The following is a 115,343-nucleotide window of genomic DNA, read 5'->3' on the forward strand; positions in this document are numbered from 1 at the left end:
GTTTAACTTTACCTTCACTTTGCTTTGCGTTTTTCGTTGCATCCCGCCGTGTCAGTGGGTGCGCATTATAGGGGGTTCTAAAATAGGATCAAGTGTTTTTTTATTAAAATTTTAAAAACATCTCCAAACGTTCAAAAACCCATCAAACATGGGCCTGGCACCGCATTAAGCTCAATAAAACGGCATAATTTTCTACAACATCTATATTTTATTATTGCGATGTTTAATTAAGTCGTTAAGATAGCACCTTTCTTTGTTAAATTAATGTGTATTCACTGTTTATTGGTAGATCGTTATGAATTCTTCAGATCGTAAAACAATACTTACTGTTCTTATACTCGCAATTTTGGGGTATGTGGTAGTAAGCTTTTTATTGGCAGATAGTCAGCTCGATACGTCGATAGTATTTGCCCTTGGGATTGTGATAGGTGGTCTGGCTATAATGACAATTAATAGAACAACTATTTCTCAGTCAGACAATGGTCAAGCAGTTCCAACCAAAACACTCTATGTAGGTAACTTACCTTACCGAGCAAATGAGCAAGCCGTAAGAGAGCTTTTTGAAGAAAAAGGTCAAGTTTTCTCTGTGCGCTTACTTAAGGATAAAAATACTGGAAAAAGAAGAGGCTTTGGTTTTGTCGAAATGTCTGAGGTAGATGCGAATAAAGCTATCAAAGACTTGAACGAAATGGAATTCCAACAACGTACTTTAAAAGTGCGCGAAGCAAAACAAAAACAGGAAGAGTCTGAGTCTAGCTCTCCAGCTTAAGTGGTTTAACACCCACTGCTGCTTCAAACCTATCCGAGGCTGTTGCATACCAATGCACTGGCCTCGCTTCTAAACCTTTGCACTCAACCAGTTTACTTGCCAACAAGTGTCTAACGCGACGCGCTATGGCTGCGCCAGAGTCAACTAGCTCTACTTTATAGGTGAAATAATCCTGAAGATGGCTTTTGATAATAGGAAAGTGCGTACAACCTAGAACAAGCCTATCCAACTCATGACATATATTGAGCCTCTCTAATTCAGCTTGTAAAAGTTCTACTTGCAACTCTTTATGCCAATAATAATGCTCCGCAATATTCACTAAAGCAGTTGAGTGATATATGTCTACTTGGCACTTACTTGCAAAAGTACTTATTAAATTTGCAGTGTATGTATTTTTCGAAGTAGCAGGTGTGGCAAGGAGTCCAATATGCTTTTTATGACTGGTCTCTGCAGCAGGCTTAATCGCGGGCACCACGCCAACAATAGGTATGTTCGTATGCTGCCTAGCCGTTTCTAAAGCATAAGTTGAAGCGGTATTACACGCAATCACTATAACATCCACTTGCTTGGCGCTTCGTTCAATCCAATTTAGTAATGCAGTCAAACGACTTTTTATGGTTTCTTGCGACTGTAGACCATAAGGCAAGAGATCGTTATCCATAACATAAGTGTATTGGACCATAGGCATGGATAATTGCAGATGTGAGAGTACACTGGTTCCACCAATACCTGAGTCGAAAACTAATACATGTGGCAAACTACACTTTCCTTTTACCTTTTTATGGGATGCGTAGTTTGCCACGGCGGATAGCTAAAATAAACAGACAGTCCCGTAATCTAACTGATTTGGTCGTTTTGTGACTCAGACTTGTCATTAAGTGCGCTAAAGTAGCTCTGCGCATAATCCAAGAATTGATTTAAACGTTGTTGTCCTTCGTTCATCCAAGCCATGATATCTGGTAATTGAGACTCAATACCCAAGGCTCTGCCTTCTTCATTAATCCCTTCAAGGCGTTTATCAAGTGGCGTGAAAGCTTCTTCTAACTCTTTCATTGGATTACTTTGCTGATATTGCGCAATGGCTGCAGAAGTCTTACTTTGCCTGAGATCCATCGTGAAGTTAGTGATCTGTTCGCTGTTGAGGCTCAACCCTTGTGCCAACTCAAAAGCCTCGTCATATTCACCAGCAAAGAAGGAATCACTTACATCTCGTATGTCTTCCATCATCGCATTAATCGCTTCTTGCTCCTCTTCATTGAGCTCGCCATTAACACTGATTGAGAAATTGACCTCTCTCTTCTGACTTTCTCCATAAGCAAAACCTTGGCCGTCACCATCTTGGTAGTAACTAGCAGCCCTACTTTTGCTGAATGCATCATTGAAAGAGATGACTACCTCATCACCTTCTGCAGTAGTAAATGCATACTCTGCTTTATTAGATAAGCTCGCAAATTGAGCGGCGCTCAGAGATACATGTTGCGGGCTTGGGTCAAAAAGCTCTTTTTCAAAGTCATCTAAGCCTTTAAATATCCCTTCTTTGGATTTTTCAATGCCATCTTTAATTTCATCATTAAATAGCCCTGACTCAGATAGCTCATCAGTCGCGTCATCTATGCCAGTTTGCACACCTTTACGAGCCTGCTCCAGCATGCTCTTGAGTGTATCGTCATCTTTACCATCGGCTTTGGCTTTATTGATGGCACCTTGGACAAACCCAAGTACATTTTTAACTATCTCTTCAAAGTCAAAAAGAGGCTTCTTCGGCTCCTCTTTTTTCTCTATACCTAACGCTTCAGCTAATTTATCATCAAGGATTTTGGCAGCAACTTGAGACTTGTTGCCTTGATACTGGTCAGTGTTTATAGATATATTTGGGATCGGCGATTTGGCTTGCGCCCCTTTATGCTGCATCGCTGGATTTAACAGCTGATTCAACTGTCCGATTTTCATGATTGCTCTCCGCTATACTCTATCAGTTAATTATCGGCCATCTGCGCAAAAGCTAAAGTTATTTTGTACAATAAAAGGGCAATTTTAGTAGCGAACACTGGACAAATGTTCTACGCCCCCTAAAATAGCGCCTCCTCGCAATATTTATAGGTAGTTTTAGCATGGCCGTGATCACCATTGATACCGCTCAGTACGAACAACAACTAGAAGAGAAGCAAAAGCGAATAAGCGCGCAGTTCGCCCGTTTCAATGCACCTACTCTTGAAGTATATGACTCAGAAAAGCAGCATTATCGACAGCGTTGTGAATTTCGCGTGTGGCACGATGGAGAAGATCTTTATCACATCATGTTTGACCAGCAAAGCAAAGAGAAGATTCGCGTCGATGAGTTTGGTCCAGGCGCACCTTTAGTTAACGAGCTTATGCAAGTGATGATGGAAAAGCTACGTCATAATGAATTATTGCGTCGCAAGTTATTTCAAATTGATTACTTGTCTACACTGAGCGGGGAAATCTTAATCAGCTTGCTTTACCACAAACCACTGGATGACAACTGGCAGGCAGAAATGGGGCAATTGAGGGCTGAATTGCAAAAAACCTATAAGATTGACTTTATCGGCCGTGCTCGAAAGCAAAAAGTCGTATTCGGCAACGATTATGTCACAGAAAGACTGACAGTAGACGGTAATGAGTATATCTACCAGCAAGTAGAAAATAGCTTCACTCAGCCTAATGCTAAGGTAAATGAAAAAATGCTTTCTTGGGCTAAGTCAATCTCTCGCGATTTATCCAACGATTTACTAGAGCTATACTGTGGCAATGGCAACTTCTCTATAGCACTCGCGGAACATTTTGACCGAGTGTTGGCAACAGAGATTTCAAAATCCTCAGTACATTCTGCACAATTCAATATCGCAGCGAATAATGTAGAGAACTTGGACATCATTCGTATGTCGAGTGAGGAATTTACTGATGCAATGCAAGGTAAGCGTCAATTTTCTCGACTGAATGGTATCGACTTAAAGTCCTATGATTGTCAAACCATTTTAGTTGATCCACCAAGAGCTGGTATGGATGAGCTAACCTGCCAACTAGTTAGTAACTACGACAACATTATCTACATTTCGTGTAATCCAGATACATTGGAAAGAGATTTAGACACACTTAGTACAACACATAACATCGCGCGTATCGCTATCTTTGATCAATTCCCCTATACCCATCATGTTGAATCGGGTGTATTTTTAACGCGTAAATAATTTACTGCAAAAACGAAAAAGCCCCGCACTATTGCGGGGCTTTCTTTTATCTATTTGCTTATTTACTCGCTAGATGGTTAATCAGCTTTGCAATGTCATCTGGATTAGTTACACCAGACTCTCTGCTAAGTATCAGCTTATATTTACCATTAACGATAAACGTTGGCACGCTCGACAACGCCCCTTTTTCTTGTAATTGCTTTTGCTGTCTCGCCATCTTTGAAGCTTTTGTGCGCACAGAGAAACTCTTGTACATTTTATCAAACTTTGCACCATCTACGCCTGCAGCCACAAATACATCTTTAACATCAGCTAGCTCATTAAACTTGGCACGCTTGGTATGAATATGTGTAAAAATAGCAGATATGATCGCATCTTTCTCTGGTAGCACACTGGCTGTCGCAAGCGCCGTTGCAATCATCTTTTGATGTTTAGGATCTCGGATACCAACAAAATCTACGTGGCTTTTTTTAAATTTTACACCATCGTCTAGTTTTGGTTTAAATTGATCGATTAGTCCTTCAAAGTTATTACAAGCAGGACAATAAAAAGAAAAGTACTCTGTCACTTCAGGCTTTTTGGTCCCACGTTCAGCAATCACCTCATAGTGCTTACCTTCTTCGAAGGTCATAGCACTTGCCGCTACAGGCAATACCAGGGCTATAAGTGCCGCTTTAATCATTTTTAACATGTTTATCTCCGTACTATTCTTTTTCTAATAGGTATTTTACTAGGTTATTAAAGTCAGCCTGACTAGAAAGTGAACTAATCTTAACAATGTACTTGTCATTAATAATAAAACTAGGCACGCCTTTTAATGCACCCGCTTCGCTAAATCGCTTTTGTTCATCTTGCATCGCTTTCTCTGCACTAATAATCGGCATACTCGCTAATGCTGCATCAAATTTTTCCGCAGATACACCATGAGCAGCGAGTAGCTTTTTAACATCGTCCATCGTTCTAAACTGACTTTGCTGAACATGGATTGTTTTGAAGATTTCATCAACCACTTGTGAGTCAACACCATGTTGCTTTGCAATTAGATAGCCATAGCTTAAGTAAGATTGTGCTTCTGGCGGCAACCCACGCATAAAATTCACGTGGCTTTTCACGAAAGGGACTTCAGCAGGTAGACTTGCTTCAAGCGCTCTTGCTGGCCCTTCAAATTTAAAGCAATGGGGACAATAGAAAGAAAAGAACTCCAAAACGCGTGGCGTTTTACTTTTTTCCACTGTTAACGTCTCGTAATGAACATTTTCCTTGTACTCTGCTGCCATAGCAGCAAGTGGCATACACAGTGCCAATATTGCTACTTTAATGGATTTTAACATGTGCTTCTCTCTTAATTTTTATGGATAAATACTTAGTGCTGGCTCATCAAGTGCAGCCAATTGTTCTTTTAGTGCTAAGATCTGCTGTTCCCAATATTTGTCTGTCGCGAACCATGAAAAGTTCCTTGGAAACGCGGGATCCTCCCAGCGTTTAGCTAACCAGCCCATATAGTGAACCATTCGCATTGCTCTCAACGGTTCTATCAATTGTAACTGACCTAAATCTAATTCACTGAACTCTTCATATCCGCCCAGTAAAGTGTCTAATTGCAGAGCTTGGTTCTGACGATCTCCGCTCAGCATCATCCACAAATCTTGGATCGCTGGACCTTGTCGGCAATCATCTAAATCAACAATCATTAATTGCTCTTGAGACCACAGAATATTGCCAGCATGACAATCTCCATGCAATCTGATCGTATCATTTACTCTAAACTTTTCTTTTGTTTTCGTAACAACTTGTTCTAAGACAGTTGAAAAAGCAAGTTCTAAAGAGTGCGGTAAACAGTCGCTCGCGAGTATGTCTTTGCTTGCTTGATCTAAGTAACTTTGTGTATCAACATTTGGACGATGTTTAAAATCATACTGTTTAGCGACACTATGAAGACGACCGATGTATCGCCCTAAAACTTCCAATTGTTCTAAATTGTCCATTTCAAATTGACGACCGCCAACACTTGGAAATAGCGCAAATCGATAGCCCTGATATTCAAACAAGCTTTCTCCATCGCGCTCTAATGGAGAAACAACGGGTACTTCTGCGTTAGCTAACTCGAAAGAAAACGCATGTTCTTCTTTAATCTGCGCGTTGAGCCAACGATTTGGTCGATAGAATTTTGCGACATAGCGTTTAGCATCGTCACTGCGGAATTGGTATACACGATTCTCGTAACTGTTCAGTGGCAGAAGCCCAGATTCAGGATAAATGCCGATACTCTCAATGGCATCCAAAATCAGATCTGGGGTGAGATTTTGATAACTAAAATCACTCATTACTGGTATCCATTTATATAACAGAGGTCTGACAACAACCTTTTCTGCCGTAAATTTTGACAGCCTAGGATAAATGGAACAACCCGCTGACGCAAAGGTTATTGTGATATTTAAGCTCGCAGCCACTGGTGTGGCTGCGGTGAGAGAAAGTTTCTTAGCGGCCTTTGAAGAAATTAGTAGGCTGCGAAATTTGCGCTTGTGCTCCTTCATTACTCGTTAGAACAAAATTAAACTCAGTTACCAGCTTCTGCAAATCATAGGGATCCATCGCAATTGATACGGGAACGTCAATTGTTGAGCCGGCAGAGACCGTTACGCTCTTTTTGCCTATTAATTGAAACTGCTCTAAACCATCAACAGAAATTGAAAAGGTCTGAGACACTTGTGCTTTATTGATAAGCTTGAGTGTATATGTATTTTCAACAAGGCCGTCATAGTTAACACGATACAACTGATTGCGATCTCGGATAATATCAAGCTCAAATGTTTTTCGCATTGCAATGTTTGCCACTAAAGCCCCACTCAAGATGAGTAAAATCAATACGTAGCCGATTAACTTTGCCCGTACAGGCTTCGTTGTTTTTTGAGCTGTCTCTAAGTTTCGCTCAGTGGTATATGAAATTAAGCCTCGCTGATAGTTCATCTTGTCCATCACACCATCACAAGCATCTATGCAGGCACCACAATTTATACATTCGTACTGTAGGCCATTGCGAATATCAATACCTGTCGGACATACTTGCACACATAGCTTGCAGTCAATGCAATCGCCAAGGCCAATCTCTCGTGGATTTTGTTTACGTCCGCGAGGCCCTCTGTTTTCACCACGCTTGCCATCATAACTAACCGTAAACGTATCTTTATCAAACATCGCTGATTGAAAGCGAGAGTATGGGCAAATATGCAGACACATAATCTCCCTCATCCAACCTGCGTTGCCATAAGTGCATACAGCAAATACGACAACACTCAGAGCCGCATACCCACTGGCAGAGAAGCTGAGTAAATCAGGTAACAAATTTTGAATTGGCGTAAAGTAACCGACAAACGTAATCGCGGTATACAAAGAAAATAGTACCCAACACAGATGTTTTGCACTTTTGCGCATCAGCTTGTCTACGTCCCAAGGCCTTTGATCGAGCTTTTTCCGCTGGTTTGCAGAGCCCTCACATTTTTCTTCAAACCAAATAAAGATAAATGTCCAAACCGTTTGTGGGCAGGTATAGCCACACCATACTCGACCGTAAAAAGTCGTCACTAGAAATAGCGCAAACGCAGCAATCATCAAAATGAAGGCTAGTATTGTTAGATCTTGTGGCCACAATGTCAGACCAAAGATATTGAATTTTTGTTCAAAGAGGTCAAACAAAACGGCTTGTTGCCCATTGTAGTTAAGCCAAGGAAGAGCCATAAACGCGAGCATACCTAAAAAACCAATTCGCTGGCGAAGGATTTGATGCATTCCCTTTACCGCCCTCACATAAATCCGATTACGTGGATTAAACCTGTCTGGCTGAAGGTTTTCTGGCTTTTGAATCTTTACATCGACGGGAATGTTTTTTACTTTGATTTTATTGTCCATAAAAGCTCCTTAAGCGCTTAGGACAGGTTACTTGCTACAGTGACCTTATATTTACTAAGGTTATTATATGCAACAGCGCGCTGTTAGCGAGCCGAAAATCGCACGACGAAGACAAAAACTACGAATATTTCCTGACCATTTCGCTTGCTTTTGATTCTTGCATTTTATTACACTGTCACTTTGATTGAGTCGAATAGATCAAATTAGCGAGCTTTATGAAAAAATATCTTTTATTAGTGTTAATAGTTCTGGCGCTATTCACCATAGATCACCCACTGATCAAAGAGCCCAGAGATAAACTTCTCCAACAGGGAGTAGAAACGCTAGGGGAAACCAGCGAGACCCAATATAGCTTGGCGGCGAAACAAGCACGTCAACTGATCAGCCAATCCATTCAGCTTTCTGAGTCAGAACGATCATACTTAAAAACAGCACTTGCGACAGACGAGAAGGTTAAAATCTTCCATTTGCGTTACTGCCAAGAGCATGAACTAAATATGTACTTTTATGGACCGAAGCTAAAAACAATTTGCGACGCAGCAGAAAAAGCCATTAAAAAGGCCGAAATGTAATGGATTTAGCTAAGTTTAATAAGTTGCGGGCGCGCTCATTCAATGACCAAAAATCACTGCTAAAAAAAATTGCAAAAGGGCAAACGGTTTTATGTTCTAAATGCAATCAAGCAATTGCGTTAAATGTCGCGGTAAAGGAAGGTGAAAAGGCATATGCAAAATGCCAAAAGGGTTGCACTTATATTGAACTGGATGTGGCTTAATCTAACGTTAGGTTAAGCCACCAATCTCACTGTGGCCTTACTCTTCATATAGCCCGCTAGCTATAGCGACCTGTTCTACCAGCTCAGCAAAAGCAGGTGCAACTTGTGTCGCAAGTTCATATTGCGCCTTACAAAACACATCTAGCTCAATACCCGTTGTTTTGCAGTAAGTTTCAACTTGCTCTTGTTCGAGACTAAAGAACCCCAATAGCTCTGTCGTGCTGATCAGGGCTTCCTTATGCTCTTCTGAGATTTCAGCTTGAGACAGCGTACTCAGATAGCCTTGACTGCCTCTTAAAAAACCAAGGCTCCATTGATGCATAACAACCCAAGGGGCACTTTCATCAAAAGGTAGCTCAAATCCACTGTTATAAACTTGCTCGCTGATGTGATGATGCAGCGCTAAAAACGCAAACACCACCTCTTCGGTAACATGTTCATCACCACAGGTCACCTCACTCAGCCACTGCTCCGGTTCAACCCCATCGGGACTGCACACGACAGCAAACAAAAAGCCCTGTACGCCCTCTAATGTCATTGCCTCAATGCCATTACTGCGTGAGCCTAGGTACTCACTTAATAGCACTTGCTGCTCTGGTCTAAAGTCAAACTCCATCATCGCTTACATGCTCACCGGGTAACGGCCTTCTGCATCAGGGCGCCCAAGAAACTTCACAGCATCATGAACTTCTTTAGGTAAAGAGGCATCAGGTTTTATATTGCCTGCAACACGGAACTGCATATTTGCGGCAAGCGTTGCATCCGCACGTAAACCCAATAAGTTTTCAGGTTCAACCATAATGGCAACATCACCCGATTTACAGCTAAGTGCGCCACTTAAGTCACCAATACTAAACCAACCAGACATACCTTTTACTTTGATTTCTGGGCTGCTGATATCACCCTCTAGTGACTCACAATATGGTTCGCCACTATTGTACTGAGCTACTTCAAGAATAACTCGGCCGCTTGCATCGACTGGCAAAGGCATATTTACTTGCTTCATTGCTTGTTCAACGCTAAACCGCAACTTAGCCTGATTTAGTTCAATGCTGTCGCCAAACAAAGAAATAGCAAAGTTGCTACGACCTGAAATCTCAGATGCGTCACGGGCATTACCAAAATTGACTTTGCCACTTAGTTGGCCTGACAACAAAGCCAAGCCATTAAGTTCCCACTTAACATTATGTAGTTGTAAATTCTGATAATTTACACCACTAAGTTGCCCTTGCCACAAAGAGCCAGAGACAGCGCCTAAACGAATATTATTGGGAATTTGAGATTGCACTAGCTGTAGTGCAACCGACGCTGGGATCGTTACCACGGTAAAAACAAGAAAAGAAAACAAAAAGACTAAGGTAATACTAACTGCATTTTTCATATTTAAATCTCTAACACCAATCGGCTGACGCGAACATATCCTTGCTGCTGCTCTTCACCTAAGTCTAAATTAGCTACTTTTACACCGTGTTGATTGGTCAATTCATCAATCCAACTAACTAGTTTATTGAATTCCACGTTATCGATATTTATACGCAGTGTATTGTCCCTTGGCTGCATCTTACTTATCTGAATACCATGTCTACCGCGTGTTCTGTTTACCAACTGAGTTAGGTTGCGATTTCCAGCAACCGCTTTGTTTCCGCCACTTGCTTTCAATTGTGCAACACTTTTAGAAACCCAAGTATGAAACTCTTTCTGCTTTTGTAAATCTTTTTGGGCATCTTCAACCCCTTTATTCAAAGGTTTAATTACGCCCATGACCAGTGCAAATATAACAAAAACGACGCCGGCAACAATCAAGAGTTTTTGTTCCTGCTCTTTCAATGATTGCCAATAGTTAATCATTTGCTGCTTCATGCTGCACCTCGAATTCTGATTTCGCCGATAACATAATCACCATCATTGTTAAGTGCACCCTGTTGTACTGTCATGCCACGCTGTTCTAGGATTGATTTAACCTGGCTAAATACCTGAAACCCTTTGGCTTTAGCGCGTACTCTAAGTTCATTGCGCTTTCTGTCATAACGGAATGTTTCAGGTGCAAAGTCACTGACTTGACCGTAAATTGCAACGAAATGATTCGTAAGCTCCAAAAAGCCGCTTTGCTCTGTACCAGATAAAGCTGCCAGCTCATTTTGGATTTGCTTGCGTAAAAGGTGGGGACGTACAACTTTGTTTGGAAATGCCTGTTTGTATACAGTCATCGCTTGTGATTTATATTGATCAGCTTCATTTTGAAGCATGACCATCTGTGCTGATTTAACAGAAACAAACGCCAGTAAAGCAATACTTGCAGCAATCACACCGGCTTTCCAATCACGCCACCACTGCGGTTGTTTCTTTTTCGCAGCAAAAGGCCCTTGGCGCAAGTTCAATGGCAAATCATTCAGGCCATTTGCAAAAATGGCGAGTGGCAATTCGTACTCAGCTTCTTTCGCTTGCAAGCTTTTAGTTGTTGCCAAATCGTGAGCTGGACTGTAGTGCGCTAGCTCAGATTCAGGCGCTAGCATTAAATAGTCAGAGACCCAATCGAGCTCAACCCCACTGATATGCCAACCAGCACTTTTAAACAACCACTGGTGCTGCAGCTGAATCGCACTTAAGACATTGTCTTCTGGACTTGGCAGCAACAAGGCATCTGGAACAATGACTGAAGGCTCAATATCAAAGTCTCCAAGTACTTCCATCCAATTTGTTAGCCACTGTAAATCACACAGCGCGATATTAATAAAGTGTTTATCATCAATAGTTGCAGGATCACCAATGGCAATAAATAGTTCGTCGATATCGCTCGCGACTTGCTCTTCCAGCATAAAAGGAAGAGCACGTTCTAATTTACGGCTCCACTTGGTGGGTAGCTCAACTTGCTTTAATTGCACACTAGATGCGGGTAGTAATAATGCAACGCTGCGTGAAGCTGCTTTTTCTGTCAGCTCGCCAATTAAACCACTATGCTCCAACTCACCACTGGCAATAATCTGAGAATCTGACTCAGACCATATCAACCAATTGACCGGTTCTTGTTGTGACTGACCTACCCGGATCAACAATTTTTCTGTCACTGAACGCCTCCAAATTTACGTGCCAATACAGTTGCTTTATTTTCTTTTATTTCGAGTATTGAAGTCATTTTAAACAACCGCTCATCAAACGAAGCCTTAGCACGCAACTTAAAATAATTACTTGTTATTGTGAATATTTTCTCAGCATCTTTGACATCCTGAGCACCTTGATTCTTCGCTTCGGTAATAAAGTCTTGCAGGTTATCAAACCCTTCTTCTGGACGGGCGGCAATCACCGCTTCCGCACCAGATAACTCCAACCCTTCGACAAGCGCACTAATTAACAGCGCCTGCTCAGGCAAAACTGTATTGACGTTAATCGACAATTCAGTGTTGCCAGGGATCACACATACGTATGGTAAGAGTTTTTCCATTACCAAAGGATTAAATCCCTTTATGACTCGAAGTTCACTCTCCGACGCCATTAAATTATTCGCGGTCATGTAAGGCATTTGTCGTGACATGTATTCATCTTCTTCCGCACCTGAGCGAAACGTAATGCTGTCTTCATCTAGCCAATCATACACGCTGTCTGCCATCGCTTCTTCACTTTCTTGTGACGGCAAATCCTCAATATTTTTCAATAGCTCAAGCAAGGCTCTATGCGCTGGATTTGTCGCAGTGGAGCTGCCCTTCGCCTGTTGATCCTTTGGCGCTCTGAGCGCATTCAAATTCAAGCAAGCTTGTAAGTCCGTTACTTTACCACTTAAAGTGCCATGATCTACTGGATATGGTACTTCATCAATCGCCCATGGTTGACCAAGGTGTACTTTATCAGGGTCGTCCTTACGACTTTCCAACAATACTTTCTTGACTAACTCCTCAGCACCATAGCTGTACCACTTTGCCTGCTGATGGGTCTGGATATTAGCGGCCTTCTGTACTTGCACCATTAAAGACGAGGACATTTCCGCAGCTAAACTGGCAGCAAGTGCAACAATAAACAATACAATAATTAACGCAGCGCCTTGTTGATTCCTCATGGTCTACCACCTCGCTGGCTGTTATTACCATTCCTGTTATTGCCATTTCTGTTATCGTTATTACCGTTTAGGCCATCGCTTGCGCTATCGAGTCCATTGTCACCGGGACTGTTTCTGCCACCACTTTGTCCCGTTTTAGCTTGCTCGACTTTGCCATCGCCTGGTGTCAAAAAAATGCGTCTCATAGGCTCAGAGTCTTCACGCTGAATGGTCACGGCAACAGCTAAAGGAAGCGCTTTAATTTGCCAGTTGTCTTGCCATTTTTGTTTGTCGTCAAGAAACTCAAATTTCAATTCTTCGACGTTCTCAAGTAAAACTTGTGCCCTTGGCTCTGAACCATCTAATTCATCGACATAAACGCGATAAACACGCTCAAGGTTATCGTCTTTTACTCGATAGCCCACGGCTTGTAACTCTGAGCGAGGTAATAAGCTCACAGGGTTGGTCCAACCATCCCGGATAAAAGCAATGCCGTCATATTGACTTTCTAGTGAGTATCGACCGTGAATAATGTACGTTGGGCTGAAATCGCCCGCCTCATTGCGTACTTCACGTTTGGTCATTTGGTTAAAATCTTGGTCCATCAAACGAAAAGTCGTTTGCAACCCTTCAAGCTCTGCGATTGTCTCATCAGATGCTTCTTTTGCTTTGATTGATGTATCCAAAATCTGGTGAGACGCAGTCACTATAAAGGCTAGAATCACCAGTGCGACCATCACTTCTATCAGTGTAAAACCTGTCTGAGAACGCTTGCCCTTGAACATTACTTTTTGCCCTTATGCAGAAAAGTAGTCAAGTCGTAAATAGAGTGCTCTCTGCGTTCATCTTCAAACACTTCAATGGTTAACTTAACGAACTGAGGATCTTCCGTTTTTTCGACTTGCTGGCTCCAATACCAAGTATGGCCTGCAAACTCCTCATCACCCTTGTCGGTATTTTTACCGCTCCATTTACCATCACTGGCTTTAGCTCGAGCCATAACCATTTGGTTTTCCGCAACCCAAGCCGCATAGGTCTGTTGCTCAATCGTGCTCATATGGTTGATATGTGCACCCGTTGCTTGTAAAGCAGCGATACCTGCTACGGCGCAGATCCCCATAGCGACCATCACCTCGAGTAAGGTAAATCCAGCTTGCCTTGATGTGCGCATCATTCAGGTTCCTGCCTTAGTTTCACCGGAGCCATAAACTCTCCCTCAATAAAATAGACGGGTTCAGGCTCCTCAGTAAGCTCTAGCGATATTTGAAAGGCGCTCACTTCACCAGAAGATAAGATGAGTACTTGTGGGATCTTCTTTTTTTTCAGCTCTAGCAAATTGTCTTCTTCACCAGAGCCCATAATTTCTTGCCAGTTGGATTGCTCTAGCAAATTATCTTGAGACCAAGAAAGATCGTCTAAATTCAGCTCGACTTTATACTCTTTTGGGTACTCAATCGGCTTATAAAGCTCTTCGGCTTCGAAAGTAGTCCATTGCTCACCGTCGAAGACCAAAAACTCTATCGTTTGTTTATCTAGATGAAGACCCAACTCAACCTGATTCAATACCGCAAACTCAGATGCTAAATTAATAATGCCATGTAATTTAAGCGCTTCTTTTTCTAGCAGCTGCTCATCACTCTCACCCACCGTGAATGTTACAAGTTGGATGGAAAATCCGATTATCAGAATAACAACCAAGATCTCAAGCAGGCTGAACCCGCGAGATCTTGATGTATTAATGGCTGGCGTCTTCACTGATAACTGCATTAGCGGTCTTCTTCGTCTCTCCAGTTACCGATGTCATCTTCGGTACCTACTTCACCATCAGGGCCCATTGAGAAAATATCAATTTTACCAATTTCTCCCGGGCTCACTAGCTGGTATGGGTTATCCCAAGGATCTAGTGGTAATTTATCCAAAAAGCCGCCATCAGGAAAACGTTTTGGTACCGGGTCAATCGTGGTTTTTTCTACAAGCGCTTCCAAGCCTTGCTCTGTCGTTGGGTAACGCTTATTTTGCAACTTGTAAATCTTCATGGCACTTTCAATCTGCGTGATATCAAGATTTGCTTTATCAATTGCGGCTTGTTCTTGGTTACCCATAATGTTTGGTGCCACGATAGACATGATCATACCGATAATCACCAGTACTACCATTACCTCTAGTAATGAAAAACCGGATTGTTTCTTCACAATTTATACCTCTATGCTGTTTGCACTGCACCGCGCTGTTTGCTTGGTGTTACATGCGTTTATCTTTAAATTATTGGACTACAGGCCAATCGCTTTGTTCATCGCCATAATAGGCTGAAGAATCGCCATTACGATGAACAATACAATAAGTGCCATACTGGCAATCATTGCTGGCTCTAGCAGTTTTAGTGAAACGTTAACCATACTTTCGAATTCCCTGTCTTGGTTATTGGCGGCTCTTTCAAGCATTTGTTCCAGTTCACCTGACTTTTCACCACTGGCAATCATGTGCAGCATCATGGGTGGGAATAGCTTGGTTTGATGTAATGCGGCTTTGAGGCTTGCACCTTCACTCACATGAGTAGCAGCTTCAGCTACTGCCGCTTTTATTTTCTCATTTTCAAGTACCTGCCCAGAGATTTTCATTCCCTCTAATAGCGGCACTGCACTTGAAGACAAAATACTTAATGTTCTAGCAAATCTTGCCGTATTGATACCACGACTGATTTTACCAACTCCCGGCATTTGCAATAGTTTTGTGTCATACCAAAAGCGTGCTTTAGGGCGCTTTAACGTTTGCTGAATAGCAACAATTGCCCCACCTAAAGCCACCGTCGCCTGCATCCAATAATCTTGTACAAAGTTACTGGCAGCCAATACCCATTCGGTCGTCCAGGGCAAAACCTGATTAGACTTTTCGAAGGTTTTTAGTATTTCAGGTACTACTGTACCCAGCAAAACAGCCACAATGGCAATTGCAAAAACAACCAAAATCGTTGGATAAACCATCGCCTGTGTAATCTGACTGCGCATATGTTGGCGTTGCTCTGTGTAATCGGCGAGACGATTAAGAACTTCGTCCAAGTGCCCTGACTTTTCACCTGCGGCAACCATTGAGCGATACAAGTTGTCAAATACATGAGGGAATTCGGACATGCCATCAGCCAAGGTATAACCCTCAACAACTTTTGAACGCACGGCCATTAACATTCGTTTCAAACGTGGTTTTTCACACTGTTCAGCGACGGCCATCACCGCGGCTTCTACAGGTAAAGAAGACTGTATTAATGTGGCTAACTGTCTGGTAATAAGTGCAATGTCACTGACCGAGGGCTTATAACCCCTTGATAGACTAAAGCCTCCACTGGCCTGAGATTTTTCTTTCTCAGCAGCAGGCTCTACATCCAATGGCATCATCGCTTTTTCACGGAGCATCTGTCTAACTTGCTTGGCCGTGTCCGCCTCCAGAATTCCTTTCTTTTCCTTACCCTTCGCGTCTAAGGCGCGATACTCAAATGCAGCCATTATCCTTCCTCACGCGTAACTCGCATGACTTCCTCAAGTGTTGTTTGCCCGTCTAATACACGTGCAATACCATCTTGGCGGATACTTGGGCTATGTTTGCGAATATACTTTTCAACCGCCTGCTCACCCTTACCATTGTGGATAAGCTCACGAATGTGCTCGTCAACCACTAATAACTCGTGGATACCAGTCCGGCCTTTGTAGCCATTGAAGTTACACTCTTCACAACCCACCGCGCGGAAAATGGTGGTTTTGGAACCTTTATCAACACCTAGCAGTTCACACTCACGCTCATCAGCTAGATGAGGTTCTTTACAACTAGGGCACAATGTACGTACTAGTCGCTGTGATAACACCCCAAGTAAAGATGAAGACAATAGGAAAGGCTCAACCCCCATATCTTCCATACGGGTAATCGCACCAGATGCAGTATTAGTGTGCAGTGTCGACATTACCAAGTGACCGGTGAGTGAAGCCTGTACAGCAATCTGACCCGTTTCTAAGTCTCGGATCTCACCAACCATTACCACATCAGGGTCTTGACGTAAGATAGCACGCAGACCCCTTGCAAAAGTCATATCAACCTTTGGGTTAACCTGTGTTTGACCAATGCCTGGGATTTCATATTCTATTGGATCTTCCACCGTAAGAATATTACGGTCTTTGGAATTAATCTGGGTCATCCCCGCATACAAAGTGGTACTTTTACCGGAACCTGTCGGTCCAGTTACCAAGATAATACCGTGCGGCTTTGCAATAATTTCCGAAAATAAATCTCGGTTGCGCTCTGTCATACCGAGATCTTCTAGGTTCAAGCGAGCGTTGTTTTTATCTAGCAAACGTAATACAACGCGCTCACCAAAGCTTGATGGCATTGTCGATACACGTACATCAACGGCACGACCTGCGATCCTCAAGCTAATACGACCGTCTTGCGGTACGCGTTTTTCGGCAATATCTAGCTTCGCCATTACCTTAATACGAGATACCAATAACGATGATAATTTACGATTAGGCTGTAGTACCTCTTTCAAGACACCATCAACCCTGAAGCGAATTACCAACTGTGTTTCAAACGTTTCAATGTGAATATCCGAAGCACCTTCTTTGATTGCTTCACTCAACATCGCGTTGATCAGTTTAATGATAGGTGCATCATCGTCTGCGGCAAGCAGGTCTTCTGTTTGTGGCATTTCTTCAGCCAACGAAAACAGATCCACCTCGTTACCAATATCTTCCATCATTTGCTGTGTTTCTGAGCTGTCTCGTTGATACGAAGCTTCTAACAGCAGTTCGAACTTTTCTTCATCGATGACTTCGATATTAAAGCCCGAACCCGCAACACGGCGAACTTCCAGTAATGCTTCGAGAGAAACATCCCCTTTATGGAATACTTTTAACCCCTTAGGGTCATCGCTTAGTAGCACCCCTTCGCGGCGAGCGAAAGAGAAAGGTAGCCTAAGCTGTGCCTGCTCATCATTGAGCGCTTCATCGGCAGCGGCTGTCACTTCACTTTCGACTGGTGCCTCTACAACACTCAAGCTGGCATCAGTCATCTTTCTTCTCGTTTTGTTGATGTAAGAATTCTTCATACGTTGGTGGTAGTACCATCGCATCGTTCCATTCAGGCAATACCGGCGCATCTTCAAATGGCATTAAATCGATACCATCATCATGCTTTTTAAGTTGCTCGTTACGGATGAACTTATACTTCGCGTGGCTTAACTCATTCATGCTGCGGCTATCACGTACAATTGTCGGACGAATGAAAACTAACAGGTTACGCTTACGCTTACTGGTATTTGTCGACTTAAACAAATGACCTAAGATAGGGATATCACCTAGCAATGGTACCTTTGATACACTTTCTTGTACGTCTTCATCAATAAGACCACCAAGAATTACCATGCCACCATCGTCAGCAATTACGGTTGTGTTAATCGCACGTTTGTTCACTGAAATATCAACAGAGGTAGCTCCACTGACACTAGAGACTTCTTGTTCAATCGTTAACTGAACCGCGGTACCATCATTGATCTGTGGTGTCACTTTCAGCTTAATACCAACTTCCTGACGGTCAACTGTCTGGAATGGGTTGGAGTTGTTATCACCCGCTGCAGAACCTGTGATAATCGGTACTTCTTGACCCACAATCATAGACGCTTCTTCGTTATCCATAGTTGTAACAGACGGAGTCGCTAGAATGTTTGAGTTCGTGTCCGTAGAAACCGCTTGAATAATTGCACCCCAGTCGTTTTTAACGACACCGGCTGCCAAGCCATTTACACCACCTAACAGCTGACCTAATGCATTTAAGTCACCTTCAACCGTTTCTTCAAAGTCATTTAGCTCTGCATTTTCGCCAGTAACGGTTCTTTTAATGGTTTTGTCACGGGCTTGCTCAGCAGCAACGGCCAAGGCACCAACTGGTACGGTTGTACCATTGTTAAACTGCAACATGCCACCTTGCTCAGTGATCCACTGTAAGCCAAAGTTGATGCCATCGCCTTCCAGTACTTCAACCACAATTGCCTCAACCAAAACCTGAGCACGACGTACGTCCAGCTTTTCAATCACGTTTGCCAATGAACGCATCGTGTCTGGTTGCGCAGTGATAACCAATGAATTTGAGTCTGCGTGCGCTTCAATACTGGTTTCATTGCGGTTACTACTGCGTGAACGCGTAGATTTACCACCGCCCTGCGCTTCTTCTTGCAGCGTTTTACTGACACCTTGAAGGACTTTCACCAAGTCTTCAGCTTTAGCGTAGTCGAGATAAAATACCTGAGTATTACCTTGATTCTCTAGTTCATCATCAAGGCGTCTAATCAGTTCAATCGCTTTGGTACGCGCTTGGCTCTCACCACTTACAACCACACTATTGGTACGACCATCGGCAACAATTTTAGGAATTAGGAACTCTGGTACTCGACCTTTACCCGTGTCTTTATAGATTTTTTCAACAACTTGAACGACATCATCCGCTGTTGCATGCTTTAATCTAACAATGTCTACACGTTGGTCACCCGCCTGATCCACTGACTGAATAATATTTACGAGACGGTTTACTGAGGCAGCGTGGCCTGTCAGCATCATGACGTTGGCAGAGTTAAAGTTTGTAACGTGACCACCATCTTTTTGGTCACTGAATTGACGGATCAGAGGGCCAAGCTCTTGTACCGATACATTTTTAACTTCCACAACACGTGTGATCATGACATCGCCATCACCTTCACTGTTGTCGTTGACCAAAGGTACATTCGATTTTTTAGCATCAGAGCTACGTACAACTTTCATGATGCCATTTGGCATTTCTACAACTGAGTAACCGTAAACCTCTAATACACTTAAGAAAAACTGATAATACAGCTCTTCATCCATCAGCTCGAAACTACGAACGTTGATGTTGCCGCGAACATTAGGGTCGATGATGATTGTTTTGTTGAGTGTTTTGCCTACGATGAGGATAAACTCATTTATATCGGTACCCTTGAAGTTAGCCGCATACTCAACAGCAGAAACAGACAATGACAAACCAGCCGCAAACAACAGAGCTGCATATTTAGCTAACCCTTTTCTGATTCTTGTGAGGTGTAGCTTTCTACCCATTATTCTTAAACTCCAAAATTAGTGTCTTTTACAGGCTAAATTGCACATCTAAGATGCGACCATCGCGTTCAATAGTTATGTTAGCATCAGTGCTCTCTCTGAGCTCGTTCATTGCCGTCATAGCCTGTTTCATATCCGTGAGTTGGTAACCATTAATAGCAATGGCTAGATCGTTATTTTTTAGTCCCATCTTTTTGAAAAGTTCAGGATCTTTGCCAGGGCGTAAACGGTAACCAACTAGCTGACCGTTGCGACGCTCTGGCGAAATTCTTATATAATCGAATAGTTTACCCGGCTCATTGAGTAACTCTTGGCGACGCTGTGCAAGCTCAGAGCGCGTGTCATCGCTAATTTTCCGCGTTTTCGGTTCTGAATTACGCTTAGGCGTTGTTGGCATCGCAACCTGCTGAGTAAAGTCTAAGCCATCCAACATCAGAGTTTCAAAACGACCACTGACATCTAAAATAACGCGATCCGGCAATACTTGCGCTAATTTTGCCCGCGTACCTTTTACCACATCCTGTACCAAGTAAGTTTCTTGTCTGCCCTGTGATTCAATAATAGCAAGGCCAGCTACATCATTCTGACTGATAGCGACAATGCCGGTCAGTCGCACATTAAGCTGGGTTTCTGGTGCATTAGATATTACCGGTTTAGGCTTACTCTCTTCTTTAGGTCTCTCGTTTGCTTTCCCAAATATATTTTGGGCCAAGATAGAGCTACTACTGACAGTCTGTTGCGCGCTTTGAGAGTGAATAGGACTTGTAGAAAGAAGTTTCGTTTCTGGCTTGGGCCAGAGCAGCCAAAACAGCTGTGAAAGAAGAAAAGCAATATATACAACAGCCAAAAATACCACCGCACGACTCAGTTTCGCATGGGGCAAGCCTTGTATTATTTTCTGTAACTGTTGTATCTGTAATTCCATATAAAATTTCTTTAATGAGACTTTTTCTTATTCTATTGAGCGCCTCAGTGTACCGTTTCAACCTCGATTCAACAAGCGCCCAAATATGAAACTTTAATTTAAATCGGTACAAGGTATGACACGATACAAATGAACACAACATTAACCGTTTGTTCAAACTTCTCTGAAGCGCCTTCCCTGCTTGCTCTAGTGCTATGCTTTTTTTGGCGGTCAAAATATGATAAATTTTACCGCTTAGCAATATGCCAACATAGTTAATGAATTGTGACAAAAGTCAACCCAGAAAACAACCAAGATGATATGAAAGTCAGATTGGACAAGTGGCTTTGGGCCGCGCGATTTTACAAGACGCGTACAATTGCCCGCGAAATGATCCAAGGTGGTAAAGTTAGATATAACGGCCAGCGGTGTAAACCGAGCCGCCATGTCGATGTTGGTGCCAAGATTGAACTGGCACAGGGTCACGATGAAAAACACATCACCGTTTTGAAGTTAATGGAAAAACGTCAAGCAGCGCCGATTGCTCAAACTCTTTATGAAGAATCAGCAGAGAGTATAGAGAAGCGCGCACAAAATGCCATTGCTAGGAAAAACAATAGTTTCTTTGCCCCACGTCCGGAGCATAAGCCAGATAAAAAGCAACGTCGAGAGTTGCTTAAACTGAAATCAAATTAGGGTCTCTTAGATGAAACAAGATTTACTTCATCGCTATATTTTTGATGATCTCGATGTACGAGGTGAACTAGTACAGATCGAGCACACACTGAAAGACATCGTTGCCGGCCACAATTACCCGGCAGAGGTTCAGACTTTACTTGGAGAGTTATTGGTCGCATCGAGCCTACTAACTGCAACACTAAAGTTTGAAGGTGATATCGCCGTTCAACTTCAAGGGGACGGGCCGGTAAAATATGCTGTTATCAATGGTAACCACCAACAAAATATGCGCGGTATCGCGCGCGTTGAGGGCCCAATTACGGGCTCTGGTATCAACGATCTAATCGGCAAAGGCCATATGATCATCACTATCTCACCAGAAAAAGGTGAGAGATACCAAGGCGTCGTGCCACTGACTTCCGACTCGCTTGCTAAGTGTTTAGAAGATTACTTTGTACAATCAGAGCAATTACAAACACGTTTGTGGTTTGCAACTGATATAAATGAAGAGTCAGTTAAAGCGGCCGGCTTATTCTTGCAAGTATTGCCAGTCAATAAAGAAAAGTCACAAAGCGACTTTGAACATTTGGAAGCGATCAGCGATACCATTAAAGACGAAGAGTTGCTTAATCTCGATGCTAAAACAGTTTTAACGCGCTTGTATCATGAAGACAACCCAAAGCTGTTTGAACCTCAAGCTGTCAACTTTGTGTGTGGGTGTAGCAGAGAAAAAACCATCAGTGCACTTGTGAATGTTGGTCAAGCAGCATTACTGGAAGATATTGAGCAACACGGAGAGGTTAAATTAAGTTGTCACTATTGCCTCACTGATTACCGCTTTTCTGAACAAGACATCAAGTCAATTTTTAATTAAATAAGGTACATCTTGTTTAATTAATCGAAGACCGCCAATTTGGCGGTTTTTTTATTGCAAAAATATGATACCGGTGTCATTTAAAAGTGACTTTTTATGACACCGGTATCATTGAAATTATTCACTTTTTTTGACAAAAAATTGCAATTTCACCCCCCTTTAGGGCTCGAATATCACAAATGCTTCTGTTAGTATGAAATCAAGCTTTAGGTACTAATTAACCAGAGCTATCCCGTTCAATTCTCACATTTAGGTAAAAACATGACTTCAAGCGCTACTCGTTTTGTCGATTTAACTGCAGCTGAACTTGTCGAACACGCCATTTCGCGTGGTGAAGGGACTTTAGCAGCTAATGGAGCTTTTGTAGCAAAAACAGGCCGCCGCACAGGTCGTTCACCAAACGACCGTTTTATCGTTAAAGAGCCAAGCACTGAAAATGATATCCAATGGGGCAACGTTAACCGCCCATTCGATGCAGAAAAGTTTGACGCGCTTTGGACACGTGTTGAAGCGCACGTGCACAGCAACGACCACTTTGTCTCTCACTTAGAAGTAGGTTCAGATCCAGAGCACTATCTACCAGTTGTCGTTACAACTGAAACTGCATGGCATCATATCTTTGCGAAGAACATGTTTATCGAACCTAGCAAGTATAATGCTGCTGATTTACCCCAATGGCAGGTAATGAATGTACCTTCATTTGTATGTGACCCTGAGCGTGATGGCACAAACAGTGATGGTACTGTTATTATCAACTTTGCAGAGCGCAAAGTGCTAATCGCAGGTATGCATTACGCCGGTGAAATGAAGAAATCAATGTTCTCTGTACAGAACTTCCTACTACCAGCTAAAGGCGTATTGCCAATGCACTGTAGTGCAAACGTTGGTGAAGAAGGCGATACAACATTATTCTTCGGCCTTTCAGGTACAGGTAAAACCACGCTTTCAGCTGACCCTAAACGTTTCCTTATTGGTGATGATGAGCACGGCTGGGCACCGGGCAGCGTATTTAATATTGAAGGTGGTTGTTACGCTAAATGTATCGACTTATCTCAGAAAAATGAGCCAGTTATCTGGAATGCAATTAAGTTTGGTACAATCTTAGAAAACGTTGTACTTGATGAAAACCGCGTACCTGACTTTGCAGATACAAGCCTAACGCAAAATACACGTGCAGCATATCCGCTTGAGCACGTTGAAAAGCGTAAAGTTGAGAACCGTGCAGGTGAGCCTCGTGCAGTCGTTTTCTTAACATGTGACGTAAGCGGTGTTTTACCTCCTGTTTCTATCTTGTCAGAAGAAGCTGCAGCTTATCACTTCCTAAGTGGTTACACTGCAAAAGTAGGTTCAACTGAAATTGGCTCAACGTCTGACATCGAGTCAACATTCTCAACATGTTTTGGCGCTCCGTTCTTCCCACGCCCTGCTGGCGTTTACGCAGAACTTCTAATGAAGCGTGTACGTGAGTTTGGTGCAAAAGTTTACCTTGTAAACACTGGTTGGACTGGTGGTCCTTATGGCGTAGGTAAACGTTTTGACATTCCTACTACTCGTGCTGTTATTGACGCTATCGTTAACGACACACTGGAAGGCGTAGAAACTCGACACATCGAAGCTCTTAACCTAGACGTACCAGTTGCTGTAGAAGGTGTTGATGAGAAGCTTCTTAACCCAATTAATACTTGGGAAGACAAAGAGAAGTACACAGAGTATGCTGCAAAACTAGCTGCGGACTTCAAAGCTAACTTCGAGAAATACGACGTATCTGACGCGATTAAGTCAGCTGGCCCTCGTGGTTAAAAGCTAAACCAATTCCTTTATCAAAAGCGCCCCTCGTTGGGCGTTTTTTTGTGCCTGCAAATTGCTAACTATATTTTGAATGTCGTTAAACAAATAGAAGCGTAGCTTCCGCTACACTTCACATAGTTTAATTAGCAAAGTCTCTGTGCTGATGCAAAACGACCTCTCAAACCGCGATACTCCTTATGAAGCTTAGTTTTTGAATAAGCTTCAATCCTAAAGTCGACAGGAATGATCGTGTTGTAGTCAATGTCATGATACACATAGGTGAGAATGCGGCATTTATTGGTTATATTCGCCACTTCATCCGTTCTTAAAATATAACGGAAGTATTTTTTGTACTCAGGAATAGACATACCAGCTGTGGTAAACTGATCCTCTAGTGAGAACACAATTTCTCCAAATTCACCCACTTGACTAAGTGGCTCAACTTCTTTTGAAACAGCATTAAAACTTAAGATACTGGCCGCCATCACAGCGATTGCAACTAATTTCTTTATAATATCTCCTTATGATTATTCAAGTTAAAGTAATTGCACGAACAATGTACCTTGAATAAAAACAAAGATCAAATAATAATCATTACCATTAAGAGGACTGTACTGACCCAAGTACAACATACCAAAAATGCTTTTGCTATATACACCACAGACTAGTGATCAGTAAGAAATAGATGATTTATTAATGATGGTTATATTGAATCAGCACTGTGAGTCACACAGTGCTGAGTAAACTAAGAAACAGATTTAGCTTTTTTTCGCGACTGGTAGTCGCACTTCAGCACACAACCCACCACCTTTACGGTTAGAAAGCGTCACTTGCCCCCCATGTGTTGTGACAATACGTTTTATGATTGCCAGACCTAAACCGCTGCCCTCAGAGCCCCTGGCTTGGTCCCCTTGTTTAAAAGGCTCAAACACAGATTCTAATTCCGATTCGGGTATACCAGGTCCTCTATCATTCACTTGAATAAGCACCCACTTATTATCAAGTAAACTCACCACTTCAATGTCTTCACTTGAATAGCGAATGGCATTTTCAATCATATTGGTGATAACACGCTTAAGCGCCACCGTATTCATCAAAATAGGCGGTAGATTTGGTGCCATTGTAAAGTTGATAACGCGCTTATGCTGCTGCTCAGCATGAACAACTTCTTCCACTAAGGCATTCACATCATCCAAATTCATTTCTCCGCTACTATGATGACGCAGGTACTCTATAAATTGGTCGATGATGGCATTCATATCTTCGATATCGTCGATAATCCCCTCTTTGAGGTAATCTTCTTCGTCCGACATCATTTCGGTCGCTAGCCTGATCCGAGTCAATGGCGTGCGCAGATCATGAGATACACCAGCCATGATAAGTCGCCTGTCACTTTCCAGCGCTGCGATGCCTTTCGACATTTGGTTGAATGCTCTGGTTACCTCAATTACTTCCGTCGAACCTTGTTCAACCAAGCGCATAGAGAAATCGCCGGCTCCAACTCGACTTGCGGCAGTTTGTAGTGCCCGTAAAGGCCGGTTTAAATGACGAGCAAAAAGCCAGCCCCCTAGCACACTCAAAAAGCCAATACTCGACAGGTAAAAAACCAAAAACTCGAGCTTTGTCTCAGAAAATCCAGATAGCGGCACTCTTACCCAGTAACCGGGGGCTTGAGGCGCTTCCACCCAATAAACCACAGGATCGCCTTGACTAATACGTACCCGAGCAGAGCCGTTTAACTGCTCCGACATGCTGCGAGACAATAGATTATATTCTCTCGCTTGTCCTAGGCCGTTGCGGTACGCCTCTTTTTGAGACATTACATCGATGCCAGTGATCTCGAAGAATTTTTTAGATAGCTCCGAGTCGACTTCAACCCCTTCTTCCCAATCAATAAACACCGTTTTGACCTGCTTGGCCAACATCAAGTTGACTTGTTCAAAGGTTGGTTTGAAGACATACAGCGTAACGGTGATATATGACACAATCTGGTTAATCAACAGCAACGCTGCAACAAAAAAGACCGTTTGCCCAAATGCACTACGTGGAAAAATGCCCATTACTTCTCGCCATCAGGCACAAATACATAACCCAAACCCCAAACAGTTTGAATATACCTTGGGTTAGAAGCGTCTTCTTCAATCATGCGGCGCAGTCGAGACACCTGCACATCGATGCTGCGCTCTAATGCACTATAGTCTCGCCCGCGTGCCAAGTTCATTAGTTTATCTCGGCTCAATGGCTCTCTGGGGTGACTAACCAGCGCTTTTAATACTGCAAACTCGCCACTGGTCAATGCAATGGTTTCATCTCCCTTTTGCATTTCTCGGGTCGCTAGGTTCAGGCGGAAGATACCAAACTCAACTTCATTCTCTTGAGTCGCAGGCGCACCTGGGACTTCTTTGGTTTTTCTTCTTAACACGGCCTTTATGCGTGCTAGCAATTCTCTTGGGTTAAATGGCTTAGGCAAGTAATCGTCCGCACCTAATTCAAGACCAATAATACGATCTACTTCATCGCCTTTTGCTGTGAGCATCACAATGGGGATTTCATTTTCTTTTTGACGTAGACGCCGACAAATAGATAAACCATCTTCACCTGGTAACATTAGATCTAGCACCATTAAGTGAAAGTTTTCGCGCTCTAATAGCCTATCCATTTGCTCTGCATTCGCAGCACTTCTTACAATAAAGCCCTGCTCAACGAGATAACGTTCTAACAAACTTCGCAATCTCATATCGTCATCAACTACGAGCACTTTAGTGGTTTCATTTCCCATATGATTCTTCTTTTTATCTCTATACTATTGCTTAAATATAATTGAAATTTAGCTGCTTAGACACCATAACATACACATTAGATTGTTACTGAAAGTTACAATTACTCGAAACATATGTACCCAAATAGGGTTTATAGATACAACACACTATGAAAACTAACTTGATCACGCCTGAAGGTTATCGAAAATTACAGCAAGAGCATGACCACCTCTGGTTCGAAAAGCGCCCTGAAATAACTAAAATAGTAAACTGGGCTGCAAGTCTTGGCGATCGCTCTGAGAATGCGGACTACACATTCAACAAACGATTATTAAGACAAATAGATAGACGTGTTAGATATTTACGCAAGCGCTTGCCCGACTTACAAGTCATTGAGTACAACCCCCAACAAGCTGGCAAAGTATACTTTGGTGCGTGGGTCGAAATAGAAAATGATGACGGTGAAACGAAGAATTTTAGGATTGTCGGTCCAGATGAAATATATGAGCGCAATGACTATATTTCTATAGACTCCCCCATGGCTAGAGCGTTATTAGGGAAAGCAGTTGACGACGATTTTACTGTAAAAGCACCTCAGGGCGAAGCCCAATGGTATATCAATCGAATTGAATATCAGGCCTGATCATACGTACTCAAATATGATATGATATCGGCCTAAAGCTTAATTGAATTTTTAGCGTAGCTAATTGAACATTATAAGGATTTTGCATGAGCAACATCTCAGCTCGTTTAGCCCAGGAGCTAAATGCCTCAGAGCAGCAAGTGCTGGCAGCCACCACATTGTTAGATGAGGGCGCAACTGTACCGTTTATCGCCCGATATCGTAAAGAAGTGACTGGTGGATTAGACGACTCGCAACTACGTTTGCTAGAACAGAGACTTTCTTATCTTCGCGAGTTAGAAGATCGACGCGCCTTCATCATCAAGACCATTGAAGAACAAGGTAAGCTCACTTCTCAGTTGGCCAATGATATCACCTCAGCATCAAGCAAAACTGAACTTGAAGATTTATATCTGCCATATAAGCCTAAGCGCCGTACGAAAGGCCAAATTGCAATCGAGGCAGGTCTTGAGCCACTGGCAGAACAGTTATTTGCAGACCCCAATTTATACCCCAATCAGCTAGCCGAAGATTTTATCAATGCTGATGCGGGTTTTGCTGATACCAAAAGTGTGTTGGAAGGCGCCAAGTTTATCCTAATGGAGCGCTTCGCTGAAGATGCAAAATTGCTCGCAAAATTTAGACGTCATATTACAGACAATGCACAGCTACAAAGTACAGTCATAGCTGGTCAAGAAGATAACGGCAGTAAATACAGGGATTACTTCGAACATAATGAATTGCTCAGTAAAGTACCTTCACACCGCGCATTGGCCATGCTTCGTGCACGCAATGAAGGCATTTTGCAGCTAACTATCAACCCTGAGCCAACAGCAGAAGACCACTCGCAGTTTTGCGCACAAATGATCGCGGACCATTACGGCTTATCAGTTTCAGGATCACCTGCCAGTGAATGGCTTATGACGGTTGTTCAATGGGCATGGAAAATTAAACTCTCTTTGCACCTAGAAAATGAATTTTTAGGCTCACTGAGAGAAAAAGCAGAGAATGGGGCCATTGACGTTTTTGCCAAAAATTTAAAAGACTTGCTCATGGCTGCACCTGCTGGGCCTAAAGTGACAATGGGGATTGATCCCGGTCTTAGAACAGGGTGTAAAATTGCAATTGTCGACGCAACAGGTAAATTGTTATCGACTACGACAATCTACCCTCATGCGCCACAAAACCATTGGGATAAATCAATTCGCACTATTGAGCAGTTAAGCCGTCAACATAAAGTGCAACTCATTGCCATTGGAAACGGCACAGCTTCTCGTGAAACCGATAAACTAGCAGCTGAAGTTCTAAAGTCAGCATCAGATCTTAGCCTGACAAAAATCATGGTAAGTGAAGCTGGCGCCTCGGTTTATTCAGCGTCTGAATTTGCAGCCAATGAATTTCCAGACCTTGACGTGTCGTTGCGCGGTGCAGTTTCAATCGCAAGACGTCTACAAGACCCTTTGGCTGAATTGGTAAAGATTGAGCCTAAATCAATTGGTGTTGGTCAATATCAGCATGATGTTTCACAAAGCCAACTTGGATTAGCACTCACCGCTGTTGTAGAGGATTGTGTAAACTCCGTAGGTGTTGACGTAAACACAGCGTCAGTCCCTCTGCTAACGCGCGTGTCGGGCTTAAACAAAACACTGGCAAGCAATATTGTTAAATATCGCGATAACAATGGCTCCTTTGCTAATCGTAAGCAACTGAAAAAAGTGGAGCGTTTAGGGCCAAAAGCTTTTGAGCAAGCTGCCGGTTTTTTGCGTATTCAAAATGGTGATGACCCACTAGATGCTTCAGCTGTTCACCCTGAGGCTTACCCAGTCGTAAAACAGATTTCTCAGTCGAAAGCGCTCGAAATTCAAAGCCTCATCGGCAATAGCGAAGTGCTAAAACAGCTGACTCCTAGCGACTTTGTTGATGACAAATTTGGTTTGCCGACAGTGACCGATATTATTGGTGAACTTGACAAGCCAGGTAGGGATCCTAGACCTGAGTTTAAAACAGCTCAGTTTAAGGCGGGCGTCGAAAAGATCTCAGACTTAAAAGTCGGAATGATATTAGAAGGCGTGGTATCAAATGTTGCAAACTTTGGCGCTTTTGTTGATGTCGGCGTACATCAAGATGGTTTGGTACATATTTCAGCTATCACAGATAAATTTATCTCAGACCCACGTGAAGTGGTTAAAGCCGGTGATATCGTTAAGGTAAAAGTCATTGAGGTGGATGTAAACAGAAAGCGTATTAGCTTCACCATGCGCTTAAATGATGCAACCCCATCGCACTCTGAGCAAAACTCTGGCTCCAAACCCCAAGCTAAAACGCCTAATAACCAAGGTCGAAAACAAGATCGCCGTGAAAACAAAGGCAATCGTCGCGATCAAGGAAATGCCGCTATGGGTAATGCGTTTGCCGAAGCATTTGCCAAATTGAAAAAGTAATGACGCTGATGTGAAAAAGGAAGGCTTGCCTTCCTTTTTAATTGCCTACGAATTAAACCGTCACAGACAGGTGTGCAGCGTTCGTAGGGGAGGCTACTTGATTATAAAAGCCTTCAACTCTTAATGCTCTGGACTCTACTTCGGGGTCTCTCTCAATCGGTAAAGCCACTGCGAATGGATCAGCTTCCTGCTGGAGGCGTTTTCGTTCTAATACTGGCTGCTCAGATTGTGCTGCGCCTTCTTCTGTTAAACGGCGGTTTTGAAATCCTTGCACGCGTCTTGGAGAATCACTATTTTCTCCATCACCACTAATAGATTGTTTCGCAAGTTCAGCTTGAGCAGTCGCTATTTTTGACGTGGCATCAGCAGCAATTGCACGATCTGCGCCTGAGGGCTCTGCTGGTGCTAAAGCCGCTGCTCTTACTGTTTGCATTTTTTCGATGGTTTTCTGTGGGTCCCCTTCAATGGGCGCCACATCAATCATTACCTGACCACCTACTGCGTAATTATTACCATCAGGCCCACGTTGGTAATCATAGCTCGGCGCGCCAGCATATTGCCCCCCGACCCTAGCGTGTGCTTGCTCGTGTAAACGCACCTCGCGATCCCTATCTTTGAGCTCCATAATTTGTTGCTCATCTTGTTCTTGCTGTGCTTGCTCACGCTCGTCAACGTCTTCTTCGTTGCGCTCTTGACTTTGCTGCTCAGCAGTCTCTTCCTCATTGCCCTCTTTTATGGTTTTGTTTTCTTTTAGCTGTCCTGATGCGTCATAGGTATCTTGGCTATCGTCTTGAGTGCCTCGAGTCTTGTCGTTATCTTGAAGGGATTTATTTTCTGTCGCTGAAGGCGCTACTGCCGCAGGTTTTGGGATAACCTCGCGCAGCTCGTTGTCGCGCCTAGCCGTTTCGGTATAGACGTTTGCAGTGTTTAAGTTTATCGCCGGTTGTGGCGTAACTATATTCATTACTACACTTTGATATCAACTAAAGTACCAAGCACTTCATCTGCCGTCTGAATAGTTTGCGCATTTGCTTTCGCGTTGAACTCTTCAACTTTCAAATTCACCAACGATTCGTCAATTCTAGGAGGTTGCGAAACGGGTGCTGTGACCGCTTCTTCAGGTCGCGCTGCCTGTAGCTGACGTTGCTGAGCTAATTGCTCATCGCTTTGTTGATCAACGGTGGCACGGTTAATATCAGCTGTGGCGCGCTCAATATTTTGTTGAGCTCGATTAAAGCCTTCAACGCCAGCGTTAAGAACGTCTCCAATAGGCATAACGTACTCCTAATTACAATTTCACTAAGCTAATTATTGCTCATAATATATCCAAAATAAAGTAAAGGCGGCAAAAAATTGCCGCCTTTATCATGATTAATTTTTAAAGGACTGATTTTAGGTAAGTAATAAATTCTTGGCGATGTGAAATAAAGGGCGCATGTGATGCTTTTGGCAGAATTTTATAATTGAACTCCCCATTTAATTTGCTCATTTCGTCCACAACTTGTATTGGTACAAGCGCATCCAAACGACCAAAAACCCCTGCTATTGGACAGGTTATACTGCTAAACTCGTCCCTTAAATCGGCGTTTTGCAAAATGTCTAGCCCTGCACTCAATGCAATATCTGAAGGCTCAGGCGCCTGTAATAGTAAGGTCTTAATTTGTTTAATATCGGCCTTGGCATGCTCACTGCCCATCGCTTGTATCGCCAAAAAGCGTTCAATTGTTTTACGACTATTTTTGGCTAGTTGCACTTTAAACTGTGCGAGCACATCAGGCTTGATGCCTGGCCACATACCCGACTCGCAAAACTGCACATTTGACGAGACCAGTACTAAGTTTGACACTTTTTCGGGTCTCTTAGCTGCCAATTTCGTCGCAACTAAGCCTCCTAAGGACCAACCAATTACAACACTGTTAGGCTGAATCAGTTTGTCGAGACTGTCTATCAAAGAGTCTAAGTCATATTGCGCTTCAGGTAGTGACTCCCCCCCAAACCCAGGGAGATTTAATGCGCGCACTGGTCGCTTCAACTTAACGGCAAGCTCCGCTTCTATTAATTGCCAAACCTGCTTGTTCATACCCCAACCGTGCAATAGCACAACTTCATTTTGCATATTTTTAAACCTAGAGCCAAAATTAGCGCTATGATAGCGATTCAAGGAATGAAAGCAATGTCACTACAACGCTCACTTAGAAATGGACTGTTTCCTACATATTGCCAATTGTGCCAAACGCCAATCAAACAAACAGGCTTGTGCCACATTTGTCATGCTGCTTTACCACTTTTTTCTAACTCAGAAGTTGACCTATTTGCGCGACCAGATATTGAGCGAATGTTTTATTTACCTCATTGCGATGGCTTATCTGCTTGTGGTTGGTATCAGGGGGCTTTAGCGCGTTGGCTGAAGCAAGTAAAATACAACAACAGTCGGGTAGCGATGAAAGTACTTCGTCAAATTATCACTGCTCATTGGCATCGCTTAAATCTTGAAAACCTAATTGATATAGATGCTTGCATACTCGTGCCCGTAGCGAAAACGCGACATATTTTTAGAGGCTACAATCAAGTCTACCAAACGTGGGCACCATTACTTAAACAAGTTAATTTACCGATTATCGATGTAATTGGAAAGCACAGCGCCCCATCACAAGTTACAATGCAAAAGTTAGCAAGAAAACAAAGTGCGCAACAGGCATACTTTCTCAAACGCGCGTTGACGCATAAGCGTATTCTTTTAATTGACGATGTGATCACAACAGGCGCAACCATCAATCACATCTCAGCTTTGTGCAAAGAAGCAGGTGCAACCCAAATCTGGGCATTTGCAACCTGCTTGACCGAAACTTAGCGTTACTTCAAAGCATCTGCAAAAAACAATGCGTTGTTAATCAACTTGCTTGTACCATACCAATACCCCCTAAATACGGGGTTGTCCGTCATTGCAATGGCAATGCCTTTACCGTATTCATCGGCAATTAACACGCTACTTGCAGCTATTTGCTTTACATTACGCTGATCTGCATAGCCCGATAATAAGGGGCTGCTAGTATACTTAAGCACACTGGTAAAAGGCGCACCATTTTGTTTCATCACCCAAGTGCTATTTTTGAAAACAGGCAGGATCTCATCATCCAGACCAAAAGCCAGTGGGTGTGATAAATCTGCTCGTGCATTGAATATAGCACCCGCTATACGTTGTTTAGCGGCCAATTCTTCGCGGGCTGAAAATGGCATATCTTGTGTATCAAATTGCGCGCGCATTTCCTTTTTGGAAATCGTTTCAACATTTAACAGCTGCTGGTCCACCAGCCATTGAGCCCCCCGCTTGTGGCCCCAAATAACACCTCCCTTTTTCACCCAAGATAAAATTGCCGCCTTGGCATGCTTATTCAAACCGCGATAATTTCCGTCTACCATGACTATATGGGTGTAGCGCGCCAAATTAGCTCTGGCTAAACGGCGTTGTTCAATAATGGTTGGCGCAATACCTAAATGTCTATCTAAGTGATACCACATTTCTCCCACTTCATACTGGCTGGTCCCCTCTCCTCCCACCAGTAGCACTTTTGGCTGCTTTAAAGGCACCATTAGTCTGGATCCTAAATCAATTCCCTGAGCAGTTAGGCCACTGCGAATAGCAAAAACTTCTATTGCATAACTTGCCAACGTCTCAGACAATATAGCTTGCCAACTCGCATTACTTTGTACGCCTGCTGGAATAACCACTGTACCCGGCGAAAAAGTCTGTTCGCTTTGATTAGTCCGAGCAGAGAACGACTGCAAGGCCACGCGCGCCTCGATACCCGCTGACAACAGTTGATTTAATAACTTGGGAGCAAAATAGTCATCCCAAGAAAAAGCATATGCATAAGCCCCTTCTTGAAGTACACCACTGCGCCCATTAGACTTTATTTTTCTTTGAGCTTCTGCAGTTTTTAACCCCCATCGACTTTTTATTGGCGCAAAGTTTAAGTCAAATGCGTGCGGTAATGTCCACCCCGACACGTCATAAAAAGTATTGTCTTCAAAGCTTGTTTGTGTTGAAAACACCGCCTTAACCAAACGATACTGCGGCTGTGCCAAAGGCACAAAAATATCACCGGGTTGATAAGTTCTTCCTGCGACTTTAATGGCTTTTGTTATATCGTAAGCATAAATTTGGTGGCGTTGTAATAACTTAATAAATGATTCAAAGCGAGATGAATCATTACCTTTGGCTACCACATACCCCTTAATATCTTCTTTATCCGCAAGTTTAAGGGCATCAAGATAAAAACCTTGTTGATAAGCTTGTAGAGTATCTTTGTGCTCTAGCACCCCCTGAAATGTTGATAAAGATGTCAACAGCTGGTTTTTAATCGTGCGATGAAAGTGCAAGTCTCCATTAATTGACTCTTGTACATGACCTCGGCTACTCGCTTGCTCAAACAAAATTCCTACGGCACCATTAATATCAGGGTATGTTGAACCTTTACCAACGTAAAAATCGTCAAAGCTCTCTTGTGTGAAATACAACTGCTTTTCTTTATCCAGCGCCTTAGCATGGTACTCTGCCAATTGATGCGTGAGCGTTTGATTTTGTGTTGGGGTGATTGGGTGAGTCCGACTAGGGATACCCGGCTGGAAGAAATAACTACTGTTCGTGCCCATTTCGTGAAAGTCGGTTAACACGGTTGGCTTCCAGCGGTGAAATTGCGCGACACGAGCTTTAGATTCGGGATGTTGGAGGAGCAACCAATCACGATTAAGATCAAACCAATAATGATTAGTACGCGACGATGGCCAAGCCTCAACATGCTCACGATGAGCAGGATCTGCTGAGAGAGTCTTACCTCTGTTGCTGTTTGCCCAGTGAGCGAACCTAGCTAACCCATCAGGGTTGAGTGCTGGGTCGAGTAGGATAACGTTGTTCTCCAATAACTGATTGATTTCGTCACCCTGCGCTGCGGCCAGGTAATACGCTAACAACAAAGCGGCATTGCTGCCCGAAGGTTCATTACCGTGCACACTGTAACCCATCCAAATAATATTGGGCGACGTGCTGCGATCCGTTTTTGTACTTAAGCTCGACAGGTGCGCTTGCCTTATTTGTTCTAACTTATCTTGGTTATTCGCGGTGGTAACAGCAAGCAAAAGTAAAGGTCGACGTTCATGGCTATGGCCAATTGTTGAAATGCGCATTCTTGGACTTTGCTTCGCAAGCAAAGTGAGATAATTCACCAACTGATCATGCCTAACATGCCACTCTCCCACTTCATACCCAAGTACTTCACTCGGTTTAGTGATGCTTTGATCAAATTCGATGTCCGCAGAAAAATAGTAACTTAGCGGTTTAGCTTGGCTTTGAAATATCAATAATCCAAGCAAGAACAAGGTGATTCTCATATCAACTCCGTCTTTTTAATCTTACCCTTAAGCTACCAAGTCGTAGCGTTTAGCAGCAAATTTTTACGCCCAACACTAGCTACAACAGGATGAGGGGGGTATCATAGGAAGTAACCGAGTAATTTAGTCAAGTATAGCCAGATTATGATCACAATTTCAGAATCCGCACAAACGCATTTTGCGAAACTTCTCAGCGATCAAGCTGAGGGAACCAGTATCCGAGTATTTGTCGTTAACCCAGGAACAGCACAAGCTGAGTGCGGCGTATCGTATTGCCCAGCAGATGCGGTTGAAGACACAGATCTTAGATTTAACTTTAATGGATTTGACGCCATTGTTGACGAAGAAAGCGCACCATTTCTCGATGAAGCTGAAATCGATTTTGTTACAGACAAAATGGGGAGTCAGCTAACTTTGAAGGCACCAAATGCCAAGGCGAAAAAACTTAAAGACGATGCTTCACTAGAAGAGCGTGTTGAACACATGCTAGTTACTGATGTAAATCCACAACTGGCAAACCACGGTGGTCAGGTAAGCCTTGTCGAAATCACCGATGAAGGCATCGCAGTACTACAGTTTGGTGGTGGTTGTAACGGTTGCTCGATGATCGACGTCACGCTAAAAGAAGGCATCGAAAAAGAAATGGTTGCCAAGTTTGAAGAGATTACTGGCGTACGTGATATCACCGAACACGCTCGTGGCGACCACTCTTATTACTAAGACTTTACGATGTTCACACAATTAGTATATCGCTTGGGCTCTAACCCCAAGCGCAGCCTGAAATTCTTTTTCACTGGTATTGGCCTTTTTGTATGTGCAATGGGGCTATTCGCGCTGAGCAATTACCATGACCCAGCTTGGTGGTTTGCCGGTTTGGCTGTATTATTTCCGGCATTAGGCATCGCTGGGTATGGTTACCTCGGTATCTTTGCCAATCGTTTTTCACAGGTTATTTCAGCAAGGCTTGCTGCCCGACGAGCCTTCGATAACGATAAATCAAAGTAATACCACGCAGCGCCATAAAACACGTCATGGATAACCACAACGCGTGATTACCAAGATCTTTCATGACAAAAAAGGGCAGGAAAAATCCGCAAACCGCTGAAACTATCATGCTATTGCGCATTTCTCTTGCTCTTGTCAATCCAACAAAAACGCCATCAAATAAAAAGCAACTCATCGCAATAATAGGCAATACCACGAGCCAAGGTAGATAGCCTGTAGCCGTGTTAATCACGCTCGGAATACTCGTCAATAATGTAATAATTGACTCTCCAAAGACTGCAAAAATAATGCAGTAAAGCAGCGCAAACACAGCTCCCCAAAACACACTGACGTTGACCCAAGCTTTTAGCTTAGTTTCATCCTGTTCGCCCTTGGCTTGTCCTACTTTTGCTTCTGCTGCATAAGCGATACCGTCTAAAGCGAAACTAACCAGCATTAAGAAATTGAGCAAGACAGCATTTGCAGCCAGAGTGTTGTCGCCCAGACGTGCACCATAAAAAGTCATAAAACTAAAGCACAGCTGCAAGACTAAAGAGCGAATAAAGATATCTTTATTCAGCGACAACAAGTGCATAATTTGCGCTCGATTGGGAATGCATAATGCGAATTGCCAGCCTTTTCGTTGCAACAATCGCAGGGTCAGTGCTGATGCCAAAACAAACGCACTATAGTCTGCTATCACGGATGCCCAGGCAGCTCCTGCAACCCCCCATTCAAACCCGATTACAAAGATTAAATCCAATGCAATGTTAATGAGGTTAGTAAATAAGACGACATAGAATGGCCCTTTGCCATATTGTAGTCCCAACATAAAGCCCAATAGCACAAGATTCATCATTGCGGCTGGCGCACTGTAGATTCGAATCGAAAAATAAATTTTCGCTTGTGCCATGACCTGAGGAGATGGGTTCGCTAACTGCTCTATGAGCTGCAACAGTATGGGAGATAAGGCGACTAAAGTTAATGCGAAAGTTAGAGCAAGAATGAGACTGGCTAGCAATGACTGCAATGCCCTTGTCTGATTTTTTTCACCATAAGCCTGTGCGATTTCACCCGTGGTACTCATGCGTAAAAAGCTCGCCAGCCAAAATAGCAGTGCAATACTTCCAGAGCCAAGCGCAATACCAGCCAGATAATGGGCGTGACTTAAATGCCCAATGACTGCAGTATCAACTAAACCTAACAGTGGAACCGAAATATTTGATAAAATCATCGGCGCTGCGAGAGTAAGTAGTGGAATATGATAAGGTGTACGCAGGTAATGAAAAAGCTTCATAATTTAGTTCTGTTAGTTGGATTTGTCAGCGCCACGGCGCAAAGTGCAACTATATTACAATATCATCACGTAAGTGAAAAACTTCCCCCGGTCACCAGCGTCAGCGCTGATACGTTTAAATCTCATTTAGAGTATTTAAAAACTGGCAACTATAATGTGATTGCACTGGATAAGTTTATAGGTCAATTACGTGCTGGCAAACCGCTACCAATTAATACGGTTGCCATCACATTTGATGATGGTTATGACAATAATATTGAGGCTGCCGCACCGCTTCTAGAAGCGTACAACTTTCCCTATACAATATTTGTAAACCCTCAGCTCATTGATGAAGGGCAAAGCTACGTCATGACATGGGATGAGCTTAGAGCATTATCAAAACGAGGGGCGCTCATTGCTAATCACAGTGCCAAGCATGACTATTTGCACCTTCGCAAAAGTGGAGAATCCGAAGCTCAATGGAAAGCAAGAGTTAAAAAAGACCTCACCTGGTCACAACAGCGCATTGCCACGGAAGTTGGACATGATTACCCCTATATCGCATATCCGTATGGTGAGTTTGATAATTCGGTGCAATCACTTGTCAAAGAACTGGGGTTAGTTGGTATTGGCCAGCATTCTGGTGCCGTAGGAGTCACTACAGATTTTACTCGCGTACCTCGCTTTCCTGCTTCTGGCATTTATAGCAACCTAAAAACACTACAAGTAAAAATTAAGTCTCTGCCATTTACAATTGATAAGTTAAGCTATGAAAATTCGGTGACATCTAATCGAACACCTTCATTTGCTATTTCATTCAAAGATATGGACTTTTATCAAAATCAACTGGCCTGTTTTGTATCGGGAGTCGGCAGAGCGAACTTAACTTGGAACAGTAAAACAACTGTACAGGTAACGTCACCAAAGGATTTACCCGAAGGACGCTCAAGGTACAACTGTACTGCGCCGTCAAAAACACACAAAGGGCACTTTTATTGGTTTTCACAACCTTGGGTAATTCAAGCTGGTAATTAAGTTAGCGACTTGCTGATTTAAGCAAGTTAGTAGCCATATTATCCAATGACACCACTTTGTTAGCAGCATTAAGCTCTACCGCTGCACGAGGCATCCCCCATACAACACACGATGCCTCGTCTTGTGCAAATGTATTGGCACCGCCTTCTTTTAATCTCAAAAGGCCCTGTGCACCATCGCTTCCCATGCCAGTCAACAATGCCGCATGCACTTGCTTTGCCACTGGCAACAATGAATCAAACAATACATCCACAGCGGGCTTGTGACGGTTGACTTTATCACCATCATTTAAATGACAAACTAATTTATTACCCTGCTGAGAAATAAGTAAATGCTTATCCCCCGGTGCGATAAACACTCTTCCTTCGCCAAGTACATCACCATCTTCGGCTTCTTTAACCGATACGGTGCAACACCGATCCATACGCTGTGCAAAAGAGGCACTAAAAACGGGGGGGATATGCTGGGTTATCACAACTGGCGGGCAATTGCTTGGCAATTTGGTGAGTACTTCTCTTAACGCTTCCGTGCCACCTGTCGAAGCGCCAATCGCAATAATATTGTTACTTCGGTATTTTATATCTCCACCGGCTGCTTTTTCAGCATTATCTCTATCTGGTTTAAATGCCCTGACTCGAGCACGACTCGCAGTACGGATCTTTTGATATAAAATATCCGCATATGCTTCTAACTGCTCAGCGACATTCGTCATGGGTTTTGCGATAAAGTCGACGGCACCGACCTCTAACGCTTCAAGTGTTTCTGGTGAGCCTTTTTGTGTGAGCGTAGAAAGCATTACTACCGGCATTGGCCTTAGTCGCATCAAGTTCTTCAAGAAGCTCAAGCCATTCATTTTAGGCATTTCAATGTCAAGTGTCAGCACATCAGGCTGGGTCGCTTTGATCATATCTCTAGCTTCATAGGGGTCTTTTGCTGCCCCTACAACTTGTATATCTCCCGCTTGCTCCAAAACAGCTTTGAGCACAGCTCTTAATAGAGGGGAGTCATCGACGATAAGTACCTTAATCATATGCCATTACTCTAAAATAATTCAATATCGGTTTGGGCATCTTGCATTTCGATATCATGAAGGTACTTAACTTCGCGTTTTTCAATCGTATCATTGTGCATTTGACGCAATTTTTTTACTTTTGCAGTACCAGATTGTGGATGAAATACCACTTTTCTAGGCCAAGGCCCACCTACATCATGAGATACTAAATTAAGATTCTCTTCTTCTACATAGGCATTGGCGAAACGGATGTTACCTACACCAATGTCTGTCATCGCGCTAATTATCTTCCCGCCACCAAATAACTTCACTTTAAGATTGTCTCTGCTCGCCCCGTTTTTTAGCACTTCGTTTATTAAGTATTCCATGGCCCAATTACCATAACGGCAATTAAAGTCATCCGAATGCACGTTTGTTATTTCCTTCATATTCTGAGCACCCGGTAACATAAAATGGTTCATACCACCAATACCGAGTTTCTCATCATAAACACATGCGGCAATACACGACCCTAAAACAGTAGAAATAAGCTCATCGTTTTTCGACACATAAAACTCGCCAGGTAATACCTTTGCAACCACTTTACTGCGGCCTGCATCCCAAAACCGTTTAACATGTTCAAAGCCCCGGATTACCGGTCTAAACTGATTCATGCCGCATCGATCCTCTTATACATTGTTTTGCCTAAATTCTTGAAATCAGTCCGCTCTTTACTCATTGTTTCAGAATGGCCGATAAAAAGGTGCCCATGTGTTTTGTCGAGTAGGTCGTGGTATCCCTTAAATAAGTTGTCTTTCGTTTCTTTATCAAAATAAATCAGCACATTTCTGCAAAATATCAGATCAAAAGGGCCACGCATTGGCCAAGGTTCTAGTAAATTAAGGCGCTTGAAGTAAATACACTCCTTTAATTTATCTTTAACCCGATATTGACTGCCATCACTACTCTTTAAAAACCACTTTCTTAAGTGGCTCTCATCTAACCCTGTTACCGATGTACTGTTGTACGTTCCTTGTGATGCTTTTTGTAACACGTTCGAATCTAGATCTGTCGCGAGCACCTTAACATCCCAATCACTCGGGAATTCATCCGCTATTGTCATGGCAATACTGTACGGCTCTTCACCGGTGGAGCAGCCTGCTGACCAGATCCTGACACGCTTCGACAATCGGTTATCCGCTTTAATGCGCTCTATCAAGCCAGTCTTTAAAAATTCAAAATGATGAGCTTCTCTAAAGAACGATGTAAGGTTGGTCGTAATAGCATTGATAAAATGACTAAACTCTTGATCGCCACATTTATCTAAATAGCTTAAATACTCTTCAAACGTGCGTAGACCATTAGCTCTTATCCGCCTAGCTAAGCGTGAATACACCATTTCTCTTTTGTGGGGCCCAAGTACAATGCCGCACGCGTTATATACTCTGTCAGAAATATTCTGAAAATCTCTATCCGTGAATGGAAACTCTTTCATACGAGCACACTTATTAAATAGTTCACTTTATAATCAGGAATTGACTACGAGTGCTTAACTGCAAAGTTATAGGGGAGTGAGACTCTCCCCTTCAACAACTTTAATGTGGACTCTAGAATTCTTCCCATTCGTCTGAATCATCAGCAAAGCGGTTGGCTGCTTCTGATTTACTGCGCCCCATATCCACAGTACCATTTGGCGCAGCACTTGGTAACTTAATGCTCGCAGTATTATTAGATGGTGATTGAGGTTTACTCAGTCTCTCTGTAGATATACTCGCTACTTCTGACAATCCATTACCACCACTTGACTCACCGACATTGAAGAAATTCAATAACCTTCTCATATCATTGGCTTGCTCAGCCATTGACTCGCCAGCAGCCGACGCTTCTTCAACTAATGCGGCATTCTGCTGAGTCATTTCATCCATTTGAGCTACCGCTTTATTCACTTGCTCAATACCTGAACTTTGCTCCTCCGATGCCTCTGCAATATCCGAGATCATCTCTGTTACACGCTTTACAGCTTCTACAATTTCTTTTAATGTCGAGCCAGACTCATTAACGAGTAATGTGCCATCTTCCACTTTGCCTACACTGTCTCTGATCAAGTCTTTGATTTCTTTTGCCGCCCCCGCTGAACGCTGCGCCAAATTACGTACTTCGCCTGCTACTACAGCAAAACCTCGACCTTGCTCTCCAGCTCTTGCGGCTTCCACAGCAGCATTGAGTGCCAGTAAGTTAGTTTGAAAGGCAATTTCATCAATAACACTGATAATATCGGCTATTTTCTTACTCGATTCATTGATCTCAGACATACTTGCAACAGCTCGATTGACGACTTCTCCCCCAGCCACAGCTTTTTCACTGGTCTCAGAAGCGAGTTCATTAGCAACTTTTGCGTTGTCTGCGTTTTGCCTCACCGTACTAGTCATCTCTTCCATACTCGATGCAGTTTCTTCGAGTGATGACGCTTGCTCTTCGGTTCTTTGGCTCAGATCCGCATTACCCTGAGAGATCTCTTCTGCACCACTGGCAACCATAGCCGCAGACGAGCTAATGCGGTTTAAGACTTCAGTTAACTTATCAGCTGTGGTGTTAGCATCTTGCTTGAGCTTATCAAATGCTCCTTTATAATCTGCACTAATACGCTGTGTTAAATCACCATTTGCTAGGGCGTCTAACATATTGACCGTATCTGATACAGCATCATCAACAATAGACACGAGACCATTTAAGCCTTGAGCAAGTCGTAAATAAAACCCGTCTTTATCGTTTTCATTCAATCTTGCCGATAAATTACCAGAACGAGCAGATTCAACTAGCTCATTCACCTCAGACTCAATTGCCACTTCGTCGGTTCTATCTTCCCACTCCACAACGGTGCCAATACGTTCACCATCCGCAGCCATGATAGGGTTGGCAACTAATCCAAAGGTACGGCCACCAACTTTAATTTCTGTTTTATAGGTATTGGTTAGGTTGGTCACCATATTGCGTTGGTGAGCAGGGTTTTTGTGGAACACATCAATGTTCGCTCCCATCAGCTTGCCACTGTCAAAGTTGGGCAAATCTTGACGAATATCTCGCTCAGCATTCTTCATCATCTCAACAACCGACTCATTCATATAAACAATATTAAAATGTGAGTCAGCAATCATGGTATTGGTTGCAACATTGTCTAATGCTCTGCGTACTCTGAGGTTTTCGTTGGCAACTGACTGCGCTTCGCGCTCTTGTGCCAACCGCTCTGTTTTATCCTCCCACTCAACCACAGTGCCTATACGACGACCTTCAGAGTCTTGCACTGGTGTGGCGATTAGTCCAAAAGTAAACCCTGCAACTTGGATATCGGTGTTGTACGTCCCCGTCATGCTGTTAAGTAAATTTCTTTGGTGGGCAGGGTTTGCATGGAATATATCGATATTTTGACCAATCAGGTCGTCCACATTAAAACGCGGTAGAGCCTCTTGCAGCTTAGCCTGATTTTTTCTGAGCATCTGAGTGACTGAGTCGTTTATATATACAATATTAAAATCATCATCAGCCAACATAACATTGGCTTGACACACATTAAGTGCACTAGAAATACGCGCATTCTTCGCGGCTTCGTCTTGTTGTTTTTTCTCAATCGCTAGCTGCTCTGTGAGATCTCCCCATTCAACTAGTGTTGCAATGCGATTATTATCTTCGTCGAAAACGGGGGTTGCTATTAAATCAAAGGTTAGTCCAGCTACTGTGATCTGTGTCTTATACACATCTCTTAGATTAGCCAACAAGTTACGTTGATGACTTGGGTTCGCGTGAAACATGTCGATGTTAGTACCAATTGCGGTTGCTACATTGAAACTGGGAAGCTCTTGACGAAGTTGGTGTTCGTTTTTACGCAGCATACTTGTCACGGAGTCATTCATATAAACAATATTATGCTCACTGTCCGCCACCATAATATTGGCCTGACACCCCTTTAACGCCAACAGCAAACTTTGAGTATGATCATCTTGATGAACTTCTTCGCTTTCACGGTTTGATAAAGCTCTAAACAGTTGCGGAAACCCCGAAAAGTCCACTTGGCCTAATTGCTCTTCGCTGCGAGCTTGAATAATGGGTAAAGCGCTATAAACCGTGGCTAATTGCAGAGTAAAAGCAGACAACCCCTGTTTCATAAATATCAATGCCGCCGCAATGCCTATCAAAGGCACAACATAAGACAGCATACGCATTTGTTCGGATTCAGCTTGTCCCAGCTGAGCACCAAGAATGACACTAACAACCAGTATGACCCCGGTAATTAAGATCTTGTTATTAATACTACTTTGGATACTCTGTTCACTCATTTCGACCCCCAATTAGCCTTTGAGCCCACTTTTATCACTCAAATCTAAAACCTTTTCTAGATTTAAAAGCACAACCATTTTTTGCCCTACATTGACTAGACCATGAACAAAGTATGCATTGTCTGAATCCTGAAAGTCGGGTACATCTTTCGCTTTCTCCTCGGCAATGCTATATACATCTGACACAGCATCCACGACTAGCCCCATTATTTTTTGCTGATCTTTTATCTGCACAGAAACCACAATCACGACAGTGAGTGGTCCATACTCAATCGCATCAATGCCAAACCTCATTCGCAAATCAATAATCGGCACTATGGTGCCACGTAAATTCATTGCTCCACGTACAAAATTAGGCGAATTGGGGATCGTAGTTACAGGCTCCCAGCCTCTTATTTCTTGTACGGCAAGTATGTCCATACCGTACTCTTCATCATGCATCATAAAAGTTAAGAACTGCTTTTCGTCCGACTCTCCATCGAACATCAACTGTTGATTTACGCCTACTTGATCAATCATGCAGGTTCAGCCTCCTCGCCCTTCAAGTCCACTAACAACTCAGTAGAACCTGGGCGGCGCAATCCACTCAATTTGATTAAGCCACTGATATCAATGATCAGAGAGACGGTACCGTCTCCCAAAATCGTAGCACCAGAAATACCATCTACTTTCTGATAATTTGCTTCTAAGCTCTTAATTACAACTTGTTGCTGTGCTAGTAGATCGTCAACCAGTAAGCCTATTTTGTAATTGTCACTTTCAACAACAACTAAAAGCGTTTTATCCAGTTCTTCCCGCGCACCTTGGTGGCTAAAAATGTCATAGAGCCGCAGAATTGGAATATACTCATCCCTAAGCCGTAAAACCTCTAGCCCCTTGCCTACTTTACTGACTTTCGAGATATCAATTTGCAGAGATTCAACAATGGAAATCAGTGGAATGATGTAAGTATGTGCAGCCACTTGAACCAATTGCCCGTCTAATATGGCAAGCGTCAGTGGCAAGCGAATAGTAAATGTGGAACCGACACCTTGCTTGGATGTCACTTCAACAGAGCCATTTAATGCTTGGATGTTGCGCCGTACCACATCCATTCCTACACCACGCCCTGAAATATCACTAACACTATCGGCAGTAGAAAACCCAGGCATAAAAATAAGTTCATTAATTTCTTCGACGCTAAGTTCATCAGACTCTTGTATCAAGCCATTTGCGATAGCTTTGTTACGAATTTTATCGGTATCTAATCCTTTACCGTCATCCATAATTTCTATGACAATATTCCCGCCCTGATGAAATGCATTGAGTGTCACTGTACCTACCGGATCTTTACCATTGGCGATTCTATCTTCTGGTGTTTCAAGTCCATGGTCGAGAGAGTTTCTAACTAAGTGCACCATAGGATCGGAGAGTTTTTCCATCACCGTTTTATCGAGTTCAGTTTGTTCTCCGACAAGTTTCAGTTCAACTTGCTTATTCAATTTTTGGGATGTATCTCTTACCAAACGGGGAAAGCGGCTAAATACAAAGCTAATTGGCAACATCCTAATCCGCATTACATTTTCTTGCAGATCTCGCGTGTTGTGCGCCAATTGGGTCAACCCTTCCTGTAGTGCTGCGATGCTGGACTCGGTGATGTCTTGGTCTCCAATTTGGCTCAGCATAGCCTGAGTAATGACCAACTCGCCCACCATATTAATCAAAGAGTCGACTTTATCTATTCCCACCCTTATCGATGTTGCGCCAGAGTCACTCGACTTTCTGCTCTCAGTCTTGGTATTTTTAACAGTTTCGACTTTTTGCTGAACGGCTGCGAGCGTTTGCTGCGCCTTTTCTGTTTCAACATCCGGTTTGACAGTCTCAACTGAACCTAAATTTTCAGCTGTTGGGTCACCCGAACTTTCACTAGGCGCAGTCACAGCATTTTGGCCAATTTGAGGAGCAGAAGACGTCTGTGCGGGTTCGTCATCAAATAAGCCGCCGCAGGCCTCTATTTTGATTTCAGCGTCATCTTCCACCCATTCAAATATTTCAGCGATTGCTTGCTCTTCTCGAGTGGTAGTTAAAAAGAAACGCCAATGTAGGAAACAGTCTTCTGGATCAAACTCTAAGAAGTCAGGAATTGCATCATGAAATGCACTCACTTCTAGCTCACCCAACTCAGCCAACTCCGAGAACATGTAGAGAGGCTCATTACCTGTTTTAAATAAATGCGGCTCAGGTTTAAATTCAATCTGATAGGTTGTGCTTTGTAAGGCCTCACTTTCAACAGCCGCTGTCACAGCTTCTTCAACTGGTGACTCTTCCCCACCTAAAATCGCTTCAAACCGTGCTTTAAGCTCATGTGACTCGCTTAGATCAGGTTCTTCTTCAGCTTGCAATGCGCTGAGCAAACCTCGAACACAGTCTACTGACTTCAGCAATAAATTAACGTGCTCAGCAGTTAAAACTCGCTGCCCATCACGAATTTGGTCAAGTAGCGTTTCCAGTACATGAGTAAAATCAGAAACAGATACAAACCCAAATGTCCCACTACCGCCTTTGATAGAGTGTGCTGCTCTAAATATGGTGTTAATGGTTTCAGAGTCTTCCTTACCTGGTTCAAGATTTAGAAGTTCTGCCTCCATGGCATCCAAGCCTTCAAAACTCTCTTCAAAGAACACATCAAAAAACTGACTTAAATCTATACTCATGCCTATACCTCTTTGGTACTAGCGGATGACTTTCTTCAATACAGCTAATAATTGATCCGGGTTGAAAGGCTTCACTATCCAACCAGTTGCACCAGCGGCTTTACCTTCACTTTTTTTATCAAGACCTGATTCAGTCGTTAACATAAGCAAAGGCGTAAATTTGTAGTTAGGTAGGTTACGCAGCTCCCTAATAAGGGTAATCCCATCCATCACAGGCATGTTTACATCTGAGATCACGGCGTCGAATCCTTGCTGTTTCGCAAGGTTTAGCGCTTCGCTACCGTCCTTTGCCTCTGTGACATCAAACCCTGCTTTTTTAAGAGTAAACCCAACCATTTGTCTCATCGAAGCAGAATCATCCACAGCTAAAATCTTTTTCATATTGACCTCTTAAATCTTACTGCTAAAGGATAAAATATCGGTTAAACCAAGTTGTTCAACAGATTCAAAAAGGACCGGACTTTCACCATGCCAAGTTATCTGTTGATCTGAATTCATTAAACGTTTTTGCAATGCGCATAGCATCTGAATTGTAGCTGTATCTACTTTACTAACATCATTAATGTCTATGCAGATTGGCTGCCCCGTTTCCAATTCTTGAACGAACTGCTGATGCAGTTCTTCAACTTTGTTGATAGCTAACTCTGAAGGAAGTTTAATCATGCGCTTGGCACATTCCCTGTAAAAGTTATAGATAAGAATAGATTAGTCGTTGATGATGAAATTGCCAAAAATCTTGGCAAAAGAAATAAAAAGATTATGTATTTAGAATAGGATCTTGCGTTTCTGTGTAATTATTTGCTTTGTGCTAAAATTATTCTAAAGTCTTGCACCATTTTTTCTGCGTTGATATTCGGTACTTGCCCCTGTTTAAACTCTGGTTTAAATATCGCTTCTAACTGCCCTAATGGATTAATTAATGCGATTGAGGCACTATGATCTACGTAATAGTCAGTCCCACCATCATCATTAATCGCGTAAATAAGCCCAATATCTCTGACAAACGGAAATAGCTGCTTATGTTGCTGGGTTGCAGCGATAAAACTCTTGTCAAAGTAACTTACATAAGCCTGACGTTTTGCGCTGGTATCTCGATTTGGATCAACGGATACAAACCATACTTGAGACTCAGCCAATTGACTGATTTTGGTATTTATATGGGTAAGTTTCGAGAGCGTCATTGGACAAATATCAGGACAGCTGGTGTAGCCGAGAAACAGTAAATTCCAGCGACCTAGCAAGTCTTTGTTGGAAACAGGTTCATTGTGCTGGTCGAGCAATTCAAACGGCTTTAGTACTTTCGGTTTGGGGTAATGGACTGTCAATTCAGAAACCGTCTCCTCATGCGTACAGGCAGATAATATACCGACGAGAATAAACAGTAATATCAAACGCATTACAAAACCAGCTTATCGATGAAGAATACAACAAAGAGTAACAATAAATACGTAATCGAAAAACGAAAAACGTGCATTGCAGACTCTGACTTTGATTCAAAATATAAACAGATTATTTTTTGCACAAAAACTACATTTAACAAACTGGATATAATCAAATAAAACCAGTCAGACATACCGATTAAAAATGGCAATAAACACACTAACATTAACAATACTGCGTAAATTAGCATGCACAACTTAGTAAACTTCACACCATGGGTAACCGGTAACATAGGAATGTGAGCTCGTTCGTAGTCTTTTTTTCTAGCTATCGCAAGCGCCCAAAAATGTGGCGGTGTCCATGTGAATATAATCATCACCAACAACCATGGCTCTGCGCTCATTGTGCCTGACTCACTTACCCAGCCCAGTAAAGGAGGCATTGCCCCTGCAAGCCCGCCAATCACAATATTTTGTGGTGTCATGTGTTTCAAAAAAACAGAATATACTACCGCATACCCAAATAGTGCGCTGACTGTCAAAACTGCACAAAGCCAATTACTAAATACTAACAATAGACCAACGCCGCTCAACCCTATGCATGCAGCAAAGGTATATGCTTGCTGCGAACTTAATTGTCGCTGCGCTAAGGGCCTATGGCGCGTTCGCGCCATTTTCTTATCTCGCTCTTTGTCCACTACATGGTTAATAGCTGCTGCCGCTGCTGATACAAGCCCAATGCCAAGTAAACTAAAAAATTGAGCCATTGCACTGCGTCCAACCTCTGGCGCTAATATGACCCCAACCCATGCCGTTAGCACCAACATCAACACTACTTTAAGTTTACATATACCAAGGTATGCTTCGGCACTTTTTGGAAAATCTGAGACGCGTGTTAGATATTTTTCACTGTGTAGACTCATATCATCACCTTTTTCGCTCGACTGAGAAAGTAACAAACTCGAACTAAGGCTAATAACAACAACGCTGCCATAAGATTGTGAAATAAAGTTAAAAGAATAGGGAATTGAAAGTGTACAATAATGGCGCCAATAGCCACTTGCATCAGTACCAACAACAATACCAAATTCGCTGCGCGGCGAATCATCGACTGCTGTATTTTTATATGCACCGCAAATGCAAGCATCACTATTGCTAATACTGTAACCGCAGCCCAAATACGATGTACCAGATGAATTGACAAACGCGTTTCAAAGGGCAGCACTCCATATTCATATGTGCTCGCCGATTCAGGTATTTTTAATAAGCTGCTCCACGAGAACAATTCACCATTTGAACACAGTGGTAAGCCAGTACAATGTGGCGCAGCATAATTTGCTGCAAGCCATCCCCCCAATGCAATTTGAAAAACCAACACACATAAACAGGCAACCCCTGCCTTTAAGCAAACCCGTGCATTACTTTCATAGTCAATATGTTTCCGCTCAGTTCTTAAGTAAATTAACGTGAGTAGGGACAATATAGTAAAGCCACCTAATAGATGCCCCATAACGACGAAGGGTTGCAAGTTTAACGTTACTGTCCACATGCCCAAGAGCGCTTGAAAGCAAATCATAACTAACAAACTTGCAGCCAGTAATTTTGGAGCTTGACGCTGGTTTGAGCGGACAATAACAATAAAAATAAACAACACAACGAGAGCTAAACCACCTGCAAAATAGCGATGGATCATTTCAATCCACGCTTTTCTTGGTTCAAGGTTGCTGCTTGGAAACTGTATCTGAGCGGCAGTTATCTCGTGCAATTCGTTTGGCACAGTTAAAAAGCCATAGCAACCCGGCCAATCTGGGCAGCCAAGCCCTGCATTACTCAACCGAGTATATGCTCCCAGAACCACAACACACATCGCCAATATGCAGGCAAATGTGATCGCGCGATGAAATACCTGCGACATACCCCCTCCTTATTTTGAACGTGCATAGTTGAGCAACTTTTTCATATCCTTTAGTAACCCTTTAAGTACCAAACGGTTTGACTCTGGGTCAGGTTGATAAAGATACTCAAGGACAACAAGACCATGTTTATCAACTAAGTAAAATGCAGCTGGAACCAGCTTAGACTGCTTGCTCCGAAGCCCGGACAACGTGGTTTCATCGTCAAAGAGAACAACGGATACTTTTTGACTGTGTTTACCTAGCGCAACTTTGAGTTGCTCCGCATTTTTACGCTGAACATCGCAAGATTTCTCGCAATGCTCTGGCAAGTTAAGAACAATACTCCACATTTTATCTTCGGACTTGATGGGGAGTACCACTTCTTGCTCCAAGAAGCGTCCATAATTGGTCGTTGAAGTGGGCGCTAAATCAAATTTCAATACAGCAATTGCAGCTGCTACAGGTAATAAAAAACATCCTATAAACAACCCTAATGTTTTATTCATTGTGACTAGCCCCCTGATTTTTATGTTTATATGCGAAAAGTGCGATCACCCCCGCGGAAATGCCAATGAGTAACCATTGCAGAGCATAAGCACGATGTTTATCAGGGCTCATTACAACAGCTTGATAATGAGGCCTTACTCCCGAGAACACAGCTTGCTTCGCAATCATCAGCAAAGGAGAAATCTGATACCCTGAATCTAGACTAAAAAAGGCGTGATCTAGATATTGCAATACATTGTCATGATACGCACTTTGATTAGGTGCTGTTGCTAACGTAAAGCCAGACCATTTACCGATTTTAAACTCTACGTCTACCGAGATTCTGTCAGTTGGCAACTCAACGAAAGGCAGCCTTTTTCGGTCTTGATCACCGGCAACAAATCCTAAGTTAAGTGCGTGATATTCGGTTCGCCCTTGAGGCAAGAAAAGTACAATTAGATCATAGCCAATTTGACCTTCAACAATTTGATTATCTAGCAACCACCACTGCGAAGTATCAATATGCCCGCTAATTGTCGCTGTTGCGCCCTGCAACAACTCTGGCTCCGACACAGCCTCCCACCACTGCTTATTATCACTGCGCATAGCAATTTGTGTTAAGTAACCTTGTTTTTCTTGCGCGCGCTGCCATTGCCAAAACGCCAACCTAAAACACACCGAAACAACAATTGTCACTGCCAAAATAGCCAGAACTGTACTAGTCTTTTTTTTAAATAGGCGGATGACAGAACCCTCATGCTAATAAAATGGATTATTACTGCACTACTTCTTATTATTCTCTACCACTTATTCAGAGCACTTTTCGCAATGCTTAAAGGCCAAGAAACCTCTAAAAACATGTCGAAAATGCTGGGCAAACGTGTTCTCTTTTCTCTAGCAGTTGTTTTATTCATCTCACTTTCAAGTCACTTTGGACTCATTAAACCCAACCGCTTTGACCCCTCTACAATACGTACACAAACACAAATAAGCACAACCAAACCACATCCACAAAATGCCAATACCAAGCGGCAGCCTGAAAAGCAAAGTGTTGATTAGAATCGAGGTGACCTTTAATAATTCGCAACCACACCACCAATAAAATTATCGCGCCAAGCGTCACATGCATGCCATGGAAGCCTGTGAGCATAAAAAATGTGTTGCCATAAATTCCTGAGCTGAGCTTGAGCCCGAGCTCCTGATAAGCATGGATATACTCTTCAACCTGCAAGCCAAGAAAGATGAATCCTAGTAAAATTGTTACACCCAAAAATACCGTGAGCTTAGTGCGTTCATCTCGCTCAATAGCAGTGTGTGCAAAGTGTAAGGTGACAGAAGAAGTAAGTAAGATGATGGTATTTATCAGCGGTAGACCGTGCCAAGGCATGGCTTGCGTCATATCCCCATTGGGCGTAACTAACAGAGGCCATACAGCCTCAAAGCTAGGCCACAAAACTTCATTTGTCATCAAATTGTTACTGCTACCGCCAAGCCAAGGTACCGCAAACATTCGAACATAAAACAGCGCACCAAAGAATGCTGCAAAAAACATCACTTCGGAAAAAATAAACCACCCCATGCCCTGCCTAAATGAACGGTCCATTTGTTCAGAGTACAAGCCACTCATAGACTCATCAATTACGTGCCGAAACCACCCCACAATCATAGCGATGAGTACCCCAATACCGGCAAACAATACCCAAGCACCGTAACTGGCATCACTGTTTAGCTGCATAACCGTAAGACCTGCCCCCACCGCAATAAGAAACATTGCGATGGCCCCTACAATTGGCCATGGGCTTTGCTCTGGCACATAATAAGTTTGATAACTCTTATCCATTTTCGTGACCTCGCAGGTAAACGTGTTCAGCCAAGCTCGCAAGCTGAACAGGTGTATTTTTTTGCTTTAGATTGGAAGTGGTCGTACTGTCTGTAATGTCATACAAAGTGTAAGACAACGTTAGCTCTTGTACGTCCGTCGGCAATTCTGTATCGACATAGAAACGCAATGTAAACTTCATCGTTTGATTCGCTTGTAAGCTTTGTTGATCGAAGCAGAAACAAGCTAATTTATGTAAATACTTTGCCGCTTGACCAGGAGAAACAGAGGGAATAGCTTGCATTATTCTAGCGCTATCACTTAGGTTACGGGCGACAAATTCTACTTCTGATAACTTACCGGGTTGCACAGTGACAGAGTACTGCTGAGCTTCAACGCTAAATGGTGCGCTACTCTTTGCGTGTGTTGTAAAACTTACATCAACGACTCTAGACTCATCGACTTTTTCACTTTGCTCAGCAACGACCAAATCGACTTTACCGTTTAGCCCTGTGATATCGCAAAACACGTCATACAACGGCACCAAAGCAAACGCAAAGGCGAACATACCAAGTACCGCTAAGATAAGTTTTTTAATTAATGGAGTATGCATTAGTCTACCTTAGGCGGCTTAGAAAATGTGTGATAAGGCGCAGGTGAAGCAACCTCCCACTCTAAACCTTCAGCGCCATCCCACACTTTATTGGGCACCGACTCGCCACCACGAATACATTTGAATACAACCGCCACGAATAGAAGTTGAGACAGTCCAAACACGAATCCACCAACGCTTATGATGGCGTTAAAATCCGCAAACTGCAGTGCATAATCTGGAATACGCCTTGGCATCCCAGCTAAGCCAACAAAGTGCATAGGAAAGAACAGCACGTTTACACTAATGAGTGACATCCAAAAGTGCCACTGCGCTAACGTTTCGCTGTACATATTACCCGTCCATTTTGGCAACCAATAATAAGCAGCTGCCATAATGGAAAACACCGCACCGGTCACCAGCACATAGTGAAAATGAGCGACAACAAAATAAGTATCGTGATATTGAAAATCAGCGGGCGTAATTGCCAACATTAATCCTGAAAAACCACCTAAAGTGAATAGAACAATAAATGCGATAGCAAACATCATAGGAATTTCAAAACTGATGGCGCCTCGCCACATTGTCGCAACCCAGTTGAAAACCTTTACCCCAGTAGGAACTGAAATAAGCATCGTGGCATACATAAAAAACAGCTCTCCCGCCAGCGGCATCCCAGTGGTAAACATATGGTGTGCCCAGACAACGAATGAAAGCAACGCAATTGACGACGTAGCGTAAACCATAGACGCATAGCCAAATAGCTTTTTACGAGAGAAAGTTGGAACAATCGTCGAGATAATGCCAAATGCAGGAAGAATCATGATGTACACTTCAGGGTGACCAAAAAACCAGAAAATGTGCTGAAACATCACGGGGTCGCCACCACCCGCGGCGTCAAAAAAGCTGGTGCCGAAATATTTGTCGGTTAAAACCATGGTCACTGCACCAGCCAGTACGGGCATAACCGCGATCAATAAAAATGCTGTGATTAGCCATGTCCACACAAAGAGCGGTAATTTCATCCAGGTCATACCTGGCGCACGCATATTTACTATGGTCACGATGACATTAATCGCCCCCATAATGGAACTAATACCCATAATATGTACGGCAAATACAAAAAGTGCGGTATTGTCGTTGCTGTAAGTTGTCGAAAGCGGAGCATAGAATGTCCATCCAAATGCAGGCCCGCCCCCTTCCATAAATAAAGACATCAATAAAATAGCGAAAGCAAATGGTAGAATCCAAAAGCTCCAGTTGTTCATTCTAGGCAGCGCCATATCAGGCGCTCCAATCATCATTGGGATCATCCAGTTTGCCAGACCAGTAAATGCTGGCATTACGGCCCCAAATACCATCACGAGGCCGTGAACGGTTGTCATCTGATTGAAGAAGTGCGGGTCGACCAATTGCATGCCGGGCTGAAATAACTCAGCACGAATCACCATTGCCATTGCTCCGCCGGTTAGGAACATCAACAATGAGAACAATAGATACAGTGACCCGATATCTTTGTGGTTTGTGGTATATAGCCAACGCTTTAAACCCGAAGGAGCGCCGTGAGAATGTTCGTGCGATGCTTGTTGTTCTTCTGCGGCAATAGACATTACTCTTTCTCCTTAGTCGCATCGATAAAGGCTTGAATTTGTCCTGGTTGAATGACTTCCCCAGTATCATTTCCCCAGCTATTTCTCTTATACGTAATAACACCAGCGATTTCTGTTAGCGTAAGCTGCTTACCAAATGCTTGCATGGCTGTACCTGGTCGGCCGTTCACTAAAATATCAATGTGGGCACTGACCTCACCATTGACAACAGGGCTCCCTTTCATCGCAGGAAAGACACCCGGTAACCCCATGCCCGTCGGCTGATGACACGCAGCGCAATAGGCCATATACACCCGTTCACCCTCCGCCATTAATTCATCTTTCGACAAGGTCGCACTCGCAGACGCAGCTTCAGCAGCCGCTGCTTGCTGTTTGGCCTGCTGCGCTTCGGCCAGCCAAAGTTCAAACGCCTCAGGTTTGCGTGCATCAACAACCACTGGCATAAACCCGTGATCTTTACCGCATAATTCGGCACATTGCCCCCGATAAATGCCCTCTTCGTTAACGCGTGTCCAAGCTTCATTTATGAAGCCTGGGTTCGCATCTTTTTTCACTGCAAAATCCGGTACCCACCAAGAGTGAATTACATCGTCGGACGTCAGTAAAAAGCGAACTTTGCGATCTGTGGGAATAACTAACGGCTTATCGACTTCCAATAAGTAATGTTCTTGCTTCGCTTCAAGATTTTCAATTTGCTCTCTGGGAGTTGAAAGTACAGAGAAAAAGTCAACGTCATGGCCCATGTACTCATAGTGCCATTTCCATTGCGAGCCGGTTACTTTAATGGTCAAGTCGGATTTACTGGTGTCTTCCATTGCAATCAGAGTTTTAGTCGCTGGAATAGCCATGACGACCAAAATGAGGAATGGCACTGCAGTCCAAAATATTTCCACTTTGGTGCTTTCATGAAATTGAGCGGGTTCGACCCCTTTAGATTTTCGGTGATGTATGAGTGCCCAAAACATCACCGAAAAGACAATGACCCCTATGACACAACAAATCAGAAATATGGTCATATGCAGTTCATACACTTCATGACTCACATCAGTCACACCCTGACGCAAGTTGTAATCACTGGCTACTGTGTTCGCGCTGAAAAACAATGAATAAACAAAAACTTGTAATTTAGAAAGATGCATGTGGCGTCTCCGCTTTCCTATCAAGCTGTGCTCAAAGGATTTTTATTATTGGGTGACTGTCAAAAGGCATAATTTATTGCCATTACCGCATGACTCCCTTAACAACTAGTCAAAAAACAACCAGCTTGCAAGTTTTCTGTCTGTAAATATGGCGTTTTATTTAGGTAAAATGTTCCGTTCCTATAGTTGAGTCTAGCGCGCTCTACTTTAGGCATGCGGAGTAAAGTTATGGCTTAGTGAGGTGATTACAGTATTGATTAATTTAAAGTATTTACTTCAACCATGGGTTTAGAAAGTTTAGTAACTTTTAAAATGAGAATTGGATAATGTCCATGCAAAAACGCAAACAAAAAACATTTTATTAACAATGTGCTTTAACACCGAAAAGCATATGTTTGTTCATGCATTTTGCGATACCTGTTGTAATTCATGTCATCGCGTTGCAACAAGAGGCTCTGCAAAAAGTCTACAGCGCCTCTGCGCATCGTTTACTTCCTATATGGCTTGCTAACGCGTGAACTTGTACCGTTAAGCACTATCAAATTAAGGCATCAGGTACTTTTTAATAACGCGACTAAATGCCAAGCTCAAAATGTACTTGAGTACGGTTGTTACATGCTAAATATGGGCAGTACGGTCTCAGCAATGACTTGCATCGTTTGATCATTTCTTTCATGCGCTGTCGTGACAACAATTAAATCAAGCTCATCAATCAGTACAATATATTGGCCTCCACCACCTTGAGCGGAGCGAGTCGAATAGTGCTTACTTCCTAGTTTCATATCCGCTTGCCACCAGTAGTATCCATAACTGGCATTTAGAACAGTGTCCCCTGTAAAGAAAATATCCCTATCTTTTTGCGTCACTATTTTTTGAGTGGCTTTTTCGACAAATGCTTCAGGGATCAATTGCACTCCTTGCCACTTTCCCTTATTCACTGTTAGTAAAGCAAACTTCAACATATCGCGAGAAAGCATGCTTGACGCATACGCCCCCATCGGTAGCCCGCTGATATCATCTCGCCAGTCAAAATTCACAATACCTAGTTTATGCAGTAATTCTGATTCAATAAATGCGCGAGCGCCACCAGGGACAACCGCATTCAGCACCTGCATCACCAAGATGGGATCTAAACTTTGATAATGAAATGTTCGCTGTTGATTGGTAATCGGTGCTGTCGTTTCAAAAAAAGCTTGAACTTGCTTTTGCCCTTGCAATTTGTTCGGGTTGCTTTTTAACGCAGTCATCTGCGCCTTGCTAATGCGCAAACCTGAACGCATTGTCATCGCTTGATGCAATGTAATATCAGCGGCACCAAGCGCAAACTTTTTTGGGTTCAGTTCCTTTAAGAAGCGCACAATGGGTTTATTTAAATCCGCCATACTCAAGTAACCTAGCTGTATAGCACGACCAATTGCATAGCTCAGATAGGCTTTCGTTGTCGACGCTTGGCTGTGAGGAAGATCTGCTCGCCCTCGCAAATAATATGATTCAAACACCAGCTTACCTTGGTGGGCAATCAACATACTGTCGTAACGACCCAGTGCTTGCTTTGCCAACCCTTTCACCAATTTATCTAGCTTCTTGAGATCACCACCACTTTTACTGAATTCACCAATAGCGATGAAATCGTTTTTGCTTTCGGGCGATAAATCGATAAATGGCTTTTTCAAATAAGGAAGCTCCCTAAATGGCATCGTTTTTTCAACCTCTGACGCACGGGGAGCATTGTCAGAGTCTACAACTAATCTAGAACTCGCATGTACACAAAAAGCCATGCTGCCTATGAGCAATATGATACTTCTCAAAACATAATTAATAGAAATTAACATCACACTTTCCTTAAATTGTCAGCGTTTATAGCTGTGATAGCCAAGCGACGCCGCGAGCAGCAGTCATTGGCACAGCTTGAGAATGATCTCCCTTCATAACTTCATGAGTGAGCGCTATATGACTTATTTGAAGTGATTTAAGCTTTTTCAAAAATGAGTCTACATGTTTACTTAAGCGGGCTTCGTTGTCGCCATATGAGATAAATACATTCGCATTGATGGGCTCCTTCTTATCTAAAAGCCCACTCAAATAATCAACACTGCCACCAATTGATGGGCTCCCTAAAATATAATTTTTGAAAGTGTCAGGCTGCTGTAGCAAGGCATACAAACCAAATTGCCCACCGAGAGAGTAACCAAAGTACGCTCGTTGCTGTGGTAGGGTGCGATAATGTGCCTCCACTAGCTTAAACACATCTTTGCGAATAAACGCCAAATGCTCATCTGCTTTGCCAAATTGATACTTAGCTTGACGCTTTGCGTCTTTTGATGGCGTCACAGTATAATCACGAAAACGACTCACATGCTGCCCTGATGCTTTTAGCATTTTTTCGTCGATATCTTTTTGCCAAGAAATCCCGACCAAAATGACGTCTTCCATTAGAAACGTGGTTGCTGCCGATAATAAATCAATCTGCCAAACGGCATCAGTATAATAAATCACTGGATAGTGCTGCTTGGGGTTATCGTTATACCCTTGTGGCAGTTTTACCAGTAACTCATACTGACCGCCATTCACAGAGCTTGTAATGGGTACTACCTCTGTTCTGGGCATTGAATAGGCCTCTAGGGTTTTCGCATGAAGCTTAAAAGCGCATAAGAGCGCCATAACTGTAATTACAATATATTTATTCATTGTTATTCCTCAATTAATAAAAGAACTGATTTGTGTTGTTTCAAATCACCTCTGAATAACATTAGCGATGAGAAGCCAGCCTGACATGACGTTGCTCTGATGTTTAAATGATTTGCCCTGATTTCATAAAAAAGCAATTAATTCATCACATTACAATTAAAATTTTGTTATCTAAAAGAGTGTGATAATCTCAAATTGCTCACTTTTGAGCGCATTTATCCACTAAGTTGACACTGAGTAAGAGGGAATATGACGCAACAATACTGGGTTGGAAATTTTTTTGTTGATATATCCCGCAATCAAATTACACACCAAGAGCAGACCCAAACGCTTGCTCCAAAAGCCATTTCAGTACTTACAGTCCTAGCTAAAAATCAAGGCAAGGTCGTAAGCCAAGATATGCTGTTAGATATCGTCTGGTCCAATACTGTTGTTTCACCAAATACCTTGCAGCGCAGTATTGCTCAACTGCGAAAAGCGCTAGGTGACGACGGAAAAGTTCAGGTCATCATTAAGACACATGCCAAGCAAGGCTATAGTTTAGAAAGTGAAGTGAGATGGCATGAGGAAGATGAAACAGATGCTCCTCCAAAAGCGGATATACCAATCGCCCAGCCGGCTAAACCCATACCAACTACCTTAGCACCGAATAAAAGCCCCATTCACAAACGTACTTTCGCAGTGATTGGCAGCATTATACTGACCGCATTAGGTTTGTTTTTATTGTCAGAACGCCCGCCTACAAAACTAGAAATAGCTAAACTAAATGCACTAACAGCCACAGATCATAGAGAAAATGCTGGAATTTATTCTCCTGATGGGGAGTATGTTGTGTTTCATCGTTATGAAGAGCGGTTTTGCATCAACAACATCTGGGCAAAGAGCACTAAAACACAAGAAGAGTTTCAGCTTACACAAGAACTTAACTCTCATGGTTCACATACTTTTTCAGGAGATGGGAAAACCCTCTACTTCATTCAAGAACAAGACTGCAGGCAGCCAATAACACAAAAACAGTGCTATAAATTGTTGGGGCTTGATTTCACTAAGTCCCTACACAGTGCACAATCGCCATCTACTTTGATGGAATGTAAAAATACGCGCATTAGTACCCCTATTTGGATGCAGGGCAATCAAATCGCGCTCCTACAGCAAAGTGAACAACGTTGGAAGCTCATTAGTTATTCGTTAGATGACCAACAAAGTCGCGACATATATGCACCAACCGAGGGAAGTGTTATAGATTATGATTACTCTCTCAAAAATGATCTAATCGCACTCACAAGTGTCAGCAGTGAAGGGGCTTATAACCTAACCATGCTCAAGCCAGACGGCACGGTGATAGCACAAAACCAAATAGAACGACCGCCTGAAATTGCACAACACCGCTTTATTTACCCTAACTTTTCACCTTTTAAAAATAGGCTGATGTTCAGTACTGGGCGACAACTGTTTACCCTGACATACGATGGGAAAATTGACAATATAGACCTTCCGGTTGATGTGCCAATGGGCTCGCCACGATTTCACCCAGATGGCTCTCGATTGTTAGTAATTAAAGGCTTTTATGATAGAGACATGGCAAGCTTTTCTATATCTGAACTAGCAGCACATTATGAAGAACAACTAAGAGATAAACATCAGCAGGTATATACCATTGAGGAGCGTTCAATTACCTCTGAGGGCGGAGCGACCTTTCAACCAAATGGTAGCTTATTGGCATTCTATACCTTCCGCTCAGGTATTCAGCAAGTATGGATAAAAGAGAATAGCAGAGTCAGACAACTTTCTAATTTTCCACTAGATTCCTTTATTTATGGGATGCGCTGGGCCAACGATGGACAAAGCCTGTTGGTCAATGTATCAAAAGAGCTACAGCAACTAACGCTGGCAGGTGAAAGCCAAACATTCTCATTTAATTACCCAATTGAACAGTTATTCCATTGGGATAGCCAAGCCCAAACCGCCTTGGCAAATATACGTATCAATGGCATCGTAAAATTCGCCGAACTGAATTTATCCCAACTAAGTCATACAATATTAACCAACCGACCAGCAAACTGGGCTCAAAAAGACAGTAAAGGTGGGCTCATTTATACGGATGGACTGGACAGGTTTTGGCGCTCCAATACCTTAGAAGACACCCTCATAGAAACGCTCAACGAGCAGGGCAGCAACCTACAATTCATCGTCGACAATGACGTCATTTATGGTATTAACGAACGTTTTCAGCTGTGGCGCTATTCGCTTGAAACACAGCAGTTTAAAGTCCTTGGAGACATGCCTAGAAACATTGATTACTTGAGTGATGTGCGTGGAGATCAGGCATTTATTTCTCTGCGCATTGAAGCCAAAAAAGAACTTGCCGAATTGGTGTTAAAAAATTAACCGCGTATCAAAATAAACTCCAAAATCAAACAAGCCCAAGCAATTGCTTGGGCTTGTTTGGTGATTAGCTTAAGCCGCAGATTAAATCCCGCAGCACTAGCTGGTTATTGAGCCGCATAATCTACTCGAATGACACCATATCTTACCCATGACTCACCAGTGAATGTCTCATGGTCACACGTTACAACGATAGTGTTATGTGGATGTCCATTACTGTAAGCATCCCAAGCCCCTAAATCTTCATAAACCCATACATCTATCATGCCATCGGTAGATAATGTCATTGGGTTGGTATTGGTTGCCGTACTGCCATATGCCGCGTTAATCACACCAATGCGACAAGATTTACTCGCCATCTCGTGCACTCGATGGTCGAAAACAACACGTTCAATAAACTTACCCGGATTAATTGGCAAGTTACATGTCATAATTTTCCCTTGAGATACTTCGTAGCTGCCCCTGTAAGCATGTGCTTTAGGTGTCAGCACAAAGTCTTCCATATTACAGTTTGTTGCTGCTGGATAAAATTGAGAGGTTGTATTAGGTTCAGGCTGCCATGAACTTGGTGGGTATGGATTAGCAAGTTTGTCTACTTCACTGTCTGACAACGCGCGATGGTATACTCTGATCTCGTCCATTTCGCCATTCAATGTATCACCCGAATGCGCGTTTACGCCATCTGTGCCAATTACAGCACCAATTAACATATATGTACTGGAGTTGTTTAGTGTTGCGCTGGCGTTTACATTAGTGTCTTCGACTAAGCCATTAACATACACTTTTGCCACACCATTACTACGTGATACAGTGACGTGATGCCACTGATCTGTGCTCAGCGTACTAGACGTTTTGAGACTGAATGCCCCAGCGGCATCAAAAGTTAATTTACCGCCATGAATGTACATTTCCCAAGCTCTATTGGAACCGCCACCCCACTGCCAATGACTCATAACCCGAGTGTACGACGAATCATAGGCACGCGGTTTAATCCAAAAACTGATTGTGAAGTCTTTATCTGCAAATGCCCATGCATCGCTATCCGCTACTTTAATATGTGAATCATTGCCATCAAAATTAAAGCCAAAATCAACCACCCCAGCTCTAATAGACATACCACCAACGAGTGCACCATGATGTGCATTCAATGATACATCACGTGCAGAACCCGGAATAATAGAACCGGACCAATGAGCCTGCAAAGCTTCTGAGCTCACATTGGCAATTGCATTGTTGGCAAACACCAAGGGTAAGCCGGTAAGTAGTAAGCTGATAATGCGTTTCATCGTTATTTCCTTATTAAATATTATTTTATTGATTATCAAAATAATGAGCGTTTCATTCAGTGCCATTAATCATTAAAAAGACACCTCTGCTGAAATCTCCATGCCAAAAAAAATCATTTTTGCGAGTAAAGATTAACAGGCCATTTATTTTATAAGCTCACTTCATCAATAACAAATTAAACAATTATTAACCAAAAATAACTTAGGCGTTTTTTTGAGCAACGCCCCTCTAGGAGGATTTGATATATGAAAAAAGACAAGGCAGGTGGCAATCAAATTGGGCTCTCTCTCTTGCATACCTTTTAAACACCTTTCTAAAAGGGAAGCCACTACTTTAATATGGACACTCAAAAGCAGGCAACAAAAAACCCTAACATCAAGATGCTAGGGTTTTTCTAAAAAGCGATTTAGGCTGATGTTTATTACATCATGCCGCCCATGCCGCCCATACCGCCCATGCCACCCATATCAGGTGCAGCAGCCGGCTCATCCTTTGGAATTTCAGCAACCATTGCTTCTGTTGTGATCATCAGACCAGCAACTGATGCTGCAAACTGTAGTGCAGAACGCGTTACTTTAGTTGGGTCAAGAATACCCATTTCGATCATGTCGTCGTACTGGCCGTTCGCAGCGTTATAACCGTAGTTACCTTCGCCCGCTTTAACCGCGTTAACAACAACTGATGCTTCGTCACCTGCATTAGAAACGATTTGACGAAGTGGCGCTTCCATCGCACGTAGTGCAACTTTAACACCGTGGTTTTGGTCTTCATTGTCACCCTCAAGACCTGCGATCTTGCTTGCAACACGTACTAGTGCAACACCACCACCTGGTACAACACCTTCTTCAACCGCTGCGCGAGTTGCATGTAATGCATCTTCAACACGGTCTTTTTTCTCTTTCATTTCAACTTCAGTTGCTGCGCCAACTTTGATTACTGCAACACCGCCGGCAAGTTTTGCCATGCGCTCTTGTAGTTTTTCTTTGTCGTAGTCAGACGTTGCTTCTTCGATCTGTGCTTTGATTTGTGAAACGCGACCGTCGATAGCAGCTTGCTCACCAACACCGTCGATGATAGTTGTATCGTCTTTAGTGATAACAACGCGCTTAGCAGTACCTAGATCTTCTAATGTTGCTTTCTCAAGCTCTAGACCGATTTCTTCAGAAATCACAGTACCACCCGTTAGGATAGCAATATCCTGTAGCATTGCTTTACGGCGGTCACCAAAACCTGGCGCTTTAACCGCTGCTACTTTAACGATACCACGCATGTTGTTTACAACAAGAGTTGCAAGTGCTTCACCTTCAAGGTCTTCTGCAATGATAAGTAGTGGCTTGCTTGTCTTAGCAACGCCCTCTAGTGTAGGAAGAAGTTCACGGATGTTAGATACTTTCTTGTCTACTAATAGAATGTGTGGGTTGTCTAGTTCAACTTGGCCTTTTTCAGCGTTGTTGATGAAGTATGGAGATAGGTAACCACGGTCAAACTGCATACCTTCTACAACATCTAATTCATTCTCTAGAGATTGACCTTCTTCAACCGTGATAACACCAGACTCACGACCTACTTTTTCCATTGCTTCAGCAATGATGTCACCAATTTCTTTGTCAGAGTTTGCAGAGATAGTACCTACCTGTGCAATTGCTTTAGTATCAGCACATGGAGCAGAAAGCGCTTTTAGTTCTTCAACCGCAGCAACAACTGCTTTGTCGATACCACGCTTAAGGTCCATTGGGTTCATGCCAGCTGCAACAGACTTAAGGCCTTCGTTTACGATTGATTGCGCCAATACTGTCGCGGTTGTTGTACCGTCACCCGCTGCATCATTTGCTTTTGACGCAACTTCTTTAACCATCTGTGCGCCCATATTCTCAAACTTGTCTTCAAGCTCGATCTCTTTTGCTACAGAAACACCATCTTTAGTGATAGTTGGCGCGCCGAAAGACTTATCTAATACTACGTTACGACCTTTAGGACCCAGTGTTACTTTTACTGCGTCTGCTAAAACGTTTACGCCCTGAAGCATTTTTGTGCGAGCGTCACCTGCAAAACGAACTTCTTTTGCTGCCATGTTTTTATTCCTCTAAATTCTTTTAGTTAAAAGCTACTTTGTTTTATTACAAGCGAGTGCTTACTCAACAATACCTAGAATATTGTCTTCACGCATGATCAGGTACTCTTGACCTTCGATCTTCTCAGTCTTCTCAACGTATGAGCCGAAAAGTACTGTGTCGCCTGCTTTTACTTCTAGCGCTCTTACTTCACCACTGTCCAACACGCGGCCGTTACCTACAGCAACAACTTCACCACGAGTTGATTTTTCAGCTGCTGAGCCAGTCAATACGATACCGCCAGCAGATTTAGTTTCTTCTTCTAGACGCTTAACAATAACGCGATCATGTAAAGGACGAATGTTCATTGATTTAGTTCTCCTAACTTTTCTGAACAAGGACAGAGTAATCTGTTTACTCAGAGTGAGTCGCGGCCCGACGGTGCGGCGCTCAACGCGACTCTCTGGATTAATTTGTAACTTGCAATTCTAGATGGGGGTGGATATTTAAAACCCAAGAGAAAAATTAAAAAATTTTAATCTTTTCTCTGATATTCACCTTCAATCGTCGTGTTTGACTGAGATTCAGATTGCGGGGCTTTGCGTTCAAAAGGATCAAACTTTTGCTCTTGAAACGGCGCTTGCGTATCTTGATGTGGTTGCTGTTGGCCAAAGCCTTGGCCAAACATGTTGCCTTGGGCCGAACTTTGCATTTTCACACTGGCTTGCTCAATTAAGGTTTTAGCAATTTTTTGTCTGATCACTGGGGTCAGTAACATAAAGCCCAACGCGTCTGTCATGATACCCGGCGTCATTAAAAACACGCCCGCGATGATCACACATAACCCGGTAAATAAATCTTGGCCGGGTAATTGGCCCGATGCCATTTGTCTTTGCACATTGGAATAGGCGCCAAGCCCTTGTTGCTTGACTAACTTAGCGCCTAGGATTGCCGTAGCAATAACCAGTGCAATCGTCGCAAATCCACCAATGACATCACTGACCTGGATCAGCAATGCTATTTCAACAATTGGTACAACAATAAAGAGTAGAAAAAGAACTTTAAACATAGATTCTCCAAATAAACTGAAATAGATGTATGGCTTCTCAGGTCTAATTTCAAGCTTATAGTCAGCATCCAATAACACTTTGGCTTTCTGTGGGGTGTTCGTCTGGACAACACTTTGTTGTTTAGAGCAAAACCAAGTAGGAAAGTTCAGAGTATATAAATGCAACTCAACGAGCACACCTTGGGATCCAAGTTGTCTTCCGATACTATATGGGCACAACGAAATAGTCGGCAATATACGATGAGTACTCCATACAGATTGGTCATGACGACTTGTGATAGCAAAGATAATGCAAAGCACATCGCTGCGCATTTAGTGTTAAATAAATTAGCAGCTTGTGTGAACATTTTGCCCCAATTAGAGTCAATCTACATGTGGCAAGGAGAAGTCACACAAAGTGACGAATTTAAATTACTGATCAAAACGAAATCCGCACTGGTTAATGAAGTCATTGAAGTGATCCAAACAGAGCATAGTTACGATGTGCCTGAAGTACAGGTCATAGAAATAACCGATGGTGCACAACAATACTTTAACTGGATGGAAGAGGTACTGAATTAATGCGACTGACGACGCTTATTTTTTCTTTTTTTATGCTGCTCTTTATAGGCAGTTTTCAGGCTCAGGCCAATAATAATGTGCTTGATAGCTTATTGGCACCAAAGCAACAAACATTTTTACCCGTCGATCAAGCCTTTCAGTTCGACTTTGACCAACAGGGCAATGTACTGTTTACTGGTTGGGACATTGCGCCAGGTTACTACATTTATAAGCATAAACTCGAGTTTGTAGGCAAAGGGGCAGAGATAAAAGTACCTGAACTTGCAAAAGGCAAAATGATCGAAGATGAGTTTTTTGGCCGCACAGAAGTGTATTTTGACGAACTTTCAGTGGTTTCTAAGTTGTCAAATGTCGGTCATGACGCCATGGTAAAGGTCCGTTTCCAGGGCTGTGCTGAAGCTGGGTTGTGTTACCCTCCTGAGATCATTGAAATTCCATTAACAGCATTTGGCGGCCCAAGTGATGATGCAACCGCATCAACACCAACTTCAGATACACCGCCGCAGAAAAAACAAATTTCAACGCCGACGGCGCAAAATGACGGCGAATTATCGTTTAATGAACGTTTAGCGCAACAGAGCTTTGCTGCAAACTTAGGTGCATTCTTCTTAGTGGGCGTGTTGTTGGCATTCACACCATGTGTGTTCCCAATGTTCCCTATTTTGTCTAGTTTGATTGCCGGCCAAAAGAACTTATCGACCAAAAAGGCCTTCTCTCTTTCTTTTGTCTATGTGCAAGGCATGGCGGTCACATACGCAGCTCTAGGTTTGGTGGTTGCCTATTTTGGTGGCCATATCCAAGGCTATATTCAACACCCTGCTGTACTAATTAGTTTCAGTATCTTATTCATTATTTTGGCCTTTGCTATGTTTGGCTGGTTCGAGCTGCGTTTACCGAGTGGCATGATGAGCAAACTCACAGAGATCAGCAATCAACAAAAAGGTGGAAATTATACCGGTGTATTTATGATGGGCGTGCTTTCAGGCCTTATTGCCAGCCCGTGTACAACTGCGCCACTGTCTGCCGCACTACTTTATGTAGCACAAAGTGGCGACTACCTTGTTGGTGGTTTAACTTTATATGCATTAAGTTTAGGTATGGGTCTACCGCTGCTATTACTCGGTACGTCTGGCGGCAAATTACTCCCCAAAGCAGGCGGTTGGATGGAGCAAGTTAAAACCTTATTCGGTTTCTTGATGCTCTTTGTCCCCCTTATTTTACTTGAGCGTATTTTAGACTTCGACATCATTGTGATTCTGGCGTCGGTGCTTGCCATTGCCACTGCGTTATATTTGCACTACTGGCAGAGTGGCCAACAACAAGGCAAAGGCAAAACAATTTTGTGGGCAATGTCCATGACGCTGTTTGTCACTGCCTTTTTAATGGCTCAGTCAGTCCTATTCAAACAGCCTATTTCTCAAACGACGGTGGTCAACACACAACTTGAAGAGAAGAAGTTTAGACTGATAGAAGGACTAGATGGTCTCAATACTGAGGTTGCAAAAGCCAACCAGCAGGGTCAGATTGCCGTTGTCGATCTTTATGCGGACTGGTGTGTCGCGTGTAAAGAATTTGAGAAATATACTTTCCCAGAAACTGAAGTACAAAAAGAGTTTCAACATTTTGAGTTATTAAAGCTGGATCTGACAGAAAGTAACGATACAACATTTGAGATCATGGACCATTTCACGGTCTTTGGTTTACCAAGTATGTTGTTCTTCGACAAACAAGGTAATGAAATCCCTGAACTTCGCGTAACTGGCTTTATGAACGCCGAAGACTTTGCCGAACACTTACGTAAAGTGCGCGATTACCAGTAAATTCCTCTCCCCTCCTCACGCCTACTTGAGTTTAACCATCAAGTAGGCGACACTTTATGTCTGATTAGACCAGTATTTTGCTGCTATTTACCTCGAACACTCTATAATAGTTCACGAACGTGAGAAATATTTGCTATTTATCGCGCAAGCGCTTAAGTTAGGCAAAGCAAAAGACGAAAAGTCGGTTTATTTCCCATTTAAAGGAATTTCACGCATTATGTCAGCAAATTTTAAGGTTTTAGTACTAAATGGCCCCAATTTGAATATGTTAGGGCGACGCGAGCCAGATAAATATGGCACACAAACCTTAGCTGAGATAATGCAGTCACTGGTAAAGTGCGCAGAACAACATGATGTGACGCTGACTCATTTTCAAAGCAACAGTGAAGCTGAGCTGATTAATACTATCCACGATCATTATGACAAAGTGGACTGCATTATTATTAACCCAGCTGCTTTCACGCACACGAGTATCGCAATGCGCGATGCGTTGCTCAGTATCAGCGTTCCATTTTACGAGGTGCATATTTCTAATGTGCACGCACGCGAGCCATTTCGTCACACATCATACTTTTCGGATGTGGCGAAAGGCGTAATATGTGGATTAGGTGCAACTGGCTATCAAGCCGCACTGCTGGCAGCTATTGACCAGTTGCGCAACCAAAATAACTCAAATTAACTAACAGGCGGGCCAAGTTATGGATATTCGCAAGATTAAAAAGCTAATCGAACTAGTAGAAGAATCAGGTATTGCAGAGCTAGAAATCACCGAAGGTGAAGAGTCAGTACGTATCAATCGTCACAGCAGCGCGCCTGTTGTAGCTCAACCTCAACAATTTGCTGTACCTGCGCCAATGGCGGCACCTGCTGCAGCGCCTGCGGCACCGGCTGCTGAAGCGCCTGCAGCTGAAGCGGCAACGCCAGCAGGTCACCAAGTTAAGTCTCCAATGGTTGGTACTTTCTACTCTGCATCTTCTCCAACTGCAGCGGCATACGTTGAAGTAGGCGCTAAAGTAAATGTTGGCGACACACTTTGTATCGTTGAAGCGATGAAGATGATGAACCAGATCGAGTCTGACAAGGCAGGTACTGTTAAAGCTATCCTAGTTGAAAACGGCGAGCCAGTTGAGTTTGATCAACCTCTATTCATCATCGAATAATCCCCAAGAAGGCAAACACTATGTTAGATAAAGTAGTCATTGCAAACCGAGGTGAGATTGCACTTCGCGTATTGCGTGCCTGCAAGGAGCTTGGGATTAAAACGGTTGCTGTGCACTCAACAGCTGACCGTGACCTTAAACACGTTCTACTTGCAGACGAAACAATTTGTATCGGTAAACCAGCAGCTGCTGAAAGTTACCTTGATATTCCTCGCATTATCGCTGCGGCAGAAGTAACTGACGCGGTTGCTATCCACCCAGGATACGGTTTCCTATCAGAAAACGCTGACTTTGCAGATCAAGTTGAGCAAAGCGGTTTTATCTTTATCGGTCCTAAAGGCGATACTATCCGCCTGATGGGTGACAAAGTTTCTGCAATCGAAGCGATGCGTAAAGCCGGCGTACCTTGTGTACCTGGTTCTGATGGTCCACTGACTGAAGATAACGAGCGCAACGTACAGATCGCAAAGCGTATCGGTTACCCAGTTATCATCAAGGCAGCAGGCGGCGGCGGTGGTCGTGGTATGCGTGTTGTTCGCTCTGAAGATGAGCTACTGGATTCAATCGCTCTTACCCAAACAGAAGCACAGCAGTTCTTTGGTAATGGCATGGTATACATGGAGAAATTCCTTGAAAACCCACGCCACATCGAAGTACAAGTACTTGCTGATGGTCAAGGTAATGCGATTCACTTAGGTGAGCGTGATTGTTCAATGCAGCGCCGCCACCAAAAAGTAGTGGAAGAAGCACCAGCACCAGGCATTACAGCAGAAATGCGTAAGTTCATCGGTGACCGTTGTACACGCGCATGTATCGAAATCGGTTATCGTGGTGCAGGTACATTCGAATTCCTATACGAAAATGGCGAATTCTACTTCATCGAAATGAACACGCGTATTCAGGTTGAGCACCCAGTAACAGAAATGGTAACTGGTGTAGATCTAATCAAAGAGCAATTAAAGATTGCCGCGGGTCAGCCTCTGTCAATCACACAAGATGACGTTGTAATCAAAGGCCACGCGATTGAGTGCCGTATTAACGCTGAAGATCCTGAGTCATTCATTCCGTCTCCGGGTAAAATCACGCGTTTCCACCCAGCAGGTGGTCTAGGTATTCGTTGGGACAGCCACATTTACGCTGACTACACGGTGCCACCGCACTACGATTCAATGATTGGTAAACTGATCACTTACGGTGAAAACCGTGATGTTGCGATTGCTCGTGCACGCAACGCGCTAAATGAGCTTGTGATTGACGGTATTAAGACAAATACGCCGTTACATCAAAAGATCCTAGCGGATGAAAACTTCCAAAATGGTGGCACAAACATCCACTATCTAGAGAAGAAGCTCGGTCTTTAAGACACAGTAGCTAAAAAAGCCGGTCACCCCGGCTTTTTCTTTATTCGGAACTTATCCGTTTGCCTTTTTATTAATCAATTGAACAAGATAAGCTAGATTTTTCGGCTTTAGCTAGTGACAAGTGTTTAAAAAGTTCATATACTGCCAGCGCTTCAAAAGATTGTTTTAACACAATCGAAAAAAATGGCCCTATAGCTCAGTTGGTTAGAGCACCCGACTCATAATCGGTAGGTCCCTGGTTCGAGTCCAGGTGGGGCCACCATTTTTCTCAATGATTCTCATACTTTACAATCCCTTTATCTGAGCCACTTAGTGTCAAATAACAAGATTTGCAGTGTCTAAACGCTTTGAACTATTGCAGCCAGTCAATATAAACAGGGCCAATACAATCAAAATGATACGAATTGACCCTAGTACTCTCTATTTTACTGTCACATGTGAATACCGTACTTAAGGCTCGATGCACCCGCTATAGTTCGGAAGTCCGTCAGCAGGCTTTTTCCCTTTGTGCGTACCTGAACCGCCGCGAACTTTATGCAAAGTTGCCCAATTCAGCGTATTCGCTTGAGTTAAAGTTGGTGCGTTAACTTGTTTTGACGCCACAGATAATTTTTGCAATAGCGATGTGGTTAGCGAGAATAGAACTTTCATAGACCCCCCTTTACGATGCCTTTTTAGTTTCTATTTTATTAATTCTACCTCTTTCATCTTACGCAAAAGATTGGATAAAGCCATACAAGGATACTGACCAATTGGCAAACGCGTCAGTTCCTTATGCGGCTTTATTTGTGGACACTTAAATCATCAAGTGCGTTAATTACTTTAAATACTCCATTGGCTCACCTGTTTGCTCTGATCTGTCCGAGAGTGTTTTATCTGGCTGGCGTAAATCTGGTTTTATCTTATGGCCAAACTTGTCCACGCTATTGAGGTACTCATCTTTTTCATCTACTTCAGACTTAAGCTCTCCTGGTTTGTGGGTCTCTTTAAAGCGGGCATTTTCGTGCGTGAGGCTACTTTCAGTATTGAGTATGAGCGGCAGACCATCTTTGCCGCTACCAATTACCACAACTTTCGCATTGTTTGACTTAGCAAGCTCTATGGTTGCTTCAATACCTCGCCATTTTAGGTAGGCTTCAGAAATGCCATCACTGACCATCTCTTGAAATAATGCGATCCCTTTAGCCTCTTCTTCTTTGCGCATGGCTTCTTTTTTCGCAACTTCGACACGCATTTTGTACTCTTCCAAAATGTAGTTTTGGTTCACTTTGGAAATGATCGCGCTGTGTACTTTATCTGGTAAATCAACACGCTTTATCAATACGTCGTCTAGGTTTACCAAATGATGGCCCGACATGGTTTTAGCTTCTTGGCGTAACATGGACTTTTCCTTGAGTTCTAGCTCATTGAGCACCTGCCCTAGCAGCTCTTCTTGCACCTCTTTACGTTGGTTGCCATAAACCTGTTCGGCATCATATTGAGACACGATCATACGCACCCCAGAGCTTACTTCGGGTAGAATTATTTCATCCACATAATTAGGACCAACCAATTTATGGAGGTATGGAATAAATTCTACTTCTGGGCGGTAACGTACAGTAATATCCAGCGTTATACGCAAACCTTCTTTGGTAATGGCATACACATTGGTATGCGCTGTTTGATAGCGACTAGAATAAATCGTTAAGGTGTCCCAAGGGAAAACAAGTACCGTCCCTTCTTGCAATGGCTCCTGTAAATAGGTACCACCCGCAAAACGCTTCCACAGCACCCCAACTTCGCCCGAGTCCACCTTAATAAATATGACGGGAATGAGCGCAATTACGATAAAAATACTAATCAATAGTGTAAGACCCGCGCGAAAACGCCAGGATAGTATCCGCCGTCTCAACTTAGGTTGGTAGCGCTTGAGCAAGCGCATCAATAAATTAGATAGAATAATCGCCAATAAGGCACTAATAATTATCGTCAGTGTAATATCTGAAGGGAGTATGACGTTCATGATGTTACTCCTTTACTCTCAACTTCATGGTGTTCCATTAACTGTCCTTCGACCATTTTTAAGTGCACGTCTGCAAGGTGAAAGTAGGCGTCATCGTGAGTGATGGCAATCACGGTGTTACCGCGCTCTTTTAACTTAGGTAGCACTTGTTCATAGAATTTACGTCTAAAAATAGGGTCTTGGTCGGCCGCCCATTCATCGAAAATGTAAATTGGTCTATTTTCTAATATGGTGCTCAATAGTGCCAAGCGTTTGCGCTGTCCAGTTGAAAGGTCAATACTGCTAAACTCACCATCCTTAACGCTTACTTTGGTATTCATTTCTAAAAATGCAAGCCAGTCATCTATCTCTTCTTGGCTGTTGTGATGGATCCCATAGAGTTGTTTAAATAAATGAAAGTCAGAGAAAACAGCAGTGAATAAACTGCGGTAGCCATCTCGTAAGCTCTCAGTAATAGGCTGCCCATCCAGCACAATTTGCCCTGCTTGCAATTCATACAGGCCCGTCAGCATACGAATAAATGTCGTTTTTCCGCTGCCATTGCCGCCTGTGATAAAGGTCACCTGTCCACGTTTAATACTGAGATCCACAGGACCAACAAAGAAGGGTCGATCGCCCCCTTTGTGTGCATGTTGATAATACGCGCCTTCGAATCGCAGTTCGTCAAAACCATGTACATGTGACACATGGTCATGCTCTAGGTTATGTTGCGACGTCGACGCTCGACGTAAATCGTCTTCCAATGTCAAAACATTTTGCGCCGCTTCAGTGGCTGTTGTGTAAATAGGGATCCCGCCAACAATACTGGTAATGGGGCCAATCAAGAAAAGCGAAGCTGTGGTGACCTTGATCACCACGTCGGTATAAACATGAGAGAGGCTTGGTACAATAAACACCATCGCCCCCGTTGCCGCAAAAAATGTGATTTGCGACAGCACAAAGTCCGTCGCAAATAAAGTCTGAGTTGTGGTTTTAGCACGCTTAGCACGGGCAGAGTCCATCACAAATTCATGCTCTAAGTCGTCCGCTCTTGGCACGCTCAGTTTGACCTCTTTAAAGCCATCAAGTAAGTCAGATAGACGCTGAATCAGCTTGTTTTCGCTTTCAAAGGATAATTGCATATTGCGCTGAATTTCATTCGCCCTTAAACGGTGAATACTCGCTCCCATTAAAATTAAAACGGAGATCACCAAAAATGCCACAAACGAGTGCCAAGCAATGTACAAAGAGGTAAAAAATACCAAGCTAATAGATTGGCCGATAATGACAAATAACTGAGCAGACTGCGAAATGGTTTGCAGCTCTTTACTGAGTGTATTGAAAATACGCTCTTTGCCTATTTTTTCTAGGGTTGATAGTTCGGTATGACGTACACATTCAAATATTTGTACGCGTAACCTATCAATGGCTTTTTCAACCATTTTGGCCGCTTTTGTCATTAAGCGCTGTTGCGTTAAACCATAAATAGAGATGGTCAAAATAAACAACACCAAATAATAAAGAATGTGGTTTTCTTTATGAATGTCCGAAATATTTTCAGAGACATTGTTAATCAAAGCAAGTACCAACGCATTTGCTAAGCCTGAAATACAGCCCAGCATTACGAAAGTCCTTTTCTTAATTTTTATATTCCGACTGATCAGATCGTATAATACCATTGTCGTTTTCTTATCATTGTTGTTATGAGCAACGTCGCATTAGGCAACCTTGCACGTTTAGCGCAGCCTGTTTTTGGCGGTGTTTAATCGTCCTCACTTTCCTGTTGAGGCTGGCGCATCTGCGCAAGTAATAAAATCAGTAAACTCACAATTGGTGTGAAAAACAACCCAATAAGAAAAAATCCAACAGGGCCTGCAAACGTGTTTCGCCCCCAATATCCCGACAAGATACATAGCACCAAATACAAAGCGATAATCATAATATGCTCCTCAAAAATCCTTATATTGCATAGATAAACCAACAGATAATCTGTTGGTTTATCTAGGATTAGCCACTACTATGGTGCAGTGGCTCCACTCGGCTGTGCGCTGGTATCACCTTTATCTTTACGATACTTAGCAGCAATGTCCGCAATATCTCCCTTAATACTTGCAAGATTAAGATCGATTAGCGTGCCACCATTTTCGAAATGACGTATAAAGGTGCTGCCCACTGCATGAGTAGACGCAGCAGAAACCACAGGCATAAATGCGATCGCACTTAAAGTTCCAATCACCGGCACCGCTTTTAAGAAGCTGCTTAAGCCAGCTCCACCAAGCGTTTGCGGGAATGATCCCCCGATCACAGCACTGACCGTACCACGCAGTTTATTGTCACTATATGATTGGCCATATACCTTGGCAATTTCACCAATCATCTTCATTTGAATACCCGTTAAAGCCACTAAATCGACGGCTGGGATAGGTATTAACCCAGAGCCAAATGACCACTTAGAGTACTTATCAACAATGATTTGCGCCACGGCAGCTCGGTCTTCTGCCTGCACTGCAGTGCTAGACTGTTCTGTTGCTGATGCGCTTGCAGATGCTGACGCAGTTGCTTCAGTTGCCTTGTCGTCCTTTGCTGTTTTTGTCGCTGTCATAATTCATCCTCTATGATGTAGATTTAAACAGTTGTTGAACCCACCAAATCAGCGCAATTTTACATACAACTTTAATTGCCACTAACTTGCCCTTATCGCTGCAGTTTCAAAAGAAAAAGCAGGAATTCGTGTTAAACATAGGCCGACAAAAGCACTGAACTTCAGTTATGCCCTACCACAGGCAGCCCGGTTAAAATTGCTCTTTAATTAATTGATTGCACCATCCAAAACTTCTTGGCATTGCTCTGTACGGTGGCGGTCGTTATAAAAAATAATGTTACGGAGCTCCTCTGCAATACAGTCAGACTCATAACCTGTTTTGTGATAATTACTAAACGCCATTACGGTTTGGTCTCGCTCCAACAAACGAGAAAAACTTGTTACCCATGAATAAGGGTAGCTACCTGAATACTGTAGAAATTTCTCATATTTGTTTAAATTAGTACTCGTCGGATCATCAGGACAATCTGCCACCTTGCCGTATTGATTAGGGTCGATAAAGGTCACAAACCAGCCGTAACCAAAGTACTCACATTCATCACTACTTTGCGTATTCTGATAGGGTGCAAACGCCATTTCTTTTTGCTCAGCATTTAAAATCGTGTCGCCGTACAATCCTTGATCCCACTTGTGCATGTCTTTTACCGTGGAATACATGTCACCTGCTGAATAGAGCACGAGTGGATTGCTGTATGGATTTTTGAAAATATGCTCATAAGGCGCAGGACCACCTGTTTCAGGGGGGCGGCCCGTTGTCAGTGGGAGATACTGGTTTTCATCAAACACATAGCCTGTGGTCATGTTTTCATAAATACCAATGGCATTAAATGCACCACTGTCTGTCATACTAAGCGGATCAAGAATTTGCTCTTTGACGATATTTCTAAAGTAGAAACTAGGATCTATCTGACCTTGTTTGCCGGCCGCGATTTGCTCGATGATATTACCAATAAGGTAGTAATTACAGTTGCTATAAGTGAACTTAGAACCTGGTGTAAAGCTTGGTTTATTGTCTTGTTCGGTGCACGTACAGAAACGGTTGCCAAACCCTTCAGGGCCATTTAAATCCAGCGTATCATCGTATAAATAAGGTCGCCACCCCCAGTCTAAATAAACATCTGGGTTGTCACTGTAGTTATCAATTCCAGAAGACATGCTCAACAAATTATGTAACGAGACATCCGCACACTGATTTTTGGGGTACCAAGGTAAATAATCTCCAACAGTCTCTGTTTTCAGATCCTTACCGGCGAGCATACGGAGTAAAATTGCAGCTGCAAACTCTTTGGTATTAGAACCAATACGGTATTTGGAGTCCGTAGTATTCGGCACATTATATTGAATGTTTTGTGGTCCACAGTTGGCCTCATACACCACGCTCTCACCCGAGGTCACATATATACTGCCAAAAAACACCATTTTGTCGCAGTAATCAGCCACAGTGACCTTAAACTTCTCTATCTGCTCTGCCGTGATGGTGTTATCTTTTGCCACGCTGTTTTTAAAACACGAAGTCAAAAGCAAACTCATACAACACAGGCATACGACCCTCAGTTGCTGTTGATAAAGCCCGTTCATTTTTTGTTTCCTTAGAGTTGTTAAGTTAATTTGCCAACTTCTCTACTACTAACAAAACTCATCTAGCTTCTATACCAAAGCACTAATATGCTGCTTTGGCCATTCCCACCAAGACCTTACGAGTCCCGGTATATGCTTCTCTGCCATGGGTATACAACATGTTGTCGAGTAGCATTATGTCATTGCGCTGCCATTGATAGGCAAAGGTTAGTGACTTATAGACCTCATTGATCGTCGCAATATCTTCCGCGCTTATCTCACTACCATCACCGAAGTAGGCATTGCGAGGTAACCTGTCTAGCCCAATGCTTTCACGCATCGACTCCGGCATCTGATTATCAATGCTGGAACAGTGAAACAAATGCGCTTGATTGAACCAAACCTTCTCTTTTGTTTGTGGATGGATTGCTACCGCAGGTCGAATTTGTTTGGTTTGTAAGTGATTGTCAGATTTCCACTCAAAAATAATGTCGTTCTTCCAGCAGTAAGCTTCCACTTCTTCCTTACTTTGGGTCTGAAACACTTCTTGCCACGGTAAGTCTATGTCTCCATAATTTCTGACATACATCACACCGAGCTTTTCGAACTTGTCACGCAAAGCAAGCGGTAGTTGCTTGTAAACTTCTCGGCTGTCAGCAAGTGGCGTGTTACCACCTGTTTTTGCTGGCACAACACAGAAAAACCCCATTCTCATCGGCCAGCAATTAGAGTACGCATTTTCATTGTGCTGCAAGATCACCTGATCGGCGTGATACTCTGTTGTGGTATAAACATTATTTCTCAGTGCAGTTCGCGGTGACGAACGATATACATATTGGCTTAACTGCTCACCAAAAATAGCTTCTAAAATACTGCTAAACTGGTTGGTGCTAACGATATTCAAACCACGAAGTAATGCCACACCATCCTTGTCTACCCATGCGTTGATCTCTTGTATATGACTCTTCACCCAAGCTAATCCACTTTGCTTGTGAGCCGATAGGTCATGAATAAACCTATCTCTTGCGGCCACGCTGGCCTCATTATCGAGCGCTAGTAACTGATCCATTCTATTCCCATCCTTAACTAGGTAAGATAAAATTACAACATAATATTTACATTTATTTGTGCAGTATGTAGTTACTTTCTATCTCTACCACGAGGTGATTTAACGCCTCTTGGTTTTGCAAAATTGAAAGGTGATCACCATCTATTTCCAATGCCTTGATGTCCTTAACCACACGCCGCCATCCCATATCTAATCCAATTTCTCGCCCTTCAAACACTGCAGTCTTCGACGCTTTAATTACGGTAATGGGTAATTTTGACAATGGCGCATTCACGTTTACTTTCGCGAGCAGCTGCGCTCTGTATGTCTGATAAAAGCGTTCGAGTTGTGCTTCAGAAAAATATATACCTGCTTGCTCTAACCACTCGGCTAAGATCGTTAACTTTGTCGATTCAGCCATTTGAATATAGTGGGCAATCTCATTTTGTCGCGGTGTTAAATGGAAAAATTCGCAAAGATTATCCAACATAAACTGACTGATTTGCGCTTCATCAACGCTGTGCATCGGCTGAGTTGGCAATGGTGTATCGATGACCGTCAGTGAGCGTATCTCACCTCGTGTCGCTTGCCGCGCCATTTCATAGCCAATAAAACTACCAAATGAGTGCCCAATTAAATGAACCGGCTGTATAGCCTGCATTGCCTGTAAATAGTGAGCAGCGGTACTTGCTACCGAACCAATAACGGCGGGCTCATCGGCTATTTCATCAGGTTGTAAACCATAAACAGGGATCCGTGAATCTAGCTCTTCCACTAAGCGCTGAAACGCCATCAACATCCCACCAGCCCCTGCAATCAGCACAACAGGTGTAAAGCCACTCTCTCCCTCTTGGAGGCACATCAAAGTACGCAATTGAGTTTCACTTTGTCGCTGTGCAGCTCTTTGCTCTTCTATATAGCTGGCAAGCGCCCCTACACTTGGGTTTTGTATCACTGTTGCCAAAGGCACCGAGATATTTAGGTGTAATTCAATTTCAGCAACTAAGCGCATCACTAATAATGAGTGACCACCAAGTAAAAAGAAATCATCATCAAGGCCAACCTGCTCGACCTTAAGCAGTGCCTCAAACTGCCTCGCCAAACTCTTTTGCAACACACTTGTTGGTGCCAAGTAGGTGGCTTGCTCTGCTCTCTGTTGCAACGCTTGCTGCGCTAGTGCTTTTCGGTCCAGTTTGCCATTTGTTGTTTGCGGTAAATGCTCAACCGAGACGATGAGATGCGGAACCATATAACTGGGTAGCTGCGTTTTAAGTTGTATCAGTAGCTCGTTTGTTGATACATGTTGGCCTGACAATTCTACAAAAGCCACCAGCTGGGTATGGTTGCTCGTATCTTGACGAACCACCACTGCACATTGACAAACGCCTTCTAATGCCAATAGCTGACGCTCTACCTCTGCAAGCTCTATACGATAGCCACGCACTTTCACTTGATTGTCTTTGCGACCGATATAAACAAGCTCGTGCTGACTATTGAGCCTGACTTTGTCACCCGTTTTGTATAGTCTCAGGCCGGTATCTGGATCTGTGATAAAAGCCCGCGCCGTCTTCTCGGCATCACCAAGATAGCCCCGAGCAAGGGCTTCACCGCTGACATACAACTCTCCTGTCACATAGTCAGGCAGCGGCTTGAGGTTTGAGTCAAGTATATGCAGTTTGACACCTTCAACCGCTCGACCAATGGCAATGTCATTGCCTTTAAAAGCGGTTACATCCTGTAACGTCGTTGATATTGTTGTCTCGGTGGGACCATAGGCATTGATCAATCGAATTCGCTCGCCTTGTTGATTTTGCCATGCACGTAAGGCCGATACTTGCATTTGCTCTCCACCCACAGTAATCACTCGTAGCTGAGGGTTTAATTTCAACGACGTCGCACTCAATTGATGCCAGTAAGCGGTTGGCAAGCTCATTAATGTCAAATCCGCCAGATAGCTCAGTGCACTCAACATCTGCACATCCAATAGCCGTGACTGTTCACTCATCACCAACGTTGCGCCATTTAATAAACTACAAAATACTTCTTCGGCGAATACATCGAAGCTAAAGCTAGCAAACTGCAGGTAGTTATCTCGGTTGGAAATCTTGTATTGTCGAGATAAAAAGCCTACATAGTTCAGCACACTTTTTTGCTCAACCATCACCCCTTTGGGCACGCCTGTCGTCCCTGAAGTGTAAATCACGTAACAGAGATCCGAAGGTGAAGATACCGCGTCCATACAGGTAAGTGCACTCTGTTGCCTGCTCTCTATGTCACTAAGCATGTAGGTTTCACAGCTAGCTTGCTCATTCTGCCAAATAGGTTTGTCTGCAAGGATCAACGCAGCATTTGCGTTATCAGCAATCAAGCGTTTTCTTGCTTCTGGTAATGAAGGAGTGATGGGCAGATAGGCACCGCCTGCTTTTAATACTGCTAGTATGCTAATGATTAGGTCTGCACTAGGTGCAATGCAAATTCCTACGATTGGCTGAGTCGATAAAGAGGCAAATTGCGCCGACAACCACATAGCCAGTTGGTCAGCTTTTTTATTGAGTGCGCCATAACTTAAGCGCTGTGTCGGAGCTTTAGCTGCCCCGTCGTAAAATACGACCGCATCATCATGTTCATATCGCGCTGCCACCTTTTCAAACACCTTAGCGATGGAACAATGCGTTGGCATAGAGCCCTCGGTTTTCTCACCCGAGACCTCTATTTTTGCTGCGGGGACTAACAGCGACTTATCAGCGCCTCGCTCGTTCGGCAATACATGGGGAAGCTGGTTTAACTTTTGCTGCGGCGCCTTGCAGACCTCTTCAAGTAATAGCGCTAGCATCGCCAAGAAATGTGTAGCACTTGCATCACTGAGTAAATGGCTCTGGTAACATGCGGTAAGGGACAATACCTCTTTGCCTGAAACCACCAATGTCAACGGGTAATGTGTTTGATCTTTTTCGTGACGATACGCCACTTCAAACGGCATTTGTGCCTGCTCACCTAATGGCGATTGCGGAAAGTTTTCAAATACATACAAAACATCAAATAAGTCTCGGCCGTTATCTATCTTGCTACAGTTTTGCACCTCACTCAGCGCGCTTTGGGTGAACCCAGTTAACGCTGCAAAGTTTTCTTTGCATGCCAGCAGGTAATCTTGCACAGCCATGTTTACATCAATGGGCACCAATACCGCTTGGGTATTGATATAAGCCCCCACGCGGCTTTCCATATTCTTTAACTCAGTCGGGCGGCCAGCAATAGTTTGCCCAAACAAAGCGTATTGGCTTTGACAACATACGCTCAGCCAGTATGCAAATACACTCTGAATCACATGGTTAGCCGTAAGCCCGAACTTTGCGCTACAGCGACTAATTTGATTGCACAGTGCTTGCGGCAACTGTAATGTTTGCTCTTTATACTCACCATCGTCCGCCATCGCATCAGCACTCAAATGTTCACTGAGCAAAGTTGGTTCATCAGCATTATGTAAATAAGATTGCCAAAACTGAATCGCGCTTTGAGGCGTCTCAGTATCCAAGCACGCAATAAAATCTGCATAGTTATCAAGCCCAATTGGAACATTTCTTCCTTCTAAACGCGCTCGATAGAAACGCAAGATCTCACTGAAAAGTACAGGTACCGACCAACCGTCCATGATCATATGATGGTAGGTCCATACAAACCCGCAGCTCTTTTGGCCCATGGGGAGTAAGCGTAATCGCATGCAGGGCGCACTCGTCAATGTAATACCCTGCTGATATTCTTGCTCTGCCACTGTATCAAGGTAATTCTTTTGTTCACTGTCAGGGATATCGAGGCTGTCATCAGTGCGCACCGGTAGTACGCCGCTTTCTAACACGATCTGAATCGGTTGGCCATCTAAGGTATTGAACGCACTACGTAAGATACTATGCTGTTCAATTGCTCGCTGCCAAGCATAGGCAAATGCCTCACAATCAAAATCACCTTTGAAAAGCATTCGGCTTTGTTCAAGATAAGGGGGGGTTGCCGACGTACTTAATTGACTTTGAAACCACATTCCTTGCTGTAAATGACTCAATGGATAGATATCCGCCACCCCAACATCACTGTACTTTTCGATCAACTGATTAAGCTGACGTTGGGAACAAGCGGGCAGCAGTGGAAAATCACTGGCCGTATAGCAGCGGCTTATCATCTCTTCACAGTGAGTTACTATCGCCTCTAATGCCTGCATTAGCGCACCTTTAAACGCTTCAGCTTGTGACATATTCAACTTGGTCGTATCGTAGTCCATGTTTATCGTCAGACTGCTACCATTAACCGCTGCGGTCAGTTGCATAGCATAATAACTGTGATTATTTGCACTGATCAGCGTACCACAGCTTTCCGTTGCATCACCGAGTAACCCATGTTGACTGAGCACGGTATCAAGCTGACCTAAATAGTTGAAAAATATCAGCTGCCTCGTATCTATTTGCAGCGCATCACGGCACATTTTATCTGGGTGCATGTAGCGCAGAATGCCGTACTCACTGGCTTTTGATTGGTACGAATTCAACGCTTCTTTGGTCGCGCAGATGACATCATCTAAACCATTGGAGTTCACAAATACGTGCAGCGGATATATCGCTGTCATCCAGCCAATGGTTTCACTGCCTTTACATGCATCTCGTAGCAACTCTCGACCATGCCCTTCCATCATTACCACTTGGGATTGCACTTGATACTGCTGCATCACAGCGAAGTGTAGCGCTGCCAACAACAGTGTCTGAATATCGGTGTTATAAGGACGATTGGCATGCGTTAGGAGCGACTGTGTTTGAGCGTAAGACAAGCTTAGCTGTAATTGCGCGATTTCCTTACCGGAGCTCGCTGTCGATTGGGCAAAAAAGTGTTGCTGATTTGCCGCCTTCACACAATTTAACCAAGTGTTGTTGCTGCCAAATTGTTCAGCATAGTGCTTGAAATGAGTCGCTATTTGCTGCAGATTCGCTTGTGCTGAGCGCTCTGGCAACGCTTGGTTATTTACACTCGCTTGCAAACATTGAAGGAGATCTTCTAATAACACCCGCCATGAAACACCATCAATAAGTAAATGGTGCGCAACAATCATCAAGCGATTAGACTGCTCACTGGTAGGGGTTTCAATGTGCAATACTCGCAACAGGGGACTGCCATCAAAGCGCAATGACTGCTGTACTAAATCGCACTGTATTTGTAACTCGGAATGCCAATTCGTAACATGGCTAATATCCACTGCGTCTGCGACTCGCTGTGGCTCTATGGTTGACTCAAACCGCAAAGCTCTCGACTGCCGATTGTCATCTATGACCAATCGCAAGCTGTCGTGAAGGCGCGTCAAACCAGCGACAGACTGATGTATATGCGCTAACCTGACCGTTTTATCTACTGATACCATGACTGCTTGGTTCCAGTGCTCCGGTACTGAAAATGCTTGCTCAAAAAACCATTGTTGAGCAGGTAGCGGCTCCAAAAAACCGCTACAAATTATTTGTTGAGTGTTTGGTTCAACAGGTTGCACTGTCGCCGCAAGATGTTCGCTGAGCTTTGCCACATTGGGATAATTGAATATATCCGAAACACTAAGTTCAACGCCCAAGCTACGCGCTCGGCTCACAAGCTGAATACTGAGAATTGAGTCACCACCAAACGCAAAAAAGTCGCATTGCGCTGTGAACTCAGCTCTGTTTAGTACATCTCGGTACAACGACAATAATTGGTCTTGTAAAGCAGTTGGAGGAGAATGCGCCACCGACGATACGGCTGTGGTTTGCGCTGCACTGTAACTTTCAAAAAGCGCCTGTAGCGCGCGTTTGTCTATTTTGCCATGGGCTGTCAACGGTAAAGCTGCCAGCGCTATATAGTGGCTTGGAAGCATATAATTAGGTAGCACTTTACCTAGCTGGTCTTGTGCATGCCGAGCACAAAACTGCTCTGGCGTGCCGTGTGACGGCACTATAAATGCCACTAATTGCTCGTTGTTGTTCGCATTTAAACACGTCAATACGGTGCACTTTTCTACTTCAGAAACAAGCTGCAATTGCGCTGTTATTTCGTCAAGTTCAATCCGATATCCTCGTAATTTCACTTGTTCGTCATTGCGTCCAAGATACGCTAAGCTACCATCTTTGCGTACTCGAACCAGGTCACCACTACGAAATGCCCGCATCACTTCACCGTCAGGGGCTCGCCAAGTTATAAAACGCTCATCGGTCAATTGCGTGCGATTAAGGTAGCCCAATGCCAACCCTGCCCCCGAAATATAGAGCTCTCCTATCGCTCCACGTGGTTGTAATTGGCCGTGCTTATCCAGAATGAATAACTGAGTATTATCAATCGGGCCTCCAATGTCAGGCATGGCGTCAAATGTGCCATGTACGATACCAGAAGTTGCAACCACAGCTGCTTCTGTAGGGCCGTAGTTATTGACGAGCTTAAAGTCAAAGCGACTAACATCAATGCTGCTGAGTTTGTCTCCTCCCACCAGTAGGTACGCTAAATCACGAGGGCAAAAAGCCTTATCAGACATCACCGCCATCGCAATGGGCGTTGCCAAAAAGCAATGTGTAACAGCAAACTCATTCATGCATTGGGTTAGCGCTTGAGCGTCACTGTATGTGGTTTGTGACACAAAGGTCAGCGTGGCGCCTGCACACAAATACGGCCATACTTCCCAAGTTGCGGCATCAAATGCCACACTGGCTGTCTGTGTTGCAACGCTGTCACTGTCGACTTTGAATACACGTTGATGCCATTGGCATAGGTTACTTAACCCTTGATGCGGCACCACAACACCTTTTGGTTTCCCCGTGGTTCCTGATGTATAAATTACATAGGCAGGGTGTGACTTTTCTATTTCTAACACTGGCAAGTTTGGCGTCACAGACTGTGATGCCACCGAGCCATCATCCAATAAAATAAGCTGTTGTGATGATCTAATACACGGCAATAAGGAACTTGAAAATGAAGCGTAAGTAATTACACACTTACACCCACTATCTTCAGCGATATGACGTATTCGTGCCTCTGGGTAATTCGGATCTAATGGAACATAACATCCGCCTATTCGCATCACCGCAAACATGGCAACAACCCAGTCAATACCAGAAGGTAAGCAAAGCAGCACTTTATCTTCTGTTCGCACACCTGACGTAAGTAACGTTTGTGCCAAATGTTGTGACGCCGTATCTAGCGCTTGATAACTCATTTCACGGCCATCAACATCAATCAATGCTGTCCGCTGCCAAATTGCCGCATCTGAGCGATGTCCAAGGATTTGGGTAACCACGCTCCCAGTTCCAAGCGCTTGTCTAGAACCTTGAATAACGGCCGTTTGCCACCGGCTTTGCTCTGTCATTGGCAACATGGATACTTTTTGGTCTGGCGTGGCTAAAACACTTTGTACCAGTGCATCAAATGCCTTTGCCAAGCACTCGATGGTGGCATGTTCAAACAATGCTTTGTTGTATACCCAATTGAGTTTTAACCCCGAGTCAGTTTCGCTGCAACTGAGGTCTAACTCAAACTTTGCATTTATCTGGTCTTTCACAGCGGGAGTAACCTTTAACCCAGCTAATTCCAGCATACTGTCGTCTTTTGGGTCAAAGGCAAAGCTTATCTGAAAAACTTGATGATGACTCAAATCGCGCGGCTGACGCAGCACATCTACGATTCTTTCAAACGGCATATCTTGGTTTTGGTGGACCGCCAAAATAGCTGATTTTTGTTGCGCGATTAATTCTTGCCACGTCATCTGCTCATCAAAGCGCATACGTATTGGCAACGTGTTAACAAAAAAACCAACCACATCATCTAGTTGATGTGTAGTTCGCCCTGAAAATGGCGAACCAACCACGACGTCTTGGCAATGGCTGAAACGCGCAACACATAGCGAAAATAAACTGTGTAGCCAGATAAAGGCGCTAACCCCCAAGCTTTGACATTGGGCCGTTATTTGGGCAGCCCGCTGCTCATTCAATAGGTGTATATACTGCCCACCGAGTTGCTCAACTTGCTTTTTGCGTGCTTTGTCGAGCGGCAACTGATGGACAACGGGCGCATCGGCTAACTGGGTTTGCCAAAACGCACATAACCTTTCATATGCTTGTCCCTGCAGGCTGGTTCTTTGCCAATTCGCATAATCGATATAACTTATTTTGCTTGTAGATGGGGCGCTAGCGCGAGCTGATTTACCCGCTAGTATGTCCGCATACGCTTGCGTTAGATCCTTCACAATCAGCCGTAACGAATGAGCATCACAGGCAATATGATGAATATTAATCAACAACTTATAATGAAGTGGAGAGGCTTTTAACAAATACACCCGAACCATGAGATCTTGGTCTAGTTCAAAACTCTTTTGGCTGTCATCTCTTTGCATTTTAAGCCAAGCCAACTCCACTTCTGAGGTACTTGCACCATTCATATCGAGTACATTTATGGGCATTTGCTGTATGGGGAGCACTTGCTGTACCACCTCTTTGTGTGCCGACTCTTTATAAACTGTACGTAAAACCTCATGGCGATTAACGACTTGAAGCCAAGCCCGCTCTAACGCCTGGCAATCGAGCCGCCCTTCGATTTCGAATAATAGTGGTACATGGTATAGCGCTGTATCTTGTTGTGGGGCTTTAATGGCATCCAAAGTCCAGAGCCGCTGCTGAGCATATGACAATTGCGCTCTTTGAGTGTCTGAAGATTTTGGAATCTCGACAGCTTCCACAACATCCGTTTGTAACTTGGCTTGTGCAATCCACTGTGCGAGCGACACGACACTAGGAAACTGGAAGATATCCTTCAATGAAACAGATACTTGTTCTTTCGACTGTAGAAAATTCATCAGTTCTACAGCTAATAAGGAGTGACCACCTAAACTAAAAAAGTCATCTTGTCGGCCCACCTGTTGGCACTTTAAAACCTGTTTAAATGCATTGGCGACAAGATACTCAAGGTCACTCTTTGGCGCTTCGAAGGTGGTGGTTAGCGAATCATACTCAACGAGTTTAAGTAATTGCTGTTTATCTACTTTACCGTTGCCTGTTAGCGGGATCTTTGCCACACGGGTTACGCTACGAGGAAGCATAAAATCAGGTAAAGTCGTTTTAAGAAATTGCTTTAACTCTTGTGTCATATTTTGAAATTGAGCGCTCTGCTGTTCTGTCACAAAAGCTTCGATCGTCGCGCCTTGTTGCGCTTTGGTGTTTAAAAGTACGACCGCTTCTTGTATCCAGTCATGTCGCCTCAGCTGATTTTCAATTTCGCCCAATTCAATACGATAGCCACGTACTTTAACTTGATCGTCGATGCGCCCAACGTAAGTCATTTCTCCATTGGGTAACATCCTCACTAAATCACCTGAGCGATATAGGCGTTCACAATGCTGAGCAGATAAACTTGCCTCAAAAAAACGAGTGCTATTTAGCTCTGGTCGCTGCCAGTAACCTCGCCCAACACCTTCACCGCCTACATAAAGCTCACCAATAGCCCCTTGAGGAAGCAACTGTTGGTTACTGTCCAAAACATAACAAGTGGTTGTTGGAATAGGCTGACCAATATTACTCGACCCCAATGCTAAATCTTTCTGGTTCAAGCGCTTGAATGTCACATGTACGGTGGTCTCAGTAATACCATACATATTGATCAGCTGACAATTAGGCAGCATTGCGTTCCACGGCTTAACTTTATTAGGTTGCAGTGCCTCACCGCCAAAAATGACATAGCGCACCGCTGGGGATATCGCGGATTGAGACTGCAAAGATTGTATACAAGACTGCAGCACGTAGAATGCGCTCGGGGTTTGATTTAAAACCGTTACTTGCTCAGATAATAACAACTGCGCAAATGCGGTCGTGTCTTTATATACGTCTTGCTTAACCATCACCAGCTTACCGCCAAACAATAAAGCGCCGTACATCTCCCAAACCGAGAAATCAAAACAAAATGAGTGAAACATGGTCCACACATCTTGCTCATTAAAGTCAAACAAACTGGGCTCGGGGTGCAATAAACGCACAACATGGCGGTGCTCGATTTGAACCCCTTTCGGCTTACCTGTGGTGCCGGATGTATAAATCATATAGGCAAGCTGCTGCGGGCGGATAGGGACTGGCTGAAAAAGCGGATGCGATGGCATTGAGAGCAAGCTTTCTACACTTACGCATGCCACTTCAAAGTGTGCAAATAAGTCCTGTGTATGCCTATCACATACCAATAATTCACTGCCAACATCACTGACAATATATTCTATCCGCTCAACCGGGTAATTGGGATCGATAGGCACATACGCGCCTCCCGCTTTAAGAATGGCCAATAAGGTCACGACCATGTCTACGCCACGAGATAAGCTCACTGGCACCAATTGCTCAGGCATTAAGCCATGCGCTTGCAGCCCACCAGCTAATTTATCAACCCGTTGACTGAGCTGTGCATAACTCAATGTCGATTCTGTATCCGTGAGTGCAATTCTATTTGAAAATTTATCTACCTGCTGCTCGAACAGTGACACAATGCTCGCCTGCTGGGGCCAGTGTGCTTGTTGGGAGTGAGCCCGCACTAACATCGCTTGTTTTTGTACTTCATTGAGCAATGGAAGCTGACCAACAGAAGTATGCGGCGCAGCCACAATGCCGCTTAACATAACTTCAAAACTCTGAGCCCAATGTGCAATGGTCTCTCGCTCATATAAATTGCGGTCATATTTCCAGTTCAACACTAACTCGTCATCTTGATGTTGAACATGTAACTCTAAGTCACATTTTACCGCGATGGGATCAGTATCTTTTGATGATGACTCGACAACCTCTAAACCCGGTAAACACAACTTTGTCTCTTGTCCTTGGGTCAGGGAAAACAAAATTTGGACAACGGGGTGATGGCTTAAATCACGGCTATCCGACGCCAGTTCAACCACTCTATCAAATGGTAAACTGCGATATTCTAACGCCTCTAGAATGCGGGCTTGTTGAGCGGATTGCCACTGGGAAAACGCTTGTTGCGGGTCTATCTTGGCCTCGATAATCAGCGTATTGACAAACAAACCTATCAGCTGTTCAAGTTGTGGATGATCTCGCCCCAAAACAGGCGTACCGATAAGCACTCTAGATTGCTGATTAATACGGCCAATAAACAACATAAATGCACTCATAAACCACATAAACAGAGAGTTTTGTTGTGATGCCGAAAGTGATATTAGCGCGCGGCTTAGCGATACCGATAATACTTGCGTAAAACGAGCCCCTTGTTCAGTTTGAAGTGCGGCTCTGGGCTTATCTGTAGGTAGCGATTGTAAGGGTGATTTGTCTTCTAAAATACGTTTAAAATAATCGATATGGCGTTCGAAATAAGCCTCATTGAAATGCGCTTTTTGCCACTGTGCATAATCACTAAACTGACAAGCTAGTGGCGGTAAAGACACTGCTTCTTGGTGAACTAACGCACCATAAAAATGGGCAACTTCTTTGACCAAATTCGCCATAGAGGCACCATCTGACACAATGTGGTGCATGTTAAAAGCCAACCAGTGCTGATCATTATCTGAAACCAATAAAACACGGATTAAAACGTCTTTTGACAAATCAAATGCTAACGCTTGAAAGTGCTCTAACCGTGCGCGAATGTCTGCACTTTTCTCATCGCCTAAATGACCAGCATCAAAGAACTCAAACGGTGTTTCAAACTCGGACTGCACTTTTATGTACGGGCGGCCTTGAGAACCGCTGTCTGCATGAAATGTACTGCGTAAACTCTCATGACGCGCTATCACCAAACGCACAGCTTGTCTAAATGCACTGACATCGATCAGGCCACGTAAATGAAACTCAGCAGGCATGTAATACTGGCGACTGCCTTGCAATTGTTCAATGAACCACAGTCCTTCTTGTGCATAGCTAAGCGGTAAATACTTTGTCGCTGTCGCTTTAGGTATATCAACCAATGTTGCGTTGCTTCCTTCGCGGCTTTGCAGCGCAAAGTAGCGAAGCAGTTGTGGCTTTTTCGCCACAACACGTTGTTTTAATGACGCCGGAAACTCGTTTTTTTGCCGAAACGCCAAACGTCCGTCTTTTGCGTATAGAGTGACGCCTGCATCCAGAGCTTCGGCAATGAGCGACTCAATTTCTTGCAATTCAACACTGTTCACAGAAACATCTCCTCTGAAGAATCGTTCGAAGAATCGCTCGAGGAGCCGCTCGAAGAGTCGGAAGAACGCGCTTCTTCAGTCACCGATTCAAGAGAGGCATGAATACGCATCCATTTCGCCAGCGCTGCAACACTCGGCCGTTCAAACAATATCCGCATTGGCATCGTGACACCCAGTTGCTCTTGAATCAGGCCAACACACTGAACAGCCAGTAAAGAGTGCCCGCCCATCACAAAGAAACTATCTGTCACGCCACACTGAGGTACATCAAGAACCTGCATGAAAATGGTGAGTAATGAGTGTTCTAGTTCCGTTTGCGGTGTCACCACCTCACGCTGTGCACATATGTTGTGCGCCACACTCCGTAGCTTCTGCGTATCTACTTTACCGTTGACTGTCAGGGGGATACTTGCCACTTGAATTATTCGATGAGGCAACATATAAGCAGGCAATTGCGTCGCGAGTTGCGCTTGTAATTGCGCTAGCTCTGCTTCACTAAGCAACTTCGCGCAAGTGCCCTCCAACTCAACATTATTGCTCACAATAAACCCTTCAAGGTTGTCCTGCTTTTCATTGAGCAATACACAGGCATCAGCAACCTCAGTGAACTGCTTTAAGTAATGCTCAATTTCATGAAGTTCAATGCGATAACCCCGCAGTTTTATTTGTTCATCCGTTCGCCCTTCAAAACTTAACTGAAGTTTTTTCGAAATGGGATCAACAATCCACCGTGCTTTGTCGCCAGTGCGATAATATCGCAAGCTGTCTTTTTGCACTCCGAAGGTCAAATTTACAAATTTTTCTTGATATTGCGGTAGGTCTGTCATGTAACCAGGCGTAACTCCCTCTCCACAAATATATAACTCACCACTGACGCCCTGTGGCACCAGTTGCTGCTCAGCATCTAGCACCACACACTGGCTGTGGGGCAGTGGTATGCCAATGGGGACTTGCCGTATATGGGCGTTATTTAACATCCGTAGTGTATCCCGGTTACAATGGTAAACGCAGGTACCTACCGTAGTCTCGGTAGGGCCGTACTCATTGATCCACAGAGCTTTGGGTATAAACTTACTGAGGTTGTTTAGGACTTCGCAAGTCAGCGCCTCTCCCCCTATCACCACTTGATGCTTAGCGTTAAATGTGCGTTGCAAGGACATCTGTTTCGCAATTTCGTAAGCGCCTTGTAAATGTGCTGGCGTCACTTTAAATAGCTTGGCATTATCCGAAAACAAGTGTTTCGCAAGTTGCGGTAACATTTGCTCGCTATCATCTAAAAATTCAATGCCCATACCGGCTAACAGCCCACCCCACAATGAGGTCACCGTCGCATCAAATGCGAGAGGCGTACTCACAACACTGCTCACCAAATCGCAATTGGTATAATCTCTGACAACGTAGGACAAATAGTGATATAAATTGTGATGTGTGATTTTTACCCCCTTTGGTTGACCCGTCGTGCCCGAGGTATAAATCATGTAAGCCACATCACTCACTTTCGACTTTGGTAAATCCCCTTCACTATTTTGCCAAGCGTCCACTTCATCGATGCAAAACAAAGTCAGCGGTGTTTGTTCTATAGAGTCAGAGAGATTGGCTAATGTTTGTTTTAGTTCATTTCGAGTGATAAGTCCTGTCGCAAGGCTATCTTGCAAAATAAACTGGATACGCTGAGAAGGTAATTTGGGATCTATGGGCACATACGCACACCCTGACCGTAAAATCGCTAACAAGGAAATGGCCATATCCGCAGAAGGTGAGAGGCACACCGCTACCCGCTGACCTGCCTTCACACCTTGTTGTAATAAGTGACTTGCCAGTTCACCTGAGCGTTGCCAAAGTTCACCATAACTTAGGCTTGCCCCTTTGCTATCGCTCACCGCTTGTTTATTTTTTTGCAGGTAAGCAATGTTTTCAAACCTGTCATGTAGGCATAATGGTGCGTGTTCATGCGCTTTTGCCATCGCCCCAGCATGAACCATCGCTGTTTGCTGAGCATCGCTGAGAATCGGTAATTGGCTCACAAGCAAGTCGGGGGTTTGCAATGCCGACTCAATCAACTGGGTAAATGCTTGCGCAAAACCAGCAATTGTTTGCTTGCTGAAAAGCGCACTACTGAAATTCCACTCAAGCTCAATACCATCTCCTCGCTCAATGGCATTCACTTCAAGGTCAAATTTCATGCTTGGAGCTTCAGCAGGCTCCATTTCAATATGTAGATGGGGCAGAGCAAAATCTGCAGTTTCATTGTTTTGCAACGCAAATAATATTTGAAATAGTGGCTGATGACTCAAACTCCGTTGGGGTGTTAGTGCCTCGACCAGCTGCTCAAACGGCAATGCCTGATGCTTGAATGCACCTAGAATAATATCCTTCTGTTGTGCTAACCATGCGTTGAATGTCAGTGCCTTATCCACTTTACCGCGGATCACTAAAGTGTTTACAAAAAAACCAATTAAATCATTTAAAGCCTGCTGCTCTCTGCCCGCAACAGGTGAGCCAATCGTCACATCATTGACCCCACTTAATCGCATGACTAATAACGTAAAGGCGCTGTGCAACCACATAAACAGAGTCACCCCTTGTGCCTGACAGTGCGCTCGAATAGCGGCTGTAGTGGTGGCATCCAATGCCATGTTATGACGTAGCCCCGTCAACAACTGTACTTTAGGGCGTGCATAATCTAGCGGTAATTGGTGTAGTACAGGACAGTCATCAAGGACCTGTTTCCAGTATTCAAGTGCAGCAGTTTGCGTTTGTGTTACGGCTTCTTGGCGCTGCCAGTGGGCAAAGTCGGCATATTGTATCGCGAGCGGTTTAGCTAGGTGACTAGGTAGCGGGAAGTTTTTCTCGTCACTATGATAGCGATAAAAAGCAATTAACTCGCGTACTAAAATCGCCATTGACCAACCATCGCTGGCAATATGGTGCATATTAAAATGCACCCAGTATTTTTGCTCCTCTCGCTTAATGACGGTGACACGCAACATGACGTCCTGGCTCAAATCAAATGGCTTATTGCAAACTTGTGTGACCAACTGATTTTCCTTTTGAGCTTGTTCACTGGCGGGCAACATCGAGAGGTCTTCATATACTAGTGGCGTCTCAACCTGCTTGCGCGGTAATTGCTCTGGGGCCTCTTTGCTGGCTCCTGGGAGGATGATAGAGCGCAATACTTCATGCCTATCGATCACACTGGCTAACGCCGCACTAAAGGCACAGAGGTCAAATTCTCCTGTGAATATAAAGCTTGCAGGCATATGGTATTGCGCGCTGCCTGTTTGCAGTTGGTCAATTAACCACAACCTTTGTTGAGCAAATGACAGAGGTAGTGTGTCAGACCTGGACGCTACGGTAATTTCTTGCTCTTTTGTTAGCTTTTCAAACTGTGGTAAAACAGCAGCTAAAGCACTAATACTGGGTGTTTTAAATAACTGTGGCAATGTAATATCAATTTGTTTTTCTTGCCTAATTTGGCTGATTAGGCGAATGGCCAGCAAAGAGTGTCCACCTAACTCAAAAAAGCTATCATCGAGTCCAATTTGACCCGTTAGCAGTACTTCACTATATAAATTCAGTAAATACTGCTCCACGTCAGTCAACGCCTCTGGATGCGTACAAGGCTTATTAATACTGCGTATTAAATTGTCACGCTGCACATCGATCAAAGCTTGTTTATCGACTTTTCCGTTGCGTGTCAGAGGAATAACATCAACAGAGTGATACACCGCCGGCAACATGTACGGTGGCAACTCGTTAGCAAGCTGTTGACGCACAGCTCGTTCACCAAGCTGGGCTCCAGATTTAAATACGATATGTGCGACAATGGCCTGCTGTTTGTCGTCAATAGTGAGCGCGCAGTCGCCCACCTCTGGAATTGCCCGAATACAATGTAAAACAGCGTCTAAATCTACTCGGTAGCCACGCAATTTAACTTGCTCATCCGCTCGGCCAAGATAACGCAGGTGCTGGGGCCATCCGTTATCATCTAGATGCCACTTCACGACATCCCCTGATCGGTAACAATGTTGCTCGTGCATTTGGGCCACCTTACGCACGCCAAATTTTTGCGCTGTTAACTCAGGCTGATTGATATAACCTGCACTCACCACCTTGCCCGCTATCAGTAACTCTCCGGGCATATTACGGACCACAGGCTGATCAAACTCGTCAACAACCAACATATTAACGCCCTCAATAGGCAGACCAATGGGCACGTCTTTAGTGGCCCGCAATTGCTCAGGGGACATCTCATTTGTAACTTCAAAAACACTGACGCCAACAGTGGTTTCGGTAGGCCCGTATTCATTTATCCAACGACAATGAGGTAACTTCATTCGCAGTGCAGCAATCAAGTCACTTTCAAGCATTTCTCCACCCACAACCACCGTGTGTGGTGTCAGGCACTCACTGGACTCGCTAGAGAGCGCCAAAACAGCGCGTAAATGTGCGGGAGTTAACTTAAATAGACGCGCTTCATCTTGCCACAACAGCTGAATGATCTCGGGGATCAATTCGGCACCTTGATGCACAATAGTCAGTGACGTGCCTGACATTAAAGCTGGCATAATCGCCGTAATTGTCGCATCAAATGCCACAGGCGTGCTCATTACCGCACCTGCTAACTGTAGCTGTGCTCCTAAATATTGACGTTGTGCATGTTGCAAATACCCTTGTAGATTACCCTGTGAAATAGGCACTCCTTTTGGCGTACCCGTAGAACCTGAGGTATAAATGATATAACTGAGTCTTTCCGCTTCGGGCAATGCACAGACTGCTAATTCATCAGCACTGGGCAAGTGAGATGGATAAGCACTAAGCAAAGAGTCTTCTTCAAGTGCATCATCCAATAATAAAAAGTCAGTACCTGCTTCAATTAGCTTTTCGGCTTCTTCACTCATAGCCAATGTCAGCATCACCTCGGCATCTTCTACAATATGCGCCAATACTTTTGTTGGTGTATCACCATGCAGCGGTACATAAACATGACCCGCTTTGGCAATACCTAGCATCGCAATGGGTATAAGTGGCCCAGATTCCAAAAGCAAAGCTATGCGGCTTTGTGCAGGAAACGCCATTTCCAGTAAGCAGTGCGCAAGCTGGTTAGAGATCTGCTCTAAAGCGTGGTAGGTGAATTTTGTATCACCAAAATACAGCGCATCGCGATCGGGGTAGCGAGTCGCTGCATCTGAAACCTGATTTGCCCAAGATCGAGGCTCTGAATGCACAAACTCTATCGATTGAGACTTGGTAATAAACAATTGCTGAGCCTGTAATGACCACAATTGCAACTGCGATAGCACCACCTCTGGATCAGCCAAACACTGCTGTAACACCAGCTGATATTGCTCACTAAACGCCACGATACTTTGCTCATCCCAAAGTGCTGTATCGTACAGCCACTCAATCACGCAATGCGCCTCACTATCAATGACCGAGACCTCTAAGTCCAACTTTGCATTGCGTGTGGTTTGCGTATGTAGTGCCACGTCAAGACCATCGAGCTGCAGCGCTTCGTTTACTTCATTATTCACCCTAAACACTATTTGCGACAAAGGGTGCAACGCCAAACTACGTGCTACTTTCAACTCGTCAACTAACGTATCAAAGGGAATATCTTGGTGCTGTTGCACTGTTGCCAATTGTGCTTGCGTCTGGCTCAGTGCAGTCAAAAAGTCGATATTATCTGTGTGTCGGTCTCTTAAAATTAACGTATTGATAAAATTACCAATCAGCGGTTCAAATGCTTGCATTGAACGGCCTGATACCGGTGTGGCAATGACCACTTCACGCCGCTGCTGTGCACGGCTTAGCCAAAGGCTAAACACCGTTTTTAAAACCTGAAATAGGGTGTAACCAGATTCATGGCAAAATGCCTTGAGTGATTGTCGCAAGGCCTTTGGCAATTCAATACAAAGTAAACCGCCTCCTTGAATTACCTGATTTGGCCTATCTCTATCGGTAGGTAATGCATGCTCAAGCGGCAACGCATCTAACTCTTTTTGCCAAAATGCTAAGCTGGATTGCCATTTTTCCGACTGTGCAACCCGCAGTTGCCAGTCTATGTAGTCCATGTATGAATATTGCAGAGCTTTGGGGGCATGGGCCAACCCTGACAGTAAGCGGCCATACGCTTCACCTATCGCTTGTGCCAATAAACCAATGGACCACCCATCTGATACTATGTGGTGCATAGTGATAAGCAGCACATGCTCTTGCTCAGCCAGCTTTTGCACTTTCGCCCGCAGCAGTAGCTCAGTAGACAAATTAAAAGACAGCTCAGCATCATGCGCGACTGTTTGGGCGACTTGATGTGATTGAGCTCGTGAGGGCATTGCACTTAAATCTTCAAAGCCCAGCTCAAACGTGAGCGCTGAATTGTGGGTTTGATATACATTCCCACCTGCGTCTTGATGATAGTTAAAGGTCAGTATCTTTTGTGTCTCAATAACCTGAATAAATGCCTGCTCTAAACACCTTAAGTTCAAAGGGCCCTTCAAAGTGTAAACGCCTTGCAGGTTATATTGATGGCTGTGACCCTGAATATGGTCTACGAACCATATGCGTTGCTGTGCGAATGACAAGGGATATTGCGATGTTTCAGCCACATTACGCAGTTCAACCTGTGCAGTACCCACTTCATACGCTTTTATGCATTCAGCTAAATCGGCAACACTGGGGTTTGCAAAAATCTCTTTTAAACTCAATGTCACTGAAAATGTTTCTGTTATTTCATTCAACAGGCGCATGGCCAACAAAGAATGGCCCCCGACACTGAAAAAACTGTGCGTAATGCCAATGCCGGTACATCCTGTAATAGACTCAAACAGGGCAATTAATTGTCGTTGCAATGGCGTTTGTGGTGCCTGACTTTCGTCATTCAAAGACAATGTTAGCTGTTGTAAATGCGCACGATCTATTTTGCCATTTGCCAATTTGGGCAGACTGTTCAGTCTGATGAGGTAAGTCGGAATTAAATGCGCAGGCAATAACTGTTTTAGCTGGTGGCGGATATACGACGAGTCGAGATTATTGTCGCTGGCAATAAAATATCCCAGCAGAGTTTCCGTGCCTGATACCTCACGATGGATCACGGCAGCAGAGCTCACCTCTGGCAGCGACGACAGTTTTGCTTCAATATCAGCCAAGTCGACTCTAAAGCCATTGATTTTAGGCTGCTTGTCCAAACGATTCAAAAATTCAATTTGATTCTCAAAATTGCACTTCACTCGATCACCAGTGCGATAATAGCGCTGTGACTGACCATCACTCCCAACAAGGTGCACAAAGCTCTTAGCTGTTTGCGTTTCATCATTCACATAGCCCAGTGCCACACTTGATCCACCAATAAAAAGCTCACCCGGTGTGCCGCGTGGCACCGGTTGTAGCCCAGCATCTAATATTGCAAATGAGGCATGTGAAAACGGCTGCCCTATGGGCACACTATACTTGTTAAACCCTTTTGGTACTTCAAAGGCGCAGACACCAATGCACGTCTCAGTCGGACCATAGTGATTAAGTATGCGCTCTGTACTTGGTAATGAATATAAATCAGTCACCAACTGCGTACTCAAGGACTCTCCGCCTAAAACCCACTGCGTTATCTTGAGTCCATCAACGGACATAAGCCAAGGCAACAACTCTTTGGTGAAAGAAGGTGTGAGTTTTACAAAATTGACACCGTGTTTAACTAGCGAGTCCACTAAAATAGCGGGCTCATGAGTATTGCTTAAAACGACGCTGCCGCCACCTGCAAGCACAGGGAATATACCTGTTAAGCCGAGATCTGTTGCAAGCCCAGTGACTACACCCGCGCAAGTGTCATTGCCAAACTCGGCGTACTCAGACACGCCAGCGACATACTGCGCAAGCGCTTCATGGCTAAGCTCAGCCCCCTTTGGCTTGCCAGTACTACCTGAGGTAAACATGATATAGGCGATATCACCTGCATTAGGGAACGCAATAACTGTGCTATCAGCTTGCACATTGCCAAGCAAATTAGGACTGAGGACTTTTATACTATGCGATTCTAACTCCCGCAGCCCTTCCCTATGAGCGTCAGGTGCTAACAACCAATCACTGTTTGCTTGGCTCATTATCTCTAAAATACGCGCAACAGGCGTTGTGCTATCAATTGGCAAGTAAGTGATGCCAGCGCGCATAGCACTCAGCATCCAAATAACACTGTCCACTTCTTTGCTTACCAACAAAGTTAGTGGGGCTCCCCTCCCCTCAATTTCGCCCAGTAAAAGGCCTGCCAACACATCCACTTGTGCGCAAAGTGTGCTATAGGTCAAAGCTTTAGCAACATGCGATGCATCTGTGCTTGCCTGAATTAAAGCTGTGTTATTGGGGTGTGCTTGTGCACCTTGATAAATGGCTTCAATCACCGTTGTTGGCGCATCAACCCCAGCAGCGGAAAATGCCGATATGCTGTCTATCATGTGAGTTGACAACAGCTTAATTTGACTGAGTGGCACATCCCCTTTGTTATTTAAAACGTCGTTAATGATAGCCTTATAATCATTGGCAAATTGCGCAACAAACTGTCTATCAAACAAGGTACTTGCATAGTCAAAACACAGTTCTGTACCACGCTGAACATCGTTGATACTCAATGTTAAATCATATTTTGCAGTGCGATTATCCAACGCTTGCAAAGCGCCAGTCAAAGTACCACTAGATAGGGACTGTTTGGCTACCCCGTTGTAATTGAATAAGATTTGAAATAGTGCAGAATGTGAGGTGGACTTTGCCAGATCCATCGCATCAATAATATCTTCAACCGCAACCGCTTGATTCGCCAAGCTTTCAACAGACTGAGCTTGTGTTTGCTTAAGAAACTCGTGCAGTGATAATTCGCCCGAGACGTTAATCCGCATAGGTAACGTGTTGATAAAACACCCAATTATAGACTCAAAATCGTGATGTTCACGATTCAGTACCGGTACACCCACTGTAATGTCTTCGCTTTGGCTATAGCGATAAAGTAAAGCGTAAAAGATCCCGAGATAGCCTGCAAAAGAGGTGATCCCGAGTGCTTGGCAGTGGTGACTAAACTGTAAAGATTCATCATCGCTCAATAATAAACTGAGCTGAGCGCCTTGATAATGCTTATAAACGCCACGTGGCGTGCTAGTTGGCAACTCAAACACCGTAAAATCTGCCAAAGAAGATTGCCAATATGCAAGCTGTGATTGGTACTCAGCCGTTTGTTGATACTGACTTTCCCAATGGACAAAATCCAAATACTGCAATGCTGGAGCTTGGTGCTGAGCGCCAGCTAGTTCATCCAACAGAGCTTGCGTAAAGAGTTTGATCGACCAACCATCTGCCACAATGTGATGCATGCACAGGTATAACCACTCTCCGCGGCCTTGATGGGTGATTAAGCTTGCTTGCACTAATAGATCGGATGCCAGATCAAAACGGTGTTGAAGTTGCTCTTGAATTAGCGCAGTCGCCACCTCGTTGTCAACGTCCACTGTGGCCAAAATCTCACTGACATGCAATACAGCCTCTTGATCAACGACCTGTTTAACGACTTCACCATCTTGACGAAATCGACTACGGAGTACGTCATGTTGCTGCAACACTGTATTTATCGCCAGCTCAACTTGTGCTTTGGAAAACGGCTGAGACAATTTCAACAGGCCAGCCATATTATATGCACTGAGCTCATTTTCATACTTATCTAAAAACCAAATACGTTGCTGAGCCCGTGATAACCTACCTATCTTTTGATGGTGCCTTTGCATGTAGGTGATTAACTCAGATTTGTGGGCACGTATCAGCGCTAACTTTTCTGCGGGAATATCGCTATTGCGACTCCTGAGCTTAAGACGCCCGTCTTGTAAATACACAAATATCCCTTGGCCATCTAACTCGGCCAACAAAGTTTCTATCGCTGAATTTTCCATTCTTACAAGTCCATCTCTGTCATGGATTGATCATCAAAAGCGGCGCTGATATCACGGCCACTAACTATGTCACTAACAATTTCCACTTGCGCTTTGCCAGACACCTCAGTGTCACCACACGTACTTATTCGTCTGGCCAAAGCTTGAATACTCGGGTGCGCAAATACATCCGCCACTGTGCACCTTACTGAAAAGTATCTATTCACTCTGGATATCAACTGCATAGCCAATACCGAATTTCCGCCACAGTTAAAAAAGCTAATGTCTGTGCTTAATGTCTGTACTGGGAGCAACTCGATAAAAAAGGTCTGAAGTTGATGTTCGATAGGCGTACTAGGTGCATGGAATATCTCACTTGAGGTAGCTTCTACCTGCGGTAACACCAACGCTTTTAGGTCTAATTTGCCGTTGGGGGTCAATGGCCACTCTGGTAGCCAACTCACATATTCGGGCACCATATAGCTTGGTAACTTCATCAATAAGTGTTGACGAATTGCACTATAGCTCCACTGCACCTTGAGCTCACCATGCGCTAAGCAATATGCGCAGAGAGATTCCTTACCCGTACTGTCACGCTTGACCAATACACGTACATCGTCATTATCGAGCAATTTTCTTATCTGATGTTCCACTTCAGCCAGCTCGATACGGTGCCCATGCAATTTGACCTGATTATCTAAGCGCCCTTGCAGCTCAAAGCGTCCATCGGGCAAGCGCCGCGCTCTATCACCGCTTTTGTACAGCCTTGTTGATGTGCCTAATAAGTCAAAATTGATGAAACTACGCTGAGTCAGATCCGAGCGGTTTAGATAGCCTTTTGCTAATCCCGCTCCCCCTATCCAAAGCTCTCCCCATACGCCGATAGGTAATGGCAAACTGTCGCTCTGCGCATGCTCTGGCATCACCAATAACGCCGTGTTATCTATGCCTTCGCCAATACAAATATCACTGGCATCCGAGATGTGTTCAACGCTTGACCAAATCGTCGTTTCGGTTGGGCCATACATATTAAATAACTGCCCACCGCGATGCAGTATGGTGCTTGCGAGACTTTGCTCCAGAGGTTCGCCACCACTCAATACTTTTAATTCCCTAATACAATTCGGCGACGCCTGAATCAGTACTTTCCACAAGGTTGGTGTTGCCTGCATCATGCTGATCTGCTCACGCTCTAGTAATTCAGCGATTGCTAGAGGGTCACTACACGCAACTTCATCGGCTATATATACAAATGCCCCGCACATAAGCGGTAAATACAATTCCAAAGCGGCAATATCAAATGCAATAGTCGTCACCGCGAGTAAGCGATCAGCGGCTTGCATACCCGGCACTTTGCCCATCGAATAGAGAAAATTTGCCAATGCATCATGCCCAATTTCAACGCCTTTTGGCCGACCACTTGAGCCTGAGGTATAAATAACATACGCCCGTTGATGAGGCTCTATACTGCGACTTGGTTCAATTGTGTTGCATGCCCAAACAGACTCAGATTCCCGATCGAGATTGACGCAGTGGCAACAACTCTCAAGCATGCTCTGTATGTCACTACACTGTTCATCGCATAAAACGAGGTGAGTTTGCGAGTCCGTAAGAATGTCTCTGACTCGCGCTTGAGGAAATGTTAAATCTAGTGGTAAATAAGCGGCACCCGTTTTTAATACCGCTAGTAATGTCACCAGTAACTCGCAACTGCGTGTCATTGCGACTGCCACTAGGCACTGCCTATCAATGCCCTGTTGAATTAAATAATGCGCTAATTGATTCGAGCGCTTGTCTAGCGCTTCATAAGACAGCTGCGCTTTAGCATCTCGCACAGCGATGCGATTTGGCATCATGGCGACTTGCTCTGCAAACCCCTCTAGCAACAAGGTAGCTGGTTGACCCTGTTGTACCTTAGCAATTTGTTCTGACACTAATACCTTTTGCTCAGCATCGCTGAGCATGGCACAGGCCTTATCTGACAAGGTTATATGCGGCGTCATTGTCGCCAGTAACCTCACCCACGCTTGTCCATATGATTGCATCATGGCGGCATCATATTTCTGACAATTAAAGTCCAGCTCGAGTAACCAGCTATCATGCACATTTAAGATATTACAGTTCAAATCAAAGTGACCGAAGCGCACCTCATTATTCACCATGCTCACCGTTGACTCTGCAAACTGGGGAAGTTGGGACATGCGGTCTAAGTTGAACACCGTACTGGGTAAAATAACATCTTGCTCAGTCAATGCTGAATATGGGTAATTTGCGTGATCTAGCCCGTTTAACATTTGCGATTGAACTTGCTTCACCACGTCGGCAAACGTACTTTGCGCTGACAAAGAAACTACGACTGCAATCATATTCGTACAATAGCCAACCAACTGTTGATCTAACAACTCGGCATCAAATTGCTTCGCCAATAACTGACGTGCAGATACCGGCACATTGACCGCGATAACAGATTGCTGACTCAGCTTATGCAGCCACACCACATACCCCGCCAATAAAGTTGCAAATAACCCACAGCCTTGTGCTTTCGCCAATGCCATTACGTTTTCTATCGCTGCACCAGAAATAGGTAACTTCAATTGTTGTACTTCAAAGCTTTGCTGTTGGATAGGTGATTGCCGCATGGGCAAACAGAGCGCATCGCAGTGAGCTAAATTCTCTAGCCAGTAGTGCTCATCTTTACGATATTGCTCAGACTGCCGATACTGCTCAAGTGCTGCTACGTAGTCGGAATATTGGGGGGAACGCTCAAAGCGTCGAGCATCCTCATTATAATGCGCTGCTATACGCTCAATAATGAGCTGCAGTGAAATTCCATCGCACACAATATGATGGGCCACAATGCTCAGGTAATGTGCTTCATCAGTACATAACAATACAAAACGGCATAAGGTATCTTGCTCAAAATTAAAAGGCCGATAACGCCACTCTGCCAGCTCCTTATTCGGGTCAACCAAGCCTGATGTGGATGTCACCTCCAACGTTTGCACTGTTAACTGTGGTGCTTTGCGCTGTATGTGTGTTAACGCATCAATATCAACACCCATACTCAATATCGAATACTCGCCGACCACTTCGTCAATGGCGTGATGAAGCTTATCCAATTGCACCTTACCATTGAGCTGAATACTGGCTTGTAAATGATAAGCGAGCGCGCCCTGTGGTGATCGCAATGCCAGCGCTAATAATTGCTGCTGGGCTTGTGTGAGTGAAAATGAGGTTCCAATAGGGGAAGTTCCACACTCATTAACCTGCTCCTGTGAAAAATAGCCAGCATCTTTAAGCGCAAGCGCACTAGCTTGCACCGCATCAATAATGGTTTTGATGTCTTTCTGACTATGGGCGGCACTTATAAAGCAATTGCGCCCCTCCCAAATGAATATCCCGCGATTAAGTAATTCATAAAAGAATACATCTAGGTTTTGCGCGAATGTAAATCGAAACAGTGACGAGAATGCTTCAATCCGCATTGGAATGCCATTGCGTTCAAAAAACGCATTTAAAGTGCTTTGCAGATAACTGGTTTTTTGTGAAAGCTGTTCCTGTAACTGGGGCCCTTGGCGCTTGATTTCTCTTAGTACGGCAGCTGCACTCACCATGCTCAGTGGGTGCTTGCAGAACGTACCCGCAAAGAATGTTGTATCAGCTTGAGGGTATGAGTTATCACCATATTGCCAATCACCACCATCAATGCCATCAAGATACTCAGCACTGCCCGCAACCACGCCAATAGGTAAGCCGCCACCCACGATTTTCCCGTACGTGGCCATGTCAGCTTGGATCCCCAGCAATGCTTGCACACCGCCAGGATGAGCACGAAACCCGGTGATCATCTCATCAAAGATAAGTGCTATACCCAACTCTTTCGTCAATGCCCGTAACTGTTTCAAAAACTCAAACGGTTGCAGTGCAGGATGACGACTTTGTACAGGCTCTACCAATACAGCAGCAATGGTATCTGCATGCTCGTGGATCTGATTTAGAGCAGACTGCTCGCCATACTCTAGCACCAAGTTTCGGTTAATTGCACCAGATTGAATACCCGAGCACATCGCTTCAACACCCGTGCCATCAGGCGTTGGAGTAGCTAATGTACCGTCATAGTGGCCGTGATAAGCACCAGAAAACTGTACAATGCGATCTCGCTTAGTCTTGTTTCTTGCCAGACGTACAGCCGTCATCACGGCTTCTGTACCTGAGTTGCAAAAAGTAACACGCGCCAATCCAGTCAATTCAGACACAAGCTCAGCCACTTCACACGCTACTGGACTCGCTAGTCCCAATTGCATGCCATTGTCCAATTGATCAATCAAAGCGGCGTTGACAAATTCAGGCTTGTGGCCAAACAAGTTAACGCCAAAATCCATAGTGATATCTATATATTCATTGTCATCAATGTCCCAGATCCGCGCTCCTTCACAGCGTTTTGCAAAAATGGGATAGAGCATTTCTTTGCTCGACAAACGAAACCCTGCTGAGGCTCGGCAATCAGCAAGATGAGTGCGATGTGCCGCCACCAGCTGCTTAGAACTCGCTGTTTTTTGGCAATATGCTTCACCTAGGCTAACGGCATGCGCTTGAACCTGTGGGGAGCTTGCAACAGGTTTGAGTTGCTTTTGTCCAAATCCAGGTAGAATAGTTTGAGCGGGCTGGCTAGCAACCGCAGGGGGATCCGCTAACGGTTTTAGCTGCTGAGGAAGACTTTCCTCATCGAGGCTTGCAGTGTCGGCGTTTAACCAACGTAACTGCTGCGCCGTGACCGCTTCAACGCTTTGCTTAGCAATTTCATGAGTAATTGACGCAGCTGCTTGCAACTGGGCTTGGCAGATTGACGCGATCAATGCGTGTTTATCACCCACTGGCGCATGTGGTTCTGTAATGGCTGTGTCGTCGAAATCTTTTACGTCTTCTGGTGAGGGCGCAGTAGGTGCATTTTTGAGGTAATCACTGTGTAAAATTACGTGCTCGACAAGCAAGTCAACACAGCTCAACTCCTCATAGAATTGTCGCACGCTAAACTCAAGGTGAAACTGCTTTTCATAAGTGCGAACTGCGCGCATGATCATCAATGAGTCAACGCCCATTTCGAGCAGTGGCAAACTTGTATCTATCTGCGCTGCGGGCATCGCCAATTCACTGGCCAACGTGTTAAGTACAAACTCCCGAATCGCTGCGCTTCTTTGCACATCATCCACTTGTTCATTGGAGAGGGCAACAGGTGCCGGTGCAAGTTGTGACGCCTTCGACGTGGTGATCCAGTGTCGAGTCGGCTCAAATGGATACGGTGGTAGCGCTACTTTAGGCAATACCGTGTTTTGTAATGCCGGATAGATTTGTGACCATTGTAGTTTGCGCCCTGCTTCACAAATACTCGCTACGTCAGCAGCTAACCTTTCACAATCATTACCAATTGAGTTAAATACACTTAAGTACTCTGCGTCCGCACGAGGCAAATTCTCCTGAATGAGGGTGCTGAGGACAGGTTTTGGCCCTACTTCTAGGGCAATAAAGCGCGTCAATTTACCAAGTTCATCAATACAAGCATCAAATTTCACTGGTTGCACAATTTGCTCAACCCAATAATTGGGCTGAGTTAATGCAGCGCTTTCAGCCACACCCGTTTGGGAGGAAATGAAAGTGTATTTTGGCGCTTTAAATGTCGTGTTCTGTGCGGCTTTTGAAAACTGAGACAACACAGGTTTCATGAGCGGTGAGTGGAACGCTCGGGCCGTATTTAGCGCTTTAAAACGAATGTCTTTTTGTTCAAGCTTTTGGCCTATTTCAGCCATCGCATCGTCACTACCAGAAAAAACAACCCCCGCCTCTCCGTGATATGCAGAAACCGCGGCTTCATTGCTATGTGGAGTAACAAGCTCCTGAGCCAGTTCACGCGAGCATCGTGCCGCAATCATTTTCCCGTGTGCGGGTAATTGCTGCATCAACTCAGCACGTGCACCAAGCAGTTTAAGGCAATCAGGCAATGACATTACGCCAGCAATACATGCAGCAGCATACTCACCCACACTGTGACTGACCAACATATCTGGTTCGAGACCAAAACTTATCCATAGCTTAGCCATTGCGTATTCTACAGCAAACACGCAAAGCTGCGCCCATCGCGCTTGATTGATCAAGTCCCCTTCTGGGTCTTGATATAACACGTTAAGTAAACGCGCTTCAAAGTGCGTACTTAGCAATGCATCACATTCATCCACAGCCGCTTTAAACACTGGCTGCGTTTCATAAAGCGCTCGTCCCATATCAGGGTATTGAGCGCCTTGACCGGTGAATAAAAAGACCACTCTATTGGCTGTCTTTTCTTGATTGTTTGGCGCGTGTTGCGCCAGCTTGGCCGGATCATGCAATGAATACAAATGCTGGATCAGGTCTTCTTTACATGCGCCATAGAAGGTTTGCTTTACACCTTTGAGAGAAGGGCTTTCAACACTTTGATAAACCAGCGTGTTAAATTCTTGCGGATTTGCAGCTGCTAATCGATCGCCGTAACGTCTCGCCAATTTTGCCAATGAGTATGGAGACTTTGCACTGAGTGGCAAAACATAAAAAGGAGGATCTTGGTGAAGCTTTGTAGGCTGGTTTGCTGAACTAGGTGCGGATGCACATATTACATGGGCATTTGTTCCGCCAAAGCCAAATGAGCTGAGCCCTGCAAGTGCGGTGTCAGTCGATGATGTTGGCCATGCCTCCAGTGCATCCGGCACTTTAATCGAAAATTTATCCCATGCAATATGGGGATTGAGTTTGTCAATATAGCGCTGAGGTGGTATTTGCTGATGTGAAAAGCACAGTAGCGTTTTTATTAACCCTGCGAGCCCCGCTGCTGATTCTAGGTGACCAATATTTGCTTTCACCGAACCAACTTTCAGCGCCTCTCCTTCACGCTTATCTCCATACACCTGCTGTAGTGCCGATACTTCAATGGGGTCCCCAAGCTCAGTGCCGGTGCCATGTGCTTCTACGTATTGCACTTGATGAGGTGAGACACCTGCGTTGTCCAATGCCGCACGGATAACATCTTGTTGCGCTCGGCCATTTGGTGCCGTAATGCCATTACTCCGACCATCCTGATTTACAGCGCTGCCTTTCAACACCCCGTAAATAACGTCATTATCTTGCAAGGCTTGCGACAATGGTTTTAATAACACACATCCTACGCCTTCACTCCTGACATAGCCATTCGCATCAGCCGAAAAGGTTTTACATCGCCCGTCTCGCGCCAGCATCTGCGCATTGTTACAGGCTGCGCTAACATCATCACTTAAGATCAGATTAACACCACTCACCATCGCCAAAGGTATTTGCTCAGCCCGAATCGCTTGCATCGCGTGATGCAAAGCAACCAATGACGAAGAGCAAGCCGTATCAATGGCCAAGCTGGGACCTGTAAAGTTATAAAAATAAGAGAGTCGATTTGCCGCGATACTGAGCGCAGTGCCTGTACCTAGATAAGCATGACTTTTTTCAGTTTCTTGGCAAAGTGAAAAGTAATCGCTCTGAGAGATCCCCACATAAACGCCGATGCGTTGCCCTGCCAGCATAGCTGGTGTATAACCCGCCGACTGAATTGCATGGTAGCTATTTTCCAGCAGTAACCTCTGCTGCGGATCGATGTGGTTTGCCTCGCTAGGTGCGACTCCAAAAAGTGCATGATCAAATTGATCAATATCGGTTAAATAGCCACCAAGTCTTTCACCATTGATGCCTCGGCCCAATGACTTTCGCGCATCACTTGGCAAGGAGATCGCATCACCACCTGAGCGCAATAACTGCCATAACGCCTCTGTATTCTCCGCTTCTGGGTAACGGCATGCCATACCAATTACTGCAATGTCTTCGCCTCTTGAGTTCGCAACCCTCTGAGATAAAACATCTGTTTTAGCTTGGTCTTCTTCGCACGTATTGCGCTGCGAATGTACACGGCTTTGCGGCCGTTCTAATTTATCTAGGGCCTGACACACTTCATCAAATTGGCATAAATACTCAGCTAACTGAGTGATGCTTGGGTATTCATAAAGTACGGTGGACTCGAGCTCAATACCGTGTAATTCCATCAGCTCACCCGAAATGCGCACCGCTTTCATGGAGTCAACACCCAATGATAGGAAAGATGCGTCTAAATCCAATGCGCTCGCGTCAACACCCACTTCTAGCGCGATAATCTGTTGCAGTAACTGGCTTACCTCTATCACCGGTGCTTGCTGTGCACTCGTCACAGCCGAAGTTTGGCTAGCGTCGATACCACCGCTAGGGCGATATTTAGCTAATGGCTCAAATTGCGCTGCTAAATATTGCCGCCTATTTTCTTGGCGTTGGATTTTTCCACTTGAGGTCTTGCATACTCGGCCGGGTTTAATTAACAAAATGTCGTGTGGTGTAATACCATGCTGTGCCACCACCGCAGCCGTGATATTTGCGAAGACTGCATCAGCATTGAGTTTTCGCACCGAAGTGCGCTTAACTTGTTGCACGATGACCAAACGTTCTTCATCATCGACCGTTATTGAAAATGCCGCGCCTCCATTCGCGTCAAGCGCTTCATCCGCTTCACTGACGGACAATTCGATATCTTGCGGATAATAATTTTTACCTCGAAATATCAGCACATCTTTTGAACGCCCAGTTACAAACAGCTCCTGCTGATACAAAAACCCGAGATCGCCCGTGCGTAAATAAGGCCCATCGTGATCATCATGAATATGTGCCTCAAAAATATTTTTACTCAGTTCAGGTTTATTCCAATACCCCTTTGCAACGCTCGCACCTTTAATCCAAATTTCTCCAATTTCGCCGTCTAAACAACGTTGTTTGGTGTCTGGGTTAACAATCGAAACGGTATGATTGTGCCAACTGTGGCCACTTGAGACTGCATAATAATGAGTTTCATCATTTATAAATTTGGTATGCGCTGGCGGCGCTTTCACCTCGGCGCGATTTTGTAGCATCACTTTACTGTCGAGGCACAATACGGTTGGCGATTCGAGCACATTACCACCTGTGGCAAACAGCGTGGTTTCAGCCATGCCATAGCAAGGCGCAAGGTTTTCATGTCGAAAGCCGCAGCGGTGAAACTTTTGATAAAACCGCTCAAGAGTGCTTGCCCTTACAGGCTCAGCACCATTTAATGCCGATCGCCAATGCGATAAATCTAAATCCGCTAATTGCTCTTCCGTGACAGAGTAAACGCATAAGTCATAAGCAAAATTAGGGGCACTGGAAGTCACTCCTTTAAACTCACTTAATAATTTGAGCCAACGTAGCGGCTTTTGTAAAAAGTAAGTTGGGTTCATTAAACAAGCTGGAGCACCAATATAAACAGGCTGCAAAATACCGAAAATAAGGCCCATATCATGGAAGTGAGGTAGCCAACTAACAATGGGCGTTGATTCATCATGCCCAAACGCAACCTTCATCATCTCTTCATTGTCGATAATATTGCCGTGGCTCACCATGACACCTTTTGGGTCGCCAGTGGAACCAGAAGTGTATTGTAAAAAAGCCAACTCATGCGCTTGTGGCTGAGCGACCTGCCAACTTGTTGGGATCTCTTCTTTAATTGTATCTGTTGCAAACAGCGCCAAGTTATTAAGACTTGCTTCAGCTTCAAACAAAGGCCTCGCTATGGCGTTTACCTTTTCACTGGTTAACACACCTTTAGCACCAGCATCAAAAATAATACTCCTCAGTCGGGCGATATTTTGATTTTTCTTAGGAGGGTAAACTGGCACGGCGACCACACCAGCATACAAACAGGCAAAAAATGCTTCTACAAACTCAAAACCAGAGTTGTACAGCAATAGGGCTCTATCACCTTTATCAAAATGAAGACTGAGCTGTGCACCTATTTGTCGCGCTCGATAATCTAATTGTTGATAAGAAAGGGTTTTACTAGGGTGGTCGTCAGAGAAGAAGTAATGAAAAGCGGTATCGTCGCTACGCGTATTTGCCAATGTAACTAAAGCAGTCACCAAGTCTGTTTTCATGCCATGCCCGCAAAAAAGAGTGATTAAGTGATCTCTCAGTTATGAGCTAGGTCGACGTACTAAGTTGGAGATTTACGCAATTAGGTACTCTATCGCAATCCTAGCTATAACCATAAAATTGAATAAATATAATCAATTCAAAATTCACAACGAACACACCGGTAAAGGCACGGCCTCATTAAGCCACCATTACATAGGTTATCGTCGTAAATTAACATGGCTGACTAACCAACCCTTTGCTTAAAAGGTCATTAGCCAACTGCGCCAAAGCTAACAAAAAGAACTGTTAAACAATAACTTATTGAAAGCTTATTAAAAGAAAATGCTACTCACGCAGGCACGACAGCTAGACTACTAAATACAATACCTAGAATACTGAATATTCTTTTTTTAAAAAAATACTGTGTCTATGATGCTAACACACAAAACAAAAAAATAAATCAAAATTACTTAAAATTAACATTGACTTAATTTTTCGAGCCGAATAATTCCTAAGAATTCTCGTGTTTTCTAAATGAACACTACCTAATTCACTAATAAGGGTAAATTACTCCACATTACATATATTTAAATAAACGGGAACACGCCCATTGGGCAATAATCATTGCACGCTATTAAACAATGACTATACAGGGGCCGTGTTAAGGCTTTTTTAAACCTTGCCGCTATATCAAAGATTCATACTTTTTAAGTAATAAGCGGACGTTTCTCGGTAACGTCACATAGTAAAACATCCCTCAATTATACTTTTTCGCTCTTGAAACAGGCGCCCAATATTGTAATTACTTATCTGTAAACGAGAGAAATTCTGTCATTCAAATCTTTCGAATTAAACTATACTTAGCTCGAAGGTGGCCAGCAAAAGTCAGCATAGACCACTCCTGATATACATTTGACTGGCGTTGTTTTTCCAACAGGAGTAAATACGCACTATTCGCTGTAGCGAACTAAAGGACTAAGGACTGAGCGGTAATTACACATTCCGCCATTCACGAACTGGGTGCTGAAGGACTAATAATGGATAAAGCGCGTTCAATAAACCTAAAATTATGGCTGACCTTAATTTCGACTGTCTGCGCAACAATATTCGCGCTGTCCTTAATCATATTTAGCTTTCAAGTTAAAAAGGACTTTTTACTAGAAGACACGCGTGCCTACTTATCCGATACTTTGATTCACACTATGGGCAGCCTTGAAGCCGCCCATTCAGACGTGCTCATCAACGAAACCATCAATGCAACTTTGTTTGATAAGCACTTCTCATATATCCTCATCACCGACAAACAACTCAAAGTACTGTATAGCTCGGCAGCGAATCAAGTGGGGGAAAATGCACTGGCGTTGGTCCCTCAGTTATCTCATATCGTTGTTGGGCTATCGAAGGAAACACCGCTTACTCAACGTTTTGACTCACAGCAGCAGGTCTATACGAGTTATGGAAAAATCACTCACGCTGGCCACTCAAACAGTCTGCCAAATACCGTACCATTTCTGATCGTGACGAAATACTCACTCGCAGAAAAAGTAAGCAGCCTTTACACGCACTACAACCGTAATGTTTGGATAGTGATCGCTTCGGTTTTGCTCATTTCATTGCTTGCTATCGCAATCAGTTACTACTTCATTCACAAGCCCATTGCGGTACTGGTGGAACTTAGCGATAAATTGGGCGATTTCAAGTTTAATCACAACACCAATATTGCAGGTAGTGGCGAGCTGAAGCGCCTAGCCAATAATTTGCACAATGCCTCCAGAACATTGCAACAAGGCTTCGAGCAAAAGAATCAAGCACAACAAAGTGCAATAGAAAAACAAAGCGTGCTCGAAGGTATTTTTTCAGCCCTCCCTGATATCTTTTTCATTGTTGATAAAGCAGGCAAAGTTTTAGAGTGTCATTATGGGAGCAATGGCACAATGCACATTCCAGAAGCCCCATTTTTAGGGCAAAAACTGGTTGACGTTTTGCCTACACATGCGGCAAAACACTTCACCAAAGCGATATCAGCGACGGAACAAAGTGGCCAGCTTACACAGATTGAATACCGTATCGACGGTGAGACAGCAGGCAAGCACTTCGAAGCACGATTGAGTGCGATCCCTGACTCAAACAAGTTGGTCGTTGCAGTGCGAGACATTACCGACAAAAAACGCCAAGAGGAGGTGATATTACATCATGCGTTTTACGATACCTTAACCAAGTTGCCCAATCGGTTCTTAGCGCTGGATAGGCTGCAACAGATGATCCATGAAGCCAAGCGAAACCAACAACTCATCGCCGTTGGGTTTATCGATTTAGACGACTTCAAAAAAGTAAATGACTCTATGGGTCATGAAGTTGGCGACAAACTATTAGTACATTCGGCCAAAATATTGAAAAACGCATTGCGCAAGCAGGACACCGTAGCGCGACTCGGTGGTGATGAGTTTATCGTCTTGCTTGGAGATATCGCTGATCAACACCACATTGCTGCAATTGCAACGAAATTAGTGCACTTGTTTCGTTCTCCATTTGAAATCGATGACCGCTCCTTTACGATTTCGTTAAGTTTGGGTCTTGCGGTGTTTCCAAATGATGCAACCACACCTAATGAGCTACTGAGAAAGGCTGACTCAGCAATGTACAGCGCCAAGCAACTGGGCCGCAATACGTTTTCATTTTTTACAGAGAGCATGAGTCAAGATTTAGACCGACGCCTCATGCTGGAAGAAAAAATGCGTTTGGCGCTCGCTAATGATGAATTCGAAGTCTATTTTCAACCACAATATGATTTGTCTAGCCAGTACGTTGTAGGTGCAGAAGCGCTATTACGCTGGCACGACTCCGAACTTGGCTGGATTTCTCCTGGAGAATTTATACCTCTGGCAGAGCAAACAGGATACATCATTGAACTCGGGCAATTTGTATTAGAGACAGCGATAAAGCAAATCAATAGTTTACAAAATACGCTCAGTAACCCATTTCGAATTGCAGTCAATTTATCGCCTCGGCAATTTAAAGACCCCAACCTCGTAAATACGGTGAGTCATTTAATCAATCAATTTAAAATAGACACACAATTACTAGAACTAGAAATCACCGAAGGGGTGTTACTCAGCGGAGATGAACTAGTGAGAGATGCACTATTTGAGTTTCACCAACTGGGCATTCTGGTTTCGATGGATGACTTTGGGACTGGCTACTCATCGCTTAACTACTTGAGGCAATACCCATTTGACGTTTTAAAAATTGATCAGAGCTTTATTTTTGATATGAATACAAGCGAACAGGTGAAACAACTCGTCAATGCTATCATTGTTATGTCTCATAATTTAGGTATAAAAGTGATCGCCGAAGGTATCGAAACCCAGCTACAATTAGACACTTTGGCAGCCATGAATTGTGATTTAGGTCAAGGATACTTTTTGGGTAAACCGATGTCAAAAATTGATTTTGAAGCGTGGTTGACGCAATATGCTCTCCAACCATTGAATATTGAGAATAAATCCTTGTCGATACAAGACTATTAAAATGAATATGTTAGTATTGGGAAGTAGTGTAAGGATTTAGAACATGAATATAGAACTACTTGTTAGTAAAGCGAAACAGGTCTGCGATAACCGCGGAGCCCGGTTTACGCCGATTAGAGAAAAAGTATTTCGATTGCTCGCGACGAAACAAGGTGGCGTAGGTGCTTATGACCTGTTAGAAGAATTAAAATTAACAGAGACCAGTGCTAAACCAGCGACTGTATATCGTGCGCTAGATTTTTTGGCTGAGCTTGGCTTCATCCACAAAATTGAAAGCACTAACTCGTTTATGCTGTGTCACCACTTTGACCATATCCATCCAGTTCAGTTGCTGATCTGTGATAGCTGTGGACACGTGCAAGAACTGCATTCTGGTGCAATTTCTCATGAATTGAATAACTTATCAGCAGAAAAAGGCTTTAAAGTTAAAGCACAAACTATCGAAGCTCATGGGCTTTGTGAAAAGTGTCAACAGTAGTGCAGCTGGTAAAAAAGCCACTACACTTAGATAATGACTGCAACAATGAATAAAACAAGGGAACAATAATATGAATGTTGAGTTCATCAACCCTTTTTTATCTTCACTAATAAATGTATTAGCTACGATGGCACAAACTGAGCTAACGCCTGGTAAGCCAAAGATAAAAAAAGATGAAGTCGCCAGAGGAGACGTGTCGGGACTAATCGGTATGGTTGGCCCACAAACCAAAGGATCTTTTTCCATCACTTTTGATGAAAGTTTAGCTTTAGCCATTATGGAAAGAATGCTAGGCGAAAGGCCTGAGAGTATCAATGAAGAAGTTACTGACATGGTCGGCGAAATCACCAATATGGTCACCGGTGGTGCTAAAAACCTATTAGGTGAAAAAGGTTATGACTTTGACATGGCAACCCCATTAGTTGTTTCTGGACCAGGACACACAATTACACACAAATGTGAAGGCGCTAAGATTATTATGCCGTTCACATCTGATGATGGTAACGCAAATATAGAGGTCAGCTTCGACAAGCTATGAGTTGGCACCAAACTGTTATTACATTAAAGCCTCGTTCTCGAGGCTTTCATTTAATCGATGACGAGTTACTTACGCATCTTACTCAATTAAGCTACTACAAGGTGGGGCTACTCCACTTGTTTATTCAGCATACTTCGGCAAGCCTCACAATCAATGAGAATGCAGATCCCACAGTGCGAATGGATATGGAAAGCCACTTCAATCACTTTGTCCCTCAAAACCAGCATTATTATCGACATGATTATGAAGGCGACGATGATATGCCTGCACATATCAAGTCCAGCACGCTGGGTTGTGAAGTGACGATACCTATCTATCAAGGCACTTTAAAGTTAGGAACTTGGCAAGGTATCTATCTTGGTGAACATCGAGATCACGGTGGACCTCGTCAAATTGTAGCTACGATGCAAGGACAGATGCTCGAGTGATGAACTTAACTTCGCAAACAGCGTCTAGTTTAGCCAGTTAAGTAGTCATAACTCACCCGCGGGGTGATGTTGCATAACAGCTCGTAAGGGATAGTGTCTGCGCAGTTTGCAATTTCCTCAACAGGTAAGTTGGGTCCCCACATTTCAACCTCATCACCCACCCTGATTTTGTCACTATCACAGCCAATATCAACGCTTATCATATCCATTGAAATACTACCCACGATGCCATATCGCTGGCCTTTGATGACCACAGGGGTTCCCTCTTTCGCATGACGCGGATAGCCATCCCCATAACCCATAGCGACCACAGCAAGTGTGGTGTCTTTCTCACAGGTCCACCTGCCACCATAACCAATGCGGTCACCGCACACCACATGTTTAATAGCAATAACACGTGTTTTTAAGCGCATCACAGGTTTGAGTGCATGATCTACGCCTGTGCAATTCAGCATAGGTGACACACCATATAACATCAGTCCAGATCGAACCCAATCAAAATGGGCATCTGGCCAGCCAATAATACCGGCAGAATTGGCAAGACATAGGGCCTCACCTTGCCCTTTGACAAGATCCGTAAACGCAGCTATTTGCTGCGTAGTGAAGTCATTATTAAGATCATCTGCACAGGGGAAGTGCGTCATTAACTTTGTATCAGCTTTCACATTTGGCGACCGTTTTAGGCGCGCGTAAAATTGTTCAAATTGATGAGGTTCAATACCCAGTCGATGCATTCCCGTATCAATTTTCAACCACACTGATATCGGTGCCTCCAACTGGCAAGCTTCAATCGCTGCCAGTTGGTTTTCGTCGTGTACGACTGTTTCAAAGTTGTTAGCTAATAAAATGGGTAAATCACTGGGTGCAAAAAAACCTTCAAGCAGAATAATTGGTTTAGTTAACCCGCCAGCACGTAAAGCTAACGCTTCATCAATGCGCGCTACCGCAAATGCGTCGGCTCCCTCTAAACACTGCGCAATTTTGACTAAACCATGGCCATAAGCATTGGCCTTAAGTACAGCCATGACCTTTGCACTTGGTGCCATTTTTTTCACAATGGCCAAGTTATGCCTCAGCGCATCAATATCAATTTCGGCTGTTGCTAAACGCATTTTTAGGTACCCTTATTTATTTGGGCTTAATACTCATCATCTAGTGCAGGCCCAGCGTAATTGTCAAAACGTGAGTATTGACCTTGGAAGGTTAACCTCACCTTACCAATTGGACCGTTACGCTGTTTACCTATAATAATTTCTGCGGTGCCCTTGTCGGGGGTATCATCGTTGTATACTTCATCT

At 43.8% G+C, this 115,343-nt stretch carries 85 protein-coding genes and 1 tRNA gene (1 of these 86 running past the window's edge); 24 read left to right on the forward strand and 62 right to left on the reverse strand.

The annotated features are described in order from the left end of the window. Positions 1–295 precede the first annotated feature (295 nt). Positions 296–769, forward strand: a complete 474-nt coding sequence (locus N480_RS15080; protein ID WP_063373309.1) for an RNA recognition motif domain-containing protein — start codon at positions 296–298, stop codon at positions 767–769. On the opposite strand, the gene murI is transcribed toward N480_RS15080, so the two are convergent. After that, complete coding sequence (murI, locus tag N480_RS15085) at positions 753–1,526, reverse strand: glutamate racemase (RefSeq protein ID WP_063373310.1); 774 nt, start codon at positions 1,524–1,526, stop codon at positions 753–755. The two genes, N480_RS15080 and murI, sit on opposite strands and share 17 nt — an antisense overlap. Before the next feature lie 80 nt (positions 1,527–1,606). After that, entirely contained in the window at positions 1,607–2,719 is a 1,113-nt protein-coding gene (locus tag N480_RS15090) for a DUF5610 domain-containing protein (RefSeq protein WP_063373311.1), read from the reverse strand. 161 nt (positions 2,720–2,880) lie between these two features. Here N480_RS15090 and trmA point away from each other — a divergent pair, with 161 nt between their 5' ends. Next, positions 2,881–3,978, forward strand: coding sequence for a tRNA (uridine(54)-C5)-methyltransferase TrmA (gene trmA, locus N480_RS15095; RefSeq protein WP_063373312.1), 1,098 nt, complete (start codon positions 2,881–2,883; stop codon positions 3,976–3,978). Between the two features lie 58 nt (positions 3,979–4,036). Here trmA and N480_RS15100 read toward each other — a convergent pair whose 3' ends face one another. The 4 genes from N480_RS15100 to ccoG form a co-directional block, all read right to left on the reverse strand. Then, positions 4,037–4,669 carry a thiol:disulfide interchange protein DsbA/DsbL gene (locus N480_RS15100; protein ID WP_063373313.1) on the reverse strand — a complete coding sequence of 211 codons (633 nt, stop codon included), beginning with the start codon at positions 4,667–4,669 and terminating at the stop codon, positions 4,037–4,039. 13 nt (positions 4,670–4,682) lie between these two features. Next, entirely contained in the window at positions 4,683–5,309 is a 627-nt protein-coding gene (locus tag N480_RS15105; protein WP_063373314.1) for a thiol:disulfide interchange protein DsbA/DsbL, read from the reverse strand. An 18-nt stretch (positions 5,310–5,327) separates the two neighbouring features. Continuing rightward, a complete protein-coding gene (locus N480_RS15110) occupies positions 5,328–6,302 on the reverse strand; it encodes a serine/threonine protein kinase (RefSeq protein WP_063373315.1) in 975 nt (324 codons plus the stop codon). Between the two features lie 154 nt (positions 6,303–6,456). Beyond that, positions 6,457–7,884 (reverse strand): cytochrome c oxidase accessory protein CcoG, encoded by a 1,428-nt coding sequence (gene ccoG, locus N480_RS15115; RefSeq protein WP_063373316.1) that lies wholly within the window; start codon positions 7,882–7,884, stop codon positions 6,457–6,459. 215 nt (positions 7,885–8,099) lie between these two features. Between ccoG and N480_RS15120 the strand changes: the two genes are divergently transcribed. Next, positions 8,100–8,456: a hypothetical protein gene (locus tag N480_RS15120; RefSeq protein WP_063373317.1), complete on the forward strand. Its 357-nt coding sequence runs from the start codon at positions 8,100–8,102 to the stop codon at positions 8,454–8,456. A gap of 240 nt (positions 8,457–8,696) precedes the next feature. On the opposite strand, the gene N480_RS15130 is transcribed toward N480_RS15120, so the two are convergent. From N480_RS15130 to gspC, 13 genes are all read right to left on the reverse strand, one after another. Then, the gene (locus tag N480_RS15130) at positions 8,697–9,278 is read right to left on the reverse strand and encodes a UPF0149 family protein (protein ID WP_063373319.1); all 582 of its coding nucleotides are present in this window, start codon (positions 9,276–9,278) and stop codon (positions 8,697–8,699) included. A gap of 3 nt (positions 9,279–9,281) precedes the next feature. Further along, the gene (locus N480_RS15135) at positions 9,282–10,040 is read right to left on the reverse strand and encodes a type II secretion system protein N (RefSeq protein ID WP_063373320.1); all 759 of its coding nucleotides are present in this window, start codon (positions 10,038–10,040) and stop codon (positions 9,282–9,284) included. A gap of 2 nt (positions 10,041–10,042) precedes the next feature. Next, positions 10,043–10,519: a type II secretion system protein GspM gene (gene gspM / locus N480_RS15140; RefSeq protein WP_063373321.1), complete on the reverse strand. Its 477-nt coding sequence runs from the start codon at positions 10,517–10,519 to the stop codon at positions 10,043–10,045. After that, positions 10,516–11,724: a type II secretion system protein GspL gene (gene gspL, locus N480_RS15145; protein ID WP_063373322.1), complete on the reverse strand. Its 1,209-nt coding sequence runs from the start codon at positions 11,722–11,724 to the stop codon at positions 10,516–10,518. The genes gspM and gspL overlap by 4 nt, the downstream gene beginning before the upstream one ends. Beyond that, positions 11,721–12,707: a type II secretion system minor pseudopilin GspK gene (gspK, locus tag N480_RS15150; RefSeq protein WP_063373323.1), complete on the reverse strand. Its 987-nt coding sequence runs from the start codon at positions 12,705–12,707 to the stop codon at positions 11,721–11,723. Before gspK ends, gspL begins: the two co-directional genes overlap by 4 nt. Beyond that, positions 12,704–13,471: a type II secretion system minor pseudopilin GspJ gene (gene gspJ, locus N480_RS15155; RefSeq protein ID WP_063373324.1), complete on the reverse strand. Its 768-nt coding sequence runs from the start codon at positions 13,469–13,471 to the stop codon at positions 12,704–12,706. Before gspJ ends, gspK begins: the two co-directional genes overlap by 4 nt. Beyond that, positions 13,471–13,857 (reverse strand): type II secretion system minor pseudopilin GspI, encoded by a 387-nt coding sequence (gene gspI / locus N480_RS15160; RefSeq protein WP_063373497.1) that lies wholly within the window; start codon positions 13,855–13,857, stop codon positions 13,471–13,473. The genes gspJ and gspI overlap by 1 nt, the downstream gene beginning before the upstream one ends. Further along, positions 13,857–14,453, reverse strand: coding sequence for a type II secretion system minor pseudopilin GspH (gspH, locus tag N480_RS15165; RefSeq protein ID WP_063373325.1), 597 nt, complete (start codon positions 14,451–14,453; stop codon positions 13,857–13,859). The genes gspI and gspH overlap by 1 nt, the downstream gene beginning before the upstream one ends. Further along, positions 14,453–14,878 carry a type II secretion system major pseudopilin GspG gene (gene gspG / locus N480_RS15170; RefSeq protein ID WP_063373326.1) on the reverse strand — a complete coding sequence of 142 codons (426 nt, stop codon included), beginning with the start codon at positions 14,876–14,878 and terminating at the stop codon, positions 14,453–14,455. The genes gspH and gspG overlap by 1 nt, the downstream gene beginning before the upstream one ends. Before the next feature lie 78 nt (positions 14,879–14,956). After that, complete coding sequence (gspF, locus tag N480_RS15175) at positions 14,957–16,183, reverse strand: type II secretion system inner membrane protein GspF (RefSeq protein WP_063373327.1); 1,227 nt, start codon at positions 16,181–16,183, stop codon at positions 14,957–14,959. Then, a complete protein-coding gene (gspE, locus tag N480_RS15180) occupies positions 16,183–17,739 on the reverse strand; it encodes a type II secretion system ATPase GspE (protein WP_155732865.1) in 1,557 nt (518 codons plus the stop codon). Before gspE ends, gspF begins: the two co-directional genes overlap by 1 nt. Next, positions 17,732–19,792 carry a type II secretion system secretin GspD gene (gene gspD, locus N480_RS15185; protein WP_063373328.1) on the reverse strand — a complete coding sequence of 687 codons (2,061 nt, stop codon included), beginning with the start codon at positions 19,790–19,792 and terminating at the stop codon, positions 17,732–17,734. The genes gspE and gspD overlap by 8 nt, the downstream gene beginning before the upstream one ends. 28 nt (positions 19,793–19,820) lie before the next feature. Then, complete coding sequence (gspC, locus tag N480_RS15190) at positions 19,821–20,717, reverse strand: type II secretion system protein GspC (RefSeq protein ID WP_063373329.1); 897 nt, start codon at positions 20,715–20,717, stop codon at positions 19,821–19,823. Between the two features lie 300 nt (positions 20,718–21,017). Between gspC and hslR the strand changes: the two genes are divergently transcribed. The 3 genes from hslR to N480_RS15205 all read left to right on the forward strand — a co-directional run bounded on the left by hslR (position 21,018) and on the right by N480_RS15205 (position 24,048). After that, positions 21,018–21,392 (forward strand): ribosome-associated heat shock protein Hsp15, encoded by a 375-nt coding sequence (hslR, locus tag N480_RS15195; RefSeq protein ID WP_155732870.1) that lies wholly within the window; start codon positions 21,018–21,020, stop codon positions 21,390–21,392. A 10-nt stretch (positions 21,393–21,402) separates the two neighbouring features. Beyond that, entirely contained in the window at positions 21,403–22,248 is an 846-nt protein-coding gene (hslO, locus tag N480_RS15200) for an Hsp33 family molecular chaperone HslO (RefSeq protein WP_063373331.1), read from the forward strand. A 261-nt stretch (positions 22,249–22,509) separates the two neighbouring features. Further along, entirely contained in the window at positions 22,510–24,048 is a 1,539-nt protein-coding gene (locus N480_RS15205; RefSeq protein ID WP_063373332.1) for a phosphoenolpyruvate carboxykinase, read from the forward strand. Between the two features lie 131 nt (positions 24,049–24,179). Here the strand turns inward: N480_RS15205 and N480_RS15210 are convergent, their stop codons facing one another. The 3 genes from N480_RS15210 to ompR form a co-directional block, all read right to left on the reverse strand. Further along, a complete protein-coding gene (locus N480_RS15210) occupies positions 24,180–24,521 on the reverse strand; it encodes a hypothetical protein (RefSeq protein WP_063373333.1) in 342 nt (113 codons plus the stop codon). A 273-nt stretch (positions 24,522–24,794) separates the two neighbouring features. Beyond that, the gene (gene envZ, locus N480_RS15215) at positions 24,795–26,096 is read right to left on the reverse strand and encodes a two-component system sensor histidine kinase EnvZ (RefSeq protein WP_063373334.1); all 1,302 of its coding nucleotides are present in this window, start codon (positions 26,094–26,096) and stop codon (positions 24,795–24,797) included. Then, positions 26,096–26,815, reverse strand: a complete 720-nt coding sequence (ompR, locus tag N480_RS15220) for a two-component system response regulator OmpR (RefSeq protein WP_063373335.1) — start codon at positions 26,813–26,815, stop codon at positions 26,096–26,098. Before ompR ends, envZ begins: the two co-directional genes overlap by 1 nt. A 149-nt stretch (positions 26,816–26,964) precedes the next feature. Between ompR and greB the strand changes: the two genes are divergently transcribed. After that, positions 26,965–27,438: a transcription elongation factor GreB gene (greB, locus tag N480_RS15225; RefSeq protein ID WP_063373336.1), complete on the forward strand. Its 474-nt coding sequence runs from the start codon at positions 26,965–26,967 to the stop codon at positions 27,436–27,438. An 86-nt stretch (positions 27,439–27,524) separates the two neighbouring features. Continuing rightward, the gene (locus N480_RS15230; protein WP_063373337.1) at positions 27,525–29,858 is read left to right on the forward strand and encodes a Tex family protein; all 2,334 of its coding nucleotides are present in this window, start codon (positions 27,525–27,527) and stop codon (positions 29,856–29,858) included. 52 nt (positions 29,859–29,910) lie between these two features. Here N480_RS15230 and N480_RS15235 read toward each other — a convergent pair whose 3' ends face one another. From N480_RS15235 to bioH, 3 genes are all read right to left on the reverse strand, one after another. Beyond that, complete coding sequence (locus N480_RS15235; RefSeq protein ID WP_063373338.1) at positions 29,911–30,822, reverse strand: putative metalloprotease CJM1_0395 family protein; 912 nt, start codon at positions 30,820–30,822, stop codon at positions 29,911–29,913. Between the two features lie 2 nt (positions 30,823–30,824). Beyond that, entirely contained in the window at positions 30,825–31,133 is a 309-nt protein-coding gene (locus N480_RS15240; RefSeq protein WP_063359155.1) for a hypothetical protein, read from the reverse strand. Between the two features lie 103 nt (positions 31,134–31,236). Then, positions 31,237–31,974, reverse strand: coding sequence for a pimeloyl-ACP methyl ester esterase BioH (bioH, locus tag N480_RS15245; protein WP_063373339.1), 738 nt, complete (start codon positions 31,972–31,974; stop codon positions 31,237–31,239). Between the two features lie 57 nt (positions 31,975–32,031). Between bioH and N480_RS15250 the strand changes: the two genes are divergently transcribed. After that, entirely contained in the window at positions 32,032–32,709 is a 678-nt protein-coding gene (locus N480_RS15250) for a ComF family protein (protein ID WP_063373340.1), read from the forward strand. 2 nt (positions 32,710–32,711) lie between these two features. Here N480_RS15250 and N480_RS15255 read toward each other — a convergent pair whose 3' ends face one another. Continuing rightward, positions 32,712–35,246: a M14 family zinc carboxypeptidase gene (locus N480_RS15255; RefSeq protein ID WP_063373341.1), complete on the reverse strand. Its 2,535-nt coding sequence runs from the start codon at positions 35,244–35,246 to the stop codon at positions 32,712–32,714. 144 nt (positions 35,247–35,390) lie between these two features. Here N480_RS15255 and nfuA point away from each other — a divergent pair, with 144 nt between their 5' ends. Together nfuA and N480_RS15265 are read left to right on the forward strand one after the other, a co-directional pair. Further along, the gene (gene nfuA / locus N480_RS15260; protein WP_063373342.1) at positions 35,391–35,966 is read left to right on the forward strand and encodes a Fe-S biogenesis protein NfuA; all 576 of its coding nucleotides are present in this window, start codon (positions 35,391–35,393) and stop codon (positions 35,964–35,966) included. Positions 35,967–35,975: 9 nt separating this feature from the next. Beyond that, complete coding sequence (locus tag N480_RS15265; protein ID WP_063373343.1) at positions 35,976–36,251, forward strand: hypothetical protein; 276 nt, start codon at positions 35,976–35,978, stop codon at positions 36,249–36,251. On the opposite strand, the gene dinF is transcribed toward N480_RS15265, so the two are convergent. After that, on the reverse strand, positions 36,196–37,464 hold the full coding sequence (dinF, locus tag N480_RS15270; RefSeq protein ID WP_063373499.1) for an MATE family efflux transporter DinF: 1,269 nt from the start codon (positions 37,462–37,464) through the stop codon (positions 36,196–36,198). The two genes, N480_RS15265 and dinF, sit on opposite strands and share 56 nt — an antisense overlap. 27 nt (positions 37,465–37,491) lie before the next feature. Here dinF and N480_RS15275 point away from each other — a divergent pair, with 27 nt between their 5' ends. After that, positions 37,492–38,541 (forward strand): polysaccharide deacetylase family protein, encoded by a 1,050-nt coding sequence (locus N480_RS15275; protein ID WP_063373344.1) that lies wholly within the window; start codon positions 37,492–37,494, stop codon positions 38,539–38,541. Position 38,542: 1 nt separating this feature from the next. Here N480_RS15275 and N480_RS15280 read toward each other — a convergent pair whose 3' ends face one another. The 13 genes from N480_RS15280 to N480_RS15340 all read right to left on the reverse strand — a co-directional run bounded on the left by N480_RS15280 (position 38,543) and on the right by N480_RS15340 (position 51,012). Further along, complete coding sequence (locus tag N480_RS15280) at positions 38,543–39,571, reverse strand: protein-glutamate methylesterase/protein-glutamine glutaminase (RefSeq protein WP_063373345.1); 1,029 nt, start codon at positions 39,569–39,571, stop codon at positions 38,543–38,545. A gap of 11 nt (positions 39,572–39,582) precedes the next feature. Next, on the reverse strand, positions 39,583–40,206 hold the full coding sequence (cheD, locus tag N480_RS15285; RefSeq protein WP_063373346.1) for a chemoreceptor glutamine deamidase CheD: 624 nt from the start codon (positions 40,204–40,206) through the stop codon (positions 39,583–39,585). Further along, on the reverse strand, positions 40,203–41,027 hold the full coding sequence (locus N480_RS15290) for a CheR family methyltransferase (protein WP_063373347.1): 825 nt from the start codon (positions 41,025–41,027) through the stop codon (positions 40,203–40,205). The genes cheD and N480_RS15290 overlap by 4 nt, the downstream gene beginning before the upstream one ends. Positions 41,028–41,139: 112 nt before the next feature. After that, entirely contained in the window at positions 41,140–43,863 is a 2,724-nt protein-coding gene (locus N480_RS15295; protein ID WP_063373348.1) for a methyl-accepting chemotaxis protein, read from the reverse strand. Positions 43,864–43,875: 12 nt separating this feature from the next. Further along, positions 43,876–44,382, reverse strand: a complete 507-nt coding sequence (locus N480_RS15300) for a chemotaxis protein CheW (RefSeq protein WP_063373349.1) — start codon at positions 44,380–44,382, stop codon at positions 43,876–43,878. Further along, positions 44,379–46,556, reverse strand: coding sequence for a chemotaxis protein CheA (locus tag N480_RS15305; RefSeq protein WP_063373350.1), 2,178 nt, complete (start codon positions 46,554–46,556; stop codon positions 44,379–44,381). The genes N480_RS15300 and N480_RS15305 overlap by 4 nt, the downstream gene beginning before the upstream one ends. Positions 46,557–46,574: 18 nt before the next feature. Next, positions 46,575–46,937, reverse strand: coding sequence for a response regulator (locus N480_RS15310; RefSeq protein WP_039607675.1), 363 nt, complete (start codon positions 46,935–46,937; stop codon positions 46,575–46,577). A 9-nt stretch (positions 46,938–46,946) separates the two neighbouring features. Then, positions 46,947–47,219: an STAS domain-containing protein gene (locus N480_RS15315; protein WP_063373351.1), complete on the reverse strand. Its 273-nt coding sequence runs from the start codon at positions 47,217–47,219 to the stop codon at positions 46,947–46,949. Between the two features lie 131 nt (positions 47,220–47,350). Continuing rightward, positions 47,351–47,953 carry an SCO family protein gene (locus N480_RS15320; protein WP_063373352.1) on the reverse strand — a complete coding sequence of 201 codons (603 nt, stop codon included), beginning with the start codon at positions 47,951–47,953 and terminating at the stop codon, positions 47,351–47,353. After that, positions 47,953–48,858 (reverse strand): heme o synthase, encoded by a 906-nt coding sequence (gene cyoE, locus N480_RS15325; protein WP_063373353.1) that lies wholly within the window; start codon positions 48,856–48,858, stop codon positions 47,953–47,955. Before cyoE ends, N480_RS15320 begins: the two co-directional genes overlap by 1 nt. Continuing rightward, positions 48,855–49,850 (reverse strand): COX15/CtaA family protein, encoded by a 996-nt coding sequence (locus N480_RS15330; RefSeq protein ID WP_063373354.1) that lies wholly within the window; start codon positions 49,848–49,850, stop codon positions 48,855–48,857. The genes cyoE and N480_RS15330 overlap by 4 nt, the downstream gene beginning before the upstream one ends. A 9-nt stretch (positions 49,851–49,859) precedes the next feature. Beyond that, positions 49,860–50,336 carry a hypothetical protein gene (locus N480_RS15335; protein ID WP_063373355.1) on the reverse strand — a complete coding sequence of 159 codons (477 nt, stop codon included), beginning with the start codon at positions 50,334–50,336 and terminating at the stop codon, positions 49,860–49,862. Continuing rightward, the gene (locus N480_RS15340; RefSeq protein WP_196761504.1) at positions 50,329–51,012 is read right to left on the reverse strand and encodes an SURF1 family protein; all 684 of its coding nucleotides are present in this window, start codon (positions 51,010–51,012) and stop codon (positions 50,329–50,331) included. Before N480_RS15340 ends, N480_RS15335 begins: the two co-directional genes overlap by 8 nt. Before the next feature lie 60 nt (positions 51,013–51,072). Here N480_RS15340 and N480_RS25030 point away from each other — a divergent pair, with 60 nt between their 5' ends. Beyond that, positions 51,073–51,375 (forward strand): DUF2909 domain-containing protein, encoded by a 303-nt coding sequence (locus N480_RS25030; protein ID WP_081231894.1) that lies wholly within the window; start codon positions 51,073–51,075, stop codon positions 51,373–51,375. Here the strand turns inward: N480_RS25030 and N480_RS15345 are convergent. The 6 genes from N480_RS15345 to N480_RS15370 all read right to left on the reverse strand — a co-directional run bounded on the left by N480_RS15345 (position 51,281) and on the right by N480_RS15370 (position 58,164). Beyond that, positions 51,281–52,156, reverse strand: coding sequence for a cytochrome c oxidase subunit 3 (locus N480_RS15345; protein ID WP_063373357.1), 876 nt, complete (start codon positions 52,154–52,156; stop codon positions 51,281–51,283). The genes N480_RS25030 and N480_RS15345 overlap by 95 nt on opposite strands. Continuing rightward, positions 52,149–52,748 carry a cytochrome c oxidase assembly protein gene (locus tag N480_RS15350; protein WP_063373358.1) on the reverse strand — a complete coding sequence of 200 codons (600 nt, stop codon included), beginning with the start codon at positions 52,746–52,748 and terminating at the stop codon, positions 52,149–52,151. Before N480_RS15350 ends, N480_RS15345 begins: the two co-directional genes overlap by 8 nt. Further along, positions 52,748–54,337 (reverse strand): cytochrome c oxidase subunit I, encoded by a 1,590-nt coding sequence (gene ctaD, locus N480_RS15355; RefSeq protein ID WP_063373359.1) that lies wholly within the window; start codon positions 54,335–54,337, stop codon positions 52,748–52,750. The genes N480_RS15350 and ctaD overlap by 1 nt, the downstream gene beginning before the upstream one ends. Beyond that, the gene (gene coxB / locus N480_RS15360; protein ID WP_063373360.1) at positions 54,337–55,476 is read right to left on the reverse strand and encodes a cytochrome c oxidase subunit II; all 1,140 of its coding nucleotides are present in this window, start codon (positions 55,474–55,476) and stop codon (positions 54,337–54,339) included. The genes ctaD and coxB overlap by 1 nt, the downstream gene beginning before the upstream one ends. A 611-nt stretch (positions 55,477–56,087) precedes the next feature. Next, on the reverse strand, positions 56,088–57,308 hold the full coding sequence (locus N480_RS15365; RefSeq protein WP_063373361.1) for a serine hydrolase domain-containing protein: 1,221 nt from the start codon (positions 57,306–57,308) through the stop codon (positions 56,088–56,090). 25 nt (positions 57,309–57,333) lie between these two features. After that, entirely contained in the window at positions 57,334–58,164 is an 831-nt protein-coding gene (locus N480_RS15370; protein WP_063373362.1) for an alpha/beta hydrolase, read from the reverse strand. 249 nt (positions 58,165–58,413) lie between these two features. Here N480_RS15370 and N480_RS15375 point away from each other — a divergent pair, with 249 nt between their 5' ends. Continuing rightward, positions 58,414–60,552: a winged helix-turn-helix domain-containing protein gene (locus N480_RS15375; protein ID WP_063373363.1), complete on the forward strand. Its 2,139-nt coding sequence runs from the start codon at positions 58,414–58,416 to the stop codon at positions 60,550–60,552. A 104-nt stretch (positions 60,553–60,656) separates the two neighbouring features. Here N480_RS15375 and N480_RS15380 read toward each other — a convergent pair whose 3' ends face one another. From N480_RS15380 to N480_RS15395, 4 genes are all read right to left on the reverse strand, one after another. Continuing rightward, on the reverse strand, positions 60,657–61,835 hold the full coding sequence (locus N480_RS15380; RefSeq protein WP_063373364.1) for a LamG domain-containing protein: 1,179 nt from the start codon (positions 61,833–61,835) through the stop codon (positions 60,657–60,659). Positions 61,836–62,257: 422 nt separating this feature from the next. Continuing rightward, positions 62,258–63,907 (reverse strand): chaperonin GroEL, encoded by a 1,650-nt coding sequence (gene groL, locus N480_RS15385; RefSeq protein ID WP_063356331.1) that lies wholly within the window; start codon positions 63,905–63,907, stop codon positions 62,258–62,260. A gap of 60 nt (positions 63,908–63,967) precedes the next feature. Continuing rightward, entirely contained in the window at positions 63,968–64,255 is a 288-nt protein-coding gene (locus N480_RS15390) for a co-chaperone GroES (RefSeq protein ID WP_063356330.1), read from the reverse strand. Between the two features lie 167 nt (positions 64,256–64,422). Next, on the reverse strand, positions 64,423–64,956 hold the full coding sequence (locus tag N480_RS15395) for an FxsA family protein (protein ID WP_063373500.1): 534 nt from the start codon (positions 64,954–64,956) through the stop codon (positions 64,423–64,425). Positions 64,957–65,196: 240 nt separating this feature from the next. Between N480_RS15395 and cutA the strand changes: the two genes are divergently transcribed. The 6 genes from cutA to N480_RS15425 all read left to right on the forward strand — a co-directional run bounded on the left by cutA (position 65,197) and on the right by N480_RS15425 (position 70,120). Continuing rightward, on the forward strand, positions 65,197–65,517 hold the full coding sequence (gene cutA, locus N480_RS15400; protein WP_063373365.1) for a divalent-cation tolerance protein CutA: 321 nt from the start codon (positions 65,197–65,199) through the stop codon (positions 65,515–65,517). After that, positions 65,517–67,337, forward strand: coding sequence for a protein-disulfide reductase DsbD (locus N480_RS15405; RefSeq protein WP_063373366.1), 1,821 nt, complete (start codon positions 65,517–65,519; stop codon positions 67,335–67,337). The genes cutA and N480_RS15405 overlap by 1 nt, the downstream gene beginning before the upstream one ends. A 217-nt stretch (positions 67,338–67,554) precedes the next feature. Beyond that, positions 67,555–68,016 carry a type II 3-dehydroquinate dehydratase gene (aroQ, locus tag N480_RS15410; protein WP_063373501.1) on the forward strand — a complete coding sequence of 154 codons (462 nt, stop codon included), beginning with the start codon at positions 67,555–67,557 and terminating at the stop codon, positions 68,014–68,016. A 19-nt stretch (positions 68,017–68,035) separates the two neighbouring features. Beyond that, positions 68,036–68,497 carry an acetyl-CoA carboxylase biotin carboxyl carrier protein gene (gene accB, locus N480_RS15415; RefSeq protein WP_063373367.1) on the forward strand — a complete coding sequence of 154 codons (462 nt, stop codon included), beginning with the start codon at positions 68,036–68,038 and terminating at the stop codon, positions 68,495–68,497. Between the two features lie 20 nt (positions 68,498–68,517). After that, positions 68,518–69,858, forward strand: a complete 1,341-nt coding sequence (gene accC / locus N480_RS15420) for an acetyl-CoA carboxylase biotin carboxylase subunit (protein WP_063373368.1) — start codon at positions 68,518–68,520, stop codon at positions 69,856–69,858. 185 nt (positions 69,859–70,043) lie between these two features. Continuing rightward, positions 70,044–70,120: transfer RNA gene (locus tag N480_RS15425), tRNA-Ile, on the forward strand. Between the two features lie 188 nt (positions 70,121–70,308). Here the strand turns inward: N480_RS15425 and N480_RS15430 are convergent. The 10 genes from N480_RS15430 to N480_RS15470 all read right to left on the reverse strand — a co-directional run bounded on the left by N480_RS15430 (position 70,309) and on the right by N480_RS15470 (position 109,094). Beyond that, complete coding sequence (locus tag N480_RS15430; protein WP_063373369.1) at positions 70,309–70,509, reverse strand: hypothetical protein; 201 nt, start codon at positions 70,507–70,509, stop codon at positions 70,309–70,311. A 166-nt stretch (positions 70,510–70,675) separates the two neighbouring features. Next, positions 70,676–71,860 (reverse strand): prohibitin family protein, encoded by a 1,185-nt coding sequence (locus tag N480_RS15435; protein ID WP_063373370.1) that lies wholly within the window; start codon positions 71,858–71,860, stop codon positions 70,676–70,678. Beyond that, positions 71,857–73,461, reverse strand: a complete 1,605-nt coding sequence (locus N480_RS15440) for a cyclic peptide export ABC transporter (RefSeq protein ID WP_231102267.1) — start codon at positions 73,459–73,461, stop codon at positions 71,857–71,859. The genes N480_RS15435 and N480_RS15440 overlap by 4 nt, the downstream gene beginning before the upstream one ends. A 140-nt stretch (positions 73,462–73,601) precedes the next feature. Further along, positions 73,602–73,778 (reverse strand): hypothetical protein, encoded by a 177-nt coding sequence (locus N480_RS25630; RefSeq protein WP_169809459.1) that lies wholly within the window; start codon positions 73,776–73,778, stop codon positions 73,602–73,604. A gap of 78 nt (positions 73,779–73,856) precedes the next feature. Further along, complete coding sequence (locus N480_RS15445) at positions 73,857–74,441, reverse strand: YcjF family protein (RefSeq protein WP_063373372.1); 585 nt, start codon at positions 74,439–74,441, stop codon at positions 73,857–73,859. 207 nt (positions 74,442–74,648) lie between these two features. Beyond that, positions 74,649–76,019 (reverse strand): serine hydrolase domain-containing protein, encoded by a 1,371-nt coding sequence (locus N480_RS15450; RefSeq protein ID WP_063373373.1) that lies wholly within the window; start codon positions 76,017–76,019, stop codon positions 74,649–74,651. Between the two features lie 82 nt (positions 76,020–76,101). Then, a complete protein-coding gene (locus N480_RS15455) occupies positions 76,102–77,067 on the reverse strand; it encodes a TauD/TfdA family dioxygenase (protein WP_063373374.1) in 966 nt (321 codons plus the stop codon). Between the two features lie 52 nt (positions 77,068–77,119). Continuing rightward, entirely contained in the window at positions 77,120–89,179 is a 12,060-nt protein-coding gene (locus N480_RS15460; protein ID WP_063373375.1) for a non-ribosomal peptide synthetase, read from the reverse strand. Then, a complete protein-coding gene (locus N480_RS15465; RefSeq protein ID WP_063373376.1) occupies positions 89,176–99,099 on the reverse strand; it encodes a non-ribosomal peptide synthetase in 9,924 nt (3,307 codons plus the stop codon). Before N480_RS15465 ends, N480_RS15460 begins: the two co-directional genes overlap by 4 nt. 2 nt (positions 99,100–99,101) lie before the next feature. After that, a complete protein-coding gene (locus N480_RS15470) occupies positions 99,102–109,094 on the reverse strand; it encodes a hybrid non-ribosomal peptide synthetase/type I polyketide synthase (RefSeq protein ID WP_063373377.1) in 9,993 nt (3,330 codons plus the stop codon). A 1,017-nt stretch (positions 109,095–110,111) separates the two neighbouring features. Here N480_RS15470 and N480_RS15475 point away from each other — a divergent pair. The 4 genes from N480_RS15475 (at position 110,112) to N480_RS15490 (ending at position 114,045) form a co-directional block, all read left to right on the forward strand. Beyond that, the gene (locus tag N480_RS15475) at positions 110,112–112,601 is read left to right on the forward strand and encodes an EAL domain-containing protein (protein ID WP_081231895.1); all 2,490 of its coding nucleotides are present in this window, start codon (positions 110,112–110,114) and stop codon (positions 112,599–112,601) included. 43 nt (positions 112,602–112,644) lie between these two features. Then, positions 112,645–113,079 carry a zinc uptake transcriptional repressor Zur gene (gene zur, locus N480_RS15480; protein ID WP_063373379.1) on the forward strand — a complete coding sequence of 145 codons (435 nt, stop codon included), beginning with the start codon at positions 112,645–112,647 and terminating at the stop codon, positions 113,077–113,079. Between the two features lie 70 nt (positions 113,080–113,149). Then, positions 113,150–113,617, forward strand: coding sequence for a chemotaxis protein CheX (locus N480_RS15485; protein WP_063373380.1), 468 nt, complete (start codon positions 113,150–113,152; stop codon positions 113,615–113,617). Beyond that, the gene (locus tag N480_RS15490) at positions 113,614–114,045 is read left to right on the forward strand and encodes a secondary thiamine-phosphate synthase enzyme YjbQ (RefSeq protein ID WP_063373381.1); all 432 of its coding nucleotides are present in this window, start codon (positions 113,614–113,616) and stop codon (positions 114,043–114,045) included. Before N480_RS15485 ends, N480_RS15490 begins: the two co-directional genes overlap by 4 nt. Before the next feature lie 29 nt (positions 114,046–114,074). Here the strand turns inward: N480_RS15490 and alr are convergent, their stop codons facing one another. After that, a complete protein-coding gene (gene alr, locus N480_RS15495) occupies positions 114,075–115,157 on the reverse strand; it encodes an alanine racemase (RefSeq protein WP_063373382.1) in 1,083 nt (360 codons plus the stop codon). A gap of 26 nt (positions 115,158–115,183) precedes the next feature. Next, on the reverse strand, positions 115,184–115,343 hold the 3' end of the coding sequence (dnaB, locus tag N480_RS15500; protein ID WP_063373383.1) for a replicative DNA helicase. 1,220 nt of this gene lie beyond the right edge of the window; only the last 160 of its 1,380 coding nucleotides appear in the window; its start codon lies beyond the right edge, outside the window — the gene reads right to left on this strand; it ends in the stop codon at positions 115,184–115,186.

Origin of the sequence: Pseudoalteromonas luteoviolacea S2607 (assembly GCF_001625575.1) — a bacterium.
In the GTDB taxonomy this organism is placed as follows: domain Bacteria; phylum Pseudomonadota; class Gammaproteobacteria; order Enterobacterales; family Alteromonadaceae; genus Pseudoalteromonas; species Pseudoalteromonas luteoviolacea_E.

Bases quoted from the DNA above. Each gene is read 5' to 3' on its own strand.
- N480_RS15080 (WP_063373309.1), top strand. From the start codon at position 296: ATGAATTCTTCAGATCGTAAAACAATACTTACTGTTCTTATACTCGCA.
- N480_RS15090 (WP_063373311.1), bottom strand. From the start codon at position 2,719: ATGAAAATCGGACAGTTGAATCAGCTGTTAAATCCAGCGATGCAGCAT.
- trmA (WP_063373312.1), top strand. From the start codon at position 2,881: ATGGCCGTGATCACCATTGATACCGCTCAGTACGAACAACAACTAGAA.
- N480_RS15100 (WP_063373313.1), bottom strand. From the start codon at position 4,669: ATGTTAAAAATGATTAAAGCGGCACTTATAGCCCTGGTATTGCCTGTA.
- N480_RS15105 (WP_063373314.1), bottom strand. From the start codon at position 5,309: ATGTTAAAATCCATTAAAGTAGCAATATTGGCACTGTGTATGCCACTT.
- N480_RS15110 (WP_063373315.1), bottom strand. From the start codon at position 6,302: ATGAGTGATTTTAGTTATCAAAATCTCACCCCAGATCTGATTTTGGAT.
- ccoG (WP_063373316.1), bottom strand. From the start codon at position 7,884: ATGGACAATAAAATCAAAGTAAAAAACATTCCCGTCGATGTAAAGATT.
- N480_RS15120 (WP_063373317.1), top strand. From the start codon at position 8,100: ATGAAAAAATATCTTTTATTAGTGTTAATAGTTCTGGCGCTATTCACC.
- N480_RS15130 (WP_063373319.1), bottom strand. From the start codon at position 9,278: ATGATGGAGTTTGACTTTAGACCAGAGCAGCAAGTGCTATTAAGTGAG.
- N480_RS15135 (WP_063373320.1), bottom strand. From the start codon at position 10,040: ATGAAAAATGCAGTTAGTATTACCTTAGTCTTTTTGTTTTCTTTTCTT.
- gspM (WP_063373321.1), bottom strand. From the start codon at position 10,519: ATGAAGCAGCAAATGATTAACTATTGGCAATCATTGAAAGAGCAGGAA.
- gspK (WP_063373323.1), bottom strand. From the start codon at position 12,707: ATGAGGAATCAACAAGGCGCTGCGTTAATTATTGTATTGTTTATTGTT.
- gspJ (WP_063373324.1), bottom strand. From the start codon at position 13,471: ATGTTCAAGGGCAAGCGTTCTCAGACAGGTTTTACACTGATAGAAGTG.
- gspI (WP_063373497.1), bottom strand. From the start codon at position 13,857: ATGCGCACATCAAGGCAAGCTGGATTTACCTTACTCGAGGTGATGGTC.
- gspH (WP_063373325.1), bottom strand. From the start codon at position 14,453: ATGCAGTTATCAGTGAAGACGCCAGCCATTAATACATCAAGATCTCGC.
- gspF (WP_063373327.1), bottom strand. From the start codon at position 16,183: ATGGCTGCATTTGAGTATCGCGCCTTAGACGCGAAGGGTAAGGAAAAG.
- gspE (WP_155732865.1), bottom strand. From the start codon at position 17,739: ATGACTGATGCCAGCTTGAGTGTTGTAGAGGCACCAGTCGAAAGTGAA.
- gspD (WP_063373328.1), bottom strand. From the start codon at position 19,792: ATGGGTAGAAAGCTACACCTCACAAGAATCAGAAAAGGGTTAGCTAAA.
- gspC (WP_063373329.1), bottom strand. From the start codon at position 20,717: ATGGAATTACAGATACAACAGTTACAGAAAATAATACAAGGCTTGCCC.
- hslR (WP_155732870.1), top strand. From the start codon at position 21,018: ATGAAAGTCAGATTGGACAAGTGGCTTTGGGCCGCGCGATTTTACAAG.
- hslO (WP_063373331.1), top strand. From the start codon at position 21,403: ATGAAACAAGATTTACTTCATCGCTATATTTTTGATGATCTCGATGTA.
- N480_RS15205 (WP_063373332.1), top strand. From the start codon at position 22,510: ATGACTTCAAGCGCTACTCGTTTTGTCGATTTAACTGCAGCTGAACTT.
- N480_RS15210 (WP_063373333.1), bottom strand. From the start codon at position 24,521: ATGGCGGCCAGTATCTTAAGTTTTAATGCTGTTTCAAAAGAAGTTGAG.
- envZ (WP_063373334.1), bottom strand. From the start codon at position 26,096: ATGGGCATTTTTCCACGTAGTGCATTTGGGCAAACGGTCTTTTTTGTT.
- ompR (WP_063373335.1), bottom strand. From the start codon at position 26,815: ATGGGAAATGAAACCACTAAAGTGCTCGTAGTTGATGACGATATGAGA.
- greB (WP_063373336.1), top strand. From the start codon at position 26,965: ATGAAAACTAACTTGATCACGCCTGAAGGTTATCGAAAATTACAGCAA.
- N480_RS15230 (WP_063373337.1), top strand. From the start codon at position 27,525: ATGAGCAACATCTCAGCTCGTTTAGCCCAGGAGCTAAATGCCTCAGAG.
- N480_RS15235 (WP_063373338.1), bottom strand. From the start codon at position 30,822: ATGAATATAGTTACGCCACAACCGGCGATAAACTTAAACACTGCAAAC.
- N480_RS15240 (WP_063359155.1), bottom strand. From the start codon at position 31,133: ATGCCTATTGGAGACGTTCTTAACGCTGGCGTTGAAGGCTTTAATCGA.
- bioH (WP_063373339.1), bottom strand. From the start codon at position 31,974: ATGCAAAATGAAGTTGTGCTATTGCACGGTTGGGGTATGAACAAGCAG.
- N480_RS15250 (WP_063373340.1), top strand. From the start codon at position 32,032: ATGTCACTACAACGCTCACTTAGAAATGGACTGTTTCCTACATATTGC.
- N480_RS15255 (WP_063373341.1), bottom strand. From the start codon at position 35,246: ATGAGAATCACCTTGTTCTTGCTTGGATTATTGATATTTCAAAGCCAA.
- nfuA (WP_063373342.1), top strand. From the start codon at position 35,391: ATGATCACAATTTCAGAATCCGCACAAACGCATTTTGCGAAACTTCTC.
- N480_RS15265 (WP_063373343.1), top strand. From the start codon at position 35,976: ATGTTCACACAATTAGTATATCGCTTGGGCTCTAACCCCAAGCGCAGC.
- dinF (WP_063373499.1), bottom strand. From the start codon at position 37,464: ATGATTTTATCAAATATTTCGGTTCCACTGTTAGGTTTAGTTGATACT.
- N480_RS15275 (WP_063373344.1), top strand. From the start codon at position 37,492: ATGATAAGGTGTACGCAGGTAATGAAAAAGCTTCATAATTTAGTTCTG.
- N480_RS15280 (WP_063373345.1), bottom strand. From the start codon at position 39,571: ATGATTAAGGTACTTATCGTCGATGACTCCCCTCTATTAAGAGCTGTG.
- cheD (WP_063373346.1), bottom strand. From the start codon at position 40,206: ATGAATCAGTTTAGACCGGTAATCCGGGGCTTTGAACATGTTAAACGG.
- N480_RS15290 (WP_063373347.1), bottom strand. From the start codon at position 41,027: ATGAAAGAGTTTCCATTCACGGATAGAGATTTTCAGAATATTTCTGAC.
- N480_RS15295 (WP_063373348.1), bottom strand. From the start codon at position 43,863: ATGAGTGAACAGAGTATCCAAAGTAGTATTAATAACAAGATCTTAATT.
- N480_RS15300 (WP_063373349.1), bottom strand. From the start codon at position 44,382: ATGATTGATCAAGTAGGCGTAAATCAACAGTTGATGTTCGATGGAGAG.
- N480_RS15305 (WP_063373350.1), bottom strand. From the start codon at position 46,556: ATGAGTATAGATTTAAGTCAGTTTTTTGATGTGTTCTTTGAAGAGAGT.
- N480_RS15310 (WP_039607675.1), bottom strand. From the start codon at position 46,937: ATGAAAAAGATTTTAGCTGTGGATGATTCTGCTTCGATGAGACAAATG.
- N480_RS15315 (WP_063373351.1), bottom strand. From the start codon at position 47,219: ATGATTAAACTTCCTTCAGAGTTAGCTATCAACAAAGTTGAAGAACTG.
- N480_RS15320 (WP_063373352.1), bottom strand. From the start codon at position 47,953: ATGCGTTTGATATTACTGTTTATTCTCGTCGGTATATTATCTGCCTGT.
- cyoE (WP_063373353.1), bottom strand. From the start codon at position 48,858: ATGAGTCTACACAGTGAAAAATATCTAACACGCGTCTCAGATTTTCCA.
- N480_RS15330 (WP_063373354.1), bottom strand. From the start codon at position 49,850: ATGTCGCAGGTATTTCATCGCGCGATCACATTTGCCTGCATATTGGCG.
- N480_RS15335 (WP_063373355.1), bottom strand. From the start codon at position 50,336: ATGAATAAAACATTAGGGTTGTTTATAGGATGTTTTTTATTACCTGTA.
- N480_RS25030 (WP_081231894.1), top strand. From the start codon at position 51,073: ATGCTAATAAAATGGATTATTACTGCACTACTTCTTATTATTCTCTAC.
- N480_RS15345 (WP_063373357.1), bottom strand. From the start codon at position 52,156: ATGGATAAGAGTTATCAAACTTATTATGTGCCAGAGCAAAGCCCATGG.
- N480_RS15350 (WP_063373358.1), bottom strand. From the start codon at position 52,748: ATGCATACTCCATTAATTAAAAAACTTATCTTAGCGGTACTTGGTATG.
- ctaD (WP_063373359.1), bottom strand. From the start codon at position 54,337: ATGTCTATTGCCGCAGAAGAACAACAAGCATCGCACGAACATTCTCAC.
- coxB (WP_063373360.1), bottom strand. From the start codon at position 55,476: ATGCATCTTTCTAAATTACAAGTTTTTGTTTATTCATTGTTTTTCAGC.
- N480_RS15365 (WP_063373361.1), bottom strand. From the start codon at position 57,308: ATGTTAATTTCTATTAATTATGTTTTGAGAAGTATCATATTGCTCATA.
- N480_RS15370 (WP_063373362.1), bottom strand. From the start codon at position 58,164: ATGAATAAATATATTGTAATTACAGTTATGGCGCTCTTATGCGCTTTT.
- N480_RS15375 (WP_063373363.1), top strand. From the start codon at position 58,414: ATGACGCAACAATACTGGGTTGGAAATTTTTTTGTTGATATATCCCGC.
- N480_RS15380 (WP_063373364.1), bottom strand. From the start codon at position 61,835: ATGAAACGCATTATCAGCTTACTACTTACCGGCTTACCCTTGGTGTTT.
- groL (WP_063356331.1), bottom strand. From the start codon at position 63,907: ATGGCAGCAAAAGAAGTTCGTTTTGCAGGTGACGCTCGCACAAAAATG.
- N480_RS15390 (WP_063356330.1), bottom strand. From the start codon at position 64,255: ATGAACATTCGTCCTTTACATGATCGCGTTATTGTTAAGCGTCTAGAA.
- N480_RS15395 (WP_063373500.1), bottom strand. From the start codon at position 64,956: ATGTTTAAAGTTCTTTTTCTACTCTTTATTGTTGTACCAATTGTTGAA.
- cutA (WP_063373365.1), top strand. From the start codon at position 65,197: ATGAGTACTCCATACAGATTGGTCATGACGACTTGTGATAGCAAAGAT.
- N480_RS15405 (WP_063373366.1), top strand. From the start codon at position 65,517: ATGCGACTGACGACGCTTATTTTTTCTTTTTTTATGCTGCTCTTTATA.
- aroQ (WP_063373501.1), top strand. From the start codon at position 67,555: ATGTCAGCAAATTTTAAGGTTTTAGTACTAAATGGCCCCAATTTGAAT.
- accB (WP_063373367.1), top strand. From the start codon at position 68,036: ATGGATATTCGCAAGATTAAAAAGCTAATCGAACTAGTAGAAGAATCA.
- accC (WP_063373368.1), top strand. From the start codon at position 68,518: ATGTTAGATAAAGTAGTCATTGCAAACCGAGGTGAGATTGCACTTCGC.
- N480_RS15430 (WP_063373369.1), bottom strand. From the start codon at position 70,509: ATGAAAGTTCTATTCTCGCTAACCACATCGCTATTGCAAAAATTATCT.
- N480_RS15435 (WP_063373370.1), bottom strand. From the start codon at position 71,860: ATGAACGTCATACTCCCTTCAGATATTACACTGACGATAATTATTAGT.
- N480_RS15440 (WP_231102267.1), bottom strand. From the start codon at position 73,461: ATGCTGGGCTGTATTTCAGGCTTAGCAAATGCGTTGGTACTTGCTTTG.
- N480_RS25630 (WP_169809459.1), bottom strand. From the start codon at position 73,778: ATGATTATCGCTTTGTATTTGGTGCTATGTATCTTGTCGGGATATTGG.
- N480_RS15445 (WP_063373372.1), bottom strand. From the start codon at position 74,441: ATGACAGCGACAAAAACAGCAAAGGACGACAAGGCAACTGAAGCAACT.
- N480_RS15450 (WP_063373373.1), bottom strand. From the start codon at position 76,019: ATGAACGGGCTTTATCAACAGCAACTGAGGGTCGTATGCCTGTGTTGT.
- N480_RS15455 (WP_063373374.1), bottom strand. From the start codon at position 77,067: ATGGATCAGTTACTAGCGCTCGATAATGAGGCCAGCGTGGCCGCAAGA.
- N480_RS15465 (WP_063373376.1), bottom strand. From the start codon at position 99,099: ATGGAAAATTCAGCGATAGAAACTTTGTTGGCCGAGTTAGATGGCCAA.
- N480_RS15470 (WP_063373377.1), bottom strand. From the start codon at position 109,094: ATGAAAACAGACTTGGTGACTGCTTTAGTTACATTGGCAAATACGCGT.
- N480_RS15475 (WP_081231895.1), top strand. From the start codon at position 110,112: ATGGATAAAGCGCGTTCAATAAACCTAAAATTATGGCTGACCTTAATT.
- zur (WP_063373379.1), top strand. From the start codon at position 112,645: ATGAATATAGAACTACTTGTTAGTAAAGCGAAACAGGTCTGCGATAAC.
- N480_RS15485 (WP_063373380.1), top strand. From the start codon at position 113,150: ATGAATGTTGAGTTCATCAACCCTTTTTTATCTTCACTAATAAATGTA.
- N480_RS15490 (WP_063373381.1), top strand. From the start codon at position 113,614: ATGAGTTGGCACCAAACTGTTATTACATTAAAGCCTCGTTCTCGAGGC.
- alr (WP_063373382.1), bottom strand. From the start codon at position 115,157: ATGCGTTTAGCAACAGCCGAAATTGATATTGATGCGCTGAGGCATAAC.